Annotated in this window: 116 protein-coding genes and 1 pseudogene; 31 read left to right on the top strand and 86 right to left on the bottom strand. The window is 50.5% G+C overall.

Translation table 11 applies throughout. The annotated features are described in order from the left end of the window. The first annotated feature begins 92 nt into the window (after positions 1-92). Together QYQ99_RS27970 and QYQ99_RS27965 are read left to right on the top strand one after the other, a co-directional pair. Positions 93-854 carry a hypothetical protein gene (locus QYQ99_RS27970; protein WP_302093302.1) on the top strand — a complete coding sequence of 254 codons (762 nt, stop codon included), beginning with the start codon at positions 93-95 and terminating at the stop codon, positions 852-854. Between the two features lie 166 nt (positions 855-1,020). Beyond that, a complete protein-coding gene (locus tag QYQ99_RS27965; protein ID WP_157839565.1) occupies positions 1,021-1,248 on the top strand; it encodes a hypothetical protein in 228 nt (75 codons plus the stop codon). Between the two features lie 55 nt (positions 1,249-1,303). On the opposite strand, the gene QYQ99_RS27960 is transcribed toward QYQ99_RS27965, so the two are convergent. The 6 genes from QYQ99_RS27960 to QYQ99_RS27935 form a co-directional block, all read right to left on the bottom strand. Then, the gene (locus tag QYQ99_RS27960) at positions 1,304-1,864 is read right to left on the bottom strand and encodes a hypothetical protein (RefSeq protein WP_080750485.1); all 561 of its coding nucleotides are present in this window, start codon (positions 1,862-1,864) and stop codon (positions 1,304-1,306) included. Positions 1,865-2,616: 752 nt separating this feature from the next. Further along, positions 2,617-3,264, bottom strand: coding sequence for a hypothetical protein (locus tag QYQ99_RS27955; RefSeq protein ID WP_034367776.1), 648 nt, complete (start codon positions 3,262-3,264; stop codon positions 2,617-2,619). Next, a complete protein-coding gene (locus QYQ99_RS27950; protein ID WP_034367773.1) occupies positions 3,261-3,647 on the bottom strand; it encodes a hypothetical protein in 387 nt (128 codons plus the stop codon). Before QYQ99_RS27950 ends, QYQ99_RS27955 begins: the two co-directional genes overlap by 4 nt. A gap of 15 nt (positions 3,648-3,662) precedes the next feature. After that, the gene (locus QYQ99_RS27945) at positions 3,663-3,923 is read right to left on the bottom strand and encodes a hypothetical protein (RefSeq protein ID WP_157839564.1); all 261 of its coding nucleotides are present in this window, start codon (positions 3,921-3,923) and stop codon (positions 3,663-3,665) included. 237 nt (positions 3,924-4,160) lie between these two features. Then, the gene (locus tag QYQ99_RS27940; RefSeq protein WP_198529045.1) at positions 4,161-4,949 is read right to left on the bottom strand and encodes a DUF2971 domain-containing protein; all 789 of its coding nucleotides are present in this window, start codon (positions 4,947-4,949) and stop codon (positions 4,161-4,163) included. 151 nt (positions 4,950-5,100) lie between these two features. Next, the gene (locus QYQ99_RS27935; RefSeq protein WP_034367768.1) at positions 5,101-5,397 is read right to left on the bottom strand and encodes a hypothetical protein; all 297 of its coding nucleotides are present in this window, start codon (positions 5,395-5,397) and stop codon (positions 5,101-5,103) included. Positions 5,398-5,468: 71 nt separating this feature from the next. On the opposite strand from QYQ99_RS27935, the gene QYQ99_RS27930 reads away from it, so the two are divergent. After that, entirely contained in the window at positions 5,469-5,792 is a 324-nt protein-coding gene (locus QYQ99_RS27930) for a hypothetical protein (protein ID WP_052084795.1), read from the top strand. 614 nt (positions 5,793-6,406) lie between these two features. Further along, on the top strand, positions 6,407-7,162 hold the full coding sequence (locus tag QYQ99_RS27925) for a hypothetical protein (RefSeq protein WP_198529044.1): 756 nt from the start codon (positions 6,407-6,409) through the stop codon (positions 7,160-7,162). Positions 7,163-7,249: 87 nt separating this feature from the next. On the opposite strand, the gene QYQ99_RS27920 is transcribed toward QYQ99_RS27925, so the two are convergent. From QYQ99_RS27920 to mobI, 3 genes are all read right to left on the bottom strand, one after another. Further along, positions 7,250-8,374: a HEPN-associated N-terminal domain-containing protein gene (locus tag QYQ99_RS27920; RefSeq protein WP_080750483.1), complete on the bottom strand. Its 1,125-nt coding sequence runs from the start codon at positions 8,372-8,374 to the stop codon at positions 7,250-7,252. Between the two features lie 119 nt (positions 8,375-8,493). Continuing rightward, positions 8,494-8,925, bottom strand: a complete 432-nt coding sequence (locus QYQ99_RS27915) for a hypothetical protein (protein ID WP_157839563.1) — start codon at positions 8,923-8,925, stop codon at positions 8,494-8,496. Positions 8,926-9,261: 336 nt separating this feature from the next. Then, positions 9,262-9,795, bottom strand: a complete 534-nt coding sequence (gene mobI, locus QYQ99_RS27910; RefSeq protein ID WP_034367761.1) for a conjugative transfer protein MobI(A/C) — start codon at positions 9,793-9,795, stop codon at positions 9,262-9,264. Between the two features lie 577 nt (positions 9,796-10,372). On the opposite strand from mobI, the gene QYQ99_RS27905 reads away from it, so the two are divergent. From QYQ99_RS27905 to QYQ99_RS28460, 3 genes are read left to right on the top strand one after another with little or no spacing between them, the layout of a single operon-like run. After that, on the top strand, positions 10,373-11,389 hold the full coding sequence (locus QYQ99_RS27905; RefSeq protein WP_052084794.1) for a ParM/StbA family protein: 1,017 nt from the start codon (positions 10,373-10,375) through the stop codon (positions 11,387-11,389). A 12-nt stretch (positions 11,390-11,401) separates the two neighbouring features. Beyond that, on the top strand, positions 11,402-11,755 hold the full coding sequence (locus tag QYQ99_RS27900) for a hypothetical protein (protein ID WP_148748348.1): 354 nt from the start codon (positions 11,402-11,404) through the stop codon (positions 11,753-11,755). After that, entirely contained in the window at positions 11,755-12,294 is a 540-nt protein-coding gene (locus QYQ99_RS28460) for a thermonuclease family protein (RefSeq protein WP_080750482.1), read from the top strand. Before QYQ99_RS27900 ends, QYQ99_RS28460 begins: the two co-directional genes overlap by 1 nt. Before the next feature lie 44 nt (positions 12,295-12,338). On the opposite strand, the gene QYQ99_RS27895 is transcribed toward QYQ99_RS28460, so the two are convergent. From QYQ99_RS27895 to QYQ99_RS27885, 3 genes are read right to left on the bottom strand one after another with little or no spacing between them, the layout of a single operon-like run. Further along, positions 12,339-12,923 (bottom strand): FlhC family transcriptional regulator, encoded by a 585-nt coding sequence (locus QYQ99_RS27895; RefSeq protein WP_080747442.1) that lies wholly within the window; start codon positions 12,921-12,923, stop codon positions 12,339-12,341. A 9-nt stretch (positions 12,924-12,932) separates the two neighbouring features. Continuing rightward, complete coding sequence (locus QYQ99_RS27890) at positions 12,933-13,523, bottom strand: hypothetical protein (RefSeq protein WP_157839561.1); 591 nt, start codon at positions 13,521-13,523, stop codon at positions 12,933-12,935. Between the two features lie 10 nt (positions 13,524-13,533). Continuing rightward, the gene (locus QYQ99_RS27885; protein ID WP_113707699.1) at positions 13,534-14,139 is read right to left on the bottom strand and encodes a transglycosylase SLT domain-containing protein; all 606 of its coding nucleotides are present in this window, start codon (positions 14,137-14,139) and stop codon (positions 13,534-13,536) included. A 546-nt stretch (positions 14,140-14,685) separates the two neighbouring features. Between QYQ99_RS27885 and QYQ99_RS27880 the strand changes: the two genes are divergently transcribed. Beyond that, entirely contained in the window at positions 14,686-15,024 is a 339-nt protein-coding gene (locus tag QYQ99_RS27880; RefSeq protein WP_034367755.1) for a hypothetical protein, read from the top strand. Between the two features lie 42 nt (positions 15,025-15,066). On the opposite strand, the gene QYQ99_RS27875 is transcribed toward QYQ99_RS27880, so the two are convergent. The 13 genes from QYQ99_RS27875 to QYQ99_RS27815 form a co-directional block, all read right to left on the bottom strand. Further along, the gene (locus QYQ99_RS27875) at positions 15,067-18,510 is read right to left on the bottom strand and encodes a conjugal transfer protein TraG N-terminal domain-containing protein (RefSeq protein WP_034367753.1); all 3,444 of its coding nucleotides are present in this window, start codon (positions 18,508-18,510) and stop codon (positions 15,067-15,069) included. A gap of 5 nt (positions 18,511-18,515) precedes the next feature. Further along, entirely contained in the window at positions 18,516-19,913 is a 1,398-nt protein-coding gene (locus QYQ99_RS27870; protein WP_034367750.1) for a conjugal transfer protein TraH, read from the bottom strand. 8 nt (positions 19,914-19,921) lie between these two features. Further along, positions 19,922-20,962 (bottom strand): conjugal transfer protein TraF, encoded by a 1,041-nt coding sequence (traF, locus tag QYQ99_RS27865; protein ID WP_034367747.1) that lies wholly within the window; start codon positions 20,960-20,962, stop codon positions 19,922-19,924. A gap of 188 nt (positions 20,963-21,150) precedes the next feature. Continuing rightward, entirely contained in the window at positions 21,151-22,641 is a 1,491-nt protein-coding gene (locus QYQ99_RS27860; RefSeq protein ID WP_034367745.1) for a UvrD-helicase domain-containing protein, read from the bottom strand. Continuing rightward, complete coding sequence (locus QYQ99_RS27855; protein WP_302093301.1) at positions 22,619-23,470, bottom strand: DNA-binding protein; 852 nt, start codon at positions 23,468-23,470, stop codon at positions 22,619-22,621. Before QYQ99_RS27855 ends, QYQ99_RS27860 begins: the two co-directional genes overlap by 23 nt. Positions 23,471-23,606: 136 nt before the next feature. Continuing rightward, positions 23,607-24,638, bottom strand: coding sequence for a tyrosine-type recombinase/integrase (locus QYQ99_RS27850; RefSeq protein WP_198529043.1), 1,032 nt, complete (start codon positions 24,636-24,638; stop codon positions 23,607-23,609). Positions 24,639-24,881: 243 nt separating this feature from the next. Further along, positions 24,882-25,616 carry a hypothetical protein gene (locus tag QYQ99_RS27845; RefSeq protein WP_034367742.1) on the bottom strand — a complete coding sequence of 245 codons (735 nt, stop codon included), beginning with the start codon at positions 25,614-25,616 and terminating at the stop codon, positions 24,882-24,884. An 18-nt stretch (positions 25,617-25,634) separates the two neighbouring features. Next, the gene (locus QYQ99_RS27840; RefSeq protein ID WP_034367740.1) at positions 25,635-25,958 is read right to left on the bottom strand and encodes an H-NS histone family protein; all 324 of its coding nucleotides are present in this window, start codon (positions 25,956-25,958) and stop codon (positions 25,635-25,637) included. A 136-nt stretch (positions 25,959-26,094) separates the two neighbouring features. Further along, entirely contained in the window at positions 26,095-27,792 is a 1,698-nt protein-coding gene (locus QYQ99_RS27835) for a DUF7146 domain-containing protein (RefSeq protein WP_034367737.1), read from the bottom strand. A 130-nt stretch (positions 27,793-27,922) separates the two neighbouring features. Beyond that, positions 27,923-28,429, bottom strand: a complete 507-nt coding sequence (locus QYQ99_RS27830; protein WP_052084791.1) for a hypothetical protein — start codon at positions 28,427-28,429, stop codon at positions 27,923-27,925. 66 nt (positions 28,430-28,495) lie between these two features. Continuing rightward, positions 28,496-29,383, bottom strand: a complete 888-nt coding sequence (locus QYQ99_RS27825; protein ID WP_046462413.1) for a restriction endonuclease subunit M — start codon at positions 29,381-29,383, stop codon at positions 28,496-28,498. A gap of 166 nt (positions 29,384-29,549) precedes the next feature. Beyond that, on the bottom strand, positions 29,550-29,807 hold the full coding sequence (locus tag QYQ99_RS27820) for a hypothetical protein (protein ID WP_046462420.1): 258 nt from the start codon (positions 29,805-29,807) through the stop codon (positions 29,550-29,552). A 135-nt stretch (positions 29,808-29,942) separates the two neighbouring features. After that, entirely contained in the window at positions 29,943-30,281 is a 339-nt protein-coding gene (locus tag QYQ99_RS27815; protein WP_034367891.1) for an H-NS histone family protein, read from the bottom strand. A gap of 119 nt (positions 30,282-30,400) precedes the next feature. Here QYQ99_RS27815 and QYQ99_RS27810 point away from each other — a divergent pair, with 119 nt between their 5' ends. Further along, on the top strand, positions 30,401-30,586 hold the full coding sequence (locus tag QYQ99_RS27810) for a hypothetical protein (protein WP_131367695.1): 186 nt from the start codon (positions 30,401-30,403) through the stop codon (positions 30,584-30,586). On the opposite strand, the gene QYQ99_RS27805 is transcribed toward QYQ99_RS27810, so the two are convergent. The 13 genes from QYQ99_RS27805 to QYQ99_RS27745 all read right to left on the bottom strand — a co-directional run bounded on the left by QYQ99_RS27805 (position 30,581) and on the right by QYQ99_RS27745 (position 42,763). Next, positions 30,581-30,871 (bottom strand): hypothetical protein, encoded by a 291-nt coding sequence (locus QYQ99_RS27805; RefSeq protein ID WP_034367731.1) that lies wholly within the window; start codon positions 30,869-30,871, stop codon positions 30,581-30,583. The genes QYQ99_RS27810 and QYQ99_RS27805 overlap by 6 nt on opposite strands. Before the next feature lie 486 nt (positions 30,872-31,357). Then, positions 31,358-31,663, bottom strand: coding sequence for a hypothetical protein (locus QYQ99_RS27800; RefSeq protein WP_131367694.1), 306 nt, complete (start codon positions 31,661-31,663; stop codon positions 31,358-31,360). Positions 31,664-31,722: 59 nt separating this feature from the next. Then, positions 31,723-33,570 carry a DUF4942 domain-containing protein gene (locus tag QYQ99_RS27795; protein ID WP_034367725.1) on the bottom strand — a complete coding sequence of 616 codons (1,848 nt, stop codon included), beginning with the start codon at positions 33,568-33,570 and terminating at the stop codon, positions 31,723-31,725. A 60-nt stretch (positions 33,571-33,630) separates the two neighbouring features. Next, positions 33,631-33,978 carry a hypothetical protein gene (locus tag QYQ99_RS27790; RefSeq protein ID WP_034367724.1) on the bottom strand — a complete coding sequence of 116 codons (348 nt, stop codon included), beginning with the start codon at positions 33,976-33,978 and terminating at the stop codon, positions 33,631-33,633. Between the two features lie 112 nt (positions 33,979-34,090). Next, on the bottom strand, positions 34,091-34,330 hold the full coding sequence (locus QYQ99_RS27785; RefSeq protein ID WP_034367722.1) for a hypothetical protein: 240 nt from the start codon (positions 34,328-34,330) through the stop codon (positions 34,091-34,093). 123 nt (positions 34,331-34,453) lie between these two features. Then, positions 34,454-36,259: a VWA domain-containing protein gene (locus tag QYQ99_RS27780; protein ID WP_034367719.1), complete on the bottom strand. Its 1,806-nt coding sequence runs from the start codon at positions 36,257-36,259 to the stop codon at positions 34,454-34,456. Between the two features lie 84 nt (positions 36,260-36,343). After that, positions 36,344-37,708: a DUF3150 domain-containing protein gene (locus QYQ99_RS27775; protein ID WP_157839559.1), complete on the bottom strand. Its 1,365-nt coding sequence runs from the start codon at positions 37,706-37,708 to the stop codon at positions 36,344-36,346. A gap of 177 nt (positions 37,709-37,885) precedes the next feature. Continuing rightward, positions 37,886-38,896 carry a YqaJ viral recombinase family protein gene (locus tag QYQ99_RS27770; RefSeq protein WP_034367716.1) on the bottom strand — a complete coding sequence of 337 codons (1,011 nt, stop codon included), beginning with the start codon at positions 38,894-38,896 and terminating at the stop codon, positions 37,886-37,888. Between the two features lie 74 nt (positions 38,897-38,970). Further along, positions 38,971-40,002 carry a phage recombination protein Bet gene (gene bet, locus QYQ99_RS27765; RefSeq protein WP_052084789.1) on the bottom strand — a complete coding sequence of 344 codons (1,032 nt, stop codon included), beginning with the start codon at positions 40,000-40,002 and terminating at the stop codon, positions 38,971-38,973. 82 nt (positions 40,003-40,084) lie between these two features. Next, a complete protein-coding gene (gene ssb / locus QYQ99_RS27760) occupies positions 40,085-40,717 on the bottom strand; it encodes a single-stranded DNA-binding protein (protein WP_080750481.1) in 633 nt (210 codons plus the stop codon). A 67-nt stretch (positions 40,718-40,784) separates the two neighbouring features. Then, a complete protein-coding gene (locus tag QYQ99_RS27755; RefSeq protein ID WP_034367711.1) occupies positions 40,785-41,315 on the bottom strand; it encodes a hypothetical protein in 531 nt (176 codons plus the stop codon). Positions 41,316-41,322: 7 nt separating this feature from the next. Further along, positions 41,323-42,327 (bottom strand): AAA family ATPase, encoded by a 1,005-nt coding sequence (locus tag QYQ99_RS27750; RefSeq protein WP_113707700.1) that lies wholly within the window; start codon positions 42,325-42,327, stop codon positions 41,323-41,325. 106 nt (positions 42,328-42,433) lie between these two features. Further along, positions 42,434-42,763, bottom strand: coding sequence for a hypothetical protein (locus QYQ99_RS27745; protein WP_034367708.1), 330 nt, complete (start codon positions 42,761-42,763; stop codon positions 42,434-42,436). 275 nt (positions 42,764-43,038) lie between these two features. Here QYQ99_RS27745 and QYQ99_RS27740 point away from each other — a divergent pair, with 275 nt between their 5' ends. After that, the gene (locus tag QYQ99_RS27740; RefSeq protein WP_157839558.1) at positions 43,039-43,788 is read left to right on the top strand and encodes a hypothetical protein; all 750 of its coding nucleotides are present in this window, start codon (positions 43,039-43,041) and stop codon (positions 43,786-43,788) included. Positions 43,789-43,912: 124 nt separating this feature from the next. Further along, positions 43,913-44,761, top strand: a complete 849-nt coding sequence (locus QYQ99_RS27735) for a hypothetical protein (RefSeq protein ID WP_157839557.1) — start codon at positions 43,913-43,915, stop codon at positions 44,759-44,761. A 47-nt stretch (positions 44,762-44,808) separates the two neighbouring features. Here QYQ99_RS27735 and traN read toward each other — a convergent pair whose 3' ends face one another. From traN to mobH, 18 genes and pseudogenes are all read right to left on the bottom strand, one after another. After that, complete coding sequence (traN, locus tag QYQ99_RS27730; protein ID WP_302093300.1) at positions 44,809-47,502, bottom strand: conjugal transfer mating pair stabilization protein TraN; 2,694 nt, start codon at positions 47,500-47,502, stop codon at positions 44,809-44,811. Between the two features lie 8 nt (positions 47,503-47,510). Continuing rightward, on the bottom strand, positions 47,511-48,527 hold the full coding sequence (locus QYQ99_RS27725; protein ID WP_080750480.1) for a TraU family protein: 1,017 nt from the start codon (positions 48,525-48,527) through the stop codon (positions 47,511-47,513). Then, a complete protein-coding gene (locus QYQ99_RS27720) occupies positions 48,517-49,206 on the bottom strand; it encodes an EAL domain-containing protein (RefSeq protein ID WP_034367700.1) in 690 nt (229 codons plus the stop codon). Before QYQ99_RS27720 ends, QYQ99_RS27725 begins: the two co-directional genes overlap by 11 nt. Then, positions 49,203-50,369 (bottom strand): TrbC family F-type conjugative pilus assembly protein, encoded by a 1,167-nt coding sequence (locus QYQ99_RS27715; protein WP_052084787.1) that lies wholly within the window; start codon positions 50,367-50,369, stop codon positions 49,203-49,205. The genes QYQ99_RS27720 and QYQ99_RS27715 overlap by 4 nt, the downstream gene beginning before the upstream one ends. Before the next feature lie 43 nt (positions 50,370-50,412). Continuing rightward, positions 50,413-50,928: a S26 family signal peptidase gene (locus QYQ99_RS27710; RefSeq protein ID WP_302093299.1), complete on the bottom strand. Its 516-nt coding sequence runs from the start codon at positions 50,926-50,928 to the stop codon at positions 50,413-50,415. Further along, on the bottom strand, positions 50,925-51,233 hold the full coding sequence (locus QYQ99_RS27705; protein WP_034367694.1) for a hypothetical protein: 309 nt from the start codon (positions 51,231-51,233) through the stop codon (positions 50,925-50,927). Before QYQ99_RS27705 ends, QYQ99_RS27710 begins: the two co-directional genes overlap by 4 nt. Next, complete coding sequence (gene traC / locus QYQ99_RS27700) at positions 51,230-53,680, bottom strand: type IV secretion system protein TraC (protein ID WP_052084786.1); 2,451 nt, start codon at positions 53,678-53,680, stop codon at positions 51,230-51,232. The genes QYQ99_RS27705 and traC overlap by 4 nt, the downstream gene beginning before the upstream one ends. Beyond that, positions 53,680-54,378 carry a DsbC family protein gene (locus QYQ99_RS27695; protein ID WP_034367691.1) on the bottom strand — a complete coding sequence of 233 codons (699 nt, stop codon included), beginning with the start codon at positions 54,376-54,378 and terminating at the stop codon, positions 53,680-53,682. Before QYQ99_RS27695 ends, traC begins: the two co-directional genes overlap by 1 nt. 162 nt (positions 54,379-54,540) lie before the next feature. Beyond that, positions 54,541-54,957: a TraA family conjugative transfer protein gene (gene traA, locus QYQ99_RS27690; protein ID WP_046461893.1), complete on the bottom strand. Its 417-nt coding sequence runs from the start codon at positions 54,955-54,957 to the stop codon at positions 54,541-54,543. Positions 54,958-55,124: 167 nt separating this feature from the next. Next, positions 55,125-55,631: pseudogene (traV, locus tag QYQ99_RS27685) on the bottom strand (type IV conjugative transfer system lipoprotein TraV); the annotation flags it as partial. A gap of 50 nt (positions 55,632-55,681) precedes the next feature. Further along, positions 55,682-57,022 carry a TraB/VirB10 family protein gene (locus QYQ99_RS27680; RefSeq protein ID WP_034367689.1) on the bottom strand — a complete coding sequence of 447 codons (1,341 nt, stop codon included), beginning with the start codon at positions 57,020-57,022 and terminating at the stop codon, positions 55,682-55,684. Positions 57,023-57,027: 5 nt separating this feature from the next. Further along, positions 57,028-58,059, bottom strand: a complete 1,032-nt coding sequence (locus tag QYQ99_RS27675; RefSeq protein WP_207383474.1) for a TraK domain-containing protein — start codon at positions 58,057-58,059, stop codon at positions 57,028-57,030. Beyond that, entirely contained in the window at positions 58,019-58,708 is a 690-nt protein-coding gene (locus QYQ99_RS27670; RefSeq protein WP_046461891.1) for a TraE/TraK family type IV conjugative transfer system protein, read from the bottom strand. The genes QYQ99_RS27675 and QYQ99_RS27670 overlap by 41 nt, the downstream gene beginning before the upstream one ends. Beyond that, on the bottom strand, positions 58,705-58,986 hold the full coding sequence (gene traL, locus QYQ99_RS27665; RefSeq protein ID WP_034367684.1) for a type IV conjugative transfer system protein TraL: 282 nt from the start codon (positions 58,984-58,986) through the stop codon (positions 58,705-58,707). Before traL ends, QYQ99_RS27670 begins: the two co-directional genes overlap by 4 nt. 219 nt (positions 58,987-59,205) lie before the next feature. Continuing rightward, positions 59,206-59,835, bottom strand: coding sequence for a DUF4400 domain-containing protein (locus QYQ99_RS27660; RefSeq protein ID WP_034367682.1), 630 nt, complete (start codon positions 59,833-59,835; stop codon positions 59,206-59,208). Then, complete coding sequence (locus QYQ99_RS27655; RefSeq protein ID WP_302093298.1) at positions 59,792-60,394, bottom strand: hypothetical protein; 603 nt, start codon at positions 60,392-60,394, stop codon at positions 59,792-59,794. The genes QYQ99_RS27660 and QYQ99_RS27655 overlap by 44 nt, the downstream gene beginning before the upstream one ends. 6 nt (positions 60,395-60,400) lie before the next feature. Further along, positions 60,401-62,269, bottom strand: a complete 1,869-nt coding sequence (traD, locus tag QYQ99_RS27650) for a conjugative transfer system coupling protein TraD (protein WP_034367679.1) — start codon at positions 62,267-62,269, stop codon at positions 60,401-60,403. 2 nt (positions 62,270-62,271) lie between these two features. Beyond that, complete coding sequence (mobH, locus tag QYQ99_RS28530) at positions 62,272-65,538, bottom strand: MobH family relaxase (protein WP_437439086.1); 3,267 nt, start codon at positions 65,536-65,538, stop codon at positions 62,272-62,274. Between the two features lie 463 nt (positions 65,539-66,001). Here mobH and QYQ99_RS27640 point away from each other — a divergent pair, with 463 nt between their 5' ends. From QYQ99_RS27640 to QYQ99_RS27615, 6 genes are all read left to right on the top strand, one after another. After that, positions 66,002-66,508, top strand: a complete 507-nt coding sequence (locus tag QYQ99_RS27640) for a hypothetical protein (RefSeq protein WP_157839555.1) — start codon at positions 66,002-66,004, stop codon at positions 66,506-66,508. Positions 66,509-66,517: 9 nt separating this feature from the next. Beyond that, complete coding sequence (locus QYQ99_RS27635) at positions 66,518-66,856, top strand: hypothetical protein (protein WP_034367673.1); 339 nt, start codon at positions 66,518-66,520, stop codon at positions 66,854-66,856. 3 nt (positions 66,857-66,859) lie between these two features. Next, positions 66,860-69,097 carry a DNA topoisomerase 3 gene (locus QYQ99_RS27630; protein WP_302093297.1) on the top strand — a complete coding sequence of 746 codons (2,238 nt, stop codon included), beginning with the start codon at positions 66,860-66,862 and terminating at the stop codon, positions 69,095-69,097. A gap of 443 nt (positions 69,098-69,540) precedes the next feature. Next, positions 69,541-69,990, top strand: a complete 450-nt coding sequence (locus tag QYQ99_RS27625) for a hypothetical protein (RefSeq protein ID WP_034367666.1) — start codon at positions 69,541-69,543, stop codon at positions 69,988-69,990. Beyond that, on the top strand, positions 69,987-70,253 hold the full coding sequence (locus QYQ99_RS27620) for a hypothetical protein (protein WP_034367663.1): 267 nt from the start codon (positions 69,987-69,989) through the stop codon (positions 70,251-70,253). The genes QYQ99_RS27625 and QYQ99_RS27620 overlap by 4 nt, the downstream gene beginning before the upstream one ends. A 24-nt stretch (positions 70,254-70,277) precedes the next feature. After that, entirely contained in the window at positions 70,278-70,892 is a 615-nt protein-coding gene (locus tag QYQ99_RS27615; protein WP_034367660.1) for a DUF6012 family protein, read from the top strand. A gap of 86 nt (positions 70,893-70,978) precedes the next feature. Here QYQ99_RS27615 and QYQ99_RS27610 read toward each other — a convergent pair whose 3' ends face one another. The 13 genes from QYQ99_RS27610 to QYQ99_RS27550 form a co-directional block, all read right to left on the bottom strand. After that, entirely contained in the window at positions 70,979-76,516 is a 5,538-nt protein-coding gene (locus QYQ99_RS27610) for an Ig-like domain-containing protein (RefSeq protein ID WP_080750479.1), read from the bottom strand. Positions 76,517-76,658: 142 nt separating this feature from the next. Then, entirely contained in the window at positions 76,659-82,226 is a 5,568-nt protein-coding gene (locus QYQ99_RS27605) for an Ig-like domain-containing protein (protein WP_157839554.1), read from the bottom strand. A 182-nt stretch (positions 82,227-82,408) separates the two neighbouring features. Then, positions 82,409-82,639 (bottom strand): hypothetical protein, encoded by a 231-nt coding sequence (locus tag QYQ99_RS27600; protein ID WP_131667127.1) that lies wholly within the window; start codon positions 82,637-82,639, stop codon positions 82,409-82,411. Between the two features lie 407 nt (positions 82,640-83,046). Beyond that, positions 83,047-83,235: a hypothetical protein gene (locus QYQ99_RS27595; protein ID WP_034367645.1), complete on the bottom strand. Its 189-nt coding sequence runs from the start codon at positions 83,233-83,235 to the stop codon at positions 83,047-83,049. A 55-nt stretch (positions 83,236-83,290) separates the two neighbouring features. Beyond that, complete coding sequence (locus tag QYQ99_RS27590; RefSeq protein WP_034367642.1) at positions 83,291-83,554, bottom strand: hypothetical protein; 264 nt, start codon at positions 83,552-83,554, stop codon at positions 83,291-83,293. Between the two features lie 93 nt (positions 83,555-83,647). Further along, entirely contained in the window at positions 83,648-84,202 is a 555-nt protein-coding gene (locus tag QYQ99_RS27585) for a M50 family metallopeptidase (protein ID WP_034367639.1), read from the bottom strand. A gap of 356 nt (positions 84,203-84,558) precedes the next feature. Next, on the bottom strand, positions 84,559-85,026 hold the full coding sequence (locus QYQ99_RS27580) for a hypothetical protein (protein ID WP_034367636.1): 468 nt from the start codon (positions 85,024-85,026) through the stop codon (positions 84,559-84,561). A gap of 43 nt (positions 85,027-85,069) precedes the next feature. Next, complete coding sequence (locus tag QYQ99_RS27575; RefSeq protein WP_157839553.1) at positions 85,070-85,564, bottom strand: hypothetical protein; 495 nt, start codon at positions 85,562-85,564, stop codon at positions 85,070-85,072. A 94-nt stretch (positions 85,565-85,658) separates the two neighbouring features. Then, on the bottom strand, positions 85,659-85,997 hold the full coding sequence (locus QYQ99_RS27570) for a hypothetical protein (protein ID WP_157839552.1): 339 nt from the start codon (positions 85,995-85,997) through the stop codon (positions 85,659-85,661). A gap of 13 nt (positions 85,998-86,010) precedes the next feature. Further along, positions 86,011-86,241, bottom strand: a complete 231-nt coding sequence (locus tag QYQ99_RS27565; protein ID WP_034367627.1) for a hypothetical protein — start codon at positions 86,239-86,241, stop codon at positions 86,011-86,013. A 47-nt stretch (positions 86,242-86,288) separates the two neighbouring features. After that, a complete protein-coding gene (locus QYQ99_RS27560; RefSeq protein WP_157839551.1) occupies positions 86,289-86,783 on the bottom strand; it encodes a hypothetical protein in 495 nt (164 codons plus the stop codon). 132 nt (positions 86,784-86,915) lie between these two features. Continuing rightward, on the bottom strand, positions 86,916-87,146 hold the full coding sequence (locus QYQ99_RS27555) for a hypothetical protein (RefSeq protein ID WP_157839550.1): 231 nt from the start codon (positions 87,144-87,146) through the stop codon (positions 86,916-86,918). 152 nt (positions 87,147-87,298) lie between these two features. Continuing rightward, positions 87,299-88,434 (bottom strand): IS3 family transposase gene (locus QYQ99_RS27550; RefSeq protein ID WP_120785045.1). Its coding sequence is split into 2 segments (ribosomal slippage): positions 87,299-88,173 and positions 88,173-88,434, totalling 1,137 coding nucleotides; the frame shifts between segments, so codons are not numbered across the junction. A 111-nt stretch (positions 88,435-88,545) separates the two neighbouring features. On the opposite strand from QYQ99_RS27550, the gene QYQ99_RS27545 reads away from it, so the two are divergent. The 7 genes from QYQ99_RS27545 to QYQ99_RS27515 all read left to right on the top strand — a co-directional run bounded on the left by QYQ99_RS27545 (position 88,546) and on the right by QYQ99_RS27515 (position 93,340). Then, on the top strand, positions 88,546-88,821 hold the full coding sequence (locus QYQ99_RS27545; protein WP_034367616.1) for a hypothetical protein: 276 nt from the start codon (positions 88,546-88,548) through the stop codon (positions 88,819-88,821). A gap of 410 nt (positions 88,822-89,231) precedes the next feature. Then, positions 89,232-89,465: a hypothetical protein gene (locus QYQ99_RS27540; protein ID WP_157839549.1), complete on the top strand. Its 234-nt coding sequence runs from the start codon at positions 89,232-89,234 to the stop codon at positions 89,463-89,465. 11 nt (positions 89,466-89,476) lie between these two features. After that, positions 89,477-89,839 carry a hypothetical protein gene (locus tag QYQ99_RS27535; RefSeq protein ID WP_302093296.1) on the top strand — a complete coding sequence of 121 codons (363 nt, stop codon included), beginning with the start codon at positions 89,477-89,479 and terminating at the stop codon, positions 89,837-89,839. 59 nt (positions 89,840-89,898) lie between these two features. After that, positions 89,899-91,034, top strand: a protein-coding gene (locus QYQ99_RS27530) for an IS3 family transposase (protein WP_120785045.1) whose coding sequence is annotated in 2 segments (ribosomal slippage) — positions 89,899-90,160 and positions 90,160-91,034 — 1,137 coding nt in all. Because the reading frame shifts where the segments join, the coding sequence is not laid out codon by codon here. A 193-nt stretch (positions 91,035-91,227) separates the two neighbouring features. Then, complete coding sequence (locus QYQ99_RS27525) at positions 91,228-91,539, top strand: type II toxin-antitoxin system HigB family toxin (protein ID WP_034367592.1); 312 nt, start codon at positions 91,228-91,230, stop codon at positions 91,537-91,539. Positions 91,540-91,550: 11 nt separating this feature from the next. Further along, positions 91,551-91,925 carry a helix-turn-helix domain-containing protein gene (locus QYQ99_RS27520; protein ID WP_034367852.1) on the top strand — a complete coding sequence of 125 codons (375 nt, stop codon included), beginning with the start codon at positions 91,551-91,553 and terminating at the stop codon, positions 91,923-91,925. 974 nt (positions 91,926-92,899) lie between these two features. Next, on the top strand, positions 92,900-93,340 hold the full coding sequence (locus tag QYQ99_RS27515) for a plasmid fertility inhibition factor family protein (RefSeq protein ID WP_157839548.1): 441 nt from the start codon (positions 92,900-92,902) through the stop codon (positions 93,338-93,340). A 33-nt stretch (positions 93,341-93,373) separates the two neighbouring features. On the opposite strand, the gene QYQ99_RS27510 is transcribed toward QYQ99_RS27515, so the two are convergent. After that, positions 93,374-93,865 (bottom strand): hypothetical protein, encoded by a 492-nt coding sequence (locus tag QYQ99_RS27510; RefSeq protein ID WP_157839547.1) that lies wholly within the window; start codon positions 93,863-93,865, stop codon positions 93,374-93,376. 126 nt (positions 93,866-93,991) lie between these two features. On the opposite strand from QYQ99_RS27510, the gene QYQ99_RS27505 reads away from it, so the two are divergent. Together QYQ99_RS27505 and QYQ99_RS27500 are read left to right on the top strand one after the other, a co-directional pair. Beyond that, positions 93,992-94,759: an abortive infection family protein gene (locus QYQ99_RS27505; RefSeq protein WP_034367584.1), complete on the top strand. Its 768-nt coding sequence runs from the start codon at positions 93,992-93,994 to the stop codon at positions 94,757-94,759. Positions 94,760-94,980: 221 nt separating this feature from the next. Then, on the top strand, positions 94,981-95,460 hold the full coding sequence (locus QYQ99_RS27500; protein ID WP_034367583.1) for a hypothetical protein: 480 nt from the start codon (positions 94,981-94,983) through the stop codon (positions 95,458-95,460). Positions 95,461-95,593: 133 nt separating this feature from the next. Here the strand turns inward: QYQ99_RS27500 and QYQ99_RS27495 are convergent, their stop codons facing one another. The 6 genes from QYQ99_RS27495 to QYQ99_RS27470 form a co-directional block, all read right to left on the bottom strand. After that, the gene (locus tag QYQ99_RS27495; protein WP_052084782.1) at positions 95,594-96,049 is read right to left on the bottom strand and encodes a hypothetical protein; all 456 of its coding nucleotides are present in this window, start codon (positions 96,047-96,049) and stop codon (positions 95,594-95,596) included. A gap of 72 nt (positions 96,050-96,121) precedes the next feature. Continuing rightward, on the bottom strand, positions 96,122-96,421 hold the full coding sequence (locus tag QYQ99_RS27490) for a hypothetical protein (RefSeq protein WP_157839546.1): 300 nt from the start codon (positions 96,419-96,421) through the stop codon (positions 96,122-96,124). Positions 96,422-96,517: 96 nt separating this feature from the next. Beyond that, positions 96,518-96,979 (bottom strand): hypothetical protein, encoded by a 462-nt coding sequence (locus QYQ99_RS27485; RefSeq protein ID WP_052084781.1) that lies wholly within the window; start codon positions 96,977-96,979, stop codon positions 96,518-96,520. A gap of 76 nt (positions 96,980-97,055) precedes the next feature. Continuing rightward, positions 97,056-98,042: a hypothetical protein gene (locus QYQ99_RS27480; protein ID WP_034367578.1), complete on the bottom strand. Its 987-nt coding sequence runs from the start codon at positions 98,040-98,042 to the stop codon at positions 97,056-97,058. A 561-nt stretch (positions 98,043-98,603) separates the two neighbouring features. Further along, on the bottom strand, positions 98,604-100,322 hold the full coding sequence (locus tag QYQ99_RS27475) for a hypothetical protein (RefSeq protein WP_157839545.1): 1,719 nt from the start codon (positions 100,320-100,322) through the stop codon (positions 98,604-98,606). Between the two features lie 175 nt (positions 100,323-100,497). Further along, complete coding sequence (locus QYQ99_RS27470) at positions 100,498-100,800, bottom strand: hypothetical protein (protein ID WP_034367572.1); 303 nt, start codon at positions 100,798-100,800, stop codon at positions 100,498-100,500. Positions 100,801-101,096: 296 nt separating this feature from the next. On the opposite strand from QYQ99_RS27470, the gene QYQ99_RS27465 reads away from it, so the two are divergent. The 3 genes from QYQ99_RS27465 to QYQ99_RS27455 all read left to right on the top strand — a co-directional run bounded on the left by QYQ99_RS27465 (position 101,097) and on the right by QYQ99_RS27455 (position 103,392). Next, positions 101,097-101,486, top strand: a complete 390-nt coding sequence (locus tag QYQ99_RS27465; RefSeq protein ID WP_034367569.1) for a hypothetical protein — start codon at positions 101,097-101,099, stop codon at positions 101,484-101,486. Between the two features lie 132 nt (positions 101,487-101,618). Beyond that, positions 101,619-102,074 (top strand): LexA family protein, encoded by a 456-nt coding sequence (locus QYQ99_RS27460; protein ID WP_080750476.1) that lies wholly within the window; start codon positions 101,619-101,621, stop codon positions 102,072-102,074. A 7-nt stretch (positions 102,075-102,081) separates the two neighbouring features. Further along, positions 102,082-103,392 carry a Y-family DNA polymerase gene (locus QYQ99_RS27455; RefSeq protein WP_034367564.1) on the top strand — a complete coding sequence of 437 codons (1,311 nt, stop codon included), beginning with the start codon at positions 102,082-102,084 and terminating at the stop codon, positions 103,390-103,392. A gap of 92 nt (positions 103,393-103,484) precedes the next feature. On the opposite strand, the gene QYQ99_RS27450 is transcribed toward QYQ99_RS27455, so the two are convergent. After that, complete coding sequence (locus QYQ99_RS27450; protein WP_157839544.1) at positions 103,485-103,892, bottom strand: hypothetical protein; 408 nt, start codon at positions 103,890-103,892, stop codon at positions 103,485-103,487. A 222-nt stretch (positions 103,893-104,114) separates the two neighbouring features. Next, on the bottom strand, positions 104,115-104,447 hold the full coding sequence (locus tag QYQ99_RS27445; RefSeq protein WP_034367562.1) for a hypothetical protein: 333 nt from the start codon (positions 104,445-104,447) through the stop codon (positions 104,115-104,117). Positions 104,448-104,577: 130 nt separating this feature from the next. On the opposite strand from QYQ99_RS27445, the gene QYQ99_RS27440 reads away from it, so the two are divergent. After that, positions 104,578-105,048 (top strand): SWIB/MDM2 domain-containing protein, encoded by a 471-nt coding sequence (locus QYQ99_RS27440; protein WP_157839543.1) that lies wholly within the window; start codon positions 104,578-104,580, stop codon positions 105,046-105,048. A 151-nt stretch (positions 105,049-105,199) separates the two neighbouring features. Here QYQ99_RS27440 and QYQ99_RS27435 read toward each other — a convergent pair whose 3' ends face one another. The 3 genes from QYQ99_RS27435 to QYQ99_RS27425 are packed head-to-tail and all read right to left on the bottom strand — an operon-like array spanning position 105,200 to position 107,123. Continuing rightward, positions 105,200-105,799, bottom strand: a complete 600-nt coding sequence (locus tag QYQ99_RS27435; protein WP_052084780.1) for a hypothetical protein — start codon at positions 105,797-105,799, stop codon at positions 105,200-105,202. An 11-nt stretch (positions 105,800-105,810) separates the two neighbouring features. Next, the gene (locus QYQ99_RS27430; protein ID WP_034367557.1) at positions 105,811-106,539 is read right to left on the bottom strand and encodes a hypothetical protein; all 729 of its coding nucleotides are present in this window, start codon (positions 106,537-106,539) and stop codon (positions 105,811-105,813) included. Positions 106,540-106,541: 2 nt separating this feature from the next. Further along, entirely contained in the window at positions 106,542-107,123 is a 582-nt protein-coding gene (locus QYQ99_RS27425) for a hypothetical protein (RefSeq protein ID WP_034367553.1), read from the bottom strand. A gap of 80 nt (positions 107,124-107,203) precedes the next feature. Here QYQ99_RS27425 and QYQ99_RS27420 point away from each other — a divergent pair, with 80 nt between their 5' ends. Then, positions 107,204-107,965, top strand: a complete 762-nt coding sequence (locus tag QYQ99_RS27420; protein WP_157839542.1) for a hypothetical protein — start codon at positions 107,204-107,206, stop codon at positions 107,963-107,965. Between the two features lie 14 nt (positions 107,966-107,979). Here the strand turns inward: QYQ99_RS27420 and QYQ99_RS27415 are convergent, their stop codons facing one another. From QYQ99_RS27415 to QYQ99_RS27395, 5 genes are all read right to left on the bottom strand, one after another. Continuing rightward, positions 107,980-109,440 (bottom strand): DNA cytosine methyltransferase, encoded by a 1,461-nt coding sequence (locus QYQ99_RS27415; RefSeq protein ID WP_157839541.1) that lies wholly within the window; start codon positions 109,438-109,440, stop codon positions 107,980-107,982. A gap of 129 nt (positions 109,441-109,569) precedes the next feature. Continuing rightward, positions 109,570-109,884 carry a hypothetical protein gene (locus QYQ99_RS27410; RefSeq protein WP_157839540.1) on the bottom strand — a complete coding sequence of 105 codons (315 nt, stop codon included), beginning with the start codon at positions 109,882-109,884 and terminating at the stop codon, positions 109,570-109,572. 289 nt (positions 109,885-110,173) lie between these two features. After that, positions 110,174-110,509, bottom strand: a complete 336-nt coding sequence (locus QYQ99_RS27405; RefSeq protein ID WP_131367706.1) for a hypothetical protein — start codon at positions 110,507-110,509, stop codon at positions 110,174-110,176. Next, positions 110,490-111,014 (bottom strand): hypothetical protein, encoded by a 525-nt coding sequence (locus QYQ99_RS27400; protein WP_052052891.1) that lies wholly within the window; start codon positions 111,012-111,014, stop codon positions 110,490-110,492. The genes QYQ99_RS27405 and QYQ99_RS27400 overlap by 20 nt, the downstream gene beginning before the upstream one ends. A 62-nt stretch (positions 111,015-111,076) precedes the next feature. Beyond that, on the bottom strand, positions 111,077-112,534 hold the full coding sequence (locus tag QYQ99_RS27395) for a replication initiation protein (RefSeq protein WP_034396707.1): 1,458 nt from the start codon (positions 112,532-112,534) through the stop codon (positions 111,077-111,079). Between the last annotated feature and the right edge of the window lie 492 nt (positions 112,535-113,026).

Below are 113,026 nucleotides of genomic sequence, written 5' to 3'. Positions count from 1 at the left end.
ACATAGTGTCTGGTTCCAACTGGGTGTACTGATTGTCGTTCCTAACCCTCCCAATTGGGTTTTATCTGTATTAGTGCTGATATTTTATAAAGATGAATGAAGATAAGTTGAATAAATTCCTAGATATTGGCTTGAAGATATATCGTGTAATAAAACCGAGCTTTCATAATAAAATCACATGGGTTTTGATTTTCTTTGGAATCTCGCTGATGACCTCTAGTTTGCTAGAGGACATTGTTAATCATGTATTAAAAAAACAGTTTGACTTTACCGTCACCGGCGAGAAAGACGTTTTCTGGGGATTCATGCTATGTCTCATAGCACTGATCTACAACATCATCCTGAACATCATCGGTGCCTACAACGAGAAGGCAAACAGGCAGGAAAGGAAAGAGCAACAAGATCTGCTATTGGAGCATGATAGAAAGCTTTACCAGAAATTGGAGCCTAGATTAAAAGAGCAATACTTGCATAATATTATTGTAAATACCGCCACCGATCACGCAATCTATTCGAATCAAGTGACTACCCTGGAAGCATTCGTAAATGCTAACAAAGAGGCTGGCAACAAATTTTTATCACCAGAAATTTCAAGTGCGACACTGAAATTAGTAGAGGATATTGACAACTACTTAAAATTTCAGTACGAACATTTTGACGCATACCCGTATCATCAGAGAGAGCAAAACTACAGGCTCTGTTTGGCACCTCAATGGAACGTTGATCGAGCAGGGCAGTGGGAGGATGGTGACAAATATGATCCTCTTGCAGACGAAATGCTAAGGTTGCTGAGGACTATGGGAAGTGCTTACGCATCTTGGCGCGCAGCAGTGAAAAAAGTACTCTTCATCTAAATTTGACTGCGGGATAAGCTTAAAGCTACTGCAGCGATTGAACATCCGAAACGGCCAATGAGCAGACGATCAAGAGTGTGACTATTTTGACATTTGAAAAATAACGAGCTGAGGTAATCTCTAAGGTTCATCCCCAGAAGGGGCCTTCAATAGAAATAGTAGAGACATGAAATCTTTAATCATCGCCTTAGGGGCCGCAGTTTTACTTTGTGCATGTGCGTCACAACCCCGTTATGCTTACATCAAAGAGGGCGCATCGGCTCATGCTACGCAGTCGGCACTGGCCAAGTGCGAGTATCAGATCAAGGTTCAAAAGACACCAATTGCTGAACAAGCAGGGCTAAAAAGGCTTTGCATGGAAGGTGAAGGCTACCGCTACAAACGAGTAGGCTAAAACCATCAAGAAAGCGCCCTGAGGGGCGCTTTTTACTTCTCATCGTCAATGAGGATTATGAATTCACAAGCGGATCTTTTAGGCTTATCAAGTCCTCTAGGTGCGGCGTGACATTGGCATCAAGGTATGCATGCATCTTTCTGCTTAGATGATGCTCGCCAGGAAGAACAATGTCCTGCTGAGACGCCCACTCACGAAGCACGCCAACCAACACCATGTTGACATGATGTGCGTCTTCCAAGAACTGGATCAGGAAAGTCAAAAGCCTTTCCCTGCCTACGTCCGAATGCAGGTCCAAACCTCCGGGGGTGTCGTGCAGCCGATGAGCAATGACATTGCGATTTTCGAGAAAGCGATCCAGTTGCACACCGAACTCGGGGAGCAGATCAACCCGCTGACGCAGGACACTGAGAAGTTTCCCCAGGGTGGCTTTCGAGTGCAGACCAAGCAGAGCTTTAACCTGTTCCTCTGTCTGTAGAGGCTGTCCATGAAATGGGAATCGCAAGCATGTTTGCAACAGACGCTCGACGCCTTGTCCAGCGATTACCGCAAGGCCAATCGTCTTCAGAACCTCATCCTGTACAGGCTTGTAGCCTGATTGCATTTCGTCTTTCATTACCTCTCAACCTTATCTAGATTACTTGGCCACTCTGTATTGGCGGAGTGCTGCCATTCGCACATTCGCAAATGCAAGAATCAGGCTGTCGATGCCCCGCGTCAGGGCTTGGCGATCAGCTTGAGCACCATGCTAGTCACCCGATCAGCCATTGCAGTCAGAGCATGAAATCTCTCTGTAGGCTTGAACTACCAATTTCCTATCACACTGAAACTGTGTATTAGTGTCTAGGTTGACCCACTGAGAATGAACAGGTCCGTAGGCTCTTATACGCGATGTATTGGGAGGATCTTGACCATCTATTATTGATTCGAAACTCACTTCATAGCATTTACCGCTTTCCGGCGCGAATGCGGAGCCGGTAATGAAAGGCGAACCGTTCTGCTTAGATGATCTGGGCACATGGCCCACTTGGGTTGGTATTCCGGTTAGTTGAGTGAAAGTGCTCATATATTCTCCTTAGGTCTAACTTGGACTGGAAGACATGCTATTGCATGTTCAGTTCGTCTTTGACGGGTTGAGTTTAGAGGATGATTGATAGAAATGCTGCTTATGTGCAAAGGTGCCGTAACCACCGTGGTTGAGGCCCCTCTGCTTTCAGACAGATCCTTGGTTTGAAGCCATTGGCAAACGGATAGCTTCTGCACTCAGTTCATCGTGAGCGATGCCCACAATAAAAGGAAAGGCCGTCACAGGGACGGCCAGCTAAGATTGGCTCTTCAGGTCAGAGTCGAATTGCGACGATCAGGGCATCAATGTGCCATGGATTCCTCAAGAACCGGAACGTCGATGACTTGCTGGGCTTCTATATCCAAGGTGTTGTCCGCCCAAAGGTTCTGTTCGATGTGGGCCAGGGCCAGCTCCAGGGTGCCATGCGCTATGCGTTCGACAGCGCTGCAGAGCACTTGCTTCACGAGCTGGCAGTTGCCGCGCGCCGGGGAGTACCACAGCTCCCATGCGCAATCGCTTTCATGGCAGGACACGCCGAACTTGACCCATCCGCCCTTGGCTTTGCGTATGAACGGGGCAAACAATCGGATGCCGCTGGCCACAAGCTCAATGGCACCGACTTTATGGCGCGACATGGCAATGGATAGCGCGGTCTGCTTTGTGTCGATCCATTCGCCATTCACTGAAAGGCCCTTATCGCTGGCCAGGGCCGACAGATAGTTGTAGTAGACGTAAGAGCAGCGGGGCTGCAGAAGCACAGCAATATCGGGCTTATCTCCCCAGCTTTGGATTGTCAGCGCCGCGATCTTGGCTTTGATACCGTTGACTTTTTCATCGGCAAGATCTTCCTTGCGTTCAGCTGCACGAAGGCATGCGACGGCTGCGGTGTGCTTGGCCTGGGCCAGGGCGAGCTGGCGATTGAGAAGGTCAAGTTCAGTTGTGATCGTCATGTCATGCTCTCCTGTACTTCTGGAGTAAGGATGTCGTCGATGTCAATGAGCAACTGCGAGCTGTCCCCTTCAGTGGCTACAAAGGCAACTGAGTCGAGCAGGGCGCGCGTGCGTGCCAGCACTGCGCAGGCTTGGCTGGCTCCTGTCTCATTGACATCGCGGCCCCGGATGGCTTCGACCGTGGCAATGGGGTCATAGCCGAGCGCGGCGATACGGTCCGCTTCGGGCCATTCCATCACGTAACCGCACATCAGCTCCGGTCGAGCTAGGGCATAGTCATACAAGCGTAGGGCATCGAAGGCGTTGCGCAGGCCAAATGACAGGGACTCTTCTTCATCACCGAGCCAGTCAGCGATGGCTATGAGTTGTTCTCGCGTATTCATGGATGGTGTGGCTTTCTAGTCGGCTTCGACATGCAACCCGTTAGGGGTGGGGGAGAGGACTTCCGCACCGACAAGACGCGCATGAACCAGGCGGGCGTGCTTGTCGATCACTTCGAATAAAGCTGGCAACTCGGCGTCAGTGGCCCCAAGGGTCTTGGGATGGCCAGTGAGTCCGCGCACGTAGGTGTCGAGAGCATCGAGCACTGCATCACGAGCGCCGTTGACGAACTGGTCTTGGGATATGACCTGGGTGGTTTTGATGGTGGTGATGGGCATGCCCATGCCTTTTTGAGTGGATGACTCTTTAAGCCTAAGAGCCACCTCAAAAATGCAACCCACCGTTGAGGCGATCAGAAGCAACGTTGCAAATGGCCACTACGGGGCAGAAAAGGCGACCAGGACAAGAGCGGCCAACAATAACCAGAGAATTTTCAATGCAGACGAGTTTTCGTTCGGAAGGCGATCAGCGTACATCCTGAGCCAACTGTGCACCCGAGCCTTCAGCAGGTTATCTCATTGATCTGCGACCGGCTTCAATATATCGAAAGAATCAATATTCCAAGTGGTAGGAGACAAACGGCAACCGTAGGCTGTTAGGTTAGGATAAAGTCCAAGATATTCCTGCAATACATCTGCCACAGCACTGGAAGATTGAAGCAAGGGATGTCTCATGCCAAAATAAATCTCCTTAATCGATTCTTCTGGGAGTTCGTAGCAGAAGAGAGTTTTATTTCCCGCTGGAATTTCTTTAAAAGTGCCGCTTGGATTAGTGCCATTCTCATCTCTGTCCGATAAGCACTTCACTACCCTAACCTCTTCTTCGTAAGCCCAGCAGGCAGGCTTTTGGAGAAATGTACGTTGCAACTTCTCTTCGTGGCCAGCTGGATAGTGATGCGTGTGGCCAACTAGAATTGGCATCCCTTTAAACGGTAGCATGGAGTGCGTTGGTCGCGTATGTGTATAGATGATATTGCCGTATTGTGCGGGAACAATACAACGTTGAGAATCAAGAAAACCAGATTTATCTACATCTATGCCTAGCACTACACCGCGATGTTCATCGCCGTAGTGTGCCCACATTAAGGGGTTCAATGGATTTCGCGTTAGACACAGAACCCCGTGATTCTCAGACCAGATGGACTGCTTGGCCCACGATTGAACACTATCGAAAAAAGAAGGAATAGGAAGATCAACCTGCGGTGGATAAGCCGCTGTCAACTCAAAAGGGTCATTAAAAGTATGGGGATTAGAAAACCCAATTGATCGGCCTGCAAGTATTGCTTTGGCTGCATCCGCGCTCATGTACTTATATAAGATCAATCTAGCACTCCCCGCAATTCTTAGAAAAGCCCCATAAGGCTTACTTCATCAGACTCAACTATAGATGACAAACTCCCGGCAAATTGTGCAACCGCGTTAGGTTCGGTCCAGCTTGAATGCTTGTGTTTGAGAGTCAAGGTTTGTCTGTGCAGAAAATTCGCCCGATGTCGATGACAGCGGCAACGGCTAGTAGCACTGGGAGTCCGTACTGGCCGATTTTGCAAACGATGGACCAGATGCTGCCCCTGAAGATGCCCATGTATCCACTGGCTGGGGCTTCATTACTGGAAGGGATCATGAGTTGGGGCGGTTCAGCCAGGTAGGCAAAGAGATAGTAGGCCAGTACAGCCAGCAGCAGATTGGTCCACCAGGGCCAGCTGGCGATGGCCAATGGCACAGCGACGATGAGAGGCTTGTTGGTGTTGGACATGGGCACCTATTTACGGTCTGTTGAGGAATCCAGACTCTAGGAGCGCCGCCATTGCAACCTTCACTGCTGATTTGCCCAAACTGGACAAGTCCGCATTCCTGGTTGATGAAGTGCCAGCAGTAGATTTTTGGCAGATCAACAAGGGGATGGTGATGATCCAGCTCACGGCCAAAAATCTTCATGAATTGCTCACCGAATTGCGCACTATGGACTACCAGGTGCGTTCAAAGGTTGACTTCGGACAGTTGCCGACCTTTGGGGGTGAATGTCCCAAGTACACAGGCAAGGTTTGGAGCTGGGACGAGTCGCAGATCCTGATCGGGACAGGCGTGGGCAGTGGCGATTTCGCTGGAGATCTGAAAATCGTGTCCAGAGCAGAGTTTGAAGGGCATTGAACTATGCAGAGCACTTCAAATTCTCGCGGTCGTACATTCCGTGCGCTTCGACTGGCGAGCAAATCATTCGTGCGAGGCTTTCTTGCTTGGCAAGCGCGGCCTAAGGCGTTTTGGAAGCAGCCATCTATAGCTTGGCCCCGGCGGCTGGACCATCTGGAGCTGGCCGAGTTGGTGTGCCACCGTGGTGGTGTTGTGAACTACAAAGCACTGATGGTGATGGAGGCCGTGATTGTGGAGAACGCTCTTCGAGGCTATGAAACCATGAGCGAGCAAGACTGCGCAGCTGTGCTTTCAGACCAGATTCTGCATAGGGCGCTCAAGCGGCATGTGGGCCGGCAGGCTGTACGGTCGATACATTTCATGCTCCAGCGGGTGCGCTTTGATACTGCGTGTCGGTACTCATATTCCGGTGTGAGTTTTGAGCTGCAGAACCTCTCAAGGCGTGATCAGACCTGAATGATTTCAGCGCTTGCCATCTTTGCCCGCACTTGCGGGCTTTTTTGTGCCAAGTGACAGCGCCCCGTTTGATGCTGCCTGAGGAGTAATAAATTGAACATTGGTCTTCCGAATACATGGCTTTGGGCCAGCTGGATTCGGTCGGATACAGTGCGGGCATGCACGCATTCATCACAGACACATCATTTGACAGCCGCCTTCGATCAACCATTTCGGCAGCATGGGCCGTCTTCGCGCGAAAGGTTGGCAGCACCCTTATTCCCATCAATAAGGAAGCTTCAATGCAGCTTCAGTACGCCTTTGTGCTGAAGCAGCTCTTGCCTATGGCACTTCAACACCCGGATGAACGCGCGGAGATAGAGCTTGAGCCAGGCGTCAACATGGGTACTGGCTCAAACAACATCGATATCCTCGTCCACGGCGCGTCCTCGAACGGTGAGACGAAGATTGCCATAGAGATGAAGTGCTATCGAAAGATAGCCGCATCGGGTCGCACGCGTGGTGCACACGACATATTCATGAAAGATGTCTATGAAGATCTACATGTACTGGAGCAGTATGTAGCTCAAGGTGTCGCATCGCGCGGCGTCGCCCTAGTGATGAACGACCTGGAACGGTTTGTCAATCCAAAAGCCAAAGATGGTAAGTGCTGGACTTATGACACATCGCACGGGCACACTTTTCAGGGGGGACATTTCACTGTGCCAGTTGGAGGGAAGGACGTAAACATCCAGCTTGCGCGGTCCTACACCTTCAATTGGGAAAAGTTCGGTCGGTTCTGGTTCTGTGAACTGGAGGGCAGATGTCCGCAAGAACTGCCCCGGCCTCACATGTCGAGCGTTGAAAGACGCTATCCCATACCTGGAAACGGTAACTATGGGGCGATAGCAGCTGCTGATCAGGCAGGCAGTTAGGTCATCACGTAGCGGAATGATGGCCGTTGATGGCCAACACCCCATCCCCGCTAACCATTCATCTCCCCTGTGTTTCCTGCATAACACCTAAGCGGAAGTTGCCCAAACCGATTTTTCGAACTCGAAAGCAGGAGTGGGCGTAACGCCCCACTCACGTTTTGCAAGTCCGAGATCTTCTGGTCCCAGGAAGAGTGCAACATTCCAACCACTTCGATGTACGGTACTACGGTATGCAACACCATCCAGTGCACCGTCTACGAATTCATAGTCACGAAAGTACTCGGTGACGACTTGAGAGGGAAGATAGTCAATTTGTACTTTATCGCTTCGCTGTACGGGCTTCATGATGTCGTTCGTGAAGTCGTGCAAGAAGCTCAAAGTTTGGGCTAGTTCTGGCGGTTCATCAGAGAATATTCCAGGAATATCCGGCAAGGATCGTAGATCCAGTACTCGAATTGGGCGGGCCGAGCGCCATAGTCCCACTTTCCCTTTGTCTTCGCGTGTTTCCTTTAGTGCTGTTGTGGTGGAAGACGCGAGATAGAACATTGGAATCCCAGATGGGTTCAGGCGATTGCTCTGAAGCGCGAATTGGGGCGGAGGAGGCCCAAAATCGGTCGCTGTCACACGCTTGTGTTTGGGTATATCTGTTCTTGCGCGCCAAAGGCGAATATCAACTGGTAGCTCTGTAATCAATTCGTGAAAATCAATTGAACGAGCAATTTTATTCAGCAGGGATGCTGGGGTGTAGGAGTCTCTATCATCGCTACCTGTAGCATGAAAGAAAAACCTCCGTTTGTGTTTCACTGTCGAGCAAAATGACTCCCAGCTGCTCCACAGGGCATCGTCAAGATCAAGTGTGGCAACGTCCTTATCAGTCCATGGTTCGTCAGTCATGGAACTCGCAATATCCGAGCGCAGGCTGCCTGTATAGTCTCTTGGAAAATCTAGGCCAATCTTGTCGAGCATGTCCCAAGAATCCCAATGTGGACCTAAGTAGCCACCTTCAGCTGAGCAATATGGAAGCTGGTCAACTGCTCTGCCATAGTAGCGCCTTAGGCGCTCCTCAATGTAATCCACAAGAACGTCAAAACCCACGGTAGGGGAGTCATATTTACGACATGCGTTGCATCCGCGAGGACCATTGTTCTCACGTATCCAGCTACGCAAGTCTTTGTCGGAAAAGCAAGAGGAGCAGACACGATTTGTACTCATATGAAAATAGTTTCTTAGAATAAAAGATCACAGCGGACATGGATCTTCCTTATGTATTTCTGAGAGATCCAGAAGGTAACTGCGAAGAGCAATTCAAGGCATCGTTTATCGAAACTTACTTATCGAGGTTTGGAGAATGCTTTGCCATATTTTGACGCCTGTTCAAGCCATACCATTTTATTCTGGTCATAAATTGCGAAAGCGCCATTGGGATTGATGAAGAGTTCAAGTCGAATTAGTTGGTAGGAGCAAGAACCATCTCGTAGATTCTTCTTGCTTTTTCTTTCAAGTACCCACTGTACTGGTGCTAACTCACTTAGTTCTTCAAGAGCTATATCGATTTTGCGCTCTGTATCTTCAATTGAATCTGAGCTTATTCCTTTGAGAAGCCCTTCAAGAATAATCAGAGCATCATCTCTGTAATTAATACGCAGCTGATTTAGATATCTATCATAGATTTCTAGTTTAGAATAATCTCTGGGTGGCTCTAACTTCGTGAATGCGACAGCATCCTCGATTGATGTCGGAAACTTATCAGCTTGAACTGGCATTAAATATATGTCTGTAAATTGGTTCTGAAAGTACGATTAGCTATTCAGCACCCAGGCGACGATAGCGAGCATGAAGCATGTAGCCCAAAAAACTGCTTTATGTGCAGAGTTCGTGTTATTGATGGATTCTTGTGTCTGAAATGTACCTACGTGTCTCTCGTAATTCTTGTGTTCTATTTCGCCGCGAAGTTCACAAGAGCGTTGGGTGGCTTGCGACATTGCACGCGCGGTATTAGAAGTCTTAACCCTGCTCGCTATCGTTGTAGGTGACAGTGTAGAGTTAGTCTTTTCAGAGGCTCCATAGATTGAATTGTGTCGGCTCATGTGATCCCCCGATTAGCTGGACAAGGATTCATATTCTCTCAAAGCTTTTCTAAACTTCGTGAGTATCTTCGCACGAGTCCGCAATTTTGCAAACGTCTTCTCGGCGTCAGCGACAACAGCTTGCACCCATGCTGGTTCACGCTGGAATGAAGACATGTCGTAGGAATCAGACTTTCCCTTTTTTATATGCTTCGAGAGAACTCGAATACTAGATTTTGATTTTTCTTTAGGAATTACGTTATTTCGATGCCAGGAGATCTCCAAAGAGCTATCTTTTATACGGACACGACAGCCCAAATAAGTTTGCTGCTCCTTGGGCATTTCCTTTCGGGCAGTTAGCGAAGTTTGATGGAAGTTGGCAGCAATCACATCTGCTTCAAGAGCAAGAAGTAGCAGCTGCGCTTCCACACCTTCCGCAGTGCTGAGCATGAAGGTCTTGGCTGCGGCCTCAAAGTCGATGTCTACGCGATGCTCCCAGGGCTTCTCAAGTTCAGTTCGGAGGTGTTCGATATGAGCGCTGGGCGGCAGTGAGTTGAAAGAGGGCATAGAGGTTGTTGGGAAAAAAATGTGTCCCTTCCCAAGATACTATCTTCTATGGGCTGGGAGAGCTATTTCCCATAGAAGAGGGCCGGTGCAAGAAAACTACCCTGCAAACGGCTTCTAGTAGATCACCGAGAAGGTCCTAGACTACGTGCCTGGTGCCGGTGTGTTCAGCTTTGCACGAACACTCAAAGAGTGGGAAAAACTTTCTGTTCTCCATATTCTATGGGGAGTGACCAAGCATGGCTGTAATTGATTGGATGCATTGAGTTGAACATCTATAGGCATCTGAGCAAATCTAAGAGGTCCAATGTGGGAAAGAACTCAGTTGTTCCCTTTTTATATGGGAAGCATAGAAAAAATCCCGATCTACTAACAGGGCCTTGAGTCCGCCTCAGGCGCGAAGAATTCGAGCCTAGCAGGAGGGGAGCAGAGATACAGGCCATGATCCTCCAGGCAACTAACGGACTTCAAAGCGACTTTGAAAAGAAAATTTTCCGTTGATAGTTCCATTTTATGCATCTGTGATGCTATGATGCCAAGCGTTACAAGTCGTTTTGAAGTCGTATCAACAGGAGGGAACATGGCGAAAAAAGGTACTGAAGCAGTGGAGAATTCTGAATTTATCCTCGGTATGGATATTGGCTATTCGAATTTCAAGCTGGCCTTTGGCCATCGTGAATCGGATATGACGACATTAGTCCGCCCAGTCGGGGCTGCCCCTCTGTCGCTGATGCCTCAGAAAATTGGAGGCGGCCACGGCTCCGACTTTGTACAGGTCCTGGTGAACAATGAGCAATGGGCTGCTTGTGTTGAACCAGGACGCATCCAAGGCTGGGAGCGGGAATTGCACGCAGACTATCCCAGCACGAACCAATATAAGGCATTGTTCTATGCAGCACTGGCTCTGACAGAGCAACCAGTGATTGATGTGCTTGTGACAGGTCTGCCAGTAGATCAATTTAAAGATGAAAACACCCGTAAAAGACTGAAAGATAAGCTGACGGGTAATCATCAGATTGCAAATCAAACAACGATTGAAGTTAAAAAAGTAGTTGTTGTTCCTCAGCCTGCTGGAGCCTATATGGACATCAGCGAAAGCGTGCAGGAAGATGAAATCGAAGCTGTCATCAATCAGGGCCGTACAGTAGTGATTGATCCTGGATTCTTCTCAGTTGACTGGGTATCTATCGCTGCAGGTGAAATGCGCTATAACTCATCTGGTACATCACTTAAAGCGATGTCTGTACTTTTGGATGATGCGGCAAGCCGAATCAAAGAAGAGTTCGGAGGTCAACTGAGTGTTGAAAAGCTAGAATCTGCAATTGTCTCTGGTAAGAATGAAATCCCTTTGTATGGGAAGATGGTCCCTATCAAGAGCTATGTTGAAGAGGCCATCAAGAAGATCCCAGACCTCGCGCTAACTTCAATGAAGAAGTCCATGCGAGAAGAGGGACTAGATGCTGACGTTATTCTTTTGGCTGGTGGCGGGGCAACCTTTTATAAAGAGGCTGCCAAGCGGATTTTTCCAAAGGCGCACATCATCATGAGTGCGAATCCCGAGTTGGCCAACGCTCGCGGCTTCTGGATGCTGGGTTAAAAGGAGTTGATAGTGTCTAAAGCAGATCAAAATGATTGGGATGGGAAACTATCAAATATTAAGGTTTCCAAGTTCTCGCATCCCGAGCTTTACGGGGACTTGGTAAAAGTCAATCAACGCGACAGAGGGGAAAGATTGCGCACTTTGGCAATGCTTGGCCTTCAATCGTTGAACCTCTCGGCCTTGGTAACTGGTGAACCATTAGCTGTACCCAGAAATGTGGAGCCGGAGAAGAATGGTGATGCTGGTTCAGCTGAGAAAAATGTGCAAGCAACTGAAGAAACCAATCAGCCTCCATCAGATCGAACCGTGGGGAGAGTGAGCGTAAATAAAAGCCGCCGTGACGCATTACTAGGCTCAATGTGATGATGAGGATCAGCGTGTTAGCTAGTCTTGCATGTGCTTTTCTGCCACTGCAGGTAAATGCACAAAATTGGTCTGAGACTGGAAAAGTCATCTACGTTGACGATGGAGATACAGTTGTACTGCTTCGCTCAGATAACTCACGGCTAAAGATACGACTGAGTGATATTGATGCTCCCGAGTCGATGCATGGGCACAAGCGGCCAGGGCAACCGCTCAGTCAAAAGGCTACAGACTATTTGAAGTCATTGGTACATGGGAAGATCGTCAATGCTCACTGTTATGAGTATGACCGTTATAAAAGAGGCGTGTGCACCATCACCATTAGTGGTCAGTCAGTTAACTTAAAAATGGTAGATGCAGGCCTCGCGTGGGCGAATAGAGCCAACCCAAGGTATGTACGTGACACCCGTGTATATGAGGCGGAGGTAGTCGCTAAGAAGCAGGCAGTGGGGGTTTGGAGTCTGCCAAATCAAGTTGCCCCTTGGAGGTGGCGTAAAGACTGCTGGAATGATGCTGCCTGTGAAGGAGCTGAGCAATAAAAAAGAGCGCTAGAAAATCTAGCGCTCTTTTTTTTATGACTTGATCAGGCTGCAATCATTTTTGCTGATTCATTCATCGGGAGACGAGCTGCATCATGGCAAAACGGACACTCAATGTATGTGCGCTGATTGACGCTGGTGAAGTAGGAGCATTTGCAGGAATTACATACTGAAAGAGAAGCCATTTCACTACGAAGTTCAGAGGCCAAGCACCAGGCATCCGTGATCGTGAAAGATGGCCAGCGCCCGTTCTTCATGCTGGGAATTTCATTGCGCAGGGTGTGATAGAGGCGGAACGCTTTGACCAGCTCAGGGATCTGTACAGAGATAGTCACATCGTCCCCTCCCAGGTTGTAGTACAGCTGCATGAGCAAAGATGCCTGGATCTTTGTCGCGCTGTTGTGGATCAGTGTCGTGCCGCTCCGCATGGTGCCGTGGTTTTTTCTTGCTCCAGTACCTTCATCTTGCTCAAAACCACTATAGATGCGGCGCAGTTGTTTGTGCGTAAGGCCGGTTTCGATCATGATGATCTTCGTAATGAATCCAGCTTTAGTCATCTGCCGAGCGAGAAGCAACTGCGTCAGCGACGCCATCTGCGCTTTAGGTGCTATCTGTGTGGTTCTGGACATGTCTTCCTCTTATGCAGTTATCGATTGTTGAATTTTTTTCAGCAGGATGTACTGAAGGTTTCGTCTCCCGGAAATGATTTCGGCAATGATTGATTCGTCGAAACGAAGAGCAAAACTCACTGCGAAATTTGTGGAAATACCGGAAAGCTGAATCAGCGTGGCGTTAGAACACGCACGCACCAGGTTCAGGCCAACGCCAAAGGTCTGTGAAGCTGTTTCCACATCTTTTCGTGCCTGTACGCCCAACTGCACCCAGTAGAGATCTGTGCAATTGCTGGTGTCAGTGATTTCAAATGTCTGCTTGTAGTCTCTGTCTTCTATCCACTGGCAGATCTCGTGTTGGTTGGCGACGAGCTTGAAGCTCAGAACTGTGCCTGATGAAAGGTTTGAAATTGCTTCATCGGACAACTGGGCAGCGAGTTCTACAGTGTGGCTTTTCAGGTTAAAGAGCTTGCCAGCCAGGTCTGGGTTCTGAATGGACACCTTTCTCAGGATGCCCCACAGCGAGGCATCCAGCTCTTTGACTGAAGGATCAGACTCACCATAGGTCAAATCCTCAGCTCGGTCATCCAGCTCTTGAATTATGTTCGTTTGAAACATCAACATGTCATTAACCCAGTCGTTTCAAGTTTCTGTAGATGGCCAAGACCCGCGCGCCGTAGTTACGCGCGCGTTCAGGCTCAGTCCAGTTGTGATAACGGCCAATGCCCAGCTCGATGTCGTCGGGTGACGATTTCAGGGATTCGATGAGAATTTGATTTGCGACCCGCAGATTCGTTGGGGGGTCGAGCAGATCGGCAGCTTGCTTGACGCGGTGCCCATGCCAGAACAAATTCGTTTGGCACATCCCTATATCGATCCTGCGGCCATAAGCCTCAATCCATTCCGCCAGCTTCATTTCTGCTTCTGCTTTGGTCTTGGCGTAATGGGATTGGGTAGAGCGCAGAGTCCATGGCCAGGGGCTGATGTTTCCCTTGCCCCGCCCAAAACCGGATTCAACGAGGGCAATCGTGTAGAGCAGAAGAGGGTCAGTGCCTGTGCTGTTTCCTTGTTGCTCAAATAACGACCCTCGCAACGAATCTGCAACTGAAGAAGTGTTGGTAGACGCGAGAACAGCACCAGCAGAGCTGGCCAGGGGAAAAGTCAGAAGTGAAAGGATATGGCGACGACTGGGCAGGGAGGAGGTCGGTCGGCACAAGTGCAGAGACTGGGGCATGAATGCAGGTTATCCAAAATGCGTTTAGAAGTTCATTTTCCGATACTGTAAAATCGTATCAGAATGTCAAATCCTTGTAATGCAACAGTTAGTCTTTTTTGGGATAGACGTTTTGTTACGAAGGTACACAGTTGCCCGTACCCGAGGCGATGAAAGGCGCGATTCGGCTGAATCGAGATGTCAGATGTGAAAGATGCGCAGGAGAAAGCAGCAAGGAAGGCGACATGGCCAACGATGCGAGGCTGGTGGCAGCAAGGCCACAGATTGATCCCTACCCAGTAGGGAAGCCTTTTCGGCAGAGAGAACCTGCAATGCAGGTGATGTGTGGCACTAGGCCTTGAGGGACTGCACTTCGGCAGTAGCAGCCAGTTGAGCTGAGCAAGCAGCGTGAGGTGGCTGTGAGATCATTATAAGCACAGATGGCCCTAAATGGGCAAGTGGCTTTTGTGGTCAGATTCATGTAATGAAGTTCTGCAAAGCGGCTCCCGAAGTTGCATTTTCTGAACCTGTAGTAAATTAGATGTACATAAAGAGAGAGAGGAACCAATGCTGAATTTCAACAAGATCTTCTTGGTGTATGTCCCCGGAATTGCTTTGCTGTCGCTACCTGTAGCTCCCCTGTTGAGTGTGTACGCGCTGGGTGCATGTGCTCTGTATCTGGCTTTCTTGCTGTTGAAGTTCATCAACAAGTCGATGGTCGCCACGATTCTGATGTGGGTCGGAGCCTCTTACTTCATCGGTGGATTCTTGGCATTGTTCGGCTTCGCAATAATGCGAGGGATATTTGCAACGCTTAAAGGTGGTGTTTCTTCCAGCGATCTGGACTTGCTAGATCCTGTAGTCGCAAATCCACACTTGAGGAAAAGAATATTTCCAGGTCAATAAAAAAAGCCGCTTCTAGAACAGAAGCGGCTTTTTTATAGGTAATTACTTGCCGGGAGTATTCTGAGTTGCGTTCCAGGCCTTCACATCTTTAAGAATAGGTCCCGATTGCCCATCTTTCGATCCTTGGTGCACACCCGCATTGTATATATCCTTATACATGCTGAGTGCGAATCGGTTGTCCTTTTCTGACAAGATTGCTTCACCGCTCGAATTTCTGAGGATTTCTCCTGATGAATCCCTTTGCGCCAAGCTTTCACGAAGACCCTTATAACCGGCATCAAGTCCGGCTTGATCATTGAACTTCGCAGAAGCGAAAATCTCAGCCTGATATCCTGGTAAACCGTGCTTCTCTTGGGCAAAGCGTTTCGTAAGACCTTTCATCTCCGATTTATGATCGTCCAAGAACCTTGCTGCAGTAGTAGCGCCGCCTGAGTACGCTTGGGCGAGGCCTTGAGCCATGAATGCACCCGTTTCCTCAATACTCATATTCTTAGTGTGATCTGAGAAACTTGACTTCCCGGTTCGCCATTCATTGAAAGCATTAGTCGCCTTCGCTGAGACACCCAGCAAGGTATTGCCGAGATAGCCTACGGCTCTTTCGCCTGTACTGCGATTCTTGAAGTCTTCTTGGAACTGTTTGATTCCTTCGCCCTTAGGATCGGCAAGTATCCGGTCATTCTGATCATTCGATGTTTGTATATTGGAAGCAGTGCTCTTCCCGAACTCCATAAATGAACTGCTCAGATCCTTGATTTGATCAAGTGTTCCCATATCGCGTTGAGCAAAACTTGTGGAGCTTGATTTATTTATAATTTGATCTTTAATAAAATCACTTTGTTCATTGGCAACCCCCTCAAGAGCACGGTTTCCGTTTTTAACCAATGTGCCTGTCCTACTTTGATGGTCTGCAACGACGGAGCTTGGCCCACCTGGCTGTCTTTGAGCTTGTGTTGTAACTGAAGACAACTTCCCATCATTAAATTCAGGGGCACCGGCTACTCGTGATCTGATCTCATCAGTATTGACACCTGTGGGTGTTTGTTCTTTGAGGCCGGAATTTCTGTTCGGATCACCGGTGAAATCAAGACTCCTACCAGTAGCTTGACCGATGATACGCATGCCTTCAGCTAATCCAGCGCTGCCATTTCCATTCGCATAGTTGCTTGAGTTTGTCAGTGCTTGAAGCTGTGCTGCGTTGCGGGCTACATTTCTGTCCATGTTGTAGCTATTCGCAAATCTATTCTCCAATGCAATTGCTTCCTGCCTTACGGCTTGAGGTGCATTTTGCACTGCATTGTTCAGCCTGCTCTCAGCTTCAGGAGATGCAGATATTGCACCGCCAAGAGTTTTCATGTCTGTACTGGTTTGCTGCCCCAGTGAACTTTGCATGCTTTGGAGAGAGGTAAGACTTTCAGTTGCAGCGATACTTTCCTGTGCTGATTTAGCAACAAGATTTGATGAACTATCAGACCATGATTTTGTGAATGAGTTACTACCTGAATCTACCGCCTGATGTGTGAGGCCACTTGTCAGGGCTTGAGAATCGGAAGTGGAGAATGTTGCCCCTTGTACAGCCCTCATAACGCTATCTAATCGTCCACCTTCGCTCGCAGTGTTAGATTTATCTGCTGAGAGAGCTGCGCTTAAAGCACCCTGTAGACCTGTACCCTTTGCACCCGCCCCGCCCATTGCAGATAGAGTAAGAGCACCTTTAATAGCGTCTATCGTGGATTCACTTAAACCGTACTGCTTACCAATTTCTCTGGCCTTGCTATCGATCATTTGGCTCTGTTTAGTGCCCATCGATGAGACTGAGCGCCCTAAGGATTGCAGTCTCTGGGACTGTTGCTGCGTGCTTCCGCCTTCGGTTACGCCACGAGAAACTTCTTGCTTGAATGCATCAGACTTCGATTGCTGAATTGCAGAAGCTGAAGAGATTCCGCTTGAAACAGCATCACCAAAATTCATACTTGAATTTAGGTTCTCTGTACCAGTTTTCTGTATTCCACTGAAGGAATTCCCGCTATGCATCGGCATCATGCTAACAAGTGGGCCACTTTGCAACGCATCGGGACTCGATAACTTCTCGTTAATATGATCGCTTCCGTTCACACGACCAGCAAGGCTTGTAAACGCATATGTGCTTCCAGTGACGATGAAGAGAGAAATAATTGGTGTAGAGGCAGCAAGCATGCCGCCAGTCGCAATCCAGTTCTGCAGAATTTCACCGGCTGTGTTTATGGCATAGAATGAATCAAGTCCTGGTAGATTAAGTTGAGCTATCTTATTTGTCGATATCACATGAATGTAGAGATTGACGACTGCGAGGACAGGCATCCAAAGCTGAATCCATAAAACAGTCAGGAAATACTTAATCAGCAAGCCCATACCGAAGCTTCCCATCACCATGAGCATGGCCATTATGGGTGTGAGCGAGTACACGAAACCCTCAAAGAACGCCATCATTGGCCGCGCTACCGTAACGAACATTGACTGCTCAGTAGCCCATTGGGTATTACGTTGTTGTATAGCTTGGTTCACCATTACCGCTGAGCCGAAGTCAAGCATGTCCTTGTATTTTCCAACAACAGCATCGTTGTACAGTGGCTCCAATATAGATGCCTTCAGATATTCGTTTGCAGATGTAGACGCTTGCCCAAGTGCCTGGATAGAGTCTTGAATGCGCGAAGTCGCTTGTCCAATATCAGGTCTGTTCAAGCCGATTGCTGCAGAGATAGCCTGTTGAACACGCATATCTGATATGGAGTCTAATGATGCACTTAGATAAAACCACCCTTCAGAGCAGGTATATTCTTCCCCATCTATTTCCCCAGGATTTAAATAGATTCTTGTTCCGTAGAGTGATGACATGAAAGGAAGAACCTCCGTCACCTTGCCCGTCATCATCGATTCGACGGAAACTAATCCTAAGTCAATTTTTGTAAGAGTACATTCGCGGATATAGTTGTCCCAGCTCTTTCTAATATCCACAGAACCACCGCCCATAGCATCATTCATTGCGACATAAATTCCCGATTTATCAAGATTTCGTCGGGTGTCATTGAGCAGTTTTAAAGATTCTGCAAACTCCGTTCTTGTAATGCTCGGTGCGATTATGCTAAATCCGGTCGTGAATAGATCTGTGACTGTGTACCCGACATTGGAAATTACTCCTCCTGTGAATCCAATTCCTAACGGGACGTTGGCAACTACGCGCACATTCCCATCGTATGCATCTTCAATTGTCACGACTGTAGCGGGACCGAAGAAGCACATGTAGCAAACCCAGCAAACAAAAACTTGCTGAAATTCGGTTTGCTTAGCACCTTGCAATAGCGACTTGACACAAATTATTAGAACGCCGAAAAGCATCCCAATCATGACGGCCTTTTCCAGATCGCCTGCACCTGTGATCATTGCAATGCCAATAAGTATTTGCTCTAGGAACGTCGAGTCACCTATTGAGTAAATCGTGAATGACATCATGATGTTTATGGCTTCGGAGCGGAGGTTAATGTGGAGAGTGCATACTTTTGCTTTCTTGAAATCTCCAGAATTGAGCGATATCGGTCAATAATTTTTGATAAGTCACCGTATTCGCCACGTAGGGCCGAATAGTCACTGTCAAACTTGCTTTTGGAAATATTAATTTCGTCAAGTAGTTGCTTTTTGTTAGCGGAGTCTGAAGAGCTAATTACAGCGAGCGCAACTCTGAAGAAATCATCGACAACCTTCTTCATCATTACTAATGAAATTGCGTCTGCCGAATCATTGGCGAACAAGACCGCAGAGTCATAAGAAACTATTGATAGGTTTCTTATGATCGCACCCATACCACTAGGCATGGAAGTTGTGAATGCTTTCTCAGTTTCAGAAAGAACGCCACTATTGGTTGCATACTTGTAGATTACGCCTGGAGTTGTGCCCCCTCCGTGAAGCAAATCAACAATCTTGGTTCTCATACCTTTGATGGTTACTCTCTTGGTGGTAGGGGAGTAGCATTGATCATCACCATTGCAAGTATAAATTTCAAGATTTCCACCTTGGATAAGGTCTTTAAGAGTAATGAGTCCGCCTGGGAGCGTAATGATCGGGTTGGTATTTTCCTCGCCGGATGAAGTCCCCGTTTTGTCATTCACCATGTCACCAACAACAATCGAGCCTGTCATAGACATGATGGTTTCTAGCAACTCTGTATCGCCGTATGTAAACCAAGAGCTGGCATAATTCTGTTTCATGGTTTTCCACAGAATATTACCAGTCATTCTTTTATAAACTTCAGGCGATTGATCCCTGATTTCCTTAATTGGTGTTTTTCCGCCTGTTTCTTGCTTTGTCGAGAAGAAGTCTTCAAATAGACCATTGGCAGAACCCATGAGCGAAGCATCTGTTTTGTTCTTGAGATCCATGCCGGAAGTCAGGTCATTAACAAACCCTTGCGCAAGTTGGCAAGAATTACCAAGATGCTGGTTGAGTTCCTGAATCTTCTTCTGGAAGGATTCAATCCATTTCGCCCCATCAGGAAATACATTGTCTAGTGCTAATTGGAATGCGTAGCCTTTGGCATTGGCTGCAACCGCTCTCAATAGTTGGACCAACTGCTCTGCATTAATAAAGCTGAATGATCCACCAAATAAATCAACGCCTCCACATCCGGCTTTCCATGATGGGGGTGTGAACGCAACCAAATTCGTATCGTAGATCTTTGATTTGGTAGTGAATCTCCCACCCGAAAGAACGCCGCGACGTTGTGATTCATAAACACCAGGAGGGGTCACATTCGTCATCTGGCCGAAGACGCCATCAAGCTGTGACTGCAGGCCACCAGCGTTTAACAGAGTAGGGGATAGCGATAGAGCAACAGCTGCAACAGATAATTTGAGTTTCATGATATTAATTACTTGGTATTCAGGCGGGTTCTGATGTATTCCATCAGTTTGCTTGGTTCAACAAAATTGGATTTGCCATTTGTCTTTTGCTGAATCCTTTCTAAGTCTTTACCAAAAATCGATGGATCTAGTTTCTCTGCAATGTTGTTATCTGTCGTGTAGATTGGTTTCGTCTTTTTATATTCTTCTTCAGAAACCCAGCCATTCCGTTTTGCAGCAATAATAATTCTGTGCTTCATCTCAGGAAGAGAGAGTGCCCCTTGCCCAATTGGCTCAAATTTCCCACTTGGTGAAACTAAGAACGTTGCAGGAAAATTGACGATATTTAGAGTTTTAGCATGGCCACTATCCGTCTTGAAGTTTGGGAATATGTTGTCTTTGAGTGGTCGTCCAGTTACCGAGATTGGAACGATAGTGAATCCTTGAGCCTCTAGCATCTTCACAATAGAGGCTTGAAGGTTGCTATATTCGTCATCTTTAAAGAAGAAAAAGATGCCAGCACGTTGAGCAATAGAGTCGATGAGGGCACTTTTCTCTTTACCTGCTTCAACATCTAGCTTTTGAGATGCAAATGTCGCTGCAGGACGCCGTGAAATTTCATCCAGATATGGATCACCCAGTACGGCCATCTCAGTAGCATTTGAAAACTGCTCCGACCTATCGATTGCAAATCGCTGGAGATACATGAATGCGCGAACGTTCTCCACTGTCGGGTTGTCCCAGGCCGCATCCTTGTACTTGGGGAGGTTTTCGCGCACCCACGCGGCTGAGAAAGGTGCTGGCCCTTTCTCCAGTGCTGGAGGAACAGATGCAGGCTTTGCAGGTGGTGACTGTGTTGGTGCCGCCTGAGGCTTGGGTGGTGGCTTTGGAGGCTCTTCTTCTTCATCCTCAGGCTCTGGGGCATACCAGAACCATCCTTCGCTCTTGCGGTCGTAGAAGCGAACAGGGGTCTCTTCGATCTGCTGTGCGTATGCTTGCCCAACCCCCATACAGATCGCGTTGGCCAGGGCAATCAGAATGCAGCTACGTTGAAATGCAGTGGTTTTCATCAGTCACAATTCCTCTTGTGACTGATCGTATGGATATGGCTATCTAGGCATGCATCAGCCTCTGCCCTTATAGGGCTGTGCAAGCGCCATAGCTATTCTGAGTGAACCCCTTTAGGCTCAAACCAGATATCTACGCTATTGCTACCTCGGCAGTGGTGATGATCGTGTACTTTTTCGCATGCGAAAAATCATGCTATCTCCATCTCGATTTTTGCCCGTGCTCGCCGTCTTTGAGCGACTTGGTTGAGGATGATTTCAATGATTCCGTTGATGATCAGCACTCGCATGGCGCGAGAAGAGCCAACGTACAACAAATTGATTTCGTCTTCACGAGCCTCTGGCTCCATATCTGGATCGAAGATATCTGGGTAGTCATCAGTCAGTTGAACAGTGTCCCATTCCAGACCTTTACTCCTATGCGCTGTGGTGACAGTGATTGAGGCCTCCATTTCTTCCTCAACAGTGAGGCTCTTGAGGTGATCAATCATTGCAGGGATGTCTTCGGCCGCGTATGTTTCCAGAATTCGCACTGACCGTTGCATCTCATGGTCTTTGGTCTGCTCTGCGGCTTCCTTATATTCCTCATAATCCTTGTAGTCGGCTTTGAGCTTCTTGTTCTTTACGTTTCCGAGTTCACCACGGCTAAAGTGGTGCAGATCTAGGAGATCCTGCACTTTGTAGTTTTCAATGCCTCCGACCCAAAAGATTGATTCGCCGCGAGCTGCAGCTGCAAGAGCGGATTCGAGCACGCCCATCACTGTTCTGGAGACTAAGCATCGATGTTCAGTGCCCATAGGAACGTGGAAAGTAACCGTGTCTGCTTGTCCACGGCCAACCACAGGAACTGTTTCGCCCTTCAGCTCAAGCAGCGCATTCGCAACGATAGCGACGTTGGGGCCGAACCGGAAACTATTGGTCAAGTACAGGCGCGGGACATCATTGAGAAGAGGGTGGTCGAGGGCGTTCACCGCGCCGCGATATCTGAAAATCTGCTGGTGTTCATCGCCCACAAGGGTGAGTTTGCAGCTCTGAGAAAGGACAATCTGGCTTGTGACGGGGTTCGCGTCCTGAGCCTCATCAAAAAGTATGCGCTTGTATTGAAGGCTGAGGTCTGGCATCGAAAGCTGATAGAGCTTCAGATAGCAGTCGTGAACTGTTGGAAATGAGTCGTCAGGGTCGCACATCCGAACCCAAACTCTCTCAGCTGCATCAACCACTTCCGCCTGGTACTGAACCATCTTGGTGGTGAGGTTGGGCTTACCGTTGAATCGAGTGAAATGATCGCTGTAGAACTTCATGTCAGCACTGCACATGAAATTTGTCAGGACATCCAAGACATCCTTCACGAATGCCCAGTTGCTTGTGTCCAGAGCGTTGGCCAGCTCGCGTAAGGGAATGTTCCCGTGATGTGAGATCTTGTGCTTTAGCAGCTTTCCGAACTTGGGGAAGGCAAGCTGATGTGATGTCTTGCAGTCAACCTGTCGCTTTGGGAAGCGCTGTGCAGCTGCATCGCGGATAGCGCGGCTATACGCCAAGTAGAGCATACGCTCGCGGGGGTAAGCTTGGGCGATCTGGAAAAATGTTGTCGTCTTGCCAGATCCTGCCCTCGCTTTCACGACAAGGCGCGAGCCGGAGAACTGAATAATGCGCGCTTGTTCAGCGGTTGGTCTGATTACCATCGGTTTTCTTCCTAGGCGTCTTTGTAGTAGCCGGGAAGAGGGTGCCTTGCCTGAGTCTCAGAATCAAAGATTCGATATCGCGGTTGCGCTTCTGTTCTTCACTCAGCATGTGCTCTAGCATGCCGATCTGCTTGTCCTTGAGGCTCAACTGGCCATTGGCATAGCTAAGCTTATCGAGTGCATCACGCACTTCACCCTTCAGCACCAGCGATTCATCACGAAGCTCAGCAGCCCGCTCTTCCTGGGCCTTGATAGTCGTTTCCAGCTCGATAGTCTGCCTGCGTAAGGCATCGATCTGCGACTGCGAAGAGGCACCGTTTTGGGCTGCTTGGTCATATTTGTCTTGGAGAGCAAGCTGGTCATGTTCCACCATTTGAAGTGCGCGCTCTTTAGCTTGAAGATCTTGTTCAAGCTTCTCTGTCTCTTCTTTGCACTTTGCCAGCTGGTCTTCTAGTTGATCGATTTTCTCGCTGTTGCTGTTGGCCATGTCTATGGCCTGCTGCATGTCTTCATTGATAACTGCCTCGCGGCTCCGCAGCTGCTCGCGCTCGGACTGGACCCGCATTTCGGCTCCGTCCAGCGCTGTGCGCCATAGCTTGCGGACGAGAAAATCGGCTTCCGAAGCCATGAAATCTGGCAAGACCATTTCCTCAGTTGGTGCTTCCTGCAGATTTGCGCTCTCCCACTCCTTCAGAAAGTTGGAGATAGTTGTGTAGCTGCCACCGCCGATGATTTGATGAACAGCCGTGATACGCGGAAGCTTGCCAGCTTTCACAAGCTCATTTGCAGCGGTGAATACGTCCTCTTTCGTAGCTATTCGTCTGGCCATGTCAATCCCCATTGTTTGTAATACCGTATTACCATAATTATCGTATTACGATAGAAAATCGCAACAGAATTTTCAGCAGCTAGTAAATGCGCAACAAAAAAGCACCCCGGAGGGTGCTAAGAAATTTGGAGCTGCTTCAAAGGTAATCGATGACTTCACTGGCCTTGCGTCTGCGCTCATCAGATCTTTTGTCGTAACGCTGTGTCGTTGTAATGCTGGCGTGGCCTAGGTTGTCTTTGACAGTGATGATGTCGATCCCTTTTTCAAAAAGAGTCGTTGCATAGGTTCTTCGAAGGTCATGGGGTGCGACATTCTCAATCCCGGCCTGCAAACTGCGCTCATGCAAGATGTGATAGACGGATTGACTCGACATCCTTTCGGAAGTCATGGCACCGTGGCGACGAATACGGGTGAACATCGGGCCGTCTTGAATGTCAGCAACATCCAACCAGGCAGTGAGGCGGGTCCAAGCTCCTGCTGGGATAAAGGCGATTCGTTCCTTATTTCCCTTGCCAATGACTTTGAGAATTCGATCCTTCCTCACGAGGCTGGTCACATCGAGGTTGACGATCTCCGCTCTACGTAATCCGCAACCCGCCAAGATGGCCAGCATCGCGCCGTCACGAAGGCCAAGCTTTTTTTCATCTTCATCGCAGGCTTGCAACAAAAGCCGAACTTCCTCAGGCCGAAGTGCACGCCCCTTAGGAAGCCGTGAGCCACTGTCACCCTTGACTTCTTTGATTTGCTGGTAGTCCTCAACATTGAGCTGGTGAAGGAACCAGGCTTCCTTGCACACGCCTTTGATGCCTGCCAGATAGGTGTTTACAGTTGCTGGAGCCTTGCCTTTCCTTTGATCAATGTCACTACCGTTTTCGTCAGGCTTGCTGCTGAGCAACGACACTATGGCTAGAACGTGGTGGCGTCGCAGGCTACCCCATGGACAGGAGTGCAGATCAGAAAAGCCAATGATTCTGGCCACGTTGTTGAGAAAGGATTGCATCGTGACCTTGCTCTGGTCCGATTTGAGGGAAAGCAAGTATCTGACCGCAGCGTTCTGTCCTACATCCGGGCGTCCAGGCAAGGCTAAAAATTCATTTTGAAGAGAATCCTCACGAAGGCCGCCAGGAGGCTCTATAGCGAATTTTTTCATTTTTACATCCGACTGCATTGGGTGCTCCATGATGTGCGCTTGTAGGGCTTTCTGACAAGCCCATTTTTTTTGATCACTTCTACTTTTCAAAAGATCTATTTTAATAAGTAGAGCTGTATTTCAAAAGCTCACTGTTATCGTGAGCTATCGGCCATGCGATTTGGTCATGAGCGCACATTCATTCTGTCGCGCCATCACAGAATGCATCAAGTCTGTGCGCTTGGTACAGAGTAAGACTTAGATTGTGGGAGCGCAATAGATTCATACGTTGCTGGCGCGCTTGAACAGTGTGGCCAGGATCTTCATTCCAGTCTTGGCATCCGTGATGACCACATATCTATGGACAGATGAATCGTGCCCCCAGATTTCAACCTCATTGTCAGGTCCATACTTTCTGCGCTTATGCTCGATAACGCGGGGATCGAGTGGGATCTTGTGAAGATCTTCATGCTGCATCCTGTTGATGAGGGAAGCCCATGGGTTCTTCATATCAGCTGCTGAGTGATACTGAACATATCGATCAACGGCATGTTCGGTGATGACCAATTCACCAATCCTGGGTGTCTGAACAATCTCCTGAATACGATACTCTTTGGGATTTATCGTGATCTTTGTGAGTTTAGCGCCATCATCGTGATTGATTGGTGACTCAGATTTGATATTAATTTTGGCACCAGCGAAACGCCCCCCTTCCTGCATGAATGCTGCAAACTTGAGCAGATGCTTCTTATCGGATCTATTGAGGGAGAGCTTCTTTATGGCACCTTTGGATACATTGAGTTCAAATGCTTTTCCGCTATCAGGAATGCGGTCAAAGACAGCTTGATTGAATACCAGATGACGAATAGCTACTAACTCAGCGGCCAACTCGATGTCCTCAATCGGGTGCGTAAACTCTACAGTTAGTACACCGAAGTTACTTATACCTACTCGCCACAAAACAAAAACAGAGCGTTCATCGCTCTGTTTTTGGGAGTAAGTAGTCAAGCGCATCATGGCGACTACCCTTTTGCTTTAGGCTTTATCGTTCGAACTTTTGTCGATCAGCAGATCATCGAGATTGCCGCCTGCAGCGATATGTTCTTTCACCCAGCTAGGCTGCATGCCGCGACCCGTCCAGGTTTTTCCATCCTTGGCATATTTATCCGCGACCTTCCCGCGAGGCTTTCCTGCCGAAGATCCACGAGACTTTGACTGGAGATCTTCGATGGTGATGCCGTAGTCTTCCATCTTGGCTTTGATGTCAGAAATCACGCCCTGCACTTCCTTCAGGCGCATTTCTTCTGCTTGGCGAGAGAGTTCTTCAGCTTGAGCCAGGAGTTCTTTGTACGTTGCCATAAGTATTACCCTTCAGGTTGTGAATTACAGGGCAGAATACTAACTCAAAAAATGATACTGTCAAAGTTAAATTCAAGTAAAGTTGCTCAGAACCAAAAAAAAGCCTTCAACCCCTGTGAGGGCTGAAGGCTTTCTATTAGATAGTGGCGAAAGATCTAGCTATAAAGCTCTTCAAGTTCGCAACCCTAGGGAACCCTAAGATACCTTGCGAGAGCAAGACATCATTCCAGTCAACCCCTTTAGCTTTCGCTGGTATTGGCATCGATGGCATAAGTATGTGAACGTTCAGCCCGAGTGCTTTCGCACGCTGGTACAACACGTTTGCAGCAATTTCGCCACGAACAGACTTATCCTTGTCAGCCCATATCAGCAAGGTATGAACAGACTCAGGAATCTCAAAAGTTTCCATGAGCTGAGCATTGACGGACGACCAAGTAGGTATCTTTGTCGCTCGATATGCAGAGAGTGCCGTCTCCAGTCCTTCAGCTATACCCAGTACTCCCCCGCAAGAAGGATCACCGAGTCTTACTGCAGATCCGTTGACATCCATATCGTCAGGGATGCTCATCATCTTCTTCACCTTCTCTACCTTATGACGCTGGCCAACTGAATCCTTATAGGACACTGCGAGCTTTTTGCCATCCTTATTCAGGTAGGTTCGATGGAGAGTAACAATTTCCCCCTCTGCATTGCGGATAGCACAAACAATCGCTGGAAAAGATCCCAACAGAGTATTCTTGTTATCCACTTCTTCATAGTAGTCCAGGGCAGGATGAAAGCGCATGTCGGCCGCAGCACCTTTGGCCAGCTCATTGAAGAGCACGCCACGGGACTGCAGGTAGAGACGCATGGGTTCAGCGGTCGCAGATGGGAACGCCACACACTGATTCCAGACCTTCTCTATCTTCTCGCTCGCATAAGCCTTCCCTGCCGCTTTCGCGGCCAGCACGTTTGCTGCACGCTGCTGCGCTTCTTGCAACCAACCAGGCGCGGCCAGAGCCTTGTTGATGGGCACGACCTTCTGATGGGCTGCAATTGGCTCAGCACTGACTTCATCCGCAGTTTCTACGGCTTGTTTCGCAGAGGTTACGGCCACAGGTGAACCGTTGCTAACCTGAACATGCTTCACAACGCTGCTTGAAGCCTGGGTGCTTTTCAGACGAGTTTCCCCGATGCGAATCACTTCCCAAGTATTGCGATGAGTCTTGATCTCCTCTTCCGTAATCACACCGTCCTTGTCTTTTTTCTCGACAACAATAGTGACGGGGACGCGCCCCAGATTACTCAAAGTGATACTGTCACCGTAAGTGGCTCCGCTCTCTGCCAGGGCACGCTCAATGTCCACACCCCAAAGGGTACGTTCAAGATTGTTCCTGTAACGCAGAATTGCGTAGAAGCTCAGCTCATTTTCATCCTTGAACTGATACCGCTCTTTACCGAAGGCAATCAAAATTCCATCATAGAACTTTGCTTTCTTTGGGTCATGAGCGGCCACTAATTCAAGTCGCTTTGTTTGAGTTGGTTTTGCAGTTGGAAGCCCCAATGCTTGACCCACTTCATCAATAGTTTCGGAAAATGACCAGTTGCGTAACCACATCAGAACTTCAAATCCATTCGATAAGAAACGGATACTTGGATCATTGTGGAATGCAGCTCCAGTCACGTCAGCATCAGGCATTAGGCGGAATCCATCAGTGCCCCCTTTTATTGGGCAGGGAACATGACGGCCAACTCGCTGAATTGCGTGGCGCAGCTCAGGAGCTAGGTTTGCGAAAATAGCCAGCCAATTTTCATCAGCAGCCTTTTTGACAACTTCTTTATCGTAGTTAGCCATTGTTAGTCCTTAGAAAATTAACTGGAATTGAGGCTTCATTAAAGCCCTGTACAGGGATTTAATGAAACCCCCACACCAGTGGAACCAAGGAGTAGTCCCGCAAGGGACTTATCCCTGGCAGGGTTTTGATTTAGTTCAGGTAGCCAAGCTTACGCATGACAACTTGAACTCCTTCACGGATGCGGTCAGGGGACAGCATTTCTTCACGGCAGAGTACGAGGAACGAAAACGGATGTATTTCGTCTGACATTAGCCATTCGTAGTTCTCTTGCCTGGTTTCAGGGCTTGTCCGCCCATCACCTAGCAATCGAATATTTTCATCAAAAAACGCTGTGCGCAATTTATCGATGTCATCATCAGACCATACGAATTTCTCCGTATTGTCTAAGTTCTCTTCATCGACTTCATCGTGCTCTGAGGTTTCTTGAACATAAGCCCCTGTCTCTGGTGCGCAGATATCGAAATCAAGCGACAAGCTATTTATGAGGCTTTCAACATTCTTATTGCAGGTCTTCAAGGACAAATATGATTTGCCATGTTCACTGTATGAATATTGCTGAGAAGTCATCGTTTGATCCAGAAAATCAAACGACATTTGCCCCAGTTCCGGTTTGTGGATTGAGGGAATCATTGCCATGGCCACACTCCAAAAATGAAGGCCATGCCCCCGTTAGGAGGCATAGCCCCCTTAGGGTAGAAAAATTCACAAGGCTAGCTTGTAAACACCAGTTTCCAGACGTTCGAAGTATTTTGCGTCTTGCAATACCTGTCGGACTTTCGCCCTCCAATGTACGTTCTCTCTGAACTGTGCAAATGGCTCAATAGCTTCGTAAATCTGGTTTAAATCCATAGAGGGTTTCCCTTGCAGGACTCTACGAACAGCTGCTTTCCATGTAGTGGCAATCATATTGACTGCTTTTCGATGGAAATTTGATAGCAGGATCAACGAGTGACTTGCATCACGACGAAAAACTAAAAGCTTTTCGTGCGCAATACGAACAATGTTGCCTGAATATTGTCGTGAATCACTAATGCAGTTGTGCTGCACTTTGATGATTTCATCGACCAGTTTGCCTGGAGCGATACGCTCCACAAGACTTGAGAGATTGTAGTAATCCCCGTTTCTGCGGAGATTGCCCATCAATATCCCATAGTGTCCTTTTACTTCGCAGGCATCATGAATGTTCATGACAGCAAGCTCTAACGACTCAACAAATTCATTTAGCTTCATGCGGCTCATGTCCCATTTGTGTGGTTCATTGCCCCATTGACTTCCTGAATACTGAATCATGTCCCAGTAAGCTGGGTGCCACCAGATCAGATTCGCTTTCTCTCCCAAGAAGGAAGAGAAGTCATCAGTCAGCAAATTAAAGCCCTGATGAAGGTCTGTGCCCTTGAAGCGCACTCCAAGTGAAGCGGCTACATCGGCGCTCGTTCCGCCTCCAATGCTTGGATCTGCAACGAGGCCATTCTGATCTTTTAGATAGGACTCGATGAAGTCCTTTATGACGTACCCTGAGCAGTTGCCACGGTACTTGTTGTCACCATAGTTTCCCCGGTTTGGGTAGGAACAAATCGAGTTTGAAAACATGCGTGCCTTAATCAATTGAGGGCACGCCACCCATGGGAGTGCATGCACCCCAAGGGTTGATAAAATGCTGTTTGTTTAAGGAAGCCAGCTACTTCACTTTTCGTTCCAAGAAGGAACAAAACCACATTACTAATACCAATGCGGGCATTGGTAATGGGTCTTAGGTCTAGTGGGCCAATTCCGGTTCTTGAACTGGAGTGACGTTCGATTTGACGATCAAGGTTTCGCGTTTCGCCGTTTTGGGATGCTTACGATGCCTAAAATGATGGCCGTTGCTGTCACTTCCCATGTAGTGCCAGCAATCACCAGTTTCTTGGTTCTCGCAAACATGATCGCCAGAATTCAATTCTGCCTCGGATAACCCTCCCCACATCGCTTGCCATTGCTCCGTGTTGCGTTCAATGAAGAACGGGACTTCCTTCATCAGTTCTCTCCTGTCTTTGCTGTATCGCGTAAGTGCATTGTCTGCATAGACAGGAAAAGGCATCACCATGAAGCTGCCCTATTTGGGCAGACCTAAAAAATAGATCAAGCTATTACTGAGTAGCCTTCAGGCAGGCTACTGGACTGGAAACGGGTTGCGTTCATCCCTTGGGGCATTGAAGTCGTAGGTTGGTCGTCTATCGATTTCGAATAGGCTGCGGTCCTTGCCATCTATCCATCTTGGTGGCTTGCCGCGACCGCTCCAAGACTGGCCAGTGTCTGGGTCGTAGTACCTGGCCACGGGTTCCTTCTTAGCTGGCTGCGGGAGTGGGAACACTTGATGCACTGTGAAGCCGAAAGACTGGACCAGCTCTCTTACCTGGATAAGAGCGTCAGTCTCTTCCGAGGCGCGAGCTTGTGCAATTTGCTTGTCTAGCTGGGCAAGCTCAGCTTTCAGTTGACTGTAGGATTTCATGAGAGTGTATGTATGCCCGAGATGGTGATCGACGTGCACTGTGAGCGCAGGCTCTTCATGCATGGGCAAGTCGGTTCAGAAATAAGAAAGGCCACTCCCAAGAGAGTGGCCAGTCTTTTTTGCTGCGTAACGTCAACTACGCTTTATTTTTTACCTTCACGCTTCTCTTCATCGATCTGACGCTGAGCGCCGATCGATCCAACAATCAGGAACACTCCAATGCAGAGCATGCTGATGGCGAGGGGACTGAAGAGGTGATTCATGGTGTGACCTTTCGTAGATGGGTTGTCAGCTACGGCTTATGAAGCCATTTTCTCACGAGTTTTGAGAACTGTCACTGCACCCTCAAGCATCACTGCAAAGGCGATGATGTCACCGATGGCAGTCGCAGTGTCTCCAGCTGCGAAAGAGTCAACAACGGCTTGGGCTACTTCGATGGCGTAGTAAGGAACCACGACACCGGTTACAAGGAAAGTCAGACGAAGCGAAGACGCAATGGCCTTCACCGTCATCGTTACCAGTTGGAAAGTTCCTGCAAGCAGGATGAAGATGTATGGCAGCAGAAGCAGTGCCACATTGATTTTTAGCATAGGCGAATCTCCGTAGAAATTGCCAAGGCGCACCCGCTAGGGTGGCTAAACCCTGGCGGATTGTTGAAAGACACTCATTGATCGAGCATCAAGTTGTCGTCGCAACTCGCAAGACTGAAGCGTCATGGACGCTATAGTTTTTGAGTTGAGATCGGACCTGGTACAAGTCAGCTCGACCGTGAAGCAAGTTCACGAGGCTGACATATGTTGCCGGGATGCGATGGGAGATCGCATTCAGCGTTAAGTGGTGTCTCGGTCATGCCGAGCACTAGAGATGCTGTTTATTTATGGAGGCCAGTTACCTCACACATTGCCCACGAGGGACAAAAAAAGCGCAGATGCAAAGCTTGGCTTGCTGCCTTGCATCTGTGCTCTTCTTCGGGAGTCTAGTGGTGATCGCTGTTCAACGACGTGGCTCAAGTTGCCCTCTTTGGGCGCTGTGACGAAATTTCACCAGAGCGCTTGTGAGCGCCTGGTGTAATTTCTTTAGTTCACTGACAGAGCTTCGGCTGCAGCAGCCTTCTGTCGCCATGGGTAGAGACATAGCGTGTAGTTCTCGCCATCGTCGCTTTTCAGCTCGACGGTATTCCCTGCTATGCGTGCTTTCGAGATGGTTTCCTCTTCAAAGAAGAGCCAGCCGTGGGGTTCGTCAGAGACATCGATTCGCAAGTGCCGCGAGAGGCTGCGATTGTTCTTGATGCCCGTACCGATCCCCTTGGTGATTGCCATCTGTCCGTTCAAGCGCACGATACGTGCATTCTTGATCATTCGGTAGAGTCGTTCGATTTGCATGGTGTCCTCGTATACGGGGCCAACATCCCCAAGGGGCTGTTAGCCCCTGATGGGTTGATTTATGCCGCCAATAGATCCAGCTGCTCGGCCTGCCCCATTGCTGGTGCGGGCAAAGCTGCGACGGTCTGTACCTCAGCGGGTGCTTGGAGGATCGGGCCACACTCCATCCCTGCCTGCGCAAGAACTTCATCTATGGCTTTTTCCATCCGCTCGGCAACGTTTTCCGAATCGCGTCCTGAAGTCAGTGCGTAGACCGGATTGCGTTCGTAGTAGCTATGGCTTTTGCCTCTGCTAAAAGCTTTGAGATAGTCATCAGAATATTTCTCAGCTTGTTCATATTGCTTCTTGAAATGCTCATTTGCATCACCCATGTCCTGGGGAAGCCATTGGCGTATGCGGCCAACGAAGCGATTCAAGCGATCAACAACTTCGTCACTCTTGGGGAAGAAGTGCAGCGTGCCGGTTCCCTTGTAGTAACGATATTCAAAGAACTCTGACGTAAACCGTTCAGAGGTATTGACATTATTTTGTTTAAATGATTGGCGAAGTCCGTAGTAATTACCGGAAATACCGTTCAGATATCCGAATACTTTGTCAATGTCTCCCAGGAACTGTTCGCATTCATAATGCAGAGTTCCACTACTCCACGTATTGAAACGCGGAATAATGAAGCGCTTCTTACGAATACGCATTCCTACCTTGTGCTTCTGGTTAGACTTCCACGACTTGTAAAACACAACGTTGTCAGAGCTGCGTTCAATAATCGTATCAAACAATCCCAGAACCATATCGGTGTAGATAGATCCCATCGACTGAATCATTCCAGCGAGGAACCCGTGAACATTCGATATCGAAAACTCAAGTGCGTATATTGTCTCAGCATCCGCTTCGAGCTTACGTCTTGCGTGGTTCGACAATTTTTCAGTTAAAAGTGTTGATCTGATAATCTGTGCCCAAGCTTTCCGCTTGAGATCTTCATACCTCTTCGAAAATAGCTCCATAGCTTTTTTTCGAATATCAATCGGATCTGGTCTGAAGTCAGACCCTACCCCCTTTGACTGCATTTCGTCTAGCGTCACTCCCAATTTATCTGATGCGTGCTCGAAGATGGCTTCAAACTCAGATGATTGTCGCGCTGCTTCGATAGCCGCGCTAAAGTGATAGTAGGTGTTCTCGATGAAGTTAGCTGGAAGAGCGAGAGTTTTGCAGATATGAGGGTCAAATTCATGACGACTCAAGTTATCTCCCACTTTTAGCCTCTTCAGAATATTGTCCACATCAGCAAATGCTTCCGGGACTTTATTCAAATAGACAATAGCTACCTCAACATCGGTTTTACGTTCCACATCATCAACGAATTGATCTTGATGGAATGACACACTGCCATGCTTCTCGATCAGCTCCACCAAGCGTTTACGCTCGCGCGTGTATGGATTCTTGATGGTCTGAGCATTGATGCACGCACTGATCTCAGCGTCGTAAACCAGATCCCAAGCATGAAGAACATGTTCCGCACCCTGGTTAAAGGGTGGGTTCATGATCACTTGTGTGACGGAGGCCAGAGACTGAACTTCTAAGAAGTCATGTCCTAGAACCGTTACACCCAGCTCGCGCAAGCTCGCATGGTGCTTGATATCGATTTCGACAGCCGATTTCTTTCGGGACGAAGATTTGTATTTGTCGCGCTGGTCATAGGACCAACGACGACGATCAAAGCGCTCTTCCAGGCTTGGATCGAACCAAGGAACTTCAGTGCCTTCCGGCAGTTCCTCGAACCCGTTCTCAGCGTGTCGAAACAACGCACCCTTACCTGCACTGGGATCACACACATGGACGATGGGCCGTTGGAATTGATGCCACAGCAAAGCCGTTGTGTATGCGCCTGTTGGGTAGTACTGAAAATCCATGATCTGCCTCTTGATTGAGAGACAGTCGCCCCAGATGGGGCGAGCTGCCCCAATGGGTGATTAGCTGACGATGAGGTCCATCTGCAGCTGTTGAAATGCAGCCACCTGAGATCCAGGCGTTGCAATGGGCTTAACTTGAATGCTTCGGGTTTGAGCCGTCTGCACATGCTTCCTGCGCACCTTGGCCAAGCCCTTGGTAATGGGCTGACTGATGGGGTGCAGGAGCTTCTTGCCCTCTTCCTTGAGCCAACGTGCATCCCCGCCCACAGAATGAGGGAGGCGCATATCAAGCTTCTTTTTGACGTACACGGTGGCATTCCCGTGGACTGACCATCCATCTTTATCGTTCCAGTAGCCCGCTCCGGTAAGAGCGTTTTCGTTGGCCGAGTAAATGACGAAAGTGCTCATGGCTGCTCCAAAACGTGCTGGAGCAGCGCCCTACCGGGTGTGCCCCGGCTGGGTTGATGGAAGACAAAACCCCACACCCTTTAGGGCGTGAGGTCAGTCACATGGCTGCGATTCAGTAAACAGTTCCCGCGATGAGTTCTGCGCCTGGGTAGGCGTCGAGAGCTTCAGCACGAGCTGCTTTCAGATCCGTGGCCATGGTGTAGTGGAAAGTGAGATCGCGCTCACCCTTTTGAAGCAGAGAAACGCAATACGACTCCTTGACTTCAAAAGCACTAGCCAGCTCGCAACCCCAATCTGCTTCAGCAATAGCCTGAGCGTTGTTGTCTTGAGCGATAGTGATGACGTTTTGCATGTGGGAACTCCGAAATTTTGCGGAGCGCCCCCCTACCGGGGGTGCGACCCCGCTAGGGTTGAAATTGCTGGGTTTCCCCAGCGGCTGAAATGCACTCTTTCGAGCACATAAGGTTGGCCACCTTCAGTCCACGGCAGTCAATGACTTTTCCATGAGCTTGAAGAGTGTTTTCTGCAAGTCTTCGACCGCATCAATGCAAATGCTCCGTGAGAACAAAGTTGCCGGTGCGTTCGTTTGGATGCCGATACCAATGACATCGATTCCGCTACGTTCGCAGAGGTCGATCACTTCCTTTGTGGCTTTAGAGCTGTTCGGCTCACCATCCGTAAGGACGATCAACATCTTGCGGTCTTCGCGTGTTTTGCTCAGTTCGTAGGCTGCATACCAAATGGCTTCAGCCATCGGTGTGCCACCTGAGGGTTCCACTGGAAACCTGCCTGTATTGGCCTGAACTGATTGCCCATGCTTCACAGCACAGACAACAGGAGACTCCGAAGAGTTTGAGAAAAAGGTCACTGCAGGATTCACATGGGCTATCGCATCGAGCGCGAGCGCCAATGCAATGCATGCTTCATCTGTAACATCGGCCAGCGAACGCGAGCTGTCGGACCTAGTAGGACGGGTCATGGACCCGCTTTTATCGCCAAGTATGTGGACCGCTGTATTCGGCTTTCGCTTTTCCTGCGGCTTTGCAAAAACTCGTGTATCACCCGAGACTACGCGATGCAGTCGGTTGATATCCAGGCGTTTGCCACTGCGGGTCGATTGCTTCGCACAACGCAGACTGGCTTGCACCAGGCCGAACAGTTGATTGCGAATTTTCGATGTTGCAGGCCGGACCCGGTTCATCAGCTCAAGGCCTTTGGCCTTGTCATCTGATGCATCAGTTCCCTTGCGAATGGTCTGGTAGGAGGGGTTGCCCTCTTTCCGCGCCACCTGTGACAGCTCCTGCTTCAGAGAATTGCGTGCGCGATCCCCATCCACATCCCCAGCGCCAGCTGAGAGAGCTTGCGTAAGTGCATCCAACTTTTCCTTTGCAGTGCGCGAGGCAATACCAGAATCGTTTTCAGCTCCCTGTTCGGCACCAGCCATGGATCGTTGACCTTGACCTTCACCTGAATCATCGCCCTCATTGGATTGGCCTGGGCCTTTCCCCTGTTGGGAGTCTTCGTGTGTTGAGTCTTGCTGGCCATCAGCTTCATCGGAGTCATCGCCTTCGCCGGAGGACTGTTCGTTCGGAACATTCTGAGGCTGTTGGCTTTGATCCTGATTCTGCTGATCCTGCTGTTGCTGCTCTTCTTCCTTTTCCTTCTCTTCCTCGATCATAGAAATGACCTGATCTGCCAGGTAGCAGATGTCGGAAGTCGATTCAGCATCCACCACCTTGCGGAGAATGGTACTTAATCGAGTGATAACGCCCTGCGGGAAAGTGCGCTCCAGAACAGGCTGCGCAGTCGCCAGATAAGACGCCATCACAGGTTGACCTACGGCCCTCGCTTGCAGCCAGTAGAGGCAGTAACCCACCAGGATCTGAGCTGGATGCTCATCGTCTCTAAGATGGGAGTAGTGACCGACCTTTGCCATGTAGTTCGCAACCTCGTTGAGCGTCGTGGCAGTACCTGGGTACAAGTCCATCATCGCCCGCTCGATGCGGCAATCTTCGAAAGCGTTGGTCAGTTCGGCATGCAGACCTGCGCGGCGCGGTGCACTGAAATCAGTGAATCGCACATGAGCGGCTTCATGCGCTGTGTAGCCCCACACAACATCCATGTTCGGATAATCGTGAGGAACGTTCGGGATAACAATCGTTTTCCCATCCGTATAGGCCACGTCTTGGCCTATACGGACTTTCACACCAAACTTGTCTCCATATGCAGTTGCCACGATGGGCAATGCGGTATAGATCGTATTTCGGTTCTGTTTGGCCATGGGTCTTCCCTCAAGAGGTATGGGGAACCCAGCCCCAAGGGGCTAGGATTCCCCTTGGGTTAAAAATGATGCGCTTAGGACTGCTTAGAAAAAGCCGTCTTCGTCGTCATCACCAATGGTGGCAAGCTGGAAAGAGGCATCGTTGTTGCTGTTTCCAGCTTCAACTTCTGCTTGCTCCTCCTCAACTCCCACTACAACTGCCTGCTGGCCCTCAGTCTGTGCTTGCGCAACAGAATCAGTAGGGACAAAAGTGGCTTCAACGTCGATAACCACTGAGCCTTGTGCAGGCTCGATGGCTTCTGACGAAGTTCCTGCAGGAGCTTCAAGCACTTCCACATCGACACGATGAACCACCTCTGCAGCCTGGGGCTGAATCGATGTCTCTGTGCGCGCGTTCGTGCCAAAGAAGCGGTCGAGGTCGGCAATAAACGCATCAGCTGGATTGCTGGACGCTTGTGCCGGTGCTAGTGCGCTGTCTACGGAGGTAAACAGATCACCCTCTGCAGATTGCGGTTGCATCTCCGCAGTTGAAGAGTCAGAGGCGTAGCTTCGATTCTGGGAGGCTGAGGCCTCCAGAGTCGCCGCTTCTGCCTTGACTGAAATCGCTCCGTTGAGATATTGCTCAATTCGCGCCTTGCTGCTCAGGATGAGCATTGTGGCGGTCAGCTGATGGAAAAACGGACCTGTGACATCGCGGCCAACAGCATACGTTTTGTACCCATTCAACGTTTCATTGAGAAGATCGACAAGCGGTTTGATTTTTGAGTTGAGGAACGACAGCCCATCGAGCTTGTCTCGCAGGTTCTGCAAAGTCTGCTTGGTGCCAATGCCGCATTTGTCGCGGCCCAGCAAGCGGTCTTCATAGAACTTATCTGCTTCCTCTATCAGTTCGTTGATGAGGTCATCGCCCAGGCCATGAACTTTTTCTTCAAGGCGAGTGCTCAGCTCTGCATCATCAGTAGGCGCGATCTTGAAGATCTGGAAATCGAACCCGAGGCGCTTTTCCACAACGGATTGTGGAAGCGCGCCTGAGCGGATTGCCGTCTCATATTGAGGATTTTCCTTGCACCAACTATCTATCGCAGCGTTGTAGTTTGCGATGAAAGTGGTGCGCAGTGCATCGAACTCAGTTTGCACTTCGCCCATTTTTTTGCACACCTCATCCATCTTGGTCAATGGAATTGCTACGCCGTCCATGAACTTCATGCCGATGCGCAGCAATGTGCGTCGAGTCTCTGCTTTGACCCGATGAAAGCCTTTCAGCTGTGCGGGATCGCAGATCTTCTTAGTACCCAGTTGGGCAATTTTTTCAGGTGGGATCTCTCCCCCAGCTCCAAGCTTCAGATCGTCAGCGGTCAGGCGAACCTGCCCGCTCCAAATGTCAAAGTCTGCATGTACAACACACAGCTGAGTCAGATGGTTGATCTTGGTGGAATTGGTTTGTGTCATGGTGCTCTCCGAAAAGAGGTGCACCACTCCCCCAAGGGTGTGACACACCCCAAGGGTTGATAAAAATGCTGTTTGTTTTAGGAAGCCAGCTACCTCACACTTTCGCTCCCAGAGGGAACAAAATCTGCTTTTCAGAAGGGGACTCGCTTGCGCGAATCCCCTGCCAAAAAGACTTCCCTAAATGTAAAAGGATTCAACGTCCAATGATAGGTCCTTGACGGGATCTGTGACCCCTTTGTCAACGATCAGGCGTGGTGCCATATCGTTTGTCAAAGTAACCCGGCATCGCTCGGTTGACTTTCGTCGGTAAGAGTCAATCTCCTGTTGAGTCACGCCTGCAGACTTGTCGGCTAGCAGCTTCTCGTAGTCAATTTTCCCTACCTGCACATAGCGCGTCACCATGACACCGCAATAGTCTGCGTGCATGTAATCGCCCATCATGCCCTGCATCGCAGCGCGTGAGGCCGACTGGCGCTCCTTCATCACCTCTAGGCGTTCTTCCAATTCCGAGATCTGTCCCTGCAGCAAGCGGAACTCCTCGGCTTGATACAACCAGCTGGCCATCTCTTCACCCTGGGGGATGTAGAGGTCGCGCGCTGGGTCCTTTTGCGGCTCTCGTCTCTTAACCACCTTATCCCAGAAGATTGGGGCAACGCCCTCTATCTGAGAGATCAATGCCTGGTCCCGAGGGATGCAGAACACTTCAACTTGGCCATCAAAATAGAAAACCAGCCACCCTCTCTTGGCCCCTGTAACAAGGATCTGATGCTGCACCTGAGGATAGTAAAACTTGAAAGCCTTACTGTTCTGACGCAACGTTGTGACCTCGATCCAGGTAGCCTCTGATGGGCACTTCATTTCCACAGGTTCACTGTCCTTGTTGAGTCCGTCCAAAGACGCCCTCAGCAAGGGGTTGTGCGAAGCCTGGGCACACATGGGCAGCAAGAGATCATCGAAATAGATCTCTGCAGCAGCTCGGGCAGCAGGCTCCATTGCAAGGCCATGCCTCACGAACGGATTACTGCTCAAATCTCGCTCGACCGCATACCCTGTTTTCTCTGCCCACAAGCGCCATTCGGTCTTGTAGGGAGACTGATCGACCAGCACTGCCGCATCGGTTGCTGTAACGCCGCCTTTACGCCAAGCAAGCCACTCTTCAGAGCCTTGAATCAAGTCAATGAATTTCACATGAACTCCATTCTGTTGAAGAAATAGAGAAACCCCGGAGGATTTCTCCCCACGGGGTTGATAAAACCAGCACCTTAGAAGAAGCTGGATTCAGCTTGAGAATCAAGCCCGCCTGGAGGCAGGACAAGATCATCAAGTGGTGGCATCACACGTTCTGAGCGTTCTACCTGACCACTGGCTCTGCGTTGCTGCATCGCTTCATAGTCCTGCTCTGGCGCATGCATGTGCTCCATCTGCTTGTCATGCAGGAAGGTCTTAGCTCGTTCAAGGTTTTCACCTGAAAAGCGTTGCTCAACATATTGATGAGCGACATTCCATGTCTGATTTGGCAGTGTGCGATTCAGCAGTTGCTGTAGCACCGGCTCCAGTTGTTCATGCGTCAACTGCGGGGGAGCATTCCCTTGTGCGCTGGCCACATTCTCAGCAGAGCTAGCAGTACGTTGATCATCCTGTGTTTTCACCACCTTGACGGAGGCTCCAACCACATTCGAATCAGCATCGATGATGCGTTCTGCCTCATCCTGGTCAAAGATTCCAGTAAAGCCGAGTGCCAGACGCCCGCACTGAATGAAAGCCTTATGGCGCAACATCCTTCTAGCGTGCGTTTGCCAAGGGCCATTGATTTGATAGGCACCGTGCGCCCCATTCCTTTGAGTTGGAGGGCGATAGCACTCATCCATGAATTCACGGACACGGGAGGGAACGGTCCTATCCTTACGGTGTATGACCACTTCGATCCACTCGTGAACTGGAAAATTCACACCCGTTACTTCAACCTTGGAATCGGAATAAACCACTTCAAAGCCGTCGTACTGAGGGTGAGCGTTGACAATGTTGCTCCAGCCATCGACGCCAACAACAGGAACGATCCCGTTGTTTTTGTCTGGGTAGGCGTAAATCTCCTTCAAGAAGGGATTCAAACCGTACTGCTCCGCCACGATCATCAGAGCCATCATTTGCTCATTGGTAGGCTGCGCATGCCCTTCTCTTTGTCTGAAGGCAACAGCCTTCAAGGTATCGAAGAGCTTGTGAGGATCAACACCAAAGCGCGCGCCGAAGCGGCCCATCAGTGTTGATTCATTTTGCGAGCTTTGCTCTTGGGACATAGTGACCTCGATTCAATTTGGGCGCTATGTCCCCCACCGGGGATACAAGCGCCCCGTTGGGTTACAGAAATGGACCTAGTGTTTAACCACCGGCCATGTAGTGAAGACGAGCGAACGGAATGTCGTCGTCAGTTCTTCCTCCCCCACCGCCTTGTCCGCGAATGGGTTGGGAATTAGCAGCTCTGGTGGACCCACCAGCTTGCGATCCTTGTCCACGGCCTTGAGCTGGTGCTGGAGCACGAGCTGAGGGACGAGACGAAGATTGCGACTGTTGGGCATAACCATTGCTTGCATGAGAAGGCGCACGAGCTGGAGCCGCTGCACGTTGGTGTGCATGGCTCTGCTGAGCTGGAGCCCCCCCGGAACTTTGATTCGGGCTGCCCAGCATTTGCATGCTGTCGCAGTGAATCTCAGTGATAAAGCGCTCAACCCCGTTTTCTTGATCGACCCACTTGCGCGTGCGCAGTGTGCCTTCCAAATAAACCTGTGAGCCTTTGTGCAGGTAGTCGCGCGCTATTTCAGCGAGTCGGCCACGCAGCACAATCGAGTGCCATTCTGTGCGCTCCCTAGCCTCTTGCGAGGCCTGGTCGGTCCAGTGTTCTGTCGTGGCAACGGAGAAGTTCGCAAAAAGCTGGCCGCTGCCATTGTTGCCGTTGCGGCAAACTGGATCTTTGCCCAGGTTGCCGACGATGATTACCTTGTTGACTGATGCCATGATGGCCTCCGAATTGGTGAAGCAGAGGCCATCCCCGCCAGGGGGTTGAAGCCCCCATTGGGTTTGGTTAGAAAAAAGCGTCCTCAGTATCGTCACAGGACAGATCCATGAAGTTGAAGATTGGCACTGCAAGCCCAAGAGCCACAGCATCCAATCTCACAACATCCCATGGTATGTCCCACTCCAACATGAGTGGCTTCAAGTCATCCAATACGTGGAACGCATAGGATGTGCCGGAATCGTCACTCAGGGAGATCAGATCCGTTGCAAGGCCTGTTTTGTTGATCTCGCTCTGAAGGAAGAACAAGGCCAACAAGAGCGCGTGATCCCCATTCGGAAGCAACTCACCAGCTCCGTCTCGGTAGACGAAATTGAACGAGTTGCCCGTTAGGGTGTTGCCCGAAAGGGAAAGAGTCAAATCGCCAGCGCGTAAGAGCACGCCAACATTCTGCTCATCTCCAATCGGTGACTCGCAGCCCATTTTCAGAGCTGCATTCTTGAGAGCGCTTCTCACAACCTCGATGAACTTGGCTTCAGAGGCTGTGGTAAACACCTTCATGCTCCAACTGATCTTTGGACCAGGGAAGATTTGAGACATGGCGATCTCAAGGCTGGGTGGCCGGGGTATCGTCTTTCCACTGCTCCCCAAAAATGTCCTTGGCCAAGCGAGTTATCGCAGTGGCATCCTCGGGTGTCGCGCGATTGAGCAGTGCCAAATCGAGCGCATATCCCAGAGGGTTAGGAGCACCCTTGAACTTCGTTGAAAGCTTCGCCCAGCGAACCAGCGTGCGCGTTGAGAACGTAATGGCCAGCTGGCCACCTTGTCCGTCCGATCCCATGAAGAGCTTGCGCACATCATCAGCCAGACGAACCATACCCTCAACAATTTGCTTTGGAAGTTTCGGTGATGCTTTGGTAACTATCGCTTCCTCAACTGCCTTCTCTGGATAAGAGACAACAGTAAATCGATAGCGATCCATGGCCGCGAGGTTCTGCATCTGAACACCTTGATATTGCCCAGACACATCACCAGCGCCACGCGAGTTGCCCGTAACAATCACGCGAAACATGCGGTGAGCCTTGATGATTTCACCGCCATTCATGCCAATGACCAGAGGACGCCCTTCAAGGACATCGTTCAGGCCAGCAAGCTCAGCAGGGTCAATCAGATCCACCTCGTTGATTAGAAGGGCATGCCCTTCTCTCATTGCTATTGCCAGTGGGCCATACATGAATTTCATGGATGGGGTTTCACCAGGCTTTTCAGAGACCAAGGCATGGTGCCCAACCAGGTCACACAATTCCATCTTGCCGTTGCCGGTGACTTGTTGTGTAGGCCAGTTGAGCGTGCCAAGAATTTGCAGGATGCCTGATGTTTTCCCCGATCCAGTAGGACCAGTAACAAACAGGGCATCCCCGTCAGGAGAGTTGAGAAAGGCCAAAACCTCACGCAGGAACTCACGACGATGCACAAAGCCCGCCATGACGGAGGGAATGTAAGCATTGGACATATCCACAAAACCGATGGTTTTCGCGGAATTGCCAATCTCTGGCATGCCAAAGATTGTGCTGGTTTGAAAGCTCGCTGTTTGAGCGATGGGTGTAGACATGGTGGACTCCAATTTCGATTGGGCACACTTCACCCTCACGGGCTGGTGTGCCCGTGGGCTATTAACGTCTTTCAGGGAAACGCCATCCGAGGACAGCGCAATCGGTTCAGTACACAAGGATGCCCTTGCGCTGCCAAGCTGGAGTGTCATAGACACTCCAATCAAAAGCAGGCTCTACTGGAATTGGCTCGGGGAAAGCCATTTCAACGGCACCGCGCGTAACGTGCGATGACAGTTGAATGCAGGATTGAACAGAGGTTTTCACGGATGAAAAGGTCGCGTTCAGGAAAGCCGTCTTATCAAAGGATTGAACCTTCGACAATTGGCTAAGTAGTTCAGCCGTAAGGCCGCGCATACCTTCAACGAAAAGCTTGAGAGCGAAGCCGAGGGCTACGATGATCAAGAGCAGAACGAAGAGGAAGGTGATAGCAGTCATGGTATTGCTCCGGTTTGAGGGGCAATACCCCCATCTGGGAGACATGCCCCAGGTGGGTTGAAAGTGCCGAGAGGCACGTTAAGGAAGCTGTTTGTTTATGGAGGCCAGCTACCTCACTCAAGTTGAAGCCGAGGCTGCAACAAAGAGAGGTTTCAGCTTATCGCAAAAGCCCCGGCTCAATGTTGCTCAGATGGCCCAATATGGGCACGTATCTAGTAAAGCTTTTTGAAGGTCCAGCCATATCGTCAGTGCGTCTATCACAAGGAGCACGACACATGGCGACAGAAGCGAATAGCGGTGCAGTCTCTGCAACCGATAACCCTGCAAAAGAGCAACCGAAGGCGGCCAAGCCCAAGGCAGACACGCCTGCACGCGAGCAACAGCGTGATCCTGTTTCCCGCCCCGTTTTCAAGCAGACCGTCAGCTTGAGGAGCGTCCAGGCTCAGCGAGTCATGGACCGCAGCTTTGCTCGTACAACACAAGCCTTCTTCTCCACCGAAGTTATCTTGCGTATCCTTGATCGGGGCGACTTCGTGGATGAAGTTAATGACATGATCAATGTGCAATTGCAGCAGTTCCGCGCGGCAATCGCAGACGCCTTGAACGTCAACAAAGCCAAGGTCAAAGAGGCCGGAATCACTCAGCAACCTGTGTACACCCACGCGCGCGAATTCAATGTGGAGCTGAGCACTCCCCAAAGTGCCCTCTTCCTGGGACTCGTGATGCAGTTGGATGAACTCGTGTCTTACTTCGACAGCCTGTGGTGGGCCACAGTGATCAAGGGCATGGAGCGCTCCAATGAAACCTACAAGTGGCAGCAAATGATGTTCAAGCTCGCTGGGCGTATCCAGGGCATCGAACAACGCGCGCGCAGGTCGGCCAGCAAGCAGGGCAAAGACGCACTGGTAGACGCAGAAGCACCGGCCAGCACCAGCCAAGATGAAAGCCAACACGCCAACGATGATGTTGCTTTGGCCATGGCTGAAGGACAGGCCGAAACCTCTTCGGAGGCCGTCCCGGCCTAACGGTAAACTTGGTTCTCGAATCTGTGATTTAGCCCGCTTCGGCGGGCTTTTTTGCGCTCAGAAGCTTGCATTTTCTTAAGCTACCTTACCATTATGGGTAGTTGTTAACAGAGGGGGATTTGACATGAAATTCAATATTCAAACAGCGGCAGCGCTTGCTTTTACTGCGGCCTTATCTGGCTGTGTGACCATGGAGCAGAAACCTGCCGCTTTTGATGATGGTCATTCGCTGGCATACAACATTGCGCGAGCAGGCGGGCTTGAAACAGGCATAAAAGATGCATCCGCCCCCAAGAATTCCAATACCGGGATGCCCGAGTCCAGCATGTTCAACACCGCTTCCGCAGCCGTGGCATATGCGAATCCAACGGCAGGCTTGTCTAATGCCCAAGGCTTGGGGCTGAATTTAATTGCCAGCGCAATCGCGCCGAACTCGCATGGCGCGCGCAGCAGCATCGTCGCCTGGATGCCTGCTTCTCAAGCAGCTAGCGCAGAAGAGGCTCAATCGAAGATGATTGACATTGTTACTCAGTCTCTGAATGAAAGCCTGAATAAGCAGAATTTGAAATTTAGCAAGACAAGAAAGAGCGAAAAAGGGACTTCGTTCTTCATTGAAGACAGCAACCTCAATTGCGAATCCATCGACCAAGGCTCCGCAAAAGCTTGTGTGATCTATCTGAATATCTTCAAGCCCAGCAAAACTTCAACACCTGAATTCGTCAAGAATGGAGAGAAGGAGTCTTGGGCATTCACATCAAGTCACGGTTTCTATTACAACGCAATGAAAATGGAAATTTCGAGGACGAGCAGCATTAACACATTGGATATAGTTCAGAATACAAGCGTAACTCTTCCAAGTTGGGTATTTATCTACTCCAGTCCAAACGACACATACATTGATAGGTCAAAGAAAAAGAACAGCATGTATCCTCTGATACTGTCAAAAGGCAACGCCTACTACTTTGTTAAGTAGCTCCAATAAAGAAGGCCTTGAGGAATAATCTCAAGGCCTTTTTGCTTTTAATGACCGGAGTTTATTTTACGCTCTGCTTCTTTTCGCTTCTCATCTACGTTAACCCCTTCTAACCGATTCTTGGCTCTTTCAACAGAGTTAACCCTATTTCCGTCATTAAGAATATTCCCAGAGCCTGTCAACTTATCCATCGTCAAGGTTTCAGGTGTCGGATAGTGCCCAGTCTCCCCCAGAATACCGAGCCATTCATCCAGGTTGATCTGATCCCAATCAACCTTTCCAATGTCCTCGATCTTCAATCCATCGCAACTAGGTGCCTTTGCTGTACCGAACCCCAGATTCATTTGTCCACGTATTTGCTCATTCATTATTCGTGACAATGGTGAGTTGTAGCAGCAGTATGACTCTCTTTTCTCGATACAAGCACCTAGCACTTTTGTCTTGCAGTAAGACCCTACATAATGACAACTCTTTAGCGATCTTTTCGCATTAAGTTCAAACTCTTCTTTTTCGCAAGCCCAGATTAGCTGAATCATCATCATTGATACAACATAGACCGTATAAACAGTCATAACAGTGCTGGCGATATTCCCAACCTGCGCCATCATATTTGCTGCATCAGTTGCAGCCTGCTGACTCAACTCACTTGCAGTGCCTGCAGCAACACCGGCTTCGGCTCCTGCCGATGTCATGCCATTCTGAATTGAGTTCTTTATAACATCCTGTATCGTACTTTTGACTGAATCAATAATTTGGTTATAAACCTCTTTAATAGGCGCTGTAAAAGCATCGACCGAGCCACCAATATTCTCTGCAAACGAAGCAAAGGGCTTGGTAACTTCTTGCCAACCTGAAACAACTGGATCACGCAAGACTTGATATGAGCCTCGCACAACACTTCCAGACTCCAAGTTCATGATGGCCGAGTCAAGCTTAGGCATGGCCATGAGCATAGTGATGTAATCAGCTAGCGAGATATTCTCAGGCTTCTCACAACAATTCTGAATTCCGCCAACTGCAATTTTGCATTGGCCAGGTGTACCACTGAACACCTTACAGCCTTCATCCACATTTCCATCACCTCCCTCTTCTCCAGCAGAATCAGAGCACTGCATATCTTGCGCAATAAACTGTGCAGCATTGAGTAAGGCCGCAGCCTTTGCAAAATCACCGTTTTGTTCAGAAGATATATCAAGACACTCTGACCCCATGCATTTAATCGGCCCCGAGCATGAATACTGAGTATTTTTTGTATAGTCGATTACATCAACATCATGACCACAATCATAGGTATCTTCAAAAACATAGCACTTCCCGTTTTCATCCTTTGCTCCATCAAGGCACGAAGTTGAAACAAATCCGCATTTGTTATTATTCTCATACTTTCCGCATGAATTTTGATTTGTACCATCATTATGAGGACAATGCTGTACCCCTTGGGGGTCTGTCCAGCAATCCATCTGACCAACATTGAAATTACATTGAATTTCAGAAACGGAAGCGGACTGCGTTAATGTTGGAAGCCCTTTTATAGGCGATGGAGTCAACGAATTGAAGAATGGATCTCCGGGGCATATACGAACACCTCCAATATCTACACACTCTTGATCGCTTGGTGGACCAACATCAACGCTAATATTCCCAGTACAGAAATTCTGTCCAATTGACTGAGCATCAGCTATGCATGACTCCGATGCCCAGACATCCGGCTTCTGTTTAATCAAACGAAGAGAAAATTTCCCACCAAGAACAAACTTTGTATCACTAGAAACCGATGTATCTTGTATCTGAACTTTACCAATCAGGTTGTTGTCGCATGTAGGAAATTCCAAGACTCGATAATGCACAGTTGAGTCAACAGTTCCACCAAGGCCGTGTTCAATCCAGTCCCACGATCCTACTAAGTCGGTCTTGTAGTTATTGGCACCAGTGCAAACATCCTCAAACTTAACTGTTGGAATGTTCATTGAGAAGGCAATGCCGTCTGTTGGATCAAGCGTATGGCCAGTACCATTTTTTAGATCAAACTCTACAGTAAGCCATGTTCTGCCAAGACCGGCTACAAATACATCGGCAACTTGATGCTCAATACCCATTGTATGGGTAATTTTGCATGCACCTGCTGGCTTAACAATACGCTCGCAACGCTCATATTCGGGGATATGCTTTTTGCTGTTTTTCTTAATGACCTCGCTCGTGCTTGAGCAATCTCCAAAGCTCTTTGTGATTTCATCAATATTGTTGAATGTATCCTTGCTTAGATTCAACATCGGATCATTGGAAAAATCTGGCCTAGATCGATTAGACGCATTAAGCAATATTTTATAAGCGGCACCCGATATAGACGGGTTATCACTCAAAGAGTCTTGGTACAGCGATTTGTCAGTTGTGGAGCCAACTTTATCCATATTGTTGGAGTCGTTATACACTCCTCCTAAGTCGTTGATGCTTGGCGCTGCACCACCTGGAAAATAGTAGTTTTGTGGTCTAGCGTTTGAGCTGCTTGTCGAAGGATAGAGATCATTAATATTGACACTGCTACCGTTCAGATTCAAAGTGCCATTGTTGTTAGAGCTATCCCTACTTCTGACAGTTTCAGATAAAGACTTCCCAAAGCTCTGAGCTTCACGGCCTGCATTAGCCAAGCTGTCATTAGTATTTTTTGTTTGCGCTGATGGGTATATCGGACTAATTGTCAGACCAATAACAAGAAGCGCAGAGATCAATCTCTTCAATATCATTATTTGACTCACTGAACTATTTTGGTATTGCAGCAATCATTCCAACGCCAGACCATGTAAACCGGATCTTGGCCAATTGATGGAATAGTTTTGGCTATTCCCCAAGTCAACGTCGATTCGCCAACAACATGGGACGAATTTGCCTCAGGAATTGGTGCTACAAGATTGAATTTGTACTGAGTTTTTGGAAGCGTAGGAGATATATATCCACCACATAGTGCATCGCTACCCATTGTTTTCCACGACAACCCACGGCGATGCAGAGCTGCAAGAACGCGTGTTTTTAGAAGACTGGATTCACGGATCACACCTCGTCCACCATTCTGATTACCACTCAATGGGTACAACGCACCCCAGGACCCGGCACACCAGAACATTTGCTTGAGTGGCTTCCCTGCAGTTGATGCAATCGCATCCGCTGAACAAGCTGCAGCTGCTATAGGATTTGCTACTGCAGCCGCCTCTGGGTTAGTAAAAAATGCAAGCTCGTCGTTATTCCATGTTGGATCTAATTCGGACATATACATTACGTCCAGATCCATGTACCCATCAGGATTACATTTCTGGTTCACGAACAAGTCCATCATGATCAATAACGGGAAAGCATAGAAATGGTAATGCATGAATGTCCCATCCGAGCCATCATGCGTGCTGTTCGAATGGTTCCCCTGATTCAAACGATCAAACGGAAACCTGATCCCATTCAACACCGATGAACAACCAGGCACACGCTGGAACTCAACGAGTCGCGCAGGCTCCCACATCGAAGTTGTAATCCCTGGCCGGGGGATACCATTTGTGTCTTCACAGGCGCAAAGAGGTGATGTGACGGAATCTTCAGGAAAGCTCCCACCAGGGCCGCTTATTGGAATCCCGGCAACTCGTATCGGAAAAATGCATGACCAACAAATATCCGTGAACAGTTTTGGGCCTATCAAGTCCGCGCTGTAGCAACCTACCTCTGCATTGCTGAGGCTAGACATCATCAACAGCCAAAATGCGACCACTATTCTTTTAATATGCATATGTGCTTTCTTTGACTTCTAACTTCAACGCTTGAATCGGCATGGGCTTATAGTGGATATAGCCTTGCTGAAGGAAAATATTTCTATCGCATGCGAATCTTGCTTGATCAAGTGTTTCAACTTTCTCTGCAATCAAATTAATTCCAGCATCAATAAATATCCGCGCCGCGTTATCAGACATCAGCGATTCAATTCCTGCCACCTCAACCTTGCAATACAGCCATGGGAACGATTTCAATCGGGAAAATGTTGAGTTGCAAACACCAAAGTCATCGATAGCCATTGTTATGGACTCAATGGCCATATCACACCATCGGCGCTCAAGCAGTTCATCAGGAACCTGCTCCGTGATCTCAAGCGTGACTTTCAGTCTTCCACCCTCAATCAATTCTTTAATTGAATCGACCCATTGAATGAAGTGGGCATCATCAAGCAATGTTTGCGCAGAGACATTGATAAAAATATGATCTATCTTCTTAACAATGTCCTCCTTATGAGAAAGCAGGTAATTTATTACCCCTCTGTCGATCTTCCGCCAGTCAATTCGATTCAAATTAAGCTGCCCTGGCGCATGGAGCCTACCGTCTGGAGTCTTCCATCTTGATAGCACCTCAGCACACAGACTAGATCCGTCTGAGACATTCTTGATAGGTTGAAAGACCGGCAAGAAGGTAATCATTTTTGAGTCTCCACCTTCTTGAACTCTGCAACTTCGAATTTTCTGTCTCTCGCTGTAATTACGGAGGGGGTCACACGAAGTTCAAACCTATTTCTAACATCAGGAGTCAGAAGGAAAATTGGAGCGCCAAGTGACTCAGTGATGTTTTTATATGACTTCCAACCGTCTTCAATACTGATCTCAGTAGCAATGTATGAAATTGAAGATACGTTCTTCTCTTTCAAAAGCTCTCTTGCCTTCAACTTCACAAATCGGTTTTGCCAAGGATCATTTGGATTGAAGACTATTACCGCTTGTGTGAATGAACGCAAATTCAATGGATTAATTGAAGTGCCGGACTTCACAATAACTTTCCCGTCTGCTGAAGAAATATCCTTCGCCACCAAGACGGTCGGATCAATTATTCTTTTAGCATCCTCATTCGCCGTAGGCAATGGTATGAACTTCTGATTCTTCCAGAAGTTCTTAATTGCATTTTTCTTTTTCTCATCCCAATCAATCGATGCGATCCTAGCCTTAGCCACTTCGATGATGTCTGGTTCTGATATATCTCTTGTAGGCCCGTAGTTACCTTGTTCGACTTTATTATTCTCGGCAAATTTTCTCTTAAGCCAATCAACAGAGCCAATCCCTGAAACTCTTGACTTGACTTTGTAGTTCTTGCTTTTGTCAGGTTTATTCAAAAGCACCACAGTTGGCACAACGTTGACGTTGAATTCTTGAAATAGCGTCGGATTGATGATGATGCTAGGCATCACCTTCCTGCTCGCTGCCATCGATTGGACTCTGGCGATTCCCTTGGCCAAGCTCTCGCCTGGAGCCACGCCGCGCAGGACGATGACGCTATCTCTACGACCAGCGACATCATCCATCAGCTCTTTCATTGCCGCTTCACCGAGGGAGAACGATGCAAAGACAAGAGAGGTATAGCTATCCGTCTGGTCCTTAGGCTGCTGGCCAGGTGCAGAGCTTTGCCCTGGCGTGCTCATCTGTATGCGCCCCTGTTCTTTCAGCTGTTCGTAGAACTGCCGAGCATCGCTGTCTGCTGCACTCATGTGCTTGTTCTGGAGGGTACTGAGATCCAGCAGGGATGCACCGCTTATCGCTTTGTCCTTGCCTCTCTGCATCATCTCGACATCAGCTGCTTTGAGGTCGGAGGCCATCGATGGGTAAGTAGCTCCAATAAGCAGTAGAAGCGAAATCGCCTTAGAAAATCGGATATGCGCGACCAATTATTTGCTCCTGTTTGATGGTTCCCCAGTAACGTGAATCAAAGCTGGTGAAGCTGCTGCCCATAACCCAGAATTGATCATCCAAAAGCTTCTTCTTTCCCACAAAGTTCTTCTCATTTCCACCAATTTTCATAATCAGTGGCAAACCGCTTGCCAGTGTCCGTTCGTTAACTTTCACATCCATCAGCGGACTCACCTCGACCACATCACCAGGAATTGCACGAAGATATTTAACCATCCAAGTTCCATCCTTAAACAACGGTTGGAGTCCTTTAGCCTTGAATGCGTATATATTGTCTTTCTCAAGATTATTATTGTTAAGATCAATAAGGTATACCGAATAATTTGGTATACACCTATCTATTTGAGAATCGATTCCAATACGAAATCTAGTCATAAATGCAGCACCGCCAAGAAGTATGACAAGAGCGACTGATGCCATCTTAGGTATATAGACCTTCCAAGCCTGCTTCTTGACAATGAGCTTCATTTAAATAGTTCCTGATCCACAATAATGTCTTGTGGAGCAGCCAAGACGGCCCCGGCATCGATAACTAGATATCCTGCCTCCTTCAGCTTCAGAATTCCATTGTTCGTCTGCACCATGAGCGCATCGACTTCTTGAGGCGTAGCCCCCTGCGGGTAACTAGAGGCCAATTTCGTCAAATCGACAACTGCAATATTTGGAATCTGACTAAGCCTCTTATCAATTTTTTTATCTAGGTAGTAATATCCAGCTGCATTCAAAGCAACCAGGACGACAGAGAAAATTGCGAATGTTGTTTTGGAAATCATTGACGTATCCCTTGCTGGCGTTCTCTAATTACGTGGCGGATAGCTTCTGCATAGCTATTGCCTTGATCAAAAGATCTTTTAATTTGGTTTGTATCAACCGGGTTTGTTGAATAGAGTAGTTTCTGGAAGTCAGGAACAATCAAGCGACCGACTCCAATGCCCGCTTTTGTTTTCAAGAAAATCTCTGAATAGACACCTTGGACTGTGTGCACTGTTAGCAGTGTGTTATATCCACCATCAGACAATGAGAGCCGTTTAGTTGTTCTAACCGACTCTACCGATTCTGCTGTTTGTCCTAGCAGGTACATGCTTGAGGAGTTTTCTGCAATTGCTCGACCAACGGCATTCTCATAAAGGTCATTAATAGATTGAGTGGCAATAATCACAGACCCGCCATACTTTCGGAACTTCCGATAAGCGTGCTCCATGAATACAGCAACCTCGCCCTCCTTCAGCAGGTCCCAAGCCTCATCAATGATGACAACCTTCTTTCTATTCTTTTCTCCCAAGAAAACTTCGTTTTGGATCTGCTGAATAAGTTGCAGAAGAACAACCTGACGCAAATGCTTGCGCCCTTGCAGGTCGTCAAGCTCAACCACTGTTAATTGCGATTGAAACTGAGTAGCAAAATCACCCTTGAAATACTTGCCGTAACTCCCCTTCGATGTAAAGGCGTACAGCTGAGTACCAATATCGCTTAACCGTGTATCACCACTGTTCAAGCATCGTTCCGCAATATCATCGATTTGAGTCTTTTTGCCCTTTTCATGCCAAATTTCGTTAATGACCCGCTTCAATGAAGCTATCTGCCATTCATCAAGCGTTCCCTTGGCAGATGCCATTGCTGCAATATTTGCATTTATTGCATCTTCATCTTCGTCAAACTCTTCAATATTTGCAAATGGCGCTAAGCAAACTTTGGAGTTTTCCCCAAAGTGCACAAACTCTCCCTTTAATGTTGCGCAGAGCTTTTCATATGATCGCCCAGCATCAATAACCCAGACCTGCGCCCCCTCAGAAAGATATGAAGTAATGAGTTCATTTACTTCAAACGACTTTCCAGATCCAGATTCAGCCGCTATGACCAAGTTCTTATTGGTATCGCTGTCATGTAACGACTGGCTCATGATTTGCCCGTTGCGGGATATCAATGTTGCATGGAATGTCCCTGTTCCTTTCCACTCACCAAATATCGGCAACATTGGAACCACTTGCTCTGTGGACATCGTTTTGTAGCGATATAAATCAAGAATTGCCTTGCGATCAGTGCACAATGGGAGATGATTAATAAAAATTGGAAGACAAACAAATTTGTCCTCCATCATTTCAAATCGTGACTCTCGCCAGATATTTCGCGCTTTAGTCGCAGCTTCTTCGGCTCGCTCAGCTGTCGGAGCGAAGATAGCCAACGTGTATGTTGTCTTAATGGGCCTGGAGCCTTCTTTCAACGATTCATACAGAACATCGAAACTGTGCTTTTTATCGGCCAATACAGGAACAAATTTCAGCAGCGGTCCATACGCCTGGTTCACCGTGAATTGCCGCTTGCGTTCAAGTTTCGTTTTTTCCGATTCATGGTCAGGATAGAAAACATTCATACAGATGAAGTAGTTTTCCTTGACCCCTGAATCAGTACCAGCCAGATCCCCGATATATGCCAGTGCATCACCAAAGAACATTTTGTCTGGTGTCTTTTTGGCTGAGAGAACTTTGACGTGATAGTCACCAATGACTAATTTGTTCTTATAGACATCTATTTGCGTATCAAAGTCCAGAAGCTGATCGCATATAGCTTTGTCCTGATCGAGATTGTCATTCTCGTGCTTCCAACTCGCATCAGTGCCCCAATTAAGGATGGTCCCCATCACACGCTTGTATTGAGCTGAAGTCATTGCATGCGGTGCAACACCTATGCTCTGAATTGAAGCTTCACATTTCGTTCGTATCTGTTTCAGTTCCAGATACTCTTTTTCAGTTGGGAAGCGACCTGAGATTGGAATCTTGAAAGATATGATCAATTTTTGATCATGTACGATCCCGTTATCGTAGATACCTCGATCATTCGTGGCCGTTATTCTTTCCCGAGTATGCTTTTTTAAGAATTCAGCACGCTCTTGGATAGTCGCGGATAGAATCTCATGTCGAAATCCATCTCTCAGACCAAGAATTTTGTAGATTTCTTGGCTAATGTCAGGGGAGCGAAACGAGAAAAATTGAGCTATCGTGTTTTTGGGATAGTCCTGTGTCATGAACCCATTAACACGATCTTGTATTTTTTCATCTGCGCCATTGAGAGGCTGACAGATGAACCCAAAGCCTACTGTTTGATCATCACAGATAAATAGCTTTTGATCTTCATCATATGCGAGTACCGGAAAAAGAGTGGCGGCTCTGCATGAGGCAGGAATATATGTGTCGCCTTCAACTTTTCGAATTGTTGCCAGCATTATTTATTCCCCGCAAGCCATTCAGCCATCTTTGCAGGATAGCCTTTCGCATATCGTCCATTGGGAGCTATTACCATAGGGACACCTTCAACGCCCAAAATCTGGGCTGCAATAAGTGTCTTGTCGTACCCTTCAGTATTGCAGTTGGGGATTTGGGCTAAGCTTTGAATTGCATTAGTCGTGAAGGCTTCGAATGTTTTATTCTTATCCTTTGCACAGAATATTTGCTTGGAAAGCACGTTCGATTTATCGCCTAGTGCAGGAACAACAATAAAGCGGAACGTATAGTCTTTCAGCAATGATTTTGATTCGGTCATCAACTTGTGACACACAGCACAGTATGGGTCTACAAATGCCACGACCTCATTTTTCCCTGTACCAATGCTGATTGCGTTCAAGCTTTTGGGGTCGAGGCCAAGTGCTTTGAAGTTGAGAGTTTCAGATGCGTCCCGCATCTGTTTCATAGTGCTCAGCTCTTTTTTGGACCAAAGATCAATTACTTGGCCAGTAAATACGAATCGTCCGTTATCGCTAACGAACATAATTTGCCCCTTACTTTGAATTGCCTGAAGCCCTTTAACAGGCAGCTTCACCATCTCTTCGATGTTCGCCCCACGAGCATCAGTAATCTCAAGTGGTGCTGCATTGGCCATGGACAACGCACCAGACAGAACGGCGAGCAAGAAACTTTTTCGCATGCGAAACCCCAGTTATAGATGCTTCCAGTCTAGTTTTGAGGCTGCTAAAGTCTCTCTTCGGTGGAAGCCCATAATGGGCAACCCAAGCACTTTCACCCGATCCCTGAAAAAGAAAGAGCGCCCCTTGGGCGCTCTTTCGATGTCTTGATTTTGCCGGTTGACTTAGCAGCCGAGGCCGTTGCACATCGTGATCAGGCTTGGCACTGCTTTGTGGGCTACCGGAATGGTTGCCGACATAATGGATTCAATGATCGTTGGCGCGTTGTAGAGGCCCATGCCACCGCCAACGCCCATGGCAAAGGCCATCAAGCTCTGACGTGCAATTCCGCCGATGATGCCCACCAGGATGATTGCTCCCGCCACAATGCGACCCAGCGTACCTTGTGTCCAGTCCTTGAGGGTGTTCCATACATCGTCGAACTCGGAACCACCGCCGCCCGCCAATGCGAAGTCAGGGGTCATCAGAACAACGATGCTTGCCAGTACCAGGCCACCAGCGATCAAATGCTTCTTTTTGACCTTTGCCACGAAATTGCTCTGGCTCAGGGCAATCAGCTTGTTGTGTGTGAGTGTGCTCATGCTTGAACTCCTATTGCTTAATTAAGTCGATTCCGTTTTTGAGAGGCGATTTCTCGCTGTTGCTGTATCTGCTCTTGGCGAATCTCCCTCTCCTCTCGCTGTCTCTCCAGGCGAGCTTCACGCTCTGCACTCATCGCGGTATTGCCGATGCCTGTCGTTGGTGCGTCCAGTGATTGAAGTGGCCTGAGCACTGGATCGGAGGCCGTCATCGGTTCACCGACCACCCAGCGCCTGGGTTCAATTTCTGTGTATATGTATCCAGTAGTGTTCAGATCTCCATTGCTGTCCTCCCATGGAGCAACCCAAATCCGCATGACTTGAGCTGGTGTTCGGATTGGGACCGGGCGATCAGGCAACCTTGGGGCCACATAGTTGTCAACCACATCGTTTGGACTCGCCTGCTTAACGCCCGATTCATTGGATTTACCTACGCCGGTCTTTTGGACCATCTCAGCTTCATGCTGCTCAGCCTCCCTTCCCCTGACCATCGGGGCAGGAACTTGCCCATTGTTGGTAGCGACATAGACATCCCGAGCTGACATGCATTGCACGCCGTTCGGAAGGCCTGGACATCCGTAATCCTCTGCCCCGATATTCATCATCGAGCAGCCACTGAGCAGCACTGCTACAGCGGGAAGAATCACACGTTGAACGGATCGTAAGGACAACTTCATTTTTTGCTTCACCTCCAAATTGCCCGTTTCGGACAATTCATGTTTTTGTTCTAACGCTTGCGCTTCAGGTTGCGGATCTGCAGTCGCGCGCCTCGCGTCACAATCACATCCAATTGACGCCCAGCATCGATCTCAATGACTGGGAAAATACCTTCCGCCATTTCAATATAGAACTTGGCAATTCGATCTAATGCGCTCGATGCCCCCTTAACTGCCGCGCCTTGGAAAAGATCGGAAGACAATGGAGACTGGAATTCGGTTCGATTTGAGCCAGTCGTGTTGATAGTTGGGACCACATTAACGTCCATTGCTTTTGATGCTCCGCCTAAGAAACCAGCAATCAGGCTTTTTGCGACCATCTGTCCTTGTTTTGAAACCAATCGACCTCTTACACCAGCTTTACCATCTTCGCCAACCGCATACGAGTCAAGCCGAGCTTCAATAACTCCGCCATCCTCCCTGATACAAGAGAATGTCTCACCGCGTAAATACGCACGCTCTGAGCTTAGGTCCCCATAGCCAGAGAGAATCATGAAGCACTCCCTGACATCGGCGCGAAACTTGTTAGGCAGAATTGCCTCTTTCTGAATGCGTAGAGTTGATGGGAATGGATCTTTGCGCGCACCTTGACCAGTTGGAGCATCCATACCATTTATCAGCGTTCCAGTAATTATGGAACCTGCTGGCAAATACGACATGGTTTGCGACTCGTCCTCTTTGGGTTTCGACTTCGACTTTTCTTCTGCTTGAGAAATACTTACGATCCGCATTTCTTGCTGCTCTGCATTCAGACCTGCAACCTGCTTGTCGTCACTTTCACCAGTGTCTGTTCCTCCTGGATGATCGTGTTGACGAATTTTCTTGGTGTGGGGAAGAGGTGCGGATTTGAATACCGAGGCAGGGTCGTTGAAGTCCACTTTCTGATCAATATAGCTTTGCTGCACCACAGCTGGTTCCCCACCAGGCTTGCTCCCTCCAGCTTCAGCCCCCTTTCCAGCTTCATCACCTTTGGGAGGGGCAGGATTTTTCGCCTCGACCATATCAATCAAACGGTCAATATCAGCCCTCATGCGAGCGCTCTCAGCCGTATTTTCTTCCGAGGTTGAGTCAGGCTTTTGACTTACTCCCTCTTTCTTTATACGCTCTTGCTCGCGCTCAACTCCCTTCATCCTATTTTCCAGCGCTTTCAGGGAGCCAGAAATTGAGTCGATGCCAACGTCCCGCGTGTTCTTATCAGTCAGGATGCTCTTGATGGATTCATGGCGTCCTCGTTGTTTTTTCTCTTCTGGTGGCGAGGTGGTCAGTGCCATAGCACCAAGGATGACTACACCGATTGCAGATACCGCAACCAGCCGTTTGACCTTGGGGGTCAGCTGCCCCCATTTCTGCATCAAATTCAATTCCGGCCTCCTATCAGGGATGGACGCTGAGACATCGAGCTAGGAGCATGCCCTTGCTTCACTGCCACATAGACCTCTGTGCGCTGTCCTGGCTCCAGCACCTTCAGTGGCCAGCTGGTGATGGCTGCTGTATTCCAGTTTGCACACTGAGATTCACGAAACTCAACCAGATCCTGGCTGTCGTTACGCGCTACGCCGACATAAACATTCAGGTTATGGCCAGCCATGTACTGGCCTGCTGCGAAATCAACCGACAGCCCAGGGATAGAACACTTAGGTGCCTTTGCTGCGAGTTCGCGCGGTGTCGCTGTCATCGTGAACCCTTGAGGGATTTCATTCAGCGCGAGTTTTCTGAACAGCGTTCTGATAGTTTCGATGTAAGGCTGGCTAGTTTCCCAAGCCTCAGCTTTGGCATTTGCACTAGCCCGGACCCCACCCATACCACCAGCAAATGAGCCATCAAGCTTAACGAATACTTCGCGCGGTGGAATTTTGCGTGGAATCATCGTCAAACTTAGTGCTTGCGATTCACTCCCCTTCTCGGTGATGAACATCGTCACAGGGCTTTCTTTAAGAGTAGCGATATAAATTACGTTGTCCTTAATACAGACTTCACCGCATTTATCTTTCTCCCCCCCTCCACCACCGGAACTAAGAGTCGTAGAGGTGATATCGGGTGTACTAAATGGAGTCACAATACGATTTGGATGCCCAATAGCAATTGGAATGATCTGGTTCACCCCTGGCTTCATCGTTATATGTGAACTACTGTTGATATTCCCTGAGAAATTTCCAGAGTCCACACCTGCTTCAGCACCTTGGCCCCTGGCCTTCTGATTGTTAGCCACAGCAGATCGACTTCCTATCGGAGCCGGAACGTTCTCACGCATGACTCCAGCAGGCACCACAGGGATATCATCCATGGCCGGTGTTTTATCTTGTGCATGCACATGACCAGCAATTGCAAGGCTCACGGCCAGCAGGTATTTAGAATTCGCTTTCATCACTCGAATTTCTTTGCATATCATCTTCGTTCTGCTCCTGGATTCTTTTCTCTTTTTCCTCGCGCATCTCTCTTTGTTCTTCTTTGCGCTTCAGATTCGCTTCAATGGTTTTTGTGCGCGGCCGACCGGCGTATGTATCGATGTAGTCAATTTGAGGTGCATACTTGGCAATCTTTATGCGGAATTCATACGTTCTGTCAGTACGCGACTCTTTAGAGCTTGCGCCCTTGGCAAACGAATACCCATAAACAAACACCTTATCCGTTCCCATTTCATATTCAACATGACGCGGTTCAAAACGGAGAGAAACTCGGTCATCTTTGATTTGCCGAGACTGCACCTCAAGAATTTCAATGATTTGAGAGTAAATTTTTGGAGCGAAAAATGGTGTTGTCCGTGTCTTAACAAAGTCCACTGTTGCGGGTGTTACGTTGCCGAACAACTGTGCAAATGCCAATGCCCAAGACTCTTTATATGATCGTGATGCAGATTTCTCACCCAGCCAAGCGTCTTCAGTTAATGTGAATGGGACTATTTCAACAATGGTTTCTTTGGTGAGGACTTTTACGACCAATAAAGCATTGATCGCAATAAGACCCCCCATAAAAACTCGACCCCAATGGATCTCAGTCTGCATCCACGCATACTTCTTCAGGTAATTATTGATGTTCATGCCACGAACGTCCTGATGAATGGGTTGACCATCGAGCGTCCTTTGGAGAAGGCTGCACCAGTCCAATAGAGCATGTGCAACAAATAGCCATCAGGATTGCTGTCCTTGAATCGACGGTAGAGGTTTGTGACAAGCATCCCGGCCAGCACGCAAAGCAGAGCTTTGCCGACCACAACACCCACAACAAGCCCTAGCAGCATGGGAGCTAATTCATCGGCGCTCCAGAGCATCAGATGTGGCGGCTCATCGATACGACGAGGGATTTCAATCAACTTCATGCGAACTTTCTCCTTGACTCGAATTCTTCAGAGTTCAAAGGAAAAACGTGCATGACCAAACGCCCATAGAGGGCAACTCCAGCACTATCGGGCGCTGTAAGAAGCATCGGCTGGCAATCTATCTTTTTCGCATGCGAAAAAGTCTTTCCTTGCCTCAGCCAAAAAAGAAGGGCACCCCAAATGGATGCCCTTCTTATACACGGTTGGATGCTGTTGCTATCAAATTCGCTTCTGGACGTTACCCATGGCCAGACCTATCAAGACGATAGTGCCCATCAGCGCCACAGGGATGATGATCGGGTTCAACGCGATGGGAGCCATAAACGCTGCTAACAGACCGAACACCAAGTAGCTCGCTCCGCGAACTGCATATCGATGCATGACTGGGCTTGAGTAGTCAAAGTTGGTCCGTTTGATTTTCCAGGTCATCAACCCATCGTAGCTCGCCGGAATGAACAAGATCAACATGTAAGGCAACCAGGCCATGAGAAGTGCAAGTCGTGAAAAGAACTGGTATGCGGCATTCATGAATGCATTCAGTCGCCCTTCAACCCAGGCGAACCAATCCTGCCCCATCTTCTCCATTCCACGAGAGCGTTTTTTCTCAGTTTCAGTAGGAATAAGCGTATTCAGCGCACCCTCATAAAACCCGGAATCGAGTATTGCGTAGTTATACCAGCCATTTGCCCTCTTCCTCACCCACTCTCTAGTGTCCTCGCCTAGTGTTTGCTCTACATATTTCTGTTCAATATGTATTTGCTTTTTGGTCCAATCACCTGGAATCAAAAGCAAAATTACTGTTGCTTCAAGGAGAAGCAGAATCACAACCACAAACCACGGTTTGTTCATAATTTACTCTCCGCAATACTTTTTTGATTCTTTCATTGGTGATGTAATCATAGACATACCTTCTACTAATTAAATCATCATCCAAAGTAAAGTCACTGCTCTCATGAATCGTTATCCTTGGCTTATTTGCCATTACCCAGTCAGCAAATGGAATTCCTTGAGAGACATCCCAAGAGCTTCCATTGCTTGAACAGACTTTCACTCGAAGCGCCAGTACTGTTTCATCAATCAAACACTTAAGAAACATTCCAAGGCGTATTGGATCTAGTATTTTTTTCCCGTTGTTTTCAATCAAGAGAACCGCGTACTGCTCCAAAGCTTCTTCAATAATAGTCTGTATTACAGGTTTCTTATCGGCTTGGATTCCTGCAGTTACATACCTTGTTAACTTCTGAAGCACCAATTCAACATCAGGCCAATCAAACTGCAAAACACTTAGTAATTCATTACTTTTCTTACTATTTGCCTTGATTTTTTCAACCATAGTAAAAGGCAAAGTCGTGTCAATCATTGATATGACCTCATAGTTCCGATACTTTTCAGAATTGTTTTTTTTCATATCCTCTTATGAAGTCAATATCGGCAACCTCCCCTTTACCACACGCCCGCCTGAAATCTTCCCTATGAACTCCAGGTTCGGCAGCATCCCCAGCAGCTGAGACGGAAAAAGCTCTGCTTCTTCCTCCATCAGGCGCTCCCCCTGGTTGCCACCATGCATGATTGGTTGATCGCCGTCTGTGTTGTGTCCTTGGTTGCGCATGACGTACTTCACGCGCGTCATAGGTAAATTTTCCGCTATGTACTTTTGCGACTCAGTGTCTGTGACGCGAAGAGCAAAAATATTGTTGATATTACCTAGAACTTGTAGCGCCTTCTCTTGACTGCCCAAGCGTGTTGTGAAATCTGCAATCGTTTGTGTCGCAACAAACAATCGCATCTTTGCTCCCCGCCCTTTGTTGAGCAGCTGAATAGTTGGATCATTGAGGACTTCAGCAGCTTCATCGATAAAAATATTGACTGGTCGGTTATCGACGCCGTAGTTGTAGCGATCACCCGCCACCGCTGTCAGGTCCGACAAGTAAATTGATCCGATTGCACTGCCCACCATGCTGTCTGTGAGCGAGTCCAGCCCGATGTAGGCAACCATGCCGTTGTTGATGATCTTCGCGTTATCAGTTATGGGCCTCTCGTCGCTCAGATCGTTTGGATCTGGCGAGAGCAGTGCCCCGATATCACCGGAAGTCAGCATGTTCATGATGGGCAAGAGGTTCGACACCATCTTGCCGAAGTGGGTGGCGTCATGCTGATACATGTTCAGCAGCCCCTCCAGCTCGGAGCTTGGGAAAGTAGGCTGTATTTCCGCCAGATAGAACTTCATCAGAGCCACAGCCTGTTTGTCGAGACTGGCGTTCTTGACCTTTTCCAAGTACGGTGCGGCCTTCTCTTCCCAATGTGGGTCAACCTTCTCAGAATAGGTCTTAACAGCCTTTACAACCAGGCCTTCAGCACCGCCTTCAAGGTAGCGGCGCAGCTTGATCAAGTTGGGACGCTCGTGGCAGATCAGCAGGCCTTGAACGATATTGTTCAAGGCCTGCCAGCCGAACGACTTGAAGGGATCAGCGCCAGCTTCGCTCGGGATGAGCGCCGCCAGACGGGAAGCAATCTCTGTCCCGCGTGTGAAATTGCGAAGCGGGTCTATTCGCACGGACTCTTCCGGGAAGGCAGGATGGAACTGTATGAAGCGCTCCGGGGTGCCCATCGCTTCACAAGTACGCCGCGCGTTGTCGCGCATCTCCTTATCGCCCTTGGGATCAATGATGATGACCACCTCATTGCGCATGATGGCCTGGGCAATATTCACATCGAATGCGCGCGTTTTGCCACTACCCGTTGTCCCGACCCAAAGTGAGTGCCCTTCTACATGCTTCAAAGGCTGATACAGATCCACCTCATTCGGTTCCACCCCATGAATCCAGGGTTGACCCATCTCCAGTTCTTTGGAAGCTTTGAGGTTCAGCCTCAGCAGCAGCGTTTCGAGCAATGACTTCTGGTTGGTGATGGAAGACCAGTCTCTGCGCAGGATCTCAAAAACGCGCTGTGCGTGGCGGTTTTCCCAGATGAAGCCTTTGCCGAGCCACAGCTCATCCTTGTGTTTGCTGATCATCTTTTGCACCTCTGAAATCTTGATGAATTCCAGTGGTCTGCCCTTAAGGTGCTCTTGCAGCTTGTGAAGCTTGTAGGCCTTCGGAAGTCTGGCCATGGCCATAGTCGCACCTATACCAGCCATCCAGTAGAAAGGCTGCGGGGGCATCTCTGTGACCTGCTGCACACACATTGCTCCAAAGGTGGCCAGCCCCCACCCCATGACCGCGCGCTTTTCATAGTTTGGCCGCCAGGGCATCTCATAGGCCAAAGCATCGTATTCAATTGCCATCTCTATTTCTCCGAATAAATTAATTGGTTTTCGCGGACCTTGAAGCCAAAGCTGCTCATCTTGAAGTGCACCGTCATCAACTCCACGCCTATCAAGTCGTTGGTCATCAGCTGAAGGGTGCGCTTGTCCACCAAAAGCTTTTCTCCCTCACGAATAGGCGCCGATGCAAGCCACGGTCCATTGCCCGCCTTAATCATTTCGATCAACCGTTGGAATGCGCGCTCGATGGGATCAACGCGCACCTCTATCACTTCGCCTGTATCGGGCTTCGCCGCGTTCTGCTTGTCCTTCTTGCCCTTTGGACGAGCTTGTGAATCGGCCCTCTCTTCCGCTCCAGCAGATGGGCTGGATGAGACCTTGGAAATCTCGTGTTCAATGGCCAGGGCTACTGGCGGCTGACTTTCAGTACGCTTTTCATGGGCCGGGATAAATAGTGGAGATTGACGCGGAGCTGCAGCCTCTGCGATGCCCAGGCCTGGATCTGCCCCTCGGCCTTTGGGCTTGACATCACGCAAGGCTGTCTTGGTGCGCTTCTGGCGAACAGGCATCTTGAAGCCCGTGTTCAAGACTGCTTCCGCCAATGCAGCTCCACGCAGCTTGTCCATTGGAGTAGGTTCGCTCGGTGTGACCTCAATGAATTGCACTGGAGCCATCATTGCCAGCTGACAGATTCCAGCTTCTTCCTGCTCTCCTGCTTGAGCGAGCGCCACCCGTATCGCTTCAGATATAGGCTCGCAAAGCACAATGCCCATGTAGCCGTCAAAGTCCCAGACATAGCGGCCTGGAGTTGCTGGATTGATGGAAATTGCTTGTTGCTGGGCCAGTATCTTGATTACCTCAGAGGCATCGCCGCCAATCTTCCTTGCTCCCTCTGGGTAATAGATCGCCGCCTGCTGACCATGCATGAACAAAACTTCCCCAAGGGTCATATCGCGCAGCAATACCGGCATCACGGCAGCCATGATCAATGCCTGCACTTGAGATCCGTATTGAGCCAGTACCTCAGCCAAGCCTCCTGAGAGATCGACAGGGCCAGCTCCTGGCTCCGACTGCGTGCTTATGGGTTCCTCTGAAAGGACAGGCTCGACCACATCGTTGGCCAGACGCATATGCTCAGGCAAAGGGTCAAATCCCAAACCGATATTGAGATCAATCAGCTCTTGGAGAGGGTTGTATTCAGATGGGGGAGGCAAGACGTGCGATGTCTCTGGCATTGAGTCGGGCGCGGTAGCACTTTCCACCGCAGGAGGTCGAGCTGCTGCATGGACGGCGGCTGGGGGGTGTGCATATGGAGGCATTGCAGCCTTATGCACTCCAGCCTTGCCACTGCCCTTCGACTGTTCCTCTGTTCCTAGAGCAGCTGCTGGTCGTCCCCCCTTTGCAGCCTCAGGCTTTGGTCTATCAGCCCTATTTGCTTTGATTTTTGTAGCACTCTTACCTGTCGCCTGCCCTGCACTTTGAGGCATCGAAGACGGAGTATGCGACTCTGTTGCGCTCGGATAATTTGCTGTCAGTACTGCCAGAAAATCATTGGCAGGACCTACAGTTGCAGGAGCATCCACGTCCGGTTTTGAGCCTGTTGCCTGCGCCAGCATCTGCATAGGAGAGACTTCTACCGAACTCACATGGTCATGTTCCGTTTTTGGCGGTGCAGGGGATTCAGCTACAGATGAGTTTGGAGGCGTTGGCAGCGGATCTGGCTTATGTTGCGCTGCAGCTGCTGGCATTGGGGAGGGGACAGGTGCAAACATGTCCAATCCCATCAAGCCTATCCCGGCCAAGGCGGACATGGCATCCTGCTCGGCCTTGAGCACTTCAGCACTGACGCCGATTCCATCTTCATCTACGCCAGCAACCGAGGGCGACTGAATCAAGCCGGGTATCAGCGCCAGCATGTTTGAGTTCGACTCAGAAGGCGGCTGAACAGCAGGCGCACCTTGCGCGCTTACATTAGCTCCTGTGCTTTGAGCAACTGGTGCAGATGATGAAGTGTGGGCTGCGGTCTGTCCTGCCGTTTGAATCGGTATTTGTGCGGGTGCTGGTGCTGTTGTTGCCGCAGCCGACTGCGCCGATTCATCTGGCGGAAAGCGCATATCCTTCCAGTCATTTTCGGTGCTGCTTCCTGGTGCAACGTCTGGAGCATTCAGATCTGTCAGTTGCACGTTGAGAGCGACCTCTTCTGCCGCTGCTTCGCCTGTAACTACCCCTTCGACCGCTGGAGGTGGCTCGGTTGTGAAAACCAAATCAGGAGATTCCAGCCGAAGCATCAGGAGAGGTTTCTCCAACCCCTGGGCCTTCACCAAATCGGGCATGACCTCCCAGTAGCGGTATGTGGCCATATTTCCGTTTTCGGAAACAATGTTCGATACAGCGAAACCACGTTCAACCAGGATATCGGCCAAGGTGTCGGCATCGCGCGGAACGCCCGGTATTTTGTCCTTCTCAACCAGATCCGTGATGTCCTGGGCGGGCTTCCAGACGATGAATACGCCCTGCTTCAAGTGCCAAACTTTTGCGCCCAGCTCGTTCACTTTCCAAGTGCCCTGCTTTACCAATCGGCGTATTGCATCGAACACATATCGCTCGACAGGTACGCCATATGAGAACTCATCGACATTCAGGCGCGACTGCTTCAAGTCACGGGCCACACTCTCCCGGTCAGCCATCAGCATCAGCTTTGTCACAGGCTGATTAACCCCAGTACCTGAGATCGCCTCAAGCATCGCCTCCATGATCTTGGGGCCGCTTTCGCTCAGGAAGCCGCGTGTCTGGTCAGGAAGAATGCGATCTACGGTCAGCAACGAGAACGACTCGTGACGCTTATGCCGTTTGTCGCGCCAGCGAATGAAATAGCGGTCCACGTTGTTCTTGCGTGCCCACTCATAGAGCGAGTCCCCATAGGGGTTCCAGACGATCTTTCCGTTGCGGTCGGTGATCGACACATCGGACAACGGCTTGCCAACGTCATGCAGCAATCCAGAAAAGCAGCTGGCCAGCCTCCATCTTGGCTCGTTGTCACGGCGCTCACGCGGTGTGCCCTCGGTCGAAAAGATAACCCCCTCAGAGGCTTGCGCTGACCAGAACGCCACTTCAAGGCCGTGACGAAACAGCCCTCCGGCCCCACGGTGGTGGTGTGCCTCTGATGCGGGTAGCAGATGGACAAAAGACGCATAGCGCTCGATGACTGGGACAACCAGGCGATGAAAGTCTTCTTTTTTGAAGCCCAGCGCCATGCGAATGCGCTCTACCAATTCAGCTTGGGTAGCCATGACCCGATCCACAGGCGCGACGGGCATGCCTTTGGCGAAAGGGGGATACCTTGGAATGTCCTCTTCATCGATGTCCAAGATCCGCCCGCTTCCACTGGAATGCACATTCGATGGCGCGCGAGAGGACGTAAATATCCCCTTGAGCGTTTTCAAAAATGGAGCGAGTAAATCTGGAGGCATGGACTGTGCTTTAAAACAATCCGCCGATGCTCCCCCAAAAGCCTCCCAAGACAAGATTACGGAGTGGCCCATTACGGGCAAATCGCGCATCAAGGTATCTGGGTACTGACTTCTAGAATTTTTTATCTGATTTCAAAGGAGTCAAGGCGCTATGCGTCCATATCTATCACTGCTTATTGCTGCAGGCGTACTTTCTGGCTGCGCGGCTTTTCAATCCAAGCCCCCGGAGCCTGTTGTCATCAAAGAAGACGACAAGCCCCAGCGCACGCACCGCCATCTGACAGTGGCCTGGGACAATATTGGCCGTGGTGGAGCCGCCCTACACCAACCAGGCTTTGTCGATGTGCTCAGCAATGAGGACTCACAAACGCAAAGCTATACGCCCGCCAAATCCCCAGCTCTCGCGCCAAAGCCCTCCCCGAAAGCGACACCAGCGATCATCGGCCCAAGCATTGACGAGATGCGCGCCCTCCTGAGCAAGTCTGCAGCCAAGCCTGTCCCCACCACGAACAAAACCAGCTATGCCATTTATGAAATGCGCCGCTGGGAGCGCTACTGCAACGCTGGCCAGGGCATGACCGAACAAGATTGGAAGTTCGTCACGCAAGCCAAGGGGGAAGTTCCAGCCGAAGCGATGAGCAGCTGCAGTCGGCCTAACCACAACTATCAGGAGTACAAGGACGCCTGGAAGGCATTTTGTTCTGGCACAACGATTTCAGAATCCCTGCAGGACATTGTTCGCAACTCCACTCGCCCAGCCAGCATCAAGAGCTGCAAGGGCAAGCTGTAAGAGGCTTCAATGTACTTCCAGAACAATCCACGCGATCTGCAGCTGCACGACCGCTTCTGCGGACACAACCCAGTCGAGGTCTGGCGCAATCGCCCCTTGAAACACAAGCTCAAACATAGATTCAATGTTTGCGCTGCTTTCGTCTTAGGCGAGGTCAGCATTCATTCGTTTTGGCTAGGGCTACGTCATCCTGAGTACATGGTTGCGCTGGCCTTGCGCAGACACGTAGCGAACATCAGCCGAGGCATGATTTTCGTATGCCCCGAAGCATTGGCCATGGTGGAAGAGATGCACCGCCCTAGCGCAGCCAACGAGCAAGAGCATCCTCAACTCATCGGGCGAGCGTGAATCATGGATCTGTATATCTGCGAGAAGCCAGCCCAAGGCAAAGACCTTGCAGGAGTGCTGGGCGTGCGCCAGTACAACGATGGCTACATCACAGGCGGCGACATCGCCGTCACCTGGGGCTTTGGCCATCTGTATGAGCAGCTGATGCCCGAGGACTACGACCCACGATATGAAGGCTATGAATCCTGGGATGACCTGAGCCTACTTCCGTTTGTTCCTTCGTCATGGGGTTACAAAATGAAGGAAAAAACGGCCAAGCAGACCAAGACCGTGTTGGGCTTGATCCAGAAAGCTTCGACCGTGTACATCTCTACGGACTTCGACCGTGAAGGTGAGGCCATTGGCAGAATCTTGTTGGCTCAGGCCAACTACAACGGTCCAATAAAGCGGGTGTGTCTTACCGCTTTGGATAACCAGAGCATTAAGAAGGCGCTAGCCAACGTCAAAGACGGCAGTGAAACCCTTCCGCTCTTTCATGCGGCATTGGCCCGAAGCCGCGCAGATTTCCTTGTCGGGATGAACCTGACTCGCCTGTACACCGCATTGGCAAGATCCATTGGCTTCCGCGAGATATTGAACATTGGTCGCGTGCTCACAGCAACGGTCAATCTGGTGTGTGAACGCGAGCGCGCCATCGCAAGCTTCCAACCTACCCCCTTCTGGACCATTCAAGCCCAGGTCAACACGCCCAAGGGGAGCTTCAAGGCCAGCTGGAAACCTCCGCAGGCTCATGCGGATGCCAACGGCAGATGCAATCAAGGGGACTTTGCCCGTGCCGCTGCACAGGCATGCAATGGTGCTGCTGCTCAGATTGTTCGCTCGGAACAAAAGCCAGAGTCGGAAACCGCCCCCCTGCTGTTCGATCTCACATCGCTACAGCAATACGCGAACAAGCGCTGGGGCTACACCGCCGATGAGGTGCTGGCTATCGGACAGGCACTATACGAAAAGCACAAGCTACTGACCTACCCGCGATCTGACAGCCGGTATCTGCCTCAGGATCAGCAGGGAGAAGTGCCTGATGTACTAAGCGCCATGGTCAAAACCGACCCAAGCATTGCAGGCCTTGTGCAGCTGGTCGATCCCGAGCGCAAATGCCGTGTGTTCAATGACTCTAAGGTTACGTCACACCACGGCATCATTCCCACCTTTCAAGCCGGTTCAATCGCCAGCCTGAATGAACAAGAGCGCAATATTTATGACATCGTGCGCCGTTACTACCTGGCGCAGTTTCTACCTGCACATGAGTACCTGCGTTCGGAAATCACAGTCCAATGCGGCCCTCATCTATTCGTGGCCACTGGGAACGTGACCACCAGCCCTGGTTGGAAATCGGCCTTCGGCAGTGACAACGACATCGACCCCCCGGACGAAGAAGTTGCAGATGAACAGGAGGGCACCGGTTCTGCTGCGCTTCCGGCAGTGGTTCCGGGTGATGCCTGCATCCTGGCCAAGACCGAGCTGGGCGAAAAAGTGACGCGCCCGCTGCCCTATTTCACTGAAGCCGCATTGCTTGGCGCGATGGAGAACATTGCGCGCTTCGAAACCAACGAGCAGTTGCGGAAGGTCCTCAACGAGAAATCAGGCATTGGCACCCCAGCCACCCGCGCAGGAATGATTGAGGGTGCAGTGGTGCGCAAATTTTTCGTTCGTAAGAAACGCGCTATACGCGCGACGGACAAGGCCCATGCGCTCATGGCCATCCTCCCACCGACAATCAAACAGCCGTCGATGACCGCCTTGTGGGAGCAAGACTTGGACCGTATTGAGGACGGGACGATTCCTGTGGCCGCGTTTGAAGCCAAGATTACAAACTGGGTCTGCTCGATGGTCAACCAGCTCAAGGCTGCTGCTCCAGTCCTGTCACAAGCGGACGGCCCGATGGCCAAAGCCTTTGAAGCCGCCATGCCCCAGAAGCACGAATGCGTATTCGGCTGTGGCGGCCAGATGATGCGCTTCAAAGGTTCCAACGGGATGTTCTGGGGTTGTCAGAACGCCGAATGTAAGAAGACCTGCAGCGACAGTCGCGGCAAGCCGCAAAAGCCGCTTGCCAGCGATGAAGACGCACCCGACTGTCCAACCTGCGGCGGGCCTACCAAGCTGCGCAAAGGCAAGCCTAAGGACGGGAAGCGCGCCCAGAACTTCTGGGGTTGCTGCAACTATCCGAACTGCAAAGGGATTCTGCCCTTCGTCAAGCCCAAGCCTGGTGCCAAGGGAAAGCTAAGGATCTTCAATAGCTAAGGCTCTTCTAGGCAAGTTCTCACACATCGACCACGCAGATCCAGGCGGACTTGCATTTTTCCCATGCGCTTTAACTTGTTGTGAAGCTCCAGCTTCACGGCCCCGCCCTCAGCTCCATTGAAGAAACTGCATTCACCTCGAAGAAGGAAATTAATGTCAGCACGTTCAGTCGCTCTCAAATCCAGCGTTGATCTCTGTCCCTGTCCTGCATGTGGCAACCGAACGCACTTCAACCTGCACTCCGAGCGCGGAGGCGAGGAGTTCAGCGAAGTCTGGTTGAGCTGCATCTGTGGCCAGGACCCGCCGAGCACCTTTCGTGTTGAGGACATCTGGGGAGGACTCAGTGTGCCAATGCTGGTCACAGCTATCTATCAATGGAATAGCTGGCAGCGCGCTCCTCTCCCTGGCCAAGGGACTGATCTCGATATGGAGCTTGTCCAAGAATGACCTATTTGCAACGTTTCAAGCCTACAGATGATGACTTCGAGGCCTGCACACATGTGGTCAATGACCGGCCGATCATCGGCGTGAATGCCAAGAACAACAAAGCCAGAGTTCTGGCCATTACCGGAAGCCAGGGTGCTGCAGATGAGCACGAGAGCATCGGGAACGCCTTTCTCTTCGCGGAAGCGGGCACGGTGTTTCATCAGTGCGGCAAATCACCACGCGCAATGCTTGAGGACTACACCGCAATGCTGGCTCTGTTTGACGTTATGCATGCGATAGCCCAGGCCTTGCCTGCGGATGCGCGCGAGCGCGCCGAATCGCTCGTTGGCGTGCTTGAAAAAGCCCACCCGCTACTACCCCGCCCGAATGTAAAAAAAGCTGCCGCAGCCCTTCCTGTGCATTCTGGCTTTGCACCACCCTCAATCACAGCTGAAAGCGCTACATGAATTTCCACCGAGTCATCAACATGACAGTGCTCATCGCGTCAGTACTGCTGCTCGCATGTGCCGCAGTCGCCTTTTACGGCGCAACAAACAGCGCGGATGCGTCAAGTGCCCGCGCCCAGGTGCTTGCCGGAGTCTCGTCGGTTGTTGCCCTGGTGCTGACCTTCATCGCCAAGCTCCAGGCCAACAAGATCATCAAGCTCAAAGTCGCCATCGCTTCATTGAATGTGGAAAAGGCAATTCTTGTGTCGGGCGTCAAACGCTGATTTTTTTGGAAATTTGAATTCTCAATGCTGCTTCATCTCATTCCACGCTTGTACGCCTTCCGCTCAATTGAAGGCGAATGCTCCTTGATCGATTTTGAATGTCCGACGCTCGGCATATTTCTTCGAAATGGACATGAGCTGGTGGCAAGGCGTCCATACCCCAACAAGAACTACCTGGTGGGTTGCCGCAAGGTCGGCCAAAAAGCCATCAACGGACTCTTGATAGAGTCTCCCACTCGCATCAACCAGCTCACGACCATCACACGATGGGCAGTAGGCGCGGAGCGCGTTGTAACCCATAAGGTCCAATACGTGATCTTGGATTCCGAGATGGATGCGATTACTGAGAGCATGGTCCTGTGGCACACAATGTCTCCCAGCCTTGGCGGATTCGGAAACCGTTGGCCATCAGCTGCACAAAATTGGACACCCGCATCAGCTCAACCGCGCATGGAGTTGGTGCCTCGCTACCGTGACGGGAGCATCCAGGACAGTTTGGATGAGGCTGGCCGCATCACAGAGCGTTCTGAGATCTTCCATCTCCACACAGTAGAACGTGAGCGCGTTCTATTCAGAAGTGAGACAGATCTGTACAGCAGGAATCCCACTGCAGAAATGGCATTTACTGCTCCTGCATGAGCTTGTCGCTTGGGCACCCGTCATGCGCAAAAAAGGCCTGCAGCTCCCGATGAGCGCAGGCCTTTGTCATTGGCAGCTACTGAGCGTTACTGCAGCGCGGCTGGCTGCGAACGCCCGCCTGCATCATCGATGCCGATCAGCTGGACATTAGGCTTTTTTGCATCGCCAATGCGGTTCAGCGTCAGGCGATCACCAGTAACCGCTTTCACCTCACCGTCTACCGTCCATTCATAGGACCTCATGCGGCCATCTTCATCTTTGCAGGATGCATAGAAGAGCCAGGAGCCTACTGTTTCTCGCTGTGTCAGCGTGCATGTTGGCAGAGTGTTTTCTTTCACACTGATCCGCACCTTTGCCTCAGCTTCCTCACCCATTTTGCTGCGGATGCTGAACGCTACATCGTGATTACCAGCATTAAGAGTGATTCGGCCATAGTGTCCCGCGACATCCAGCTTTTCACCATTCACGGTGAACGAGCGTGTGTCGATGCGGTCAAGCGGATGGCCACCAGTCACATATGGTCGTAGCAGGACATCCAAGGGGGCGCGGTTGATTGCGTTCGACCCAGAGTACTGAAGTTCCACCTTGTAGGGGGCAGACTCAGCGATTGCCAGATCTTGCTTGATCACAGTCTCATGGCCACGGGCATCTTTCACAACAACGCCAATTTCATACACACCGTCTTCAAGGATCTTGAAGGTGCGCTGTGTCGCCTTGCTAGAGTCCGTAATGACTGCCTTGGTAGGAAGAGTCCAGCTATAGGTAGGCTCTTCAAGGTTGCCACTGAATGCGATAGGCCGGATCTTGACCGTCACCTCTGAAGGTGCAACCTTTGCGGTTCTCTTGATCTCCAAGCCAAAGGTTGGCCACACATACTCCCAAACCTTTGTCTTGAAAACGTAGGTGGACTCAGCCCCATCTTCACGGAAACCTTGTGCCCATGCCGTGTAGGTCACGTTAATCGTTTGCGATGCAAGATCTTCATCACTGGGGGTGTATTGGATGGATGTGCCCTTCTGAACAGTTCCATTCGGTAGAGTGAACTCGCCATCGAACGACAAATCCATGTCTCGATACGGAGGTGTCACCCGTGCAGCCAGTTCATAGGTCTTTCCCTTCTCGACCCGAATTGGGCCATCGACGTAGACGCGCGGCGGCTTCATCTTCAGGAATTCCACAGTTTTTCGAACAACGCTGTAGCCACTCATGTCCTCTGCAGGCGCTTCCTTAGAGCGCGCTCTGGCCACCAAACGCACTCGGGCCACTTCAGACTGCTTGATCTCGAACTGGGTAGATCCTTCATTGAAGGTTTCTCCGTTGTCTACAGACCATTCAACTACTGCATCTCCTGTGTTCATTGGCTTCCCATTGAGCGTTAGGGCAGCTGTGACCTTGGCGGTACCACCCACGTAGAAGGCTTGAGCACCTGTGAGCACAAGTTTCGGTTTGTCGTAAGCAATGACTTCCACTGGCTCCGAATACTTGGACTTCAGCGAATTAGCATTGACCACCTTTGCGCGGACCTGATGTGTACCTTTGTCGAAGACATTCACAAACATGAAGCGTTGTGATTTGTTCTTGACATCGTGCGCCACCCAGCTCTTTCCACCATCAGAACTGACCTCCCAGGCAACATCGCCCACAGCGCGCATATCCAAACGCTCATCGATGCTCAGCTTGAAGGTGTTCGTGAAGGGGGCTTCTCCAGACGTTCGACGGCTAGATATGGCTGATGTGATCTCTCCGCCTCGTGAAATGGTGACGAAGGCACCTTGAGGCGACTCTGCCACTCGCTTGTAGCCAGGTACAGGACTTTCTAGCTCAGCTTCGGCCACGAACCGCAGAGCCGTCGAATCTAAACTGCCAACATCGACATTGAATACAGCCTCGCCAGTTTCAGAGATCGCAACTGGTGCAGCAAGCTCTTCGCGCTTGTTGTAAGTCATGACTCGCACCAACCTCACCTTCCACTTCCCCATTGTCTCGGGGGTATAGGTCGAAGAGGTTGAGCCTCGGTCGCTCATCGTGACCACCACCTTCATGGGCGAGGTGTTAACAGCTGTGTCTGAATCCAGTTTGATGACTGGCTTCACACTTTCGCTGGGCGCTGCATAGACGCTGTACACGACCTCCTGTTTCACACTAGGAAGTGCGGTAAAGGCCGCTGCAACCTTGTACTTCGTGACTTCCCACAGATTACGGGCGTCCGCATTCAATCGTCGAAAGGTCGAATTGTTGGACAGGCCCATCGACTGCTCAATTTTTGCCTGTTCCAAGACTTCAGTACCACGCGCGATGGATAGGTCCAGAGCGGCACGTACCGACTTGATTTCGACATCACCGATGTACCCGCCCGCCATCGGAACAACCAACACGTTTTCAGCGTCTGGTACCAAGCTCTTGGAGTTGATAAGGATCTCGGGCTTAGGTGGGTTCACCGCCGTCAGGTTGATTGACTGCTCATTGAGCTTGATTTCAGCCCCAGTTTTGGTAAACAGACTCACGCGCCAGGAGATCGGGTGCACCCCCTCAGACGAGACAACGCCACGAAGATAGGGCGTGTCAGACCGCTCATCTTGAACCAGCCCTGGTGGGGTCTTGATCCAATCAACAAAGCAATAATTGCTCGCTTGCTCAGTTGACCGAGTGGCAGCATCTTGAATCGCCGCATCTCTGTTCATTGTGAGACTGCATTTGTAGCCATCTTGAATCTTCAGCCTCACACCGGCATCAGTAATTGAATGAACCACATTGGATATATCATCGGTAGCAGCAAGTGATACAGATCCCAAAGCAGATACCGAGTTCACCGATGCTATACCACTCTGCACCTGATTCTTTTTCCCTTTGCTGTCGTACACATACAGCGAAAATGAAACACCCTCCCTTCCGACTTGATTCATACGACCAATGAGGTCAACACCATTCGCCACATCGACCTGAATACTGTCACCAACAGGTTTTGAAAAAAAGTCCACGAGACAAACCGGAGCAAGAAGATTGTTTGCCGCCTTCGCCTTCGTCTCTTGCGTAGTCAGTTGGCACGTTGCTGATGTTTCTGGTCGAAGAGCAACAGTGTAATTCTCAATTCCCTGAACAATGCTACGCGAAGGGAAGGTGACATCTATCTCTGGCTTCCACATCGTTACTTCACCAACAACGATTGGAGAATTCGGGGCGGAAGAGGAAACCAGGATATTCGCAACACCTTTTTTGAATTGAGCACCAGGCTTTATATCAAATGCAATTTTGCTTTCGTTAGAACCAAAGTTGTAGTCCTTGATAACAGTTTTAGTTTCCCCTGGCGAAACTTCAACACCATTAACGCGAACGGGTGCCTCTGAATCTGATCTAAGCGTCAAGAAGATGTCATAGACACCAACAACGTTAGATCCATCTTTCAGTGTAAATTTTTCCGTTTCCAGGATTTTCTTCCCGCCTTCCAGCACGTAATCGCCTTCAAAAGCCGGAATCGAAATCTTTGAAGAATTTCCCTTTAGTGCGATCTGATTCGGCTCATACTTGAAAGTCACACTTTTCTGGACCTCATTTCCTTGACTATCTTGAGCCTTGATGCTTAGAGTATATTTTTCATTCTCCTTCATACTTGGAAACATCACTGGGTATTCCAGAGCATAATTTCCCGCAGAAAGTGAACGCACAGTCAAAAAAACGTTCTCATTGGACGCCCCGCCCTTCAGGTTTACCTCGGTTATTCTGGGGGTTTTGTCCAGTGCATCACTCAAGTTAATCTTGACATCATCAAGTGTCGAAATCGAGGTTCCGGCAACAATGTTCAGAACAGGCGGGGTCGAATCAATCGCATAAACACCATCAACACTTTTTTCGACAGAGTTACCATAATTATCCAATGCTCTCAATGAAAAAGTGTATTCTCCATCAGGAAGAGACTTATATGAAATCGTGAGATTATGGTCGTTACCTGCAGATGTTCTTCCACTGACTTCGGCAATTTCCGTCACCACTCCACTTCTATTATTTTTTGCATCGATATATCCCTTATTTAGTCCCATCCCATATGAGGTTGTGCCTGGCTCATTTACAGTAAAAACAAATTCCTTTATTTCCCGGATATGGGATACAGATGTTATCGTCGGACTCTTCTTATCCCAGTAGAAAAATCGCCCATTTCCTGACAGTGAAAGCTGGCCGTCTGACGCTCTTTTAAATACGCCATTAAATGAGTATGCACCATGCGAATCTGAAGTGTTAAATGGAAAATCAACTTCCATTTCACACGAAACTTCACCAGCCGGAATTACGCATGAAGGCTTACCTTGCGAAACCTGAATGTCATAGCCTCTAGGTGCCTTGATATGAAATCGGAGACGTGAAACTTTGGTATCTGCAGGAACATTTTTATCTTTCGTGTAGAAAGTATTAGCCCCCCAACCATATCCATCAATATATGCCTCCGTGAACTGTGGCTCCGGTGCTGACTGCAAAGGGTCAATCTCAGCATTTGGCACCGCCATTGACTTACAAGCATGTGTTGACGTATTAGTCCACCTATGCGTTTCGTTTGGGAAGTTGCCGAGTTCATTTACAGGCCCATCCATCACCAAGTAAGCATAATCTTCATCTGCTGTCAATACGGTTTTTGCGACTCCCATATTTGCAAAGTAACCGCCCCAGATCGGGTCAAAATCTCTCGATTGATTTTTTTTGACGCGATACAAGGCTTTTGCTGGATTGAACTTAACAATATTCTTTCCGTTGCTTGGACCAACAAATCCCTTCAACGCAGGAATATCAAGAAAGTTGCTTGTTGAATTGGGGTCATAAAGACCCATAAACTCCGGCGTATCAGGACAGGCTGAATTTACATACAACGCTCTTTCTAATGTTGAAGTGTTGCCAGCAATATCATTAATTTTGAACTTGAGTCTATATTTTCCATTATCAACATTGAATGTATTTGCAAAGAAAGTTCTTTTTAAGTCTATAGAATCCGAATTCTCGGCATACTGAGCATCACCAGATTTGACAACAATGCCAGAATTGGATGTCAGAAGTTCATAATTAATTGACTTGACAGAGTTGCTGTCATGAATATTGGATATGGAGACACTGGCTAAACCTGTCTGGTTATCTACTTTCGCAACGGCAATAAGACCATCGGCCATGATGCCGCCACCATAGGGGGACGTGATCGCAATTTCGCCTGCGGTCGGTGGTGTCGTGTCCACAATGACCTGATAACCATCAGTCTGAACCACCTGATTTGACGATGAAAGAAGCTCGGCCTTTACTGTGTACTTGCCTTCCCCTGGTAGCCTTAAAGTCATTACAAACCCGTAATAACTTTTGTTGTTCGCAACAACTCTGTCATTGGGTCCGACAACTGCGCTCGTTTGGGTCGCTATTTGTTTTCCAGTGGCATCAATGGCCGTCAATCTAATCTTCCGATCAATACCAGCACTGACAGTAACCGCTATATCACCGGATGGATTCAAGAAATCAATCGCTGAAGAAGCTTGAACAGTTTTTGTTTTCTTTAAAGTGTCCGTAAATTCATATTGGACAACTTCAGCATTGGCCCCATGTAGAAGGCCAGCTGCTGCAATCAGGAACAATGCACCTGACTTTCTGCGGAAATTCATACGCGTCTCCACGTAACTATGGGAGCTTTCAGTCTAGGATTCGCCCTTTGATTTCCTTGAACACCAAGTTGCCCTTCCTGGGCGGAAATGAAAAAGGCCCGCAGCTCCAAGAGCGCGGGCCTTATTTGGTAGCTACAGAGGCTTACTGCAGCGCAGCTGGCTGCGAGCGCCCGCCTGCATCATCGATGCCGATCAGTTGAACATTGGGCTTCCTGGCATCACCGCTGCGGTTCAGCGTCAAGCGATCACCAGTAACCGCTTTCACCTCACCATCCACAGTCCATTCGTAGGTTTTCATGCGACCATCCTCGTCTTTGCAGGATGCATAGAAGAGCCAGGAGCCGACTGTCTCACGGCTTGACATGGTGCAGGTTGGAGGCTGGTTCTCCTTCACCGAGATATTGAGCTTGGCCGTGGCCTCGCTGCCCATCTGACTCACAACCTTGTACTGAATGTCGTGCTCACCCGCCTGCAGGACGGTTCGGCCATAGAAGCCAGTGACGTTCAGCTTCTCACCGTTCACGAAGAACTCCCGAGTCAGGATGCGATCTTGCGGATGCCCACCCGTCACATAAGGGCGCAGCAGAACGCTCAATGGTGCGCGATTGATCGGGTTAGAACCCGAGTACTTCACCTCTACTGAGTAAGGTGCAGCTTCACCGATCAGGATGGTTTCCTTCAGCTTTGCAACGTTACCTCGCGCATCACGGACAACCACACCGACATCAAATGCGCCAGTGGAATTGAGGACAAAGGTTCGCAGCGTGGGGAACTTGTCGTCGAGCACGGTCGCGCTTGCTGGAATGTTCCAGTCGTAGGTCGGTGATTCAAGGGTGCCCTCGAAAGCAATCGGACGAACTGTCAGCGTGATCTGAACTGGCGACACGTTTGCGCTCTTGCGGATCTGCAGACCGAATGATGGGAACACATATTCCCAAACACGCGAACGCATCGAGTGAGTCCCTTCTGCCCCCTGGTTGCGGTAGCCATCAACCCAGGCGGTGTATTTTGTCTCGACTCGCTCTGCCGACAAGTCAGCTGCAGTGGGCGTATAGGTTGCCGACTCGCCGTTGACGACCTTGCCGTTCGGCAAGGTGAAGGCACCGGCCATCTTCACATCCATCGAAGGGTACGGAGGTGTGATGCGCGCATTGAAGGTGTATGTCTTGCCCAATTCGATTCGTGAGGGACCCGTCACGTAAGGACGGGGCGGCTTCACTGGCAGAAAGTCAATGCTCTTGTTCACGACATCGAAAGCATAGGCATCGCTGCCTGGTGCATCAATGGATCGAGCGCGAACCGATAGCTTGATCCGGGCTTCCTTGGCTGAGGTCAGCTGAAACGTATCTGTACCCTTTGCGTAGGTCTTCCCACCATCCTTAGACCATTCAATCACGACGCGATCTTTGCTGATGTAGTCCTTACCAAATTTGAATTTGGCGCTCATCGTGGCCTTGGAGCCGATGAAGTGCTGCTGCGCGCCAGTCAGTTCAAGCTTGGGCTTGTCATAGGCGATCACATCCACGATTTCTGTGTACTTTTCCTTTGCAGAGTTGATGTTGGTGATCTTGGCCCGGACCTTGTACTCACCTTTCTCGAAGGTACGCATGAACATCATCTTGCGCTGTTCCGGCTGAACGATCTTCTCCCAGCTAGATCCCCGGTTGCTGCTGACTTCCCAGACGACAGCGCCGACCGCACGCATATCAAGAGCTTCATCCAGTGCCAACTTAAATGCTGTCACGAATGGAGCTTCGCCCGAAAGGCGTCGCCCTGTCACGGATGCCCCAATCGCATTACCTCTCAACACAGTAATGAATGTCGGCACTGTTGATTCTTCAGTTCGTTTGTAGCCTTCTATCGGAGATACAAGCACCGCCTCTGCGATGAAGCGCACCGATGCTGCATTCACATTGTCCAAACCAACATTAAACGTGGCCACGCCGTCAACGGTTTCCACATAGTCCGTCATTGGCTCTCGCTTGTTGTAGGTCATGAGCTTGACCAAACGGACCTTCCATTTGCCCATGTTTGCGTTATAGGCCTCTGCAGGCTTATATCGGTCACTCATCGTCACCTTCACCTTCATGGCTTCAGTGTCCACAGCCTGGTTCGAATTCACCGATACAACCGGCCTCATGCCAAGCGATGGGCCTGCCACGATGCGGTAGACCTTCTTGGTCTTCACTTCAGGCAGCAACGTGTAGTTGACGTTGACGGTGTACGGTGTTTCAGTCCAAAGGGGCCGCTCGTCGGTATCAATGCGGCGGTATAGCTGGCTCTTGTCAAATCGGCTTGGCTCCGCAACACCTGACTCAAGAACGTCAGTGCCTCGCATGATGCTCACATCAAGTTGAGATCTCTCAGAAGTGATGGTCACGTCACCTACATAGCCACCCGTGTGAGGCACCACAAGCAGGCTATCGTTGACGACGTGTGGGGAGGTAATCTCTACCGTAGGAACGGAAGGATCAACGACCGTAATAGGCTGTGATTGCTCATTCAGGACAATCTGTTGTCCTGACTTGCTGAACATCGAGATTTTCCACTTCAGCTCAGTCGCGCCCTTGTTCGGGATGTTGCCCTGCAGCAGGGGAACTTCGACTCTCTCAGCTTGGCTCAAGCCTACAGGCAGCTTTGTCCACTCCACCCAGCAGCTTGGGCTTGCTGCGATGTTCATCTTGGTGCTGGCATCGAGCGCGGCCTTCTCAGCGCCTTGCACGAAGAGACACACTGGACCTTCAACCTGCTTGACGCGAGTGTCAATTTCCTGAATCCGACGAGTCACCTTCGAGAGATCGGTGATCGTGGCTATTTTCACCGAACCCATTGGCGATGTGACGTTTAGCTTGCCACTGCCGTTACCAACGAGATACTTGGTGCCGTTGGAGGCATACATGTAAAGAGCAAACGTCATGTCGTTGCTCCCCAGCTTGGATGCCCTACCTTGCAGGTTGATGGTGCTCTTGTCTTTCTCAGTAGATTGGTAATCCCCCTCTGGAATCTTGTCCCAACCCAGCAAACACACTGGGGCTGTGATGGGATCAGCGGTCTTGGCACGGGATTCATCCGTACTCAGGGCACACCGGCTCCCATTAGCAGCGTCATTCACTGCATTCGTTGTGTACACATCAATGCCCTGACGCACGGACGCAGATGTTCCTGTGAGCTTCCCAGCTGGCTTCCAGACGTTGATATTCGCAATGAGGACCGGGGAGTTCGGAGCTGAGGTTGTGACCAGCAAATTGGATGTGCCCGTTTGGCCATCCACTGCTGCAGACACGGACAGGCTGATCTTGCCACCTGTGCTGGCGAAGTCGTGGGCAGGCATCACGACAACAGTTTGGCCAGGTTCGACAACGAAACCGTTGACCTTCAGCGGTACTTTGGCATCCTTGCGCAGCGTGGCCATGATGTCATATCGGCCCGACACAACCGTACCATCGCGCATTGTCACGGGATTGGAGTCGATCACCTCCTTGCCGCTGGCACGCCTGAACTCCGCTGCCAAGGCAGGGATCGACAATATGCCACTCGCGTCTGGCGACATCGTTATTTGGCGAGGTGTGTAGTCGAAGCCGAAGCTCGCTTCTCCTATATTTCCCTGATCGTCTACGCCTTGAACTGTGAGCGTGTAGCTTTCACCTTGTTCAAGACTCGGGAACATGATTGGATACTCCAAACCATAGTAATTCAGTCCCAGTGAGCGTGCCGTTAGATAAACCGTATCTTTTGTAGGTCCTCCCTCAAGCTTGATGCTTGTGACTCGCGGCTTCGCCGTAGTTTCATCATTCACAGTGAAGGTAATATCATCAAGACTTGTCACACCGCTCCCTGATGAAATGATCTTAATCACTGGCTTGGTTGTGTCGTTCGCAATGGTGAATAATTTTGGAGATGGAGCTGCAGTATTTCCCCAGTTATCCGTTGCCCACGCGTAAACATCATACTGGCCAGGGGGTAGACCTTTATAGCTTGTCGTAAATGTATACTTGTTATTTCCAGAAACGACAGATTCATGATTGAAAATAGTTTCTTTTCCAGACTTATCGACAAATCTGAGGCCTGAATGCGGAAGATTTACAGTTCCCCAAAGACTACCTGAATTTCCTTCGAAGAATTCAACAGATACTTTCTTCTCAAAACTATCATGACTGACGAACCTCTGAAATATCGGATCTTCGCCATCATAGGCAAGGGTGATATACCCCGCAGGCACCACCATTCCAGGCATATCTAACCGACTAACATTACTCAGATACTGATACATCACAACTTCGCCTGTGACGTTCCAAGGCGTATTCGTATTGATATAGCAAGACTTCTGATTCGCGGGGACATCACAGGTCTGCTGAGCGACCATCACCCTTTGTACATATGGCCGTGGTTCAACCTCAACTGCGATACCAGTCATCTTGGTATCTCTGGGAATCGTCCTTCCTGGAATATCTTTGAATCCGACTTGGATACGACCATAACCAGCGATGTCAAACTCTTGCTTGATTTTATTATGAGGTGGAGTCGTTGAAGCTGTGAAATTAGCCTGAGGAAGTCTTACATCATCACAAACCCAGAACCCGTCACTGTTCCACCGCAAAAAATCCCCAAATTGTTTATCTGGATTAATAACACCGTCAATCTTGTAGTAAACATAGTTGCTATCACTATGAATAACAGAATGACTAATAACCCCACCAGCATCGGCTACAAAATATCCGCCATAGGGTTGTGTTTCTGTGGCAGATTTGCTTTGGCTTCTTGGAGATCGATAGATGAAGCTACCTGGGTTCTGAGGAAGATTAAAACTTCCAGTAATCTCTCTATATCCCTTTAATTGCTGAACACCATACAGGTTTCCGCCATATGCTGGATCGTAGTATCCAACCGGAATTGGAGTTGCAGGGCAAATACTATCATTATGAAAGATCATCGAAGATGATGAACTATTACCTGCTTTGTCCGTCACAAAGAATGTAATCTTATTCTTTGAGTTTGCCCCCAACGAGTTGAATGCTTTGTCGAACAGATCATTGACATTAGCCCCACCGATGATTGCCTCTTTCAAGCTTTCGTTGTAACCAACATCACCAGTGTTCGTGATCAGGCCGGTTTTCGGCCCATTAATAACTTCAGTCTTGAAGTTGATAGACGATATCCCACTTGCATCTTGGACATCTTTGATACCAATATTTCTTGCTTCGGTTGTACCGAATTTAGGTATCCCATCACCCTGTATTCCACCACCATATGGAACGCTCCAGAACCACTCACCCGTTCTAGGTGGTGTCCTGTCAACAACAAACTCGGTTTGTGTTGTCTGAACAATTTTGTTCGCTGATGACAGAGTGTCTTGACGGGCTACAAAGGTTCCTTCTGAGGGAGAGTTGAACCTCAGAATAGCACCGTAGTAAGACTTTGAATCGACAACAATCTTGCTGTTGAAACCCAACAACTCGCTTGTTTTGCTTTCGACTTCAGCACCAGTATCTTTTCGAAGAATGGTGATTTTCACCTTTCGATCTGTTCCAGCGCTTGCATAAATATCAAGAAAGCTATCGGGGTTTATGTACCTGTTTTCAGCAAGTACTTCTCGCACTTGGCCGTTGGCTTGACTGAACTTGTATTGCAGCACATCTGCGTGCACAGAACCTGCCGCGCCCGCCACTAGGGCTGCGGTAGCGTACAGGACCACCTTTTTTACGCTTTTCATGGAGTTCTCCACGGACTTATAGATGGTGTCAAGGCTAAACACGCATCTTCAATAGTCGGCCCGTGGGGCGGCCCATCTTGGTCAGCAAGTTCCTTCTGCTGAACCAATACGTACAAAAAAACGCTCTTACGGAAAGAGCGTTGTAGATCTCATGTCAATCGAAAAGTAGCGCCTGGTTCAGCTTAACCAGGCTCGCCATCTTTTGGCTTTTGCTGCTGTTGCCTACGTTCTGCGGCTTCAAGATCTCGCTTCTTTTCCGCCTCATTGGCACGCGCTCTTTCAAGCCGCTCTTCTGCCATAGCTTCTTGCCTAACACTGCCATCGCGTCGATTGCAAAAGCTTTCCGTCTCGGAAATGCATTCAGCTCTGGCAGCTTCATATGCCGCACGGGCTTGTTCTACATCTTTACTCATGGTGTTGTCCTCCTTGTTTGTTCGGTGGACGGGTCACTCTACAGAATCAGGCGCGCGAGCGCTGCGCAATACGGAAAACGCTATGCAATAGTAGGCCTTTGTGGACAAACTGCCCCTTCCAAAGAAGGTAGGACAGAGTTTTCGCATGCGAAAAAGAGATCATGCGCAGTGCGCAGCATAGCTCTCCAGCAGCCAACAGGCTGCGCCTTCAATGTCTCCTCAACTTCGGAGACGGTGAATCTTCCCTGGCCACGATGACCTTTAGTGTCACTTCTATAACGAGCATCAAGAGTGCAATGCATCCGACCAGTAGAAATGCATGCAACACAGGCACACCACCCGGCATGTCCTGTGCTACCAATTCAAGAGTACCCCAGATCTGCTGCCACATCAGAAATGCATTCCTTCTATCTGAACATTACCTTGTACGGATCAACACCCGTAAGCATGCGCGCGATCCAACCGGAGGCAGGTAGGCTGACAAAGAACATCGTCAGCATGATCAACACATAAGGAACATCAAATGCAGCTTGTGTGAAGAACACAGCTGCCCACAATACAAATGCAATGCTGACGGAAATTGTTCGCTTCCACATACCCAGTTCCTTCTCCCTGTCTTCCCCGCAACTCTCTCATCGCGTCACAAACCTCTTAAACAACAGACTCACGCTGGCCGTTTGCCTTGATGAGTTCGACCAGCTGCTCTCGGTCAATCGACCAACGCTCAATGGTCGATGTCCCCGTGCCCTTGTATGCGTTGTTGTGCTCAAACTGGATTTCCAGCATGACTGCTTCCTTGCCATGTGGCACGAGGACAATTTCACGCGATGTGTCAACGTGCGTGCTAGATGTCTCATGAAAGTAGTCCACCAATTTGAGCTTGCCGCTCGGTGCTGGATCTCTAGTAACTGCCATGTGATCTCCTTGTATTACTTTGCGGTAGCTTCTGGTCCAGTGGCATCGCCTCGGTGGCTTGGCGCTTGGCGATGTTCATGTGTGTTTGCGCATTCAGTTGCGCTCCGCATGTATCTGTTCCAGCTTATACATATCTTCAACAATAAACTTGTACGTTTCCAAAGTTTGCGCAGGAATTTTCGGTATTTGCTGTGCGACCCTGTGCAAAGTTTCACGACCATTAATCAATCGGCTTTCCTTCAGCAATTCTGCTATTTGCTTTACGTATTGCCAAACCTCGTCCTGTTTAAGGTGCCTAAGTGCGAGTCCAACGTAGTATTCAAATGCCCATTCCTGACCAATTTCAGAAAGATGTATGTTGGCATCTTGCTCATCACCTTTATACCCAAGCAATGCTTCCTGTCTGTCCTCTCCATAAAGGCTCTTGCAATGCAGATAGTCAGCTGCCATGCCAGATGCTAGGGTCATGATTGTGCCAACCCTCGCGGCCACAGCCATGGACATGGGCGTTTGCCACGCTGTATGCCCTTGACCATTTTCCGAAGCTTCGATAGAAATCTCTGTGACGTGAAACCCGCATGACATGGCCATCACAGCGTGGCCAGCTTCGTGATATGCAGTGATTTCGAGCTGCGATCTTTGTGTCATTTTGCTTTCACTGATGCTCTAAAGCGGAATCCTGATCTTATGCGTAGGTCTACTCTTGAAGCCAACTCGCACTGGTCTGGTGAGTCACTGTTTCTCCATCGACAGCTGCCGTAACCACGGCCTCACAATACCCACCCAACTCGACTGTCACGCCACACATTGCTGCCGCATGAGCTTCGCAATAGTTCGGGAAGACTGCGACATCTACGCGTCCAGTGCGGCTATTGAAGCTCACGCGACACGGACCTTCGTGCTCTTCAGAAACATCCGACCAAGCGACACCACCGACCCAGGTTTCGCCACTTCCGGCAATTACTCGTCTGGAATATTGAGGCATGGTGATAGTGCTCCCTTGATCAAGACTTGAGACTCTGGGCACTGATGGCCTTCTCACGCTCAACGCCGCGAAGCAGTTTTTCCAAATCTGCAATTCGGTCAAAAATTTCTTCGGCGCAGGCCTGCGGACAGACTGGACTGATTGCAAAGCTGTGAAGCCGCTCAATAGTGCTGGTCAACACGTTCAGGCGATCAGTTGTCAGGAGAATCGCACCGCTGATGGATGTCACAACATCCATCGTGGTGGGCTGGCTCTTTCCAGCCTGCTCTTCTTTTGGAGTGGGTAAGGTGTGGTTGAACCAATCTTCATGTAGCCCAAGGTCTTGAGCCAGCTTGCGTGCAGCAGCCTCACCAAAAGGGTGAGCTGAACTGGTCATCTGGGATACGCGTGCCTTGCTGATGCCAGTGGAACGCACAAATTCAGCTGCTCGCCCGTAATCATGGTCAATGAGGTAATTTAGGCGGGCTTTACGGTGTGCATCATTCATGGGTTATTTCTCTAAATCTCTGGATCAAACAGAAGTGCATTTCTTAGTCCCAGAATAATGCGAGTGCAACCGCCCCCAGACCAATCAAACCCATTCCAAAACCGAACCAAATTTTGTACCAATCAGAAAGCAGTAGTTCATCTGAAACTAAGCCCGTAACCACAACACCCACGCCCAAAAAAATTGCGACGATACCAACTGACTTAATTCTCGCCTTACGTTGACCCGCAGGGCTTTCCTTTTCAGCGCGAATCGCTGCATCCATTTCATCAGCGATTGCTTGAATCTCTGGATTGTGAAATTTGGCACCTTGCCATTCTTTAGCTGTGACGTATGCCCATGAAATCAGTACCAAGCCAGCTCCCAAGCAAAGCACGAACGGCCAATGACCAAAATTCCAAAGTGCGGTCTGAATGACAACTTCGCCATCTTTTTCAAGAGTCGGCATGTTCAGGCCTGTGCAGCCCAGAAGAACAAGCAGAACGCCGATCATAAATCGGCCCCCTGCCACTCGAAAAATCCAAGCCCAAATACTCATGATGGCTTTCCATTCAGCCCGCCAAGGCAATACGGCCCCATCCCCTGCGCAGGGGAAGTGCTCCATTTTTTCTCGCGCATCGTGCCTTGATCGATCATTTGTAGCTGTCTTGATCTCGCGCCTGGGCGTTCAAATCATCAATTGCTGCATCGGACAGAAGGACGCGCAGATCAGTTGAGCCAAGCATCACATAGTCGTCCGAAATCTCATTGCAACCCGCCTCTTCAAGCAACTTCGTTGCCTTCTTTGTGAGTCGCTTGGGCTTCTGTCCCATCCCAAGCACCAGGACATTGATAGCTTCAATTGTTCGCAAATCAAATTTGCGCACCGATCCATTGGCAACGGAAAAGCCTGCTTCCCGCAACTTCGCTTCACTCTCTTCGAGATCGCGCTGCAGTTTCAGCAAGTGACGCTTTGCAGATGAGGGGGTCATCGATGTTCCTTGCTTACTCGGTGATGGCTTCCAGGCCATCCCATTCAATGACTGCACAGCGAATGCCCACCCCGGCCAACACACGAAGAGCCTGTTCGGGCGTGTCGAATGAAGAGCGCCCATTGGGCCGCATGAGTAAGGCATCGTCGCTAGTGACACTCCACCCGCTCTCCAAATGGAGGATTCGCAGCGTGTCAGGGTCAGCAGCTTGCACGAATGCTTTCAACAATAGCTTTTTCTTCATGTATCTTTCCTGCCTCCTTCAACTCTTCCTGTCGCGCTCTTTTTTTCTTATTGGTGACGTACAACGGACATCCGGTACTCTGCGCCACTGCCATCGATGGCAATGCGTGTCTCTGTGCCAGTGGACACAACTTTCTCAATGTGTTTTTGCCAACCATCACCTGTTTCGATGTCAACAACTACGTGCGCTGTGTTGTCTGCGTTGAACCGCACGACCGTAGCAAAAATTGAGAATGCATCGGGCACACCGAACTCTTTACTGATGACCGGCGTGCCTACGAGTGACACTAAAGCACGCGATTTGACGAAGGCATTTGATGCGCTGTATTTCGCAATGGAAATGGTCGCTTGCGGTAACGTTTCAGCGTCTTGCCATACCTGGTTTGCGCAAATCAGCGTTTTCGAGAAACGACCGCCGAAGGTTCCATTGCTCACATGGGCGCAAGACTCTCCCTCCACCTGTGCGGCATGAACAGCGCTCACGGTCGCAGCAATCAATGCCACCGTGGCAACCGTCTTAACTCGCATCCAACTTCTTTTCATTGACTATCCCTGTCTGTCGATCTTCAAATTATCACTGGCCCGTGCTCTCGTGCTATAGGCCTGCCGTCCTGGCGGCCTGTAGCACGTTCTTCAGAACGCTTCTTGGGGTCTACCGATGTGTGATTTCCTTTGTCAGCTCAGGGGTTGGCTATCTGCTCGCCACACCGTCAGCATGTGCTCAAACCAGCCAGGATCGAGACTATTCACTGCATAGGGAATCGAATCATCTGGGCAAAGCTCGCGCATCCGGCCTGATGCCAGGGCAACATAGCGGCGCTCACCACCAGACAGGACCCCAGTGCGGTCATAGTTGCCAGCCCATGCTTCACGGGCAATTTCGTCCAAGTGCTCAAGTTGAGTCATTCTTCTTTCCTTGATGTCAAAATGAACTAGCTAATTTAGCCAAGATGGCGCGGGCGTTAGCTTTAGCTTCTTGTATGCCGCCATGCATTCCTCGAGAAGTGGTCCCGGTCGTTTGAACAATTGAGTCCAGTTGCTAAGCGAGATCACCGGGGTTATGCCGCCTGCATTTGTGCAAACGGCAATGCTGCAAAGTACGCTTCATCAGGGGTAGCTTGGCTGTGTGCCTGATGGGGGCGTTGTGAATTGTAGAACTGCAAGTATTGTGCAATCCCACAGCGTGCGGCACGCACGCTGTCATAGGCTTTGAGATAGATTTCCTCGTACTTGATGGAGCGCCACAGGCGCTCCACGAAGACGTTGTCACGCCATGCCCCTTTGCCATCCATAGAGATGCGAATACCGTGGCGTTTGAGCTGTGCGGTGAAGGCTTCGCTGGTGAATTGGCTGCCCTGATCGGTGTTGAAGATGGCAGGCGTTCCCCAGCGGGCAATAGCCTCTTGCACGGCATCCACGCAAAACTGCACGTCCATCGTATTGGACAGTCGCCAAGCCAAGACCTTGCGGCTGTACCAGTCCACCACAGCGCAAAGGTACAGCCACCCTTTGTGCATTCGCACATAGGTGATGTCCATGGCCCAAACTTGGTTGGCATACGTCACGGACTTATTCCTCAACAGGTACGGGTAGATCTTGTGCTGCGGATGACGAGCACTGGTACGAGGTTGGCAGTACAGCGCCGTGATGCACATGCGCTTCATCAGCGTGCGCACATGCCTGCGGCCTACGCAATGCCCTTGGCGCTGCAACAACCCACGCAGCATGCGTGAGCCCGCAAATGGGTGGGCTACATGTAACGCATCCAAGGTGTGGGCCAACGAAACTTGCTCACTGTTTGGTGACTTGCGGCGGTAATAAATAGAGCCACGACTGATTTGCATAAGTTGGGCTTGGCGAGCCAGCGACAAGCTATGACCGCGGTCAATCATCGACCTACGCTGAGCAATCCCGCTTTGCTCAGCGCACCTTGCAAAAAATCCTTCTCTAAGGTCAGTTGACCAATCTTGGCGTGAAGCTCTTTAAGGTCGACCGCAGGGGTTGTGGGCGCAGGAGCTGCGCCAAACACGTCAGCAGCCCGCTCCAGCAGCATGCGTTTCCAATCTGCAATCTGGCTGGGGTGAACTTCATATTGCTGAGCCAGCTCAGCAACCGTGCGCTCTCCGCGCACGGCTTCTAGTGCCACCTTCGCTTTAAATACGGGGCTGTGCTTGCGTCGGGATTTGATGGTCATAGATCTCTCCAGGTTCGGCCTGTTGTCAGGTCATTTTTACGGGGAAAGATCTCGCTTAGCTAGCTGTTCAAAAAACTGGAACCACTTCTCAGATAGGAAAACATCAATCTCATGATTGCAGCACTAAAAGCCGATTTGGCAACGCTGGGCACTCAAGTGAAAGTCACAGCAGGTGCCAGAGAAGAGAGCTTGACGATTGATCTTCCAGGCGGAAAGTGGATCACGATTAAGCGCTCCCCACTTGCAAAGTATCGGAATGGCGATTCGTTCGATGTTTGGATGCCGCCCTCTAAGCCGGGGATGGGCGGTGATGTAGCGCCAAGTAAGTCGGCGCGTGAAGTGTTTGAGCTGGTGCAGCGCTATGTGGCTGCATCCATCAGTGCTTAATCAAGGAAACCAGCGGGCGATGTGACGCGGGCAATCTCAGATCAAATCGAGGCACAGGCACAAGCTTGGTTGACAGGTGCGGTTGCGAGCCGTTAAGGAGAAAACAATGAACCCTTTTGCAGCCTTTTTTAGATACACGTTCTTTCGATTCACCTTGGGGATGATCTTTCTAGGCTATACCAGCGCAACTTTCTTGACAGCTCCTGATTACATCAACGGGGAATGGCTCTTTCAATCAAGATTGTGGCCTTATGCGATGTGGAAGTGTGTCTTGATGGGTGCAGTTAGTTCAATCCTGCTCGCATGGGCTTTAGTGACTGCACGAGAGTATGCAAATGCCCCTTGCTACCCAACCTAGCAAACGAGCAATCAAGGAATTCCGTCTTTCGCCCGGGAAACTAGAGAGAGCCATGTCTACTGAACAAATCCAGGCCGAAGTTGGTCAGCAAGCCGGGGCAGCAATTGAAGCTGCTCAAGCAGAAGCCATGAAGATCATGGCCGCAGCGAAACGCCAGATTGAGAATTTGGGCCTTGAAGTTTCGCTGATTACACGTTGTCCGAACGGCTCCAAATGGCCGGTGCTGATGCTTGAGGCTGGACAGAGCTACGCCGACATTGAGGCTGTGCGAAACGGCCAGCGATAAAGAAGGAAAACATGACGCACACCTATGCGCCGAAAGCCACCATGAACCCCGTTCGACTTGATGACAACCATAACGGTAAATTCACCGCTTGGATTCTTAGCACCAGCTTTACCGGCAGCTATGAAGAGTGCCAAAGCTGGCTGAGAGGCCATGGCGAGCACATTACATGGAGCGTTAGCCCCGCGCAGGGAATGGGGCCTACGTACCACCATCTAATAGGTCTGAGCAGGCCTATGCTCTTGAACTGCACAAGCGAAGAAGCTCACAAGATCGCCGCAGCCGAAGAAATGTACAAATCGCTAAAAGCTCTGCAAGACGTTGGAATGCTTGAAGATGATTCACGAAGAAGTGGTTCCAGTTTTTTGAACAGCTAGCTAAGCGAGATCTTTCCCCGTAAAAATGACCTGACAACAGGCCGAACCTGGAGAGATCTATGACCATCAAATCCCGACGCAAGCACAGCCCCGTATTTAAAGCGAAGGTGGCACTAGAAGCCGTGCGCGGAGAGCGCACGGTTGCTGAGCTGGCTCAGCAATATGAAGTTCACCCCAGCCAGATTGCAGATTGGAAACGCATGCTGCTGGAGCGGGCTGCTGACGTGTTTGGCGCAGCTCCTGCGCCCACAACCCCTGCGGTCGACCTTAAAGAGCTTCACGCCAAGATTGGTCAACTGACCTTAGAGAAGGATTTTTTGCAAGGTGCGCTGAGCAAAGCGGGATTGCTCAGCGTAGGTCGATGATTGACCGCGGTCATAGCTTGTCGCTGGCTCGCCAAGCCCAACTTATGCAAATCAGTCGTGGCTCTATTTATTACCGCCGCAAGTCACCAAACAGTGAGCAAGTTTCGTTGGCCCACACCTTGGATGCGTTACATGTAGCCCACCCATTTGCGGGCTCACGCATGCTGCGTGGGTTGTTGCAGCGCCAAGGGCATTGCGTAGGCCGCAGGCATGTGCGCACGCTGATGAAGCGCATGTGCATCACGGCGCTGTACTGCCAACCTCGTACCAGTGCTCGTCATCCGCAGCACAAGATCTACCCGTACCTGTTGAGGAATAAGTCCGTGACGTATGCCAACCAAGTTTGGGCCATGGACATCACCTATGTGCGAATGCACAAAGGGTGGCTGTACCTTTGCGCTGTGGTGGACTGGTACAGCCGCAAGGTCTTGGCTTGGCGACTGTCCAATACGATGGACGTGCAGTTTTGCGTGGATGCCGTGCAAGAGGCTATTGCCCGCTGGGGAACGCCTGCCATCTTCAACACCGATCAGGGCAGCCAATTCACCAGCGAAGCCTTCACCGCACAGCTCAAACGCCACGGTATTCGCATCTCTATGGATGGCAAAGGGGCATGGCGTGACAACGTCTTCGTGGAGCGCCTGTGGCGCTCCATCAAGTACGAGGAAATCTATCTCAAAGCCTATGACAGCGTGCGTGCCGCACGCTGTGGGATTGCACAATACTTGCAGTTCTACAATTCACAACGCCCCCATCAGGCACACAGCCAAGCTACCCCTGATGAAGCGTACTTTGCAGCATTGCCGTTTGCACAAATGCAGGCGGCATAACCCCGGTGATCTCGCTTAGCAACTGGACTCAATTGTTCAAACGACCGGGACCACTTCTGTCAGGTCATCCAATGTATTCACGCGTGCGGATGGATATCGTGCGTTTTCGTATGCAAAAACGCAATCCATCTGAAGAGTGAGGGATTGTCTTGAAGAACTGGCGGTAGTCCCAAATTGGGACTATCATGGACGCATGCACATTGTTTCACGGGCTATCTTGACCGCCTTCTACAGCCAACCTAGATATGCCGATTCCCGTGATGCAATAGAAGCGTGGTTCGAAGTGGCGACAAAAGCGCAATGGCGCTCGCCTGCAGATGTGAAAGCCGCATTTGGCAATGCCAGCATCGTTGGCAACAACCGTGTGGTCTTCAACATCAAAGGCAACGACTATCGCCTCATTGTCGCCATCGCATACAAGATGCAATGGGCCTACGTGAAATTCGTAGGCACGCACAAGCAATATGACGCAATCGACGCTGCAACGGTCGATAATTCGAAATGAAAGGAGCCACCATGCAAATCCGCCCTATCCGCTGCGAAGCCGATTACAAGGCCATGCTGGCTGAAGTCTCGGCACTCATTGACCTTGACCCCGATGCCGACTCGCCCGAAGGCGAGCGCCTGGAGGTGCTGGGCCTGCTGGTCGAAGCATACGAGGAAAAGAAGTTCCCCATTGCAGCACCTACCCCGATTGAAGCCATTAGATTCTGCATGGAACAAGGTGGGCTGACCGTGGCCGATATGAAGCCCTACATTGGCTCTCCTAACCGCGTGTATGAAGTGCTCAACGGTACTCGCCAGCTCTCGCTGGCCATGATCCGTCGCTTGATGACGTTGGGCATCCCAGCGGAAGTCCTGGTGGGGCATGAAGACCCGGTGCACACCTGAACCTACTTCCCTTTAAACCCCAAAAGCTGTCCCAGGACAGCTTTTTTTTCGACCCTACTTTTTTGATCTTTCCGAGGTCGGCGCTGCAGCGCGAGGAAACTTGGCGAAGTATGCCGTCATGGATAAAAGCGCGCGCTTTACGTGTTGTGGGCAATGGTGCTCACAGTAAACACGGAGCTTCCTTTGCCTAAATATCTCATCTACTTTCTGTTGGCCATCACTCTCTTTCTTATGAGCACTCCTGCGCTTTAGCGGAAAGTTGACCAACAACCTTTTGGCGTGGTCTTGCGGTCGCCGCCGTGGTCAGGATCTGGCCTAGTGGGTAGCGCCTCGCGGCAGCGCTTAGTGCTCGGCACTGTCTATGGCCGGGGGTTTCATGGTCGGTCGTCGATCAGCTGCTGCAGGGTCGCCAGATGGCCCTGCAGTTCCTCGGTGCCAGTCAGGTGCACTCGGATCTAGCCGCAGGCAGCTGCTGGCCCAGCTGGTGCATATCTTTCCGTTGTTGGCCTGGTGTGCCATGAAAATTCAATGCTGCAACTGACTAAACTCTTATGCTCTGACCTTCACATTTACCGGAATAGAAATGGCGATTTTTCGAGAAAGAGACGGCGACGGGGTTATCACAACAACGTCCATAGGAGAAGACACTTTCATCCTCAAAGGCTCTGGTTCGATCCTAGCTCAAGGGGCTGCAGAAATTTTTGCTAAGAGACACGGGCTGGAGCGTGACTCCATGACGTTCTCCTTCAGAATTCCGAATCGGGTTCTCCATGGCCGAGTCTTGGTTGACTTGAGTGCTAACAAGTATTTTCAGAAAGTCTGACCCCTTCCGGTGCCTCCCTCAGCAAGCCTCTGTAGGAAGGCTGATCAAGCGCCCGTCAAAGGGTATAGAGGTCCCGGAAACACACTTGCAGCATTGATAGGTTTTCATCTTCATCAGAGCCTTCGCGGCTCCTGCAACCGAAAAATCTTCAATGGTTTCAACTCCTCAACAGTGGACTGTCCAGCTTGCCCATACACATGCGCCCTACTCTCAGATCTTCCTGCAGCGCACCCTCCCAGACCATTCGTGGTATTCCGTTGTAGTTGTTGACGTAGCGAAGTTCATGGCTTGCGTACGCAACGGCAATCAGTTGCGGATTCCAGAAATCCAGTTGTGGAGTGACGAAAAGCGTGAGGGCTTATATTCTCACCTGGACCCATCTGGTGTAGGCGTACCCGTGATGCCTCGTGCCTCCATCGAAGAAGTACAAGTCAAGCGCTGGTTTGGCTTGGTGCCACCAAGCATTCATGCAGTCGTCTCATTCACCAATGGACGACACCGATCAGCTTACATGGAGTTCGCTGGCGCTACACAGATGCCTGTTGAAGTGCTCACCGATCAAGTTGATCTTTTTGTTAGGCACTGCACCTGACTACAGATCCTCTATTCTTAGAGTGCGCTCACTCTAAAAAGCAGGAGCTGATTTTTGGCATTGATAGCGCCAAGTCCCAGCCTTTGGGAGTGTGCCTCCATGCTTGCTTTTCCACGAGGCAATTGTTTCGTCCGACAAGATGAATGTATGGGTCATTGCTCCGGTGACTCTGTTTATGTTCAGAACCTGGCCTTTGCCTACAGCTTTGACATGGTGGCTATTGAACTCAATAGTTGCCCCGCCAAATTGAGTCGTCCCGTCCGTGTTTTCAATTCTATTGACGGACTCTTTCAATACGAGAGTGATGCGCTTCGGCTTCTCTACAAGTAGCGACGCTATCCCGTCACCCGAAATGATGTTCAAAATGTGCTCGTCTTCATTCTTGGGAGGCTTTTTGTACAAATCGAGTTTTCCAAGATTCGCGTCAGAAACTTTGTCGCACACGATCAGAACACTGTCTGGAGAGCTTGCGCTTGCGTTAGCAGTTAGCAGGACCCCTATGATGGTCAATAGTGCATGTTTCACACATCCTCCCAGTATGTGTACCTCTATGAATTCATTCTAGATGACTGCGCCTCCACGCATCGAGCTTAAGACTAGGCTCTCATTGAGCACCACTCTAGGTTAGATTGCTCCTTTCAGGGAGGCGATATGAACCATGATTTGTTAGAAGATTCGGCCTGGCGTGGCCCATTGCTGCTTGCAATGCAGCGGGCAATATTGACCGAATTTACTGCAGCCGATTGGCGTGAGATTGGCTATGAGACGGGGCTTCAGGACTACATCACCAAGCATCCGCGCCTTCTGCGTAGTCTGTCCTGGAATGATGCTGACTACAGCAATCATGTATTTGCGGTGCTTGAGCATTTTTCACGGCAGGACATTCAAGCCTTGGTTGCGGTTATCCAACATCCAAAAATTCGTCCCCACCTGGAGCGAGATCAACCGGGAAAGCTGATCTCGATGGGCTACCAAGCAGGGCATGTTCCCCCCGTGGCGCAACATATTTCTGCATCAGAGGCTGTTCGTCTTGCTTTGGCCGATGCGGATAATTTGCTTGCAACCTCTGGGGCACCTAGCACTATTGACCGTCTCCATACCGCTATGCATGGATACCTAAAAACCATGTGCCAAGAAAGCGGAATCGAACTCCCAGACGGTGCAACCTTGACCGTGGCCTACAAGGCATTGCGTGCGCAACATCCTGCGCTGCAATCACTCGGGAATCACGATGGTGATATAGGGAAAATTTTGGCCCCCTTCGCAGCCGTTCTCGATGCCATCAATACCCTGCGTAACCACGGCAGCATCGCTCACCCCAACGAGAGCATTGTCGGTACGCCGGAGGCTGCTTTGGTCGTTAACGCCGTCCGAACGATGTTTCACTACCTGAACCAGAAGCTTAGGCCATCGAGTTGAAGCGTTCTTTGCGTAAGTGTCCTGCCATGCAAGGAAGCTTGAAATCCAGGCCAGTAGCGCTATGGTTAGAAATCCGAGGATAATCCGGGTCAGCGGTTCTGGCAGGAACCCGCCTCTCGACACTGCAAAGCCACCCAGCACTGCCCTCAAGTCCGCAGGCACTTTCGTGTTTGAAGAACGGTGGTCGAGAGACGATTCTTTCCCTCAAACAGGAGAGTTCCATGCCCACTGAGACCACATCGCTCAATACGCTTGAAAGCATCAAGCGCCTCGCAAAAGCTATCAAGAAAGACGCCGGGATCAAGCACTTCGCTGCGCTTGACCAGGCTGCAATGCGCGCGGGTTTCGCCAACTACGCTCATGCACAACGCACCTTGAAGGATGCGCGACCTTCTACAACACATGACGAACCAAGCGTTGCGAATCAGCTCCTAGATCCGAAGTTGCTGCTTGCGACGGAAACCGAGGACGAGGATCTTCCCTCTCTCCCCACGGTCGCGCTGATGCAGATGGTCAAATCTGCTGCTGCCAAATCTGCAGACGGCGTGGCCCATCTTTCGTACTCCGACTTGGCTGCTGCAATTCATGATTCACGTCCAATGTCTGGACGAGAAAAGCAACGGTTGCGTAAGCAGTTCGCTCGGGCGGGGGAAGAAGCTCTGAAGCAAGGCTTGAAGTGGGATTTCGTGCTAACCACCTGAGCGGTCACTTGAGCAACTACGTGTTGCCCATCTTTCCGTGGTCGCGTGACACCCAAGGAATGTGCAGCCCAGAGCACCAATGAAAAAAGCCCAGTCAATCCGACGATTGAGCTGGGCTTGTTAGGAGTCGCAATTACATACCTGAGGTTACGTCATCATGAGCTTTTTCAGCGTGGTTTCCATACGCCTCAAGAGCACGTTTCAATGCCGGAACCTCCTGGGGATCAAAGCACACAAACGGTGCTTCATACCCCGCCTCGGAGGCCATCTTTTCAGCCAGATCGTAATGCTCGCCAAGGTCAATTTGATCTTGGGTTGCAGCAACATCAAAGACGGGCATATCGCTACTGCCACTTGCATTTCTGCATGCAACAACAACCTTGATAGTGCTACTGGTCTGTATGTCTGAAAGACTGATGCCACGGCACTTGGCCAGAGCACAGACCGCATCTTTGTAGCTACGTTGGAATGCACCAAGCTCAGGATGAGCTGGCACGATAAATCCTGACACAGTCACATCAAAAATTGGTCGCTCAGTCTGTCCAAGCAAGTCATGGTATTCGTCCACGGTGAAGACTTTTTGGTTCATTTCTATCTCCTATTGGTAGAGACAGACACAGGCCCTTGGGCTGCATGTGCCCGTCTGGGTTTCTAAATATCGTCAAACAACAGAGTTGGCCTTGGGGCCGCGCTTGCGGGATGCAATGCGGGCTTTCAGGCGTTCATTCGCTTCTTGACGCAGTTGGGTAAAAGTCGGCAGCTTCATTTTCAAGGTGTGCATCTCAGCCAATTCCTCTTGAGTGAGGAAATCGACGGTAGCGCCACCATGCAGAGCTACAAACCTATCGCTAGCCTCACGCTTTCGCCCTTCGCCCAGTGCCGAGATTTCGTCAATCCGCTGAACGACCATTTCTAGGGACTGAGCAGCCGCAGTTGACGTTTGAACAGACATATCAGACATGCCAGATTCCATTTGAGGATGAGCATGCCCCGGAAGGGCAAGGCCCATCCGGGTTTAAACATATCTTCGCTTTCCTGACCTATGAACCCCGCCGCCTTATGGCAGCGTAAAGCTCATAAGCCATTCAGGGCCAAGACGATTGCGAAGTTGACGCAACAGATGCCCATCGGGCATCGTCGCATCCTTTCCCGAAGTCCAAGCGGCTGACAGTCGGCCTTTCCAGTCAGCGCCAGCACGCTTCGCAAAGCGTGAGAGGGCGGCAAGCTGTTCCGGCGTGGGGTCTTCTTCCTGGTCCTCAGATCCCAGTCCAGTGTTCAATGTGTCGGTCACTTCCTTCAGTGCAGAAATCTGCGCTTGAAAAGCGGGGTCGTCACTTGCGCACAGTGGCTCAATATCAACCTTTGCGTGGTTGGCATTGCAGTTCAAACATGCCTTCATCCATTCCACCGTATCAGCCTGGTTCTTGAAGCGATTTTCAAAAGCCGCGCCTGCTGGTGTTGTCACGATGAGCTTTGCAATCACAGTGATGGTTTGGGGTTCGTTGCTAAATGCGTTCATTTCCAATCTCCTAAATTGGAAAGGCGCGGCCCAGAGGGCGACAACGCCCTTCCGGGTTAAACAAAAAGCTTTCGTTTCAGACTGCTACATCAGATGCAAAGCACACCTTCACATAGCCATCCTTATCCTGATATCCAGGCCAGCCCTTGCTGCAACTGCTCATATCGCCTGGGCAATAGTTGCAGTGGCCGCATGAGGCGCAGAGATCGTCATCGCTGATGCTTTTGACACCAGAAGTCTGGATCTTGACCAGCTCACCGCGCAGCAGGTCATAGGCCTTGCTTACAGAGATGAAGTGCTCGCCATCCTTAGCAGGCTCATCGCACTGCTCGTAGACCTTCGCAGTGGTGAAAGCCCCCCAGCAATCGCCTTCCCAAAACCCCTGCCTTTCGTTCTCAAACTCTTCTTCGGAGAAGAGAACGTGCAACTTGGATTCGAGGGTCAGTATTGCGGGCACGAACCCGAGAATGCGGTGCAGTACCGCGTTCACGCTTTCGCCTGGATGCTCCTGATATGCGCCCTTCAAAAGACGCACTTGCATCACTTCAAGGTGCTTGAGCAAGTCCTGTTCATCGGGTACCGGCCAGTCAAGCCCTTGGGGCAAGACATCGCACAGCAAACTAGGCACATAGGCTTGATAGCCCTTGCTTTGCAGCAAAGCATATTGGCCCAATCCTTCGTCGTTGTCGGTGTACCAAACCCACACGGGGTTATCGACAGGCAACATCGAAGGCATCTGTTGACGAAAACCCAGCAGCAGCAAGTGCTTGTCGGATTCCGTCTGTGTGTAAGCATCATGTTCGGTGACAGCATTACTGCCGCCGAACATCGCTTCCATGGCCAGGGACTCCATCATTTTCTGAGGGAGAACCAGACCATGCTTCGCAGTCACAGTGAGCAACCAGCCCGAGTCTTTCGGCCCAGTTTCTGCTAGTGAGGTGTAGTAGACATCACCCTCAGAGCTGATGTTGGCAAAGAACGATTCCGTTGGGCGGTCGTAACCGCATTCAAGAACCAGTTCAACACCATTGACGCTCGTTTGTTTGATGAAGTGCTTGGACATGGGATTCCTTTCGTGGGGAAGTGAAAGGGCACCGCGCCCCATAGGGCAAGACAGCGCCCCATAGGGTTGAAGAAAGTTGGGAAAGAACAGATTCAGCGACTACACATTTGCAGTCGCTACTGGGTCAGACTCCTGAGGAGCCTATTCATTGAGAAACGAGGAACGCGTCCCAGGCCTCGGTGGGCTTGGCTACGGCTTCCACAGCTTGATGGGTCCATCCCTCATCGGGTGGTTTGTGAAAAGAATGCTCACTGGCGATCATCTTCTTTCGCGGGTTGAAGATGCGCGCAGCACCCTTCAGGGCAGCTGTCGCCCATCTGGGTTAGAAAAGGCCGCGAGGCCTGCCAAAAAGCTGTTTGTTTGCGGAGGCCAGCTACCTCACGTTTTCGTTCCGAAAGGAACAAAATCAATCTGCCCAGTATGCCCCTACCGCATGGTCTTCGGCCTCTGCGCATTGGCCCAATCTGGGCGGTGTTTCGTCACGACAAAGCACCGTAGCTCATTGCCAGAATAAAAAAAGCCCAGCCAATCCCTGTAAGGATCGAGCTGGGCTTTTTGCTGTCACAGCAAGGCAATTTGCGCTGTATGGAGCTGGTCGCATCTGTGCTCCAGGTCCAACCAGGCGCGCTGGCCATGCAGTTCATGCTCCTGTCGCCATTGCGAGCGACGCAAGATCTCATCGGTCATCCGGCTTTGGCCAGTGGCGAGAGAAATTGTGCCCATGCGCAAATAGGTCTTGAAGCCATAAGTCCAGTCGCTGCAAGACGGATCGCAATAGCTCGCAATGTAGTCTTCGGCCAGGAACTCCAAAAAGTCTGCTGCTCCCACAGCGTCTACCGAGAAAGCATCCGCCTCTTCGTAGTCACACACCAATGCACCGTTGGAAAGGGATTTGAGGCCCACGTTGCACGAGTCTGCATACATCTCCAGGCCCACATCACGCAGACCGACTGCGCTTTTGATGCCTGTGACCTTGTACCAATCATCGCCCACATGAATGCGGCCCACTTTGGGTACGTCCGTTTTGGGGAAGACTGGTACTACCGGCGCTTCCTCCCATCCATCATTGTTCTGAAGATCCAGATAGATCTTCAAAGCGCTGAAAGGAGGGGCGATTGCGTACAAAGACCAACGAGCATCTATGGCAAAAAGCTGTTGAATGCTGATGATCTGCACACCGGACTTTCTTTCGGCAGTCAGGGTGTAGACCAAGAGCTTTTTCAGGGTGTCTGGCGAGTATGTGTCTGCGCCGATCTCGATGTAGCCATCACTGGCAATCGAGCGGCCCACAAACTGCCGCATGCTCCAGTCATACTGAGTGTTGGCAATCCAGTTGCGTAGCCGGTTCAAGGGTTTCATGAAACCGTAGCGCACCAAGTCAGAATCAATCATCTGCTCTGCTGATCTGTCATGCGGTCCGATGCGAGTGCATGCCCAGCATCCTGTGCGCGCTCCGCACGGTTTGCTACTTCCCGACATTTTCATGTCGGCAACGATCACACACGACGAACCTCCTGCAGCCTTGTAAAGCTCCATGGTGTCGGAGAAATCGCTATAGCTGTCATACACACCAGCTGCACACATCCCCAGATGCTCCCAAACGTCATCGACGGTGTGAAGCAATATTGGTGACGCGCGAAGATGACCTTGATCATTCACCCACATCCCTTCGGCAGACTCCTGACGCTCTTCAATACGCTTATCGCGCGCTGCAGATTCGTTCTGGCGCACACCAGTCATGACCACAGGTGCTTTCCAATCACCGAGATTCGGTGCTGAGCGCATCAGCTGGTTGAGCAGCTTAGTGTTCACCTTGACCTTCAGATCAGTTGAGCAATCCGGGCGACTTGAGGCGAATGCAGGTAGCGCCCGCCCGCCAATCACTCGGACAGGGAAAGAGTCGTTCAGATCTGGATAGCCAAGCAACACCCGAAGATCGAGCTGATGACGCTGTGCAAACAGCTCCATCTTTTTAAGCTCTGCCAGCGCCAACCTTGCAACCACTGGGTTTTCAATGCCAGTCTGACTGTGAACTATGACGATGGGTGGCACCTCATAGCCCTGCGTTTTCAGCTCGGCACCCGTCAGCAAAATGACGCTGGCCAGGACCGAGCTGTCTTTACCTGCAGAGAACGCACCGACACAGATGTGCCGAGCTTTCATAATGTCCGAGACGATACGACGAGCGCGATCCTCAGCTGACTCCAGCCTCACGCTAACAAGCGCCGTGGTGGACCCGACATCACTTGCTGCCTCATGGAAAAGGTCTAGCGTTTTCATTTTGATCTCCTGAATCAAATCAGGGCGATCTCCCCCACAGGGGCTGAATCGCCCCATGGGGTTGAAAAAGACCGCTAAGCGGACTCAAAGGGTTGGATAGGGATCAATCAAGGATGGTTGCCCCTACTCAGTCGGTGAAGGCAATTGATTGCCTGTGTCCTAGCCGAATGCCTTATCAGGCAAGCAGGCACTCTTCGATTTCTGTCCAGCGATATCGCTGCGCAAAACGAAACTCAGGGCTTGAGAAAGCATCAAACCGAACCTCTTGTGCGGCCTTGGCCACATCAGAACTCGGGACTCGCCACAACCCGCTCAGAAAGCGCGAGAACTTTCCATTGACAAGATAGACGCCATCCTTTGAAGGTGGCACGGTCCCCTTGTAGCTGGCCTTGGTTGGAGCCTTGGCACTCTCCCCTTCCAAACTGGTGAAGGAAACGGCCCAGGCCTGCAGCGGTTGAGGTTGTACGTGTATTGACATATCCACTCCGTATGAAATGGACAGACCCCGGCCCAAGGGCAACAGAGGCCCATCCGGGTTTGAAAAAGACCTTGCGGCCAATAAGAAGCTGTTTGTTTGTGGAGGCCAGCTACCTCACCTTTCGCTCCCAGGAGGAACAAATTAGATTTGCCAAGTATGCCTGTGCCACCCCGTACAGCTCAGTACTCGCATTGGGCCAGTTTGGGCAGAAGCTTGCATTCCTGAGGCTCCGGCTATGGTGTTTATGTGAGGCCGATACGGGCCACGAAGAACGACACTTTTCCAGGTACTCAACAATGCAAAACCAAACCACCGCTGAACTGACCGCCCTCGAACTGGCCTTGCGTCAACTCAACAGTAGCGATCTGTGCAGCTTGGTCCGTAACGAACAATCCGCAACGACCTTGAATCAAGTCTTTGAAAACCAGTCCGATCAACTGCAGCAGCTGGAGCTGATGAACAACAAGCTCACACTGGCTCTGAAGCGCGTGACTGCCGTGGCCATCTCCGTTATGTATTCCAGCAAGAAAGATCAGGTCAGCCGCGAGTTCTCGCACGACGAATTGCTGGCAGTGGCCACCACCGCTGAACCCATGCGCCAAAACGGTGTTGCCCAGGAAGCGGTCTACCGTGCAGCATGGTCCCTGGTGCAAGAGCAACAAAGCACCGACTACACGCTGCACTGAGAACCACCGCAAGCCGCACGAAAAACTCGGGCCATGCTCACATCCAGCAAAGCTGGCTTGTGACCATGGCCTTTTTGCTGAGTCACGCATTTTGCTAAACTGTATATATATACAGTACACCGCAAAACCGACATGCAGCCCCACCCTCTTCCCCTACAGCCACTGCCAATCGACGCCAGACCATGCTGGTTGATCGGCGTCTCAGGCGCTGTCAGAGCTGGATTTCCTAGCCCTGCCGAGGACTTTTCCCAGTCTCCAATTGATATCAGCAAGCTACTGATTCCTCATCCCCAGGCGACGTTTTACTTCCGAGTCTCCGGTGACTCGATGGTGCTGGCCGGATTGCATGATCAGGACTATGTACTTGTAGACCGCGCTATACGCCCGGAACCGGGTCATATCGTTGTCGCAGTCTGGGACCAGGATTTCACAATCAAATACCTCCGAAAGCGCGGCTGCTTCTACCTCGAAGCCGCGAACCCCACCTACCCAAAGATGGTTCCCCGCGAAGGACAGACGCTGGAGATCTTCGGCGTTGCACGCACTGGCTTGCACGCGCTTCCCGGTTTCAATATCCGGCCCTCATAGGTGCCCTATGTTCGCCCTTTTAGACGCTCACAACTTTTACGCATCCGTAGAGGGGGACATGCGGCCTGCGCTGCGCTCACACCCCTATGTGATCCTTTCAGCAAACGATGGAGCTGTTGTGGCCCGATCCGAGCTGGCGCGTGCCCTGGGGGTCAAGATGGGAGAGCCGTGGTTCAAGCTCAAGGATCTGCGCGAGCTGAAAGGCTTAATGGGGCTGTCCGCGAACTTCACGCTGTATTCCGACTATTCAACACGCATGCACAGCCTGCTTGCAGGCCTTGCTGAGCACACAAAGCCCTACTCCGTCGATGAGTCCTTCAGCTACCTGGGTGACATGCGCGGCGACCATACAGAGCGGGTCTGGCGCATGCGAGAGCGTGTTGGCCAATGGCTAGGCTTGCCTATGGGTGGGGGCATTGGAAAAACGCTCACGCTTGCGAAGCTGGCCAGCCATATTTCCAAGCAAGCTTTTCGTAGACCAGGCACCTACCCCGCAGAACTGGCCCATGTATGCAACCTTGGCCAGTGTGCGCCCTCCCTACTGCGGGACTGCATGGCGAATACGCCCGTCAACGAGGTGTGGGGTATAGGCCGACGCTACTCTGCGCAGCTGATCGACGGCGGCATTCTCACGGCATTGGATCTGGCCAACATGGATGCGGGCACTGTACGTGCAAGGTGGGGAGTCAATATGGAGCGCACCGTGCGCGAGCTGAATGGCATTGCTTGCATCGATGTCGAAGGCTCTAGCACGCGCCAACAGATCATGTGCTCACGCTCCCTTGCCAAGCCGGTGGAGTCCTGCCACGAGTTGCAGCAGCTGGCCAGTCTGTTCGCATCCAATGCTGCGCGCAAGCTTCGCCAGCAAGGCTCCGTGAGCAAGGCAGTTTCCGTATTTGCGATGAGTAGCCCATTCCGTGATGGCCCGAGATTCGCACGCTCCCGCGTCGTACCCCTAGCCAGAGCGACAGACGACTCCCGCAAGCTTTGTACTGCCGCAGCAGCTGGAATGCGGAGCATCTTTGAAGCGGGCTATGACATCGTGAAGGTAGGCGTCATGCTGATGGACATCAGCTCGCGCGAAGAGGCCATGGCCCAAGGCCAATTGCTGTTTGATGATTGTGCGGACGTAACAAACGAGGGGCCGCTGTCGTCTAAAGAACATGCCCTGATGCTGGCCGTCGATGCCGTCAATGAGCGCTATGGCCGACATTGCCTGCGCACAGCGAGCACCACCGTGAAAAGTTACAGCAGGCAAGAGCTTAGAACCCCGCACTACACGACGAATCTCCAGGATGCGCCAATTGCCAGGGCGTGACTGCAGGAGCTGGTGCTAATTGACCATCGTTCCGATGCAAGATGATCGGCCTGCTTACACAGACCACCGGCAGCAATCGACCCATTGCCGTCCTAGATAGCAACAATGGTGCAGCGCGTTAGTGGCACTTCCATCTTAATTTCATAATCGATCACACCGCTGCGCTTTTGCCGAAAGCCCTGTCGAACATAAACGAACTCTTGCTGAAGCAGATGCAGCTCAATGCGCCAAATCGGAGCGTCAGGAGCAAAGCCGATAGCATCTACAAGAGACTCGGTGTCGTAACTGCCAATCTTGACAGAGCACCAATGAGTTGAACAGCTACTGCCTAGAGGGTTAGGTCGTACAGTCTGCATTCCATTTTTATTGCATTCGAATGTGCTCGGATCAACTCTTGTGTAGTGATAGAACACATATGGTGGCGACGTAGTTGTTAAACGTGAAGGTCCCACATTCCATTCATGATGAACGTAGTTACCCGGAACAAAAGGATCTGCCATGCAATCTCTTCCAAATAGAGAGGCAGTGTAGACCATTCGTAGCGAGCAAAGGAAAGAGCGAATCGACCAGCAGCCTTGTCAGCCTCAACCGGCACAGACGGTCAGTTCAACCGGAATACTCTCGTGACAGCTTGGAGAGCTAGAGAGTTCTTTTGACAAAAAGGTGTGAGTTCCCGGCGGAAGAGCCAGGACCACACACCTGACCGGCTACTCCCAACGAATTTATGCCGTTGGGTAGATTTCTTTCGGCGCATCCGGCCACTCTTTGCGAATAACGTCGAACGAACCTTCGCGCCACAAACGAAGCAGCGCCATGGGATCTTCGCTCTGATTCTCCAGAACATAGTTAAGCAACGCATTCCACATTGGCCCCACCGGCTGCTCAGCAGCTTCCACCAGCTTCACCTCGACATCCGACGCATTCAATCCCCCGCCAAGGTTCCACCATGGAGTCCAAGAACCATCAGCATTTTTGAAGCGTGCCTGGTACTTGCCGCCGTTCGCGCCAATCCTCTTTTCAGTGTTGGGCGAGGTTCGATTTGGAATGCAGCTCATGATTTCCTGTGAAAGTCTGTGAAGGAATCCGAACCTTAGAAGCGTCGAAGCTGTACTCTTCAATGCTGCGCGACCCGTTTTGGGCAAGTTCACGCTCCAAATACGAACCACGCAAAAGGAAGGCCAAGAAATGAGCAACCTAGTCTGTGATTTCTACGATGACGATGGCGCACTGGATGGCCCATGGCACTGGTCTACAGTCCTCTGCCGTGGGTGCTTTGAAAGTCATATGGACTGGCGGGTTCGCGTCAGTCCGACGAGCGAATCCTGGGAAAAGTGTGAGCGCTGCGGGAATCCGCCATGCGAGAGCCTTGATAGTTCCCTGGATGCTGATGACGATGAGCTGCCCTCTCCAGCAGAACCAGAAAAGCCAGAAAAACTGCTTTCACCGTCCCAATCCATCGCTCTCATAATTGGTCACGAACGAATCAGTCATGCTGAGGCGGTGCGCAGGGTCTACGCCTACATCGAGGCGAATGCGCTTCATGATCCTCAAGCTCAACGCATCATCCTGTGCGATAGCATCCTGGAAGCAGCTCTCGGCGTACCCAAAGTGAGTCTATTCACCTTACCAAAACTGGTCCAAAGCAAGCTCCAGTAAGGCAATGGCCGTGGAAAGAGGCGGCAACCAGAGAATCCCAGAACCGTCCTAGATAGATACCCGCTTCGAGGCGATTGTTGCTGGTGGTGCAGTAAAAGCAGGCCGGTCATTGCGTATCTGCATGATGGGCAATTAAGGCCAGCGCCCATACTCAACGCGGTTGCCCCCAGGTCACATCCAGAATCTCTTCAATCTCGGTCACATCGTCTTCGTTCACATAGAACGGAATGACGGCTAAGCCCACGGCCTTTGCTGCGGCGTAGCGATGATTGCCACCGCTGAAAAAAGCTTCATCTTTAACGCGAATCACAAGCGGCGGGGTCATTGGCATCCCACGGCGCAGATGAGCTATCACCTGGGCCAGTCGCCAATCAGACCCGTGTGACCACAGCTCTTTTTCCGTGTCGCGGCGGCAGTAGCGGGCCAGATTTTGATCGAACTCGCGCAGCGGCATGTGACCCAAGCGCAGGCCATTTGGGTACATCTCAAGCATCGCATGCTCGGGCACTCCATCCATTGCGAAGTGCTGGCCAGCTTGGGAATAGTCCCAGTTGAAAACAAGTGCAGGCCACTCATTTACCGGCTTTCCGAGGTACAACGCGCCCTCCTCCTGCAGCGACTTGTTGTATGCCATAGAAGCTTCGTACTCATCCAGAGTCAGGCCACAACTCTGAGCATTCTGTCGGTCGATGATCTTGGCCAAATGGTCCTTGTCTATGCTGGCCAGCAGCTGCTTGAAATCTGAACCCATCCCAACGTCCCTCACCATACGAAGCCACTCATGCCCACAGCCCTTGCATAGAGACTGCAGGCTATGTGTACATCACTCCAGACGAACACCCCGTTTCTCTGGGTGATACGAACTTGACCTGAATGCAAGAAGCGCTGGTAAGAAATGACCAACTTCTTCTGACGGTTGATCAGATGCTCGAAGAGGCTTTCTGCGAACTGCAATTGCTCGACACTCACCTTCACTTTTCCAATTCGAGCAACCGTCTCCCTGGCATGAATACTGAACAACCCCCAATCCGTACTTTCACTCGGTAGCTCTTGCATCACTGCGTGGAAGTGGGCCAAAAACTCCACAATCGTCACGGCTGGAGCCTGGGCCTGGACCGGTGTACGAGCCTTAGGCTTGTGGTCGATGAACGCATTGAACGTGGACACCAGCTTATCAAGCACAACCTGAGAAATGCCAAAACTCTGTGCGTCTGAAGGCAAGAGAACTTGCAAATGCACTACTACCTGCGGAACCAAGTTCGGGGTCTTTGTTGCCAGTGGAACGATGTTGTCGGCCCGCTCCAGTACGAGGGAGCCGTCCTGCCGAATCCACTCCTGAAGCGTGCGTTTGTCACCGTAGCGAATTGTCGCGCCTGGAAGACCCAACTGTTCAAGCGCCGCGCGAAATGCACGCAGCCAAGCAGTGACGCGACCGATTTCGTCCTCCCGAACCCAGCGGCTCAATTTGTGCTTTTCGTACTGCTTGGACATGCTCAGCTGCTCACTGCTCCTAACAGGTCAATCTCATGAAACTTCAGCGCAACCAGATCACGCAACGTTGGAAGTTCGCTCGCCTGGTTGAGCCTTTCAGCAAAAGCCTTGAGCTGGGGATTTTCATGCAAGAACGCCGAATATCTTTCACGATTCAAACTTGCGGGTGTGGAGTCTAGGGCTGCACTGATCGAATCAATCATCTTGCCCATGACGGCCCTCTTCATCCTCTCATGCAGTGCTGCAAGCACCCCAAATACAGCAATCGCAGCCTTGAGAACGGTCAGAAAGTTATCTTCGCTTCCATTGATCAGATCTTTAGCAGCTAACGCTCCGAAAAGCAGGCCGCCGCCGCCAAAAATGGCAGTGTGCATTTGAACCTGTCGATTGGGCTGTCTCAAGTACGTTGCGACCGCCGCATCAAATTCCTTGGGCTTGTGAACCAGGGCATCGATACCCGCGCGCACACCGCCGCCGTATGCGCGCTCTGCAAGTTGCAGGCCGTAATAAACACCCTGCACATCGTTTTCCTCCATGAAACCAACCATCGTCTCTTGCTCGGGTAGCTTGTCCCGTTCGATCATTTCATTCCTCTCCGTTTCTTTGTGACAATCCCAGCAGCCAGCGCCTGATGATTGGGCACCAGCAGTGTATGGGGGGAACCATGAATCAACGCCGACTTTTAGCCATCGTCTCTGTCAATCAAGAGAACCGGGTTCGCTGCATGTTCCCCAACTGCAATCACCCGATCCACAAGCGTATCTACGTGGTGGACGATGCTGGTGACATCAAGCTCATTGGATCTACATGCATTACCAAGGATGGCTATGCTGCAGGTATCGACTTGAGCCAGCCTGCCTATTCCGTATCGTCTGGCAATGGCCGAGAGCTGACTGAGGAAGAGCGCCAGATCCTGATCAGCAATACCCACGAGCTTCTTGCACGCTTGAAAAATGAATACGAAGCCCAGCTGGCCAGTGAGGCTCTGCAGGCACTGGCCATGTCCCAAGCACTTGCTGCAAAAGCTCGCCCTACCAACTCTCCACCGTCCAGGCCTACCCCAGCTGCCATGGCACCAAAGCTGGTCGTTGGGGAGGCTCTGCGCAATGCACTGCCGCCCTGGCCATGGGTTGATCCACTTCGCTCTGTCCTTTTCATACAAATGGCGGACGGGAGCAGCTGGCTGCGCGTGCAATCGAGAGACAGCGGAAGCCATCACCTGATCCCGTATCCAGAATTTGTGGGATGGCAAGACTACCTGCCCAGCCATCTCGGCCATCTCAATTCCACCCGCGACGGAATTGAAGTTCCCAGCATTGGCCCTGCCCTCATGTTTCTTCGCGCTCAGAAACCAGTTTGTGAATCTGTGTGTCGAGGCTTCGCACAGGCACGCCAGATGGCCAGACAGTACCACCCGCATCTTTGATGGGTGCAACGCACTCACGCTGCAGCGCTGAACAATTCACTTTGCCCCACGGGCACAGTCTTGCGCAGCTGCTGCAGTGCGGTCTTGACGCAGTGACCAAACGAATTAGCCCAACGCAAGATCTCACGCCCAGCATGCTCACCGAGCGATGAAGCCGCACCGTAAGTGACGCTTTGTCCCAGCAACTCATTGGCCTTGGTCTGGGGCAGGCCTTCAATCAAATGCTTAGGAATTCCTTTGCACGCTGCATGCTCGATGGCTGTAGGCACGCGCAGCAACTCAGGGTTCGTCGGGTGCTGAATTTTCGGGTCGGTGCTGCGGTTTTTTGTGATGCCCTTAGTCAACGCACCAATGAACGTGTCTTCGGCCTTGAAGACGCGCATCATGAAATTCTTCCCCGCCTCTTTGTCGCGCTCTTGCTTTGCTTTGAGTCCGTCCATCGTTGACCAACGGTCCTTCACGACTTCCTCTGGCTCCAATACATCTGCCAGAGTGCGCGACGAGCACGCTGGCTTGCTGGCCATGGCCTCGAAATTAAAGTCTATCCCACGCGATACAGCCACCATATAGAAGCGCTCACGGGCTTCCAAATCACCGAATTCCGGGCCGCTAAGAACGCGCTCATGCGTCTCATAGGCCATATCGCGCAGTTGTTGACGAAGAATGCATGCACTGGCTGAATTGCCCCAGGGGATCACATTCTCAAAGATGCACACAGATGCGTTCAGCTTGGCCAGGAGGGCAATTGCTCCGGCGACCAGATGCCCCACATCCGGGTGAGCTTCGGGCATGTCTGTACGTCGCTTTGCTCGGCCCGCTTTGGAGGCACCAGAACACGGAAGGCCCATGCAAACAACGTCAACCTCACCGATGCGGTCCATCACCATTTCATCGAAAGCCAGCTCCTGCAAAGGAAGGTTCAATACGATGGTGGAGTCATTGAGTAATTCGTTGTATTCCAACGCTTGTTCTGTGAGGTCTTCGCGGATCTCATTGAAGGCGTGCAGATGCGCCTTGATACCGGCCTTGCGCAGGCCCGCATGTAACGCGTGGTCCAGCACTCCACCGCCGCTGGCTACCCCCGCAGTGGCGAGACTCTTGCCCGCCTTCAAGCGCTCCATCAAACGCTTGACGCGGCGAATCAAACGCAGCTCCGAGGCCATAGGAGAGACAAAGACTTGACGTTCACCGAAGACCACGCGGATGGCCTTGCACCCCATCAGCGGAGCCAGGGCGGTGGAGTCTCGGACATCGATGATGGAATCAATGCGCCCGTCCTTCTTACGCTCACGGCGAGCGACTTTGTTCGTGCCCTGCTCTTGAAGTTTAAGCACGACACCGAGGCCGTAGGGTTCAACAACAAACTGATGTCCAGGCTCAAAGCCCGAGTTGAGAAGTCGCTTGCCCTCAAGCCAAAGACGAGGCGATCCATCGCGCTCACTGAGTTTGCGAGTTGTGACTGTGTGCATGCTCATGGGGAAATCCTTGAAACGATGCAATCAGTCTTTCATAGCCCTGAAAAATGCAAGCGCTACCTATTCGCCAATGCAGAAGCGGGTAGCGCAAGACAAAAGCAGATCGAGGAGGCCATCAGCTTCACTCAGCTATCGCTGGATGCTCTCTGGGTTCACTCCATGAACAGAGCTGTTTTCTCCCTGCTCTATTTCATCCAGAAAAGCATACACATCGAGCAGTCCAGGTTGACCGTCTTCAGGTGATAGATCACGCCCTTCCTCGACTCCTGCGAAGAAGGCATCTGAATCAGCAGTGCCGACCACATACGGGCATGGCACCTTCGGCAACCTGTCAATACGAACACGCAGCGATGCCAGTACACCTTGCATGTATGGCTCGCTGCGTGGAGCGCGCCCAGGCTTGAAAGCCTCATCGAAAACAGCTTGAGCTGTCAGTTCCTTCATGACGTACTTCCTAGCGTATTGCAGGCTTTGCATGGGATGCCGCGTTTCGCAGCTGTGATGGTCCCGAAGATCATGTAATCGCTCTCAGCGCCGCAGCGTCTGCAGGTCATTTTGCACAGCGGCTTGCCTATGTCCTCCGGCTTGCCGGAATCCACTTGGCCAGCATCGCTGACATGCATCAACACGCGAGGCTTCGTGCGCTTAGGTAAGGTTTCTGGGAATAAGTCGTCGATCAACCGACGCGAAACATTCTCCACTGTCGAAGTTTTTCGCATGCGAAAAAGTCGCCTTACTTTCCTCGTGCAAACGGAGCAATTTTCGTAGAAGCTGCTGGCCAGTAGACCATGGGCTTGATGCCCTGTGCAGCGGCTTCTTTCTTGATTGTTGTGGTTGAACCAAACCCGTGCAGATGAAGCTCAGTTGCACCAACTTCCTTGGCCAAAGCAAGAGTAGCGCGGCAGGCTGCGATCTTGGTTTGGTAGACATCCTGCCGAAACTTTTCGGGGTTTGCCTTCGCTGCAGCTTCTTGTTCGTATGGCACGAACCAGTAGCCCGGAGCATCTTCAAAAATGGTGAAAATCGCCTGCTTCATCCCCTCACCTTTTTCAATTTGTGGACCAGCCATGGTAGCTGAACGCAGCTGCAATTTTGCCTGTCTTGTCCAGGGGCAAAGCCTTTTGCATCTCTGCCTTCACACGCTCGCTGTCTCCCATCTCCATGATCGAATCGAATTGGCGCTCACCGAAATCGAAGACCGTGTAGAAGCTATAGCCGGGGTTAGTGAATCCATTCAAGAACAGGCGCAGCATGCACTGCACGCGCTCATTGATATTGTCTTTGCTCAGGTCATAGAAAGACCGTTGATAGAAGTACAGCCAGCATCCCAGCTCAAAGTGATTTTTCGCATGGTCTACCTCATCCATTTCTTCCCAGTGGTCCATGCTCAGGCCTTTGCGCTCAGCGCAGGCGCGCACGTTTTGTGCATCCCTTTTCAGCTGTGCACGGACAGCAGCAGGAATCGGTGCTTTGGCATTGATGTCGATGATGAAGGGCTTGGCCTTGGCACTTGCCTTCGCACCTGGCTGAATTGCTGGTGCGACAAACCCAAATAGATCGGCGGTCTGAAACATGCTGGACTCCTGTTGTGACTGACAACCAGAGTACCGGCATCGTTAAAAATGCAAGACCAAACTCAGTAGGTAGTCGCCACGGCCTCAGCTAGGATCGCTTGCTTTGCCAACTCACGCTCTTCGGCAGAAATGGCACCATAGACCGTTTCGCCGTACCAGTGCCTGAACATCGACATGCTTCCGGCACGGTTGCGCCGTCCGATGTTGAGCTTGAATCGATCATCCTTCAGCGTGTCGTTGTACTTGGAGAACAGAGCATGGCGCTGCTCTGCAGGCATGCCATCAACCATCCCTTGTAGCTCGGTTTGCCGACGCAGCATGACTCGCCTATCGATATCTTCAATCGTCACTGTGTCTTCGACATTAGACCTGCGGGCATCAGGCACTACGTCATCAACTTCGTTGCGAACAGCCGAGACGAAGATAAGCCCCATCACCTTCGCGCAATCGGGGTAGTCCTTGAAATACTTGTGCTCCAAGCTACGCAAGAAATACTTGTGTGGGTGCTTGAGCTGGTACTTTTCAAACTTCGAGCGGTACAGCGTGTGGGCGTATGCGTTTTGTATGTCCTCGATGGAGTACTTACCGAAAAGGCTGAGGATGTCACCGTTAGGGAGAGGCCAGCCTTCAAGGAAGCCACGCATCTGAGCATGCGCAGGTGTTTCGCTGATGCCAGAGAGAACTTCTTGCCGGTTGTTTTTCAGCTTGATCAGCAGACGGACCTGATGAACGAATTTGCCCCGCTTGATGACATCCAGCTCAACGTTGAACCGGGTCTGCATCGAAACCTCATGGATCGATGGAATCAAATATCGCTCGCTGAAGCCGCTCCATGTCTCGGCCTTCTTCGGAATGTCCTTGGCCATGATCAGGCCACGCAGCATTTCCCATGGCATCAGTGCGGAGTGCTGGATACCAGCATCCTGGCAGACGAGTTCGTACAGCCGTACCGAGCACTGAAGCTTGAGAGCGGCCATCTCGCGCTCTTCGAGCAACGCGTATCGATGGTCTTTAGAAAAAAGATGCTCAACATCGCTGTTGATCTTGAAGCGCACTTCGCCAGATTCGTACAGGATGGTCGGCACGAACACAATCCACACCAGCTTGGGATTCTTCAGATCCTTCGACGCCATGTCGAAGTGCATCTTGATCTCCTGCATCGAATTTGCGACTGCAGAGATGTGGGTGCGATTGTTGGTGTTGAGGTTGAGTGCAACCTTCAAATCCGAAAATGGCATCGACCAAAAACCATCAGCATCGCGCTCTTGCGTCTGGACGCACTTGATGATCATGTTCATCAGCTTCTGCTGATGATTTGTCTGCAATGTTGCAGTCAACGAATGGATGAGCGGATAGTTCTTCCTGATGGACTCAGGCCGAGCTTTTGCTGCTCTGACGTTGACGCGGCGAAATCGCTTTTTCGAATCAGGTTCGGGGTCAGGGAAGCCAGACAGGCCAATTTGCCGGTCAGCATCGGTCATCGGCAGATTGAATTCTTCTGCTTCAACGTCTTTGGCCATGGCTTCGCCCTTTTTGTTGCCCTAACCAAGACAAGGAATTTTCCTGATCCTGGAGCCGATTTGAGAAAAATTTATTGATTGCCAACGGATTATCACCCCGGAATTTATTCATTTTTTTGCAGGATTGCAATAGGTGTGCACTTGCTCATCGCGCGCACCGTAAAAACATAGATACCTAGAGGCATAGATACTATAAGGACTTAATTAAGTTGTTTGTTATCAACAACTTATAGAGCAATGACACCCTTTGATTGGTACGAAGAATGCCGGGTATTGGTACTTCAACACCCCTCAGTTGGTACGTTGCAAGCCTTAATTTGTGCTGATAGCTCCCTTGTTTTGGGAAATTTTTGGCGTAAACAGGAAAAAACCGCACCCAGTCCGAATTTTGTCTCGATAGCTTTTCAGCAGCGACCCTTTTAGAGGGATGACTCCCTCAGCCATGCAGAAAAAATTGCTCGTTTAGCACCCTCTCAATTGTACGGTAGACCC

Source organism: Comamonas testosteroni (assembly GCF_030505195.1).
Taxonomy (GTDB): Bacteria; Pseudomonadota; Gammaproteobacteria; order Burkholderiales; family Burkholderiaceae_C; genus Comamonas; species Comamonas testosteroni_G.
This window is presented reverse-complemented; position numbering and strand designations above follow the sequence as displayed.

What these genes read in the sequence shown, in the direction of transcription:
- QYQ99_RS27595 (WP_034367645.1), bottom strand. Translation starts at nt 83,235, where the DNA reads ATGTGGAAGCGAACAATTTCCGTCAGCATTGCATTTGTATTGTGGGCA.
- QYQ99_RS27505 (WP_034367584.1), top strand. Translation starts at nt 93,992, where the DNA reads ATGAACCATGATTTGTTAGAAGATTCGGCCTGGCGTGGCCCATTGCTG.
- QYQ99_RS27950 (WP_034367773.1), bottom strand. Translation starts at nt 3,647, where the DNA reads ATGAATACGCGAGAACAACTCATAGCCATCGCTGACTGGCTCGGTGAT.
- QYQ99_RS27755 (WP_034367711.1), bottom strand. Translation starts at nt 41,315, where the DNA reads ATGTCTCAAATCTTCCCTGGTCCAAAGATCAGTTGGAGCATGAAGGTG.
- QYQ99_RS27590 (WP_034367642.1), bottom strand. Translation starts at nt 83,554, where the DNA reads ATGGCAGTTACTAGAGATCCAGCACCGAGCGGCAAGCTCAAATTGGTG.
- QYQ99_RS27585 (WP_034367639.1), bottom strand. Translation starts at nt 84,202, where the DNA reads ATGACACAAAGATCGCAGCTCGAAATCACTGCATATCACGAAGCTGGC.
- traA (WP_046461893.1), bottom strand. Translation starts at nt 54,957, where the DNA reads ATGAGCACACTCACACACAACAAGCTGATTGCCCTGAGCCAGAGCAAT.
- QYQ99_RS27405 (WP_131367706.1), bottom strand. Translation starts at nt 110,509, where the DNA reads ATGGCTGGTCCACAAATTGAAAAAGGTGAGGGGATGAAGCAGGCGATT.
- QYQ99_RS27580 (WP_034367636.1), bottom strand. Translation starts at nt 85,026, where the DNA reads ATGAATGATGCACACCGTAAAGCCCGCCTAAATTACCTCATTGACCAT.
- QYQ99_RS27800 (WP_131367694.1), bottom strand. Translation starts at nt 31,663, where the DNA reads ATGCAAATCGAACGACTCTACCGAATGATCAAGAATGCACGTATCGTG.
- QYQ99_RS27440 (WP_157839543.1), top strand. Translation starts at nt 104,578, where the DNA reads ATGAGCAACCTAGTCTGTGATTTCTACGATGACGATGGCGCACTGGAT.
- QYQ99_RS27670 (WP_046461891.1), bottom strand. Translation starts at nt 58,708, where the DNA reads ATGAACATCAATAATTACCTGAAGAAGTATGCGTGGATGCAGACTGAG.
- QYQ99_RS27575 (WP_157839553.1), bottom strand. Translation starts at nt 85,564, where the DNA reads ATGAGTATTTGGGCTTGGATTTTTCGAGTGGCAGGGGGCCGATTTATG.
- QYQ99_RS27675 (WP_207383474.1), bottom strand. Translation starts at nt 58,059, where the DNA reads ATGATATGCAAAGAAATTCGAGTGATGAAAGCGAATTCTAAATACCTG.
- bet (WP_052084789.1), bottom strand. Translation starts at nt 40,002, where the DNA reads ATGTCCCAAGAGCAAAGCTCGCAAAATGAATCAACACTGATGGGCCGC.
- QYQ99_RS27915 (WP_157839563.1), bottom strand. Translation starts at nt 8,925, where the DNA reads ATGCCAGTTCAAGCTGATAAGTTTCCGACATCAATCGAGGATGCTGTC.
- QYQ99_RS27695 (WP_034367691.1), bottom strand. Translation starts at nt 54,378, where the DNA reads ATGCGAAAAAGTTTCTTGCTCGCCGTTCTGTCTGGTGCGTTGTCCATG.
- QYQ99_RS27425 (WP_034367553.1), bottom strand. Translation starts at nt 107,123, where the DNA reads ATGATCGAACGGGACAAGCTACCCGAGCAAGAGACGATGGTTGGTTTC.
- QYQ99_RS27880 (WP_034367755.1), top strand. Translation starts at nt 14,686, where the DNA reads ATGCTGAATTTCAACAAGATCTTCTTGGTGTATGTCCCCGGAATTGCT.
- QYQ99_RS27735 (WP_157839557.1), top strand. Translation starts at nt 43,913, where the DNA reads ATGAAATTCAATATTCAAACAGCGGCAGCGCTTGCTTTTACTGCGGCC.
- QYQ99_RS27905 (WP_052084794.1), top strand. Translation starts at nt 10,373, where the DNA reads ATGGCGAAAAAAGGTACTGAAGCAGTGGAGAATTCTGAATTTATCCTC.
- QYQ99_RS27710 (WP_302093299.1), bottom strand. Translation starts at nt 50,928, where the DNA reads ATGAAGCTCATTGTCAAGAAGCAGGCTTGGAAGGTCTATATACCTAAG.
- QYQ99_RS27610 (WP_080750479.1), bottom strand. Translation starts at nt 76,516, where the DNA reads ATGAATTTCCGCAGAAAGTCAGGTGCATTGTTCCTGATTGCAGCAGCT.
- QYQ99_RS27630 (WP_302093297.1), top strand. Translation starts at nt 66,860, where the DNA reads ATGGATCTGTATATCTGCGAGAAGCCAGCCCAAGGCAAAGACCTTGCA.
- QYQ99_RS27835 (WP_034367737.1), bottom strand. Translation starts at nt 27,792, where the DNA reads ATGGCTAACTACGATAAAGAAGTTGTCAAAAAGGCTGCTGATGAAAAT.
- QYQ99_RS27565 (WP_034367627.1), bottom strand. Translation starts at nt 86,241, where the DNA reads ATGAAGAAAAAGCTATTGTTGAAAGCATTCGTGCAAGCTGCTGACCCT.
- traC (WP_052084786.1), bottom strand. Translation starts at nt 53,680, where the DNA reads ATGCTGGCAACAATTCGAAAAGTTGAAGGCGACACATATATTCCTGCC.
- QYQ99_RS27655 (WP_302093298.1), bottom strand. Translation starts at nt 60,394, where the DNA reads ATGAAAAAAAACAATTCTGAAAAGTATCGGAACTATGAGGTCATATCA.
- QYQ99_RS27450 (WP_157839544.1), bottom strand. Translation starts at nt 103,892, where the DNA reads ATGGCAGATCCTTTTGTTCCGGGTAACTACGTTCATCATGAATGGAAT.
- QYQ99_RS27960 (WP_080750485.1), bottom strand. Translation starts at nt 1,864, where the DNA reads ATGAAAGACGAAATGCAATCAGGCTACAAGCCTGTACAGGATGAGGTT.
- QYQ99_RS27500 (WP_034367583.1), top strand. Translation starts at nt 94,981, where the DNA reads ATGCCCACTGAGACCACATCGCTCAATACGCTTGAAAGCATCAAGCGC.
- traF (WP_034367747.1), bottom strand. Translation starts at nt 20,962, where the DNA reads ATGAAAACCACTGCATTTCAACGTAGCTGCATTCTGATTGCCCTGGCC.
- QYQ99_RS27415 (WP_157839541.1), bottom strand. Translation starts at nt 109,440, where the DNA reads ATGAGCATGCACACAGTCACAACTCGCAAACTCAGTGAGCGCGATGGA.
- QYQ99_RS27830 (WP_052084791.1), bottom strand. Translation starts at nt 28,429, where the DNA reads ATGGCAATGATTCCCTCAATCCACAAACCGGAACTGGGGCAAATGTCG.
- QYQ99_RS27750 (WP_113707700.1), bottom strand. Translation starts at nt 42,327, where the DNA reads ATGTCTACACCCATCGCTCAAACAGCGAGCTTTCAAACCAGCACAATC.
- QYQ99_RS27815 (WP_034367891.1), bottom strand. Translation starts at nt 30,281, where the DNA reads ATGAAATCCTACAGTCAACTGAAAGCTGAGCTTGCCCAGCTAGACAAG.
- QYQ99_RS27445 (WP_034367562.1), bottom strand. Translation starts at nt 104,447, where the DNA reads ATGAGCTGCATTCCAAATCGAACCTCGCCCAACACTGAAAAGAGGATT.
- QYQ99_RS27925 (WP_198529044.1), top strand. Translation starts at nt 6,407, where the DNA reads ATGCACGCATTCATCACAGACACATCATTTGACAGCCGCCTTCGATCA.
- QYQ99_RS27855 (WP_302093301.1), bottom strand. Translation starts at nt 23,470, where the DNA reads ATGGCCAGACGAATAGCTACGAAAGAGGACGTATTCACCGCTGCAAAT.
- QYQ99_RS27465 (WP_034367569.1), top strand. Translation starts at nt 101,097, where the DNA reads ATGCAAAACCAAACCACCGCTGAACTGACCGCCCTCGAACTGGCCTTG.
- QYQ99_RS27845 (WP_034367742.1), bottom strand. Translation starts at nt 25,616, where the DNA reads ATGATGCGCTTGACTACTTACTCCCAAAAACAGAGCGATGAACGCTCT.
- QYQ99_RS27725 (WP_080750480.1), bottom strand. Translation starts at nt 48,527, where the DNA reads ATGCATATTAAAAGAATAGTGGTCGCATTTTGGCTGTTGATGATGTCT.
- QYQ99_RS27455 (WP_034367564.1), top strand. Translation starts at nt 102,082, where the DNA reads ATGTTCGCCCTTTTAGACGCTCACAACTTTTACGCATCCGTAGAGGGG.
- QYQ99_RS27740 (WP_157839558.1), top strand. Translation starts at nt 43,039, where the DNA reads ATGGCGACAGAAGCGAATAGCGGTGCAGTCTCTGCAACCGATAACCCT.
- QYQ99_RS27890 (WP_157839561.1), bottom strand. Translation starts at nt 13,523, where the DNA reads ATGTTTCAAACGAACATAATTCAAGAGCTGGATGACCGAGCTGAGGAT.
- QYQ99_RS27515 (WP_157839548.1), top strand. Translation starts at nt 92,900, where the DNA reads ATGGTTTCAACTCCTCAACAGTGGACTGTCCAGCTTGCCCATACACAT.
- QYQ99_RS27605 (WP_157839554.1), bottom strand. Translation starts at nt 82,226, where the DNA reads ATGAAAAGCGTAAAAAAGGTGGTCCTGTACGCTACCGCAGCCCTAGTG.
- QYQ99_RS27570 (WP_157839552.1), bottom strand. Translation starts at nt 85,997, where the DNA reads ATGACCCCCTCATCTGCAAAGCGTCACTTGCTGAAACTGCAGCGCGAT.
- QYQ99_RS27850 (WP_198529043.1), bottom strand. Translation starts at nt 24,638, where the DNA reads ATGCAGTCGGATGTAAAAATGAAAAAATTCGCTATAGAGCCTCCTGGC.
- QYQ99_RS27895 (WP_080747442.1), bottom strand. Translation starts at nt 12,923, where the DNA reads ATGTCCAGAACCACACAGATAGCACCTAAAGCGCAGATGGCGTCGCTG.
- QYQ99_RS27600 (WP_131667127.1), bottom strand. Translation starts at nt 82,639, where the DNA reads ATGAGTAAAGATGTAGAACAAGCCCGTGCGGCATATGAAGCTGCCAGA.
- QYQ99_RS27535 (WP_302093296.1), top strand. Translation starts at nt 89,477, where the DNA reads ATGACGCACACCTATGCGCCGAAAGCCACCATGAACCCCGTTCGACTT.
- QYQ99_RS27540 (WP_157839549.1), top strand. Translation starts at nt 89,232, where the DNA reads ATGTCTACTGAACAAATCCAGGCCGAAGTTGGTCAGCAAGCCGGGGCA.
- QYQ99_RS27920 (WP_080750483.1), bottom strand. Translation starts at nt 8,374, where the DNA reads ATGAGTACAAATCGTGTCTGCTCCTCTTGCTTTTCCGACAAAGACTTG.
- QYQ99_RS27940 (WP_198529045.1), bottom strand. Translation starts at nt 4,949, where the DNA reads ATGAGCGCGGATGCAGCCAAAGCAATACTTGCAGGCCGATCAATTGGG.
- QYQ99_RS27775 (WP_157839559.1), bottom strand. Translation starts at nt 37,708, where the DNA reads ATGACACAAACCAATTCCACCAAGATCAACCATCTGACTCAGCTGTGT.
- QYQ99_RS27480 (WP_034367578.1), bottom strand. Translation starts at nt 98,042, where the DNA reads ATGTCCAAGCACTTCATCAAACAAACGAGCGTCAATGGTGTTGAACTG.
- QYQ99_RS27420 (WP_157839542.1), top strand. Translation starts at nt 107,204, where the DNA reads ATGAATCAACGCCGACTTTTAGCCATCGTCTCTGTCAATCAAGAGAAC.
- QYQ99_RS27485 (WP_052084781.1), bottom strand. Translation starts at nt 96,979, where the DNA reads ATGAACGCATTTAGCAACGAACCCCAAACCATCACTGTGATTGCAAAG.
- QYQ99_RS27860 (WP_034367745.1), bottom strand. Translation starts at nt 22,641, where the DNA reads ATGGTAATCAGACCAACCGCTGAACAAGCGCGCATTATTCAGTTCTCC.
- QYQ99_RS27635 (WP_034367673.1), top strand. Translation starts at nt 66,518, where the DNA reads ATGTACTTCCAGAACAATCCACGCGATCTGCAGCTGCACGACCGCTTC.
- QYQ99_RS27560 (WP_157839551.1), bottom strand. Translation starts at nt 86,783, where the DNA reads ATGAAAAGAAGTTGGATGCGAGTTAAGACGGTTGCCACGGTGGCATTG.
- QYQ99_RS27410 (WP_157839540.1), bottom strand. Translation starts at nt 109,884, where the DNA reads ATGAAGGAACTGACAGCTCAAGCTGTTTTCGATGAGGCTTTCAAGCCT.
- QYQ99_RS27620 (WP_034367663.1), top strand. Translation starts at nt 69,987, where the DNA reads ATGAATTTCCACCGAGTCATCAACATGACAGTGCTCATCGCGTCAGTA.
- QYQ99_RS27795 (WP_034367725.1), bottom strand. Translation starts at nt 33,570, where the DNA reads ATGGATTTTCAGTACTACCCAACAGGCGCATACACAACGGCTTTGCTG.
- QYQ99_RS27525 (WP_034367592.1), top strand. Translation starts at nt 91,228, where the DNA reads ATGCACATTGTTTCACGGGCTATCTTGACCGCCTTCTACAGCCAACCT.
- QYQ99_RS27705 (WP_034367694.1), bottom strand. Translation starts at nt 51,233, where the DNA reads ATGATTTCCAAAACAACATTCGCAATTTTCTCTGTCGTCCTGGTTGCT.
- QYQ99_RS27945 (WP_157839564.1), bottom strand. Translation starts at nt 3,923, where the DNA reads ATGCCCATCACCACCATCAAAACCACCCAGGTCATATCCCAAGACCAG.
- QYQ99_RS27625 (WP_034367666.1), top strand. Translation starts at nt 69,541, where the DNA reads ATGACCTATTTGCAACGTTTCAAGCCTACAGATGATGACTTCGAGGCC.
- QYQ99_RS27885 (WP_113707699.1), bottom strand. Translation starts at nt 14,139, where the DNA reads ATGCCCCAGTCTCTGCACTTGTGCCGACCGACCTCCTCCCTGCCCAGT.
- QYQ99_RS28460 (WP_080750482.1), top strand. Translation starts at nt 11,755, where the DNA reads ATGATGAGGATCAGCGTGTTAGCTAGTCTTGCATGTGCTTTTCTGCCA.
- QYQ99_RS27825 (WP_046462413.1), bottom strand. Translation starts at nt 29,383, where the DNA reads ATGTTTTCAAACTCGATTTGTTCCTACCCAAACCGGGGAAACTATGGT.
- QYQ99_RS27660 (WP_034367682.1), bottom strand. Translation starts at nt 59,835, where the DNA reads ATGAACAAACCGTGGTTTGTGGTTGTGATTCTGCTTCTCCTTGAAGCA.
- QYQ99_RS27870 (WP_034367750.1), bottom strand. Translation starts at nt 19,913, where the DNA reads ATGAAACTCAAATTATCTGTTGCAGCTGTTGCTCTATCGCTATCCCCT.
- traL (WP_034367684.1), bottom strand. Translation starts at nt 58,986, where the DNA reads ATGAAGTTGATTGAAATCCCTCGTCGTATCGATGAGCCGCCACATCTG.
- QYQ99_RS27495 (WP_052084782.1), bottom strand. Translation starts at nt 96,049, where the DNA reads ATGAACCAAAAAGTCTTCACCGTGGACGAATACCATGACTTGCTTGGA.
- mobI (WP_034367761.1), bottom strand. Translation starts at nt 9,795, where the DNA reads ATGCCCTCTTTCAACTCACTGCCGCCCAGCGCTCATATCGAACACCTC.
- QYQ99_RS27820 (WP_046462420.1), bottom strand. Translation starts at nt 29,807, where the DNA reads ATGAAGGAAGTCCCGTTCTTCATTGAACGCAACACGGAGCAATGGCAA.
- QYQ99_RS27460 (WP_080750476.1), top strand. Translation starts at nt 101,619, where the DNA reads ATGCAGCCCCACCCTCTTCCCCTACAGCCACTGCCAATCGACGCCAGA.
- QYQ99_RS27875 (WP_034367753.1), bottom strand. Translation starts at nt 18,510, where the DNA reads ATGATGTCATTCACGATTTACTCAATAGGTGACTCGACGTTCCTAGAG.
- ssb (WP_080750481.1), bottom strand. Translation starts at nt 40,717, where the DNA reads ATGGCATCAGTCAACAAGGTAATCATCGTCGGCAACCTGGGCAAAGAT.
- QYQ99_RS27615 (WP_034367660.1), top strand. Translation starts at nt 70,278, where the DNA reads ATGCTGCTTCATCTCATTCCACGCTTGTACGCCTTCCGCTCAATTGAA.
- mobH (WP_437439086.1), bottom strand. Translation starts at nt 65,538, where the DNA reads ATGGCTACCCAAGCTGAATTGGTAGAGCGCATTCGCATGGCGCTGGGC.
- QYQ99_RS27430 (WP_034367557.1), bottom strand. Translation starts at nt 106,539, where the DNA reads ATGTCCAAGCAGTACGAAAAGCACAAATTGAGCCGCTGGGTTCGGGAG.
- QYQ99_RS27400 (WP_052052891.1), bottom strand. Translation starts at nt 111,014, where the DNA reads ATGTTTCAGACCGCCGATCTATTTGGGTTTGTCGCACCAGCAATTCAG.
- QYQ99_RS27395 (WP_034396707.1), bottom strand. Translation starts at nt 112,534, where the DNA reads ATGGCCAAAGACGTTGAAGCAGAAGAATTCAATCTGCCGATGACCGAT.
- QYQ99_RS27490 (WP_157839546.1), bottom strand. Translation starts at nt 96,421, where the DNA reads ATGTCTGATATGTCTGTTCAAACGTCAACTGCGGCTGCTCAGTCCCTA.
- traD (WP_034367679.1), bottom strand. Translation starts at nt 62,269, where the DNA reads ATGGCAATTGAATACGATGCTTTGGCCTATGAGATGCCCTGGCGGCCA.
- QYQ99_RS27680 (WP_034367689.1), bottom strand. Translation starts at nt 57,022, where the DNA reads ATGCAGAAATGGGGGCAGCTGACCCCCAAGGTCAAACGGCTGGTTGCG.
- QYQ99_RS27475 (WP_157839545.1), bottom strand. Translation starts at nt 100,322, where the DNA reads ATGAAAACGCTAGACCTTTTCCATGAGGCAGCAAGTGATGTCGGGTCC.
- QYQ99_RS27745 (WP_034367708.1), bottom strand. Translation starts at nt 42,763, where the DNA reads ATGACTGCTATCACCTTCCTCTTCGTTCTGCTCTTGATCATCGTAGCC.
- QYQ99_RS27520 (WP_034367852.1), top strand. Translation starts at nt 91,551, where the DNA reads ATGCAAATCCGCCCTATCCGCTGCGAAGCCGATTACAAGGCCATGCTG.
- traN (WP_302093300.1), bottom strand. Translation starts at nt 47,502, where the DNA reads ATGATATTGAAGAGATTGATCTCTGCGCTTCTTGTTATTGGTCTGACA.
- QYQ99_RS27805 (WP_034367731.1), bottom strand. Translation starts at nt 30,871, where the DNA reads ATGCTAAAAATCAATGTGGCACTGCTTCTGCTGCCATACATCTTCATC.
- QYQ99_RS27965 (WP_157839565.1), top strand. Translation starts at nt 1,021, where the DNA reads ATGAAATCTTTAATCATCGCCTTAGGGGCCGCAGTTTTACTTTGTGCA.
- QYQ99_RS27785 (WP_034367722.1), bottom strand. Translation starts at nt 34,330, where the DNA reads ATGCAAAACGTCATCACTATCGCTCAAGACAACAACGCTCAGGCTATT.
- QYQ99_RS27955 (WP_034367776.1), bottom strand. Translation starts at nt 3,264, where the DNA reads ATGACGATCACAACTGAACTTGACCTTCTCAATCGCCAGCTCGCCCTG.
- QYQ99_RS27970 (WP_302093302.1), top strand. Translation starts at nt 93, where the DNA reads ATGAATGAAGATAAGTTGAATAAATTCCTAGATATTGGCTTGAAGATA.
- QYQ99_RS27435 (WP_052084780.1), bottom strand. Translation starts at nt 105,799, where the DNA reads ATGGGTTCAGATTTCAAGCAGCTGCTGGCCAGCATAGACAAGGACCAT.
- QYQ99_RS27790 (WP_034367724.1), bottom strand. Translation starts at nt 33,978, where the DNA reads ATGAGCACTTTCGTCATTTACTCGGCCAACGAAAACGCTCTTACCGGA.
- QYQ99_RS27470 (WP_034367572.1), bottom strand. Translation starts at nt 100,800, where the DNA reads ATGTCAATACACGTACAACCTCAACCGCTGCAGGCCTGGGCCGTTTCC.
- QYQ99_RS27935 (WP_034367768.1), bottom strand. Translation starts at nt 5,397, where the DNA reads ATGTCCAACACCAACAAGCCTCTCATCGTCGCTGTGCCATTGGCCATC.
- QYQ99_RS27720 (WP_034367700.1), bottom strand. Translation starts at nt 49,206, where the DNA reads ATGATTACCTTCTTGCCGGTCTTTCAACCTATCAAGAATGTCTCAGAC.
- QYQ99_RS27715 (WP_052084787.1), bottom strand. Translation starts at nt 50,369, where the DNA reads ATGGCCTCCGACCTCAAAGCAGCTGATGTCGAGATGATGCAGAGAGGC.
- QYQ99_RS27780 (WP_034367719.1), bottom strand. Translation starts at nt 36,259, where the DNA reads ATGGCCAAACAGAACCGAAATACGATCTATACCGCATTGCCCATCGTG.
- QYQ99_RS27840 (WP_034367740.1), bottom strand. Translation starts at nt 25,958, where the DNA reads ATGGCAACGTACAAAGAACTCCTGGCTCAAGCTGAAGAACTCTCTCGC.
- QYQ99_RS27555 (WP_157839550.1), bottom strand. Translation starts at nt 87,146, where the DNA reads ATGACTCAACTTGAGCACTTGGACGAAATTGCCCGTGAAGCATGGGCT.
- QYQ99_RS27545 (WP_034367616.1), top strand. Translation starts at nt 88,546, where the DNA reads ATGATTGCAGCACTAAAAGCCGATTTGGCAACGCTGGGCACTCAAGTG.